108 protein-coding genes and 2 pseudogenes (2 of these 110 cut by a window edge) are annotated in these 112,998 nt (G+C 61.5%); 83 read left to right on the forward strand and 27 right to left on the reverse strand.

All coding sequences use genetic code 11. The features are described from left to right. A protein-coding gene (gene hemL, locus E4633_RS04845) for a glutamate-1-semialdehyde 2,1-aminomutase (protein WP_135869113.1) crosses the window boundary here: on the reverse strand, positions 1-1,121 show its 5' portion. 163 nt of this gene lie to the left of the window's left edge; the window shows 1,121 of its 1,284 coding nt (coding positions 1-1,121); the start codon lies at positions 1,119-1,121; the stop codon falls past the left edge of the window. A gap of 404 nt (positions 1,122-1,525) precedes the next feature. Here hemL and E4633_RS04850 point away from each other — a divergent pair, with 404 nt between their 5' ends. From E4633_RS04850 to E4633_RS04915, 14 genes are all read left to right on the forward strand, one after another. Continuing rightward, positions 1,526-1,882 (forward strand): NADH-quinone oxidoreductase subunit A, encoded by a 357-nt coding sequence (locus E4633_RS04850; RefSeq protein ID WP_135869114.1) that lies wholly within the window; start codon positions 1,526-1,528, stop codon positions 1,880-1,882. Then, positions 1,873-2,385, forward strand: a complete 513-nt coding sequence (locus E4633_RS04855) for an NADH-quinone oxidoreductase subunit B (protein ID WP_135869115.1) — start codon at positions 1,873-1,875, stop codon at positions 2,383-2,385. The genes E4633_RS04850 and E4633_RS04855 overlap by 10 nt, the downstream gene beginning before the upstream one ends. 33 nt (positions 2,386-2,418) lie before the next feature. Continuing rightward, positions 2,419-2,904: an NADH-quinone oxidoreductase subunit C gene (locus tag E4633_RS04860; RefSeq protein ID WP_135869116.1), complete on the forward strand. Its 486-nt coding sequence runs from the start codon at positions 2,419-2,421 to the stop codon at positions 2,902-2,904. A gap of 55 nt (positions 2,905-2,959) precedes the next feature. Continuing rightward, positions 2,960-4,129, forward strand: coding sequence for an NADH dehydrogenase (quinone) subunit D (gene nuoD / locus E4633_RS04865; RefSeq protein WP_135869117.1), 1,170 nt, complete (start codon positions 2,960-2,962; stop codon positions 4,127-4,129). Positions 4,130-4,160: 31 nt separating this feature from the next. After that, a complete protein-coding gene (nuoE, locus tag E4633_RS04870) occupies positions 4,161-4,667 on the forward strand; it encodes an NADH-quinone oxidoreductase subunit NuoE (protein WP_135869118.1) in 507 nt (168 codons plus the stop codon). A 37-nt stretch (positions 4,668-4,704) separates the two neighbouring features. Beyond that, entirely contained in the window at positions 4,705-6,486 is a 1,782-nt protein-coding gene (nuoF, locus tag E4633_RS04875; RefSeq protein ID WP_135869119.1) for an NADH-quinone oxidoreductase subunit NuoF, read from the forward strand. 110 nt (positions 6,487-6,596) lie between these two features. Next, entirely contained in the window at positions 6,597-9,062 is a 2,466-nt protein-coding gene (locus E4633_RS04880) for a molybdopterin-dependent oxidoreductase (RefSeq protein WP_135869120.1), read from the forward strand. Positions 9,063-9,103: 41 nt separating this feature from the next. Further along, the gene (nuoH, locus tag E4633_RS04885) at positions 9,104-10,153 is read left to right on the forward strand and encodes an NADH-quinone oxidoreductase subunit NuoH (RefSeq protein ID WP_135869121.1); all 1,050 of its coding nucleotides are present in this window, start codon (positions 9,104-9,106) and stop codon (positions 10,151-10,153) included. A gap of 41 nt (positions 10,154-10,194) precedes the next feature. Further along, complete coding sequence (nuoI, locus tag E4633_RS04890; protein WP_135869122.1) at positions 10,195-10,593, forward strand: NADH-quinone oxidoreductase subunit NuoI; 399 nt, start codon at positions 10,195-10,197, stop codon at positions 10,591-10,593. A 10-nt stretch (positions 10,594-10,603) separates the two neighbouring features. Continuing rightward, entirely contained in the window at positions 10,604-11,107 is a 504-nt protein-coding gene (locus tag E4633_RS04895) for an NADH-quinone oxidoreductase subunit J family protein (protein WP_135869123.1), read from the forward strand. Positions 11,108-11,126: 19 nt separating this feature from the next. Continuing rightward, on the forward strand, positions 11,127-11,429 hold the full coding sequence (gene nuoK / locus E4633_RS04900; RefSeq protein WP_135869124.1) for an NADH-quinone oxidoreductase subunit NuoK: 303 nt from the start codon (positions 11,127-11,129) through the stop codon (positions 11,427-11,429). A 149-nt stretch (positions 11,430-11,578) separates the two neighbouring features. Further along, positions 11,579-13,582 (forward strand): NADH-quinone oxidoreductase subunit L, encoded by a 2,004-nt coding sequence (nuoL, locus tag E4633_RS04905; RefSeq protein ID WP_135869125.1) that lies wholly within the window; start codon positions 11,579-11,581, stop codon positions 13,580-13,582. Positions 13,583-13,633: 51 nt separating this feature from the next. Then, positions 13,634-15,328, forward strand: coding sequence for an NADH-quinone oxidoreductase subunit M (locus tag E4633_RS04910; protein ID WP_135869126.1), 1,695 nt, complete (start codon positions 13,634-13,636; stop codon positions 15,326-15,328). Positions 15,329-15,359: 31 nt separating this feature from the next. Continuing rightward, positions 15,360-16,814 (forward strand): NADH-quinone oxidoreductase subunit N, encoded by a 1,455-nt coding sequence (locus E4633_RS04915; protein ID WP_135869127.1) that lies wholly within the window; start codon positions 15,360-15,362, stop codon positions 16,812-16,814. Between the two features lie 329 nt (positions 16,815-17,143). On the opposite strand, the gene E4633_RS04920 is transcribed toward E4633_RS04915, so the two are convergent. Next, entirely contained in the window at positions 17,144-20,176 is a 3,033-nt protein-coding gene (locus E4633_RS04920; protein WP_162604935.1) for a sigma factor-like helix-turn-helix DNA-binding protein, read from the reverse strand. 401 nt (positions 20,177-20,577) lie between these two features. On the opposite strand from E4633_RS04920, the gene E4633_RS04925 reads away from it, so the two are divergent. The 4 genes from E4633_RS04925 to E4633_RS04935 all read left to right on the forward strand — a co-directional run bounded on the left by E4633_RS04925 (position 20,578) and on the right by E4633_RS04935 (position 24,473). Then, entirely contained in the window at positions 20,578-21,228 is a 651-nt protein-coding gene (locus E4633_RS04925) for a hypothetical protein (RefSeq protein ID WP_135869129.1), read from the forward strand. Between the two features lie 946 nt (positions 21,229-22,174). Next, complete coding sequence (locus E4633_RS04930) at positions 22,175-22,741, forward strand: restriction endonuclease (protein WP_135869130.1); 567 nt, start codon at positions 22,175-22,177, stop codon at positions 22,739-22,741. Positions 22,742-22,901: 160 nt separating this feature from the next. Continuing rightward, complete coding sequence (locus E4633_RS20940) at positions 22,902-23,222, forward strand: GmrSD restriction endonuclease domain-containing protein (RefSeq protein WP_198419385.1); 321 nt, start codon at positions 22,902-22,904, stop codon at positions 23,220-23,222. 108 nt (positions 23,223-23,330) lie between these two features. Then, complete coding sequence (locus E4633_RS04935) at positions 23,331-24,473, forward strand: hypothetical protein (protein ID WP_198419386.1); 1,143 nt, start codon at positions 23,331-23,333, stop codon at positions 24,471-24,473. A 585-nt stretch (positions 24,474-25,058) separates the two neighbouring features. On the opposite strand, the gene E4633_RS04940 is transcribed toward E4633_RS04935, so the two are convergent. Both E4633_RS04940 and E4633_RS04945 read right to left on the reverse strand, forming a co-directional pair. Further along, positions 25,059-25,751, reverse strand: a complete 693-nt coding sequence (locus E4633_RS04940; RefSeq protein ID WP_135869131.1) for a hypothetical protein — start codon at positions 25,749-25,751, stop codon at positions 25,059-25,061. After that, positions 25,752-26,813, reverse strand: a complete 1,062-nt coding sequence (locus E4633_RS04945; protein WP_162604936.1) for a nucleotidyltransferase domain-containing protein — start codon at positions 26,811-26,813, stop codon at positions 25,752-25,754. Between the two features lie 245 nt (positions 26,814-27,058). Between E4633_RS04945 and E4633_RS04950 the strand changes: the two are divergent. Beyond that, a pseudogene (locus E4633_RS04950) lies at positions 27,059-27,325 on the forward strand (transposase); the annotation flags it as partial. 304 nt (positions 27,326-27,629) lie between these two features. Here E4633_RS04950 and E4633_RS04955 read toward each other — a convergent pair. Beyond that, positions 27,630-27,947, reverse strand: coding sequence for a DMT family transporter (locus E4633_RS04955; protein ID WP_135869134.1), 318 nt, complete (start codon positions 27,945-27,947; stop codon positions 27,630-27,632). 218 nt (positions 27,948-28,165) lie between these two features. On the opposite strand from E4633_RS04955, the gene E4633_RS04960 reads away from it, so the two are divergent. The 4 genes from E4633_RS04960 to E4633_RS04975 all read left to right on the forward strand — a co-directional run bounded on the left by E4633_RS04960 (position 28,166) and on the right by E4633_RS04975 (position 32,564). Next, on the forward strand, positions 28,166-28,651 hold the full coding sequence (locus tag E4633_RS04960) for a VOC family protein (protein WP_135869135.1): 486 nt from the start codon (positions 28,166-28,168) through the stop codon (positions 28,649-28,651). Between the two features lie 477 nt (positions 28,652-29,128). After that, complete coding sequence (locus E4633_RS04965) at positions 29,129-30,394, forward strand: hypothetical protein (protein WP_135869136.1); 1,266 nt, start codon at positions 29,129-29,131, stop codon at positions 30,392-30,394. A 302-nt stretch (positions 30,395-30,696) separates the two neighbouring features. After that, positions 30,697-31,434, forward strand: coding sequence for a LytTR family DNA-binding domain-containing protein (locus E4633_RS04970; protein ID WP_135869137.1), 738 nt, complete (start codon positions 30,697-30,699; stop codon positions 31,432-31,434). Between the two features lie 104 nt (positions 31,435-31,538). Then, entirely contained in the window at positions 31,539-32,564 is a 1,026-nt protein-coding gene (locus E4633_RS04975; protein ID WP_162604937.1) for a rhodanese-like domain-containing protein, read from the forward strand. A gap of 275 nt (positions 32,565-32,839) precedes the next feature. On the opposite strand, the gene E4633_RS04980 is transcribed toward E4633_RS04975, so the two are convergent. From E4633_RS04980 to E4633_RS05015, 8 genes are all read right to left on the reverse strand, one after another. Continuing rightward, positions 32,840-33,745, reverse strand: coding sequence for a hypothetical protein (locus E4633_RS04980; RefSeq protein ID WP_135869139.1), 906 nt, complete (start codon positions 33,743-33,745; stop codon positions 32,840-32,842). Between the two features lie 189 nt (positions 33,746-33,934). After that, positions 33,935-34,633, reverse strand: a complete 699-nt coding sequence (locus E4633_RS04985; protein WP_135869140.1) for a DUF3108 domain-containing protein — start codon at positions 34,631-34,633, stop codon at positions 33,935-33,937. 83 nt (positions 34,634-34,716) lie between these two features. Beyond that, positions 34,717-35,310, reverse strand: a complete 594-nt coding sequence (locus E4633_RS04990) for a hypothetical protein (RefSeq protein ID WP_246037910.1) — start codon at positions 35,308-35,310, stop codon at positions 34,717-34,719. 301 nt (positions 35,311-35,611) lie between these two features. Beyond that, positions 35,612-35,920: a YkgJ family cysteine cluster protein gene (locus E4633_RS04995; protein WP_135869141.1), complete on the reverse strand. Its 309-nt coding sequence runs from the start codon at positions 35,918-35,920 to the stop codon at positions 35,612-35,614. Positions 35,921-35,943: 23 nt separating this feature from the next. Next, positions 35,944-36,129: a hypothetical protein gene (locus E4633_RS05000; RefSeq protein WP_135869142.1), complete on the reverse strand. Its 186-nt coding sequence runs from the start codon at positions 36,127-36,129 to the stop codon at positions 35,944-35,946. A 106-nt stretch (positions 36,130-36,235) separates the two neighbouring features. After that, a complete protein-coding gene (locus E4633_RS05005; protein WP_135869143.1) occupies positions 36,236-37,012 on the reverse strand; it encodes a DODA-type extradiol aromatic ring-opening family dioxygenase in 777 nt (258 codons plus the stop codon). Positions 37,013-37,034: 22 nt separating this feature from the next. Next, a complete protein-coding gene (locus tag E4633_RS05010; RefSeq protein WP_135869144.1) occupies positions 37,035-37,637 on the reverse strand; it encodes a nitroreductase family protein in 603 nt (200 codons plus the stop codon). 206 nt (positions 37,638-37,843) lie between these two features. After that, positions 37,844-39,406, reverse strand: coding sequence for an acetyl-CoA hydrolase/transferase C-terminal domain-containing protein (locus tag E4633_RS05015; RefSeq protein WP_135869145.1), 1,563 nt, complete (start codon positions 39,404-39,406; stop codon positions 37,844-37,846). 203 nt (positions 39,407-39,609) lie between these two features. On the opposite strand from E4633_RS05015, the gene E4633_RS05020 reads away from it, so the two are divergent. Then, positions 39,610-40,200, forward strand: a complete 591-nt coding sequence (locus E4633_RS05020) for a TetR/AcrR family transcriptional regulator (RefSeq protein ID WP_135869146.1) — start codon at positions 39,610-39,612, stop codon at positions 40,198-40,200. 44 nt (positions 40,201-40,244) lie between these two features. On the opposite strand, the gene mazF is transcribed toward E4633_RS05020, so the two are convergent. From mazF to E4633_RS05035, 3 genes are all read right to left on the reverse strand, one after another. Next, entirely contained in the window at positions 40,245-40,586 is a 342-nt protein-coding gene (mazF, locus tag E4633_RS05025; protein ID WP_135869147.1) for an endoribonuclease MazF, read from the reverse strand. Beyond that, entirely contained in the window at positions 40,583-40,825 is a 243-nt protein-coding gene (locus tag E4633_RS05030; RefSeq protein WP_135869148.1) for an AbrB/MazE/SpoVT family DNA-binding domain-containing protein, read from the reverse strand. Before E4633_RS05030 ends, mazF begins: the two co-directional genes overlap by 4 nt. Positions 40,826-41,048: 223 nt before the next feature. After that, entirely contained in the window at positions 41,049-41,267 is a 219-nt protein-coding gene (locus tag E4633_RS05035) for a hypothetical protein (protein WP_135869149.1), read from the reverse strand. Positions 41,268-41,573: 306 nt separating this feature from the next. Here E4633_RS05035 and E4633_RS05040 point away from each other — a divergent pair, with 306 nt between their 5' ends. Further along, positions 41,574-42,425: a substrate-binding domain-containing protein gene (locus E4633_RS05040; protein WP_135869150.1), complete on the forward strand. Its 852-nt coding sequence runs from the start codon at positions 41,574-41,576 to the stop codon at positions 42,423-42,425. A gap of 78 nt (positions 42,426-42,503) precedes the next feature. On the opposite strand, the gene E4633_RS05045 is transcribed toward E4633_RS05040, so the two are convergent. Beyond that, positions 42,504-44,144, reverse strand: coding sequence for a methyl-accepting chemotaxis protein (locus E4633_RS05045; protein WP_135869151.1), 1,641 nt, complete (start codon positions 44,142-44,144; stop codon positions 42,504-42,506). A gap of 194 nt (positions 44,145-44,338) precedes the next feature. On the opposite strand from E4633_RS05045, the gene E4633_RS05050 reads away from it, so the two are divergent. The 5 genes from E4633_RS05050 to E4633_RS05070 all read left to right on the forward strand — a co-directional run bounded on the left by E4633_RS05050 (position 44,339) and on the right by E4633_RS05070 (position 53,708). Next, positions 44,339-48,376, forward strand: coding sequence for a PAS domain S-box protein (locus tag E4633_RS05050; protein ID WP_135869152.1), 4,038 nt, complete (start codon positions 44,339-44,341; stop codon positions 48,374-48,376). An 86-nt stretch (positions 48,377-48,462) separates the two neighbouring features. Continuing rightward, positions 48,463-48,909: a MarR family winged helix-turn-helix transcriptional regulator gene (locus E4633_RS05055; protein ID WP_162604938.1), complete on the forward strand. Its 447-nt coding sequence runs from the start codon at positions 48,463-48,465 to the stop codon at positions 48,907-48,909. 52 nt (positions 48,910-48,961) lie between these two features. Then, the gene (locus E4633_RS05060) at positions 48,962-50,200 is read left to right on the forward strand and encodes a multidrug effflux MFS transporter (RefSeq protein ID WP_135869154.1); all 1,239 of its coding nucleotides are present in this window, start codon (positions 48,962-48,964) and stop codon (positions 50,198-50,200) included. A gap of 214 nt (positions 50,201-50,414) precedes the next feature. After that, positions 50,415-52,490, forward strand: a complete 2,076-nt coding sequence (locus tag E4633_RS05065) for a hypothetical protein (RefSeq protein ID WP_135869155.1) — start codon at positions 50,415-50,417, stop codon at positions 52,488-52,490. A 33-nt stretch (positions 52,491-52,523) separates the two neighbouring features. Continuing rightward, the gene (locus E4633_RS05070; protein WP_135869156.1) at positions 52,524-53,708 is read left to right on the forward strand and encodes a hypothetical protein; all 1,185 of its coding nucleotides are present in this window, start codon (positions 52,524-52,526) and stop codon (positions 53,706-53,708) included. Positions 53,709-53,786: 78 nt separating this feature from the next. Here the strand turns inward: E4633_RS05070 and E4633_RS05075 are convergent, their stop codons facing one another. After that, the gene (locus tag E4633_RS05075; protein WP_135869157.1) at positions 53,787-54,686 is read right to left on the reverse strand and encodes a protoglobin domain-containing protein; all 900 of its coding nucleotides are present in this window, start codon (positions 54,684-54,686) and stop codon (positions 53,787-53,789) included. 629 nt (positions 54,687-55,315) lie between these two features. Between E4633_RS05075 and E4633_RS05080 the strand changes: the two genes are divergently transcribed. The 4 genes from E4633_RS05080 to E4633_RS05095 all read left to right on the forward strand — a co-directional run bounded on the left by E4633_RS05080 (position 55,316) and on the right by E4633_RS05095 (position 61,130). Next, positions 55,316-55,675 (forward strand): CZB domain-containing protein, encoded by a 360-nt coding sequence (locus E4633_RS05080; protein WP_135869158.1) that lies wholly within the window; start codon positions 55,316-55,318, stop codon positions 55,673-55,675. Positions 55,676-55,825: 150 nt separating this feature from the next. Beyond that, the gene (locus E4633_RS05085; RefSeq protein ID WP_135869159.1) at positions 55,826-58,978 is read left to right on the forward strand and encodes a GAF domain-containing protein; all 3,153 of its coding nucleotides are present in this window, start codon (positions 55,826-55,828) and stop codon (positions 58,976-58,978) included. A 179-nt stretch (positions 58,979-59,157) separates the two neighbouring features. Further along, entirely contained in the window at positions 59,158-59,922 is a 765-nt protein-coding gene (locus E4633_RS05090) for a DUF5020 family protein (protein WP_135869160.1), read from the forward strand. A 116-nt stretch (positions 59,923-60,038) separates the two neighbouring features. Then, positions 60,039-61,130, forward strand: coding sequence for a class I SAM-dependent methyltransferase (locus E4633_RS05095; protein ID WP_135869161.1), 1,092 nt, complete (start codon positions 60,039-60,041; stop codon positions 61,128-61,130). On the opposite strand, the gene E4633_RS05100 is transcribed toward E4633_RS05095, so the two are convergent. After that, on the reverse strand, positions 61,127-63,151 hold the full coding sequence (locus E4633_RS05100; RefSeq protein WP_135869162.1) for a hybrid sensor histidine kinase/response regulator: 2,025 nt from the start codon (positions 63,149-63,151) through the stop codon (positions 61,127-61,129). The two genes, E4633_RS05095 and E4633_RS05100, sit on opposite strands and share 4 nt — an antisense overlap. Next, positions 63,135-64,295: an alcohol dehydrogenase-like regulatory protein ErcA gene (gene ercA, locus E4633_RS05105; protein ID WP_135869163.1), complete on the reverse strand. Its 1,161-nt coding sequence runs from the start codon at positions 64,293-64,295 to the stop codon at positions 63,135-63,137. Before ercA ends, E4633_RS05100 begins: the two co-directional genes overlap by 17 nt. Before the next feature lie 572 nt (positions 64,296-64,867). Between ercA and E4633_RS05110 the strand changes: the two genes are divergently transcribed. Continuing rightward, entirely contained in the window at positions 64,868-66,949 is a 2,082-nt protein-coding gene (locus tag E4633_RS05110; RefSeq protein WP_135869164.1) for a methyl-accepting chemotaxis protein, read from the forward strand. Between the two features lie 102 nt (positions 66,950-67,051). Here the strand turns inward: E4633_RS05110 and E4633_RS05115 are convergent, their stop codons facing one another. Together E4633_RS05115 and E4633_RS05120 are read right to left on the reverse strand one after the other, a co-directional pair. Then, a complete protein-coding gene (locus E4633_RS05115; protein WP_135869165.1) occupies positions 67,052-68,608 on the reverse strand; it encodes a 4Fe-4S binding protein in 1,557 nt (518 codons plus the stop codon). Further along, entirely contained in the window at positions 68,605-69,486 is an 882-nt protein-coding gene (locus E4633_RS05120; RefSeq protein WP_135869166.1) for a DUF362 domain-containing protein, read from the reverse strand. The genes E4633_RS05115 and E4633_RS05120 overlap by 4 nt, the downstream gene beginning before the upstream one ends. A 173-nt stretch (positions 69,487-69,659) precedes the next feature. Between E4633_RS05120 and E4633_RS05125 the strand changes: the two genes are divergently transcribed. The 5 genes from E4633_RS05125 (at position 69,660) to E4633_RS05145 (ending at position 72,703) form a co-directional block, all read left to right on the forward strand. Continuing rightward, positions 69,660-69,845 carry a MerR family transcriptional regulator gene (locus tag E4633_RS05125; protein WP_135869167.1) on the forward strand — a complete coding sequence of 62 codons (186 nt, stop codon included), beginning with the start codon at positions 69,660-69,662 and terminating at the stop codon, positions 69,843-69,845. Positions 69,846-69,891: 46 nt separating this feature from the next. Beyond that, entirely contained in the window at positions 69,892-70,446 is a 555-nt protein-coding gene (locus tag E4633_RS05130; RefSeq protein WP_135869168.1) for a MerR family transcriptional regulator, read from the forward strand. A 102-nt stretch (positions 70,447-70,548) separates the two neighbouring features. Further along, positions 70,549-70,974 (forward strand): four-helix bundle copper-binding protein, encoded by a 426-nt coding sequence (locus E4633_RS05135; protein WP_135869169.1) that lies wholly within the window; start codon positions 70,549-70,551, stop codon positions 70,972-70,974. Positions 70,975-71,035: 61 nt separating this feature from the next. Continuing rightward, positions 71,036-72,214 (forward strand): hypothetical protein, encoded by a 1,179-nt coding sequence (locus tag E4633_RS05140; RefSeq protein WP_135869170.1) that lies wholly within the window; start codon positions 71,036-71,038, stop codon positions 72,212-72,214. A gap of 39 nt (positions 72,215-72,253) precedes the next feature. Then, positions 72,254-72,703 (forward strand): YbhB/YbcL family Raf kinase inhibitor-like protein, encoded by a 450-nt coding sequence (locus E4633_RS05145; protein ID WP_135869171.1) that lies wholly within the window; start codon positions 72,254-72,256, stop codon positions 72,701-72,703. Between the two features lie 54 nt (positions 72,704-72,757). Here E4633_RS05145 and E4633_RS05150 read toward each other — a convergent pair whose 3' ends face one another. After that, the gene (locus E4633_RS05150; RefSeq protein WP_135869172.1) at positions 72,758-73,165 is read right to left on the reverse strand and encodes a bacteriohemerythrin; all 408 of its coding nucleotides are present in this window, start codon (positions 73,163-73,165) and stop codon (positions 72,758-72,760) included. 74 nt (positions 73,166-73,239) lie between these two features. Then, positions 73,240-73,611, reverse strand: a complete 372-nt coding sequence (locus tag E4633_RS05155; protein ID WP_135869173.1) for a hypothetical protein — start codon at positions 73,609-73,611, stop codon at positions 73,240-73,242. Between the two features lie 163 nt (positions 73,612-73,774). Between E4633_RS05155 and E4633_RS05160 the strand changes: the two genes are divergently transcribed. From E4633_RS05160 to E4633_RS20865, 3 genes and pseudogenes are all read left to right on the forward strand, one after another. After that, positions 73,775-74,881, forward strand: coding sequence for a lipid II:glycine glycyltransferase FemX (locus E4633_RS05160; RefSeq protein ID WP_135869174.1), 1,107 nt, complete (start codon positions 73,775-73,777; stop codon positions 74,879-74,881). Positions 74,882-75,019: 138 nt separating this feature from the next. After that, positions 75,020-75,217 (forward strand): rhodanese-like domain-containing protein, encoded by a 198-nt coding sequence (locus tag E4633_RS05165; protein ID WP_135869175.1) that lies wholly within the window; start codon positions 75,020-75,022, stop codon positions 75,215-75,217. 27 nt (positions 75,218-75,244) lie between these two features. Then, positions 75,245-75,331: pseudogene (locus tag E4633_RS20865) on the forward strand (rhodanese-related (seleno)protein); the annotation flags it as partial. A 48-nt stretch (positions 75,332-75,379) separates the two neighbouring features. Here the strand turns inward: E4633_RS20865 and E4633_RS05175 are convergent. Genes E4633_RS05175 through E4633_RS05185 form a run of 3 tightly spaced genes read right to left on the reverse strand, consistent with a single transcriptional unit; the run spans position 75,380 to position 77,983 of the window. Further along, complete coding sequence (locus E4633_RS05175) at positions 75,380-77,008, reverse strand: ArnT family glycosyltransferase (RefSeq protein WP_135869176.1); 1,629 nt, start codon at positions 77,006-77,008, stop codon at positions 75,380-75,382. Continuing rightward, the gene (locus E4633_RS05180; protein ID WP_135869177.1) at positions 76,995-77,273 is read right to left on the reverse strand and encodes a lipid-A-disaccharide synthase N-terminal domain-containing protein; all 279 of its coding nucleotides are present in this window, start codon (positions 77,271-77,273) and stop codon (positions 76,995-76,997) included. The genes E4633_RS05175 and E4633_RS05180 overlap by 14 nt, the downstream gene beginning before the upstream one ends. Further along, positions 77,273-77,983: a glycosyltransferase family 2 protein gene (locus E4633_RS05185; protein WP_246037912.1), complete on the reverse strand. Its 711-nt coding sequence runs from the start codon at positions 77,981-77,983 to the stop codon at positions 77,273-77,275. Before E4633_RS05185 ends, E4633_RS05180 begins: the two co-directional genes overlap by 1 nt. A 204-nt stretch (positions 77,984-78,187) precedes the next feature. On the opposite strand from E4633_RS05185, the gene E4633_RS05190 reads away from it, so the two are divergent. The 40 genes from E4633_RS05190 to fliN all read left to right on the forward strand — a co-directional run. Further along, positions 78,188-79,189, forward strand: coding sequence for a [citrate (pro-3S)-lyase] ligase (locus E4633_RS05190; protein ID WP_135869179.1), 1,002 nt, complete (start codon positions 78,188-78,190; stop codon positions 79,187-79,189). Continuing rightward, the gene (gene citD, locus E4633_RS05195; protein ID WP_129124872.1) at positions 79,186-79,449 is read left to right on the forward strand and encodes a citrate lyase acyl carrier protein; all 264 of its coding nucleotides are present in this window, start codon (positions 79,186-79,188) and stop codon (positions 79,447-79,449) included. The genes E4633_RS05190 and citD overlap by 4 nt, the downstream gene beginning before the upstream one ends. Further along, positions 79,450-79,926 (forward strand): PPC domain-containing DNA-binding protein, encoded by a 477-nt coding sequence (locus tag E4633_RS05200; RefSeq protein WP_135869180.1) that lies wholly within the window; start codon positions 79,450-79,452, stop codon positions 79,924-79,926. Beyond that, positions 79,926-80,846 (forward strand): HpcH/HpaI aldolase/citrate lyase family protein, encoded by a 921-nt coding sequence (locus E4633_RS05205; protein ID WP_135869181.1) that lies wholly within the window; start codon positions 79,926-79,928, stop codon positions 80,844-80,846. The genes E4633_RS05200 and E4633_RS05205 overlap by 1 nt, the downstream gene beginning before the upstream one ends. Next, positions 80,833-82,371 carry a citrate lyase subunit alpha gene (gene citF, locus E4633_RS05210; RefSeq protein WP_135869182.1) on the forward strand — a complete coding sequence of 513 codons (1,539 nt, stop codon included), beginning with the start codon at positions 80,833-80,835 and terminating at the stop codon, positions 82,369-82,371. The genes E4633_RS05205 and citF overlap by 14 nt, the downstream gene beginning before the upstream one ends. Beyond that, a complete protein-coding gene (locus E4633_RS05215) occupies positions 82,346-82,840 on the forward strand; it encodes a citrate lyase holo-[acyl-carrier protein] synthase (RefSeq protein WP_135869183.1) in 495 nt (164 codons plus the stop codon). The genes citF and E4633_RS05215 overlap by 26 nt, the downstream gene beginning before the upstream one ends. Continuing rightward, the gene (locus E4633_RS05220; RefSeq protein WP_135869184.1) at positions 82,830-83,657 is read left to right on the forward strand and encodes a triphosphoribosyl-dephospho-CoA synthase; all 828 of its coding nucleotides are present in this window, start codon (positions 82,830-82,832) and stop codon (positions 83,655-83,657) included. The genes E4633_RS05215 and E4633_RS05220 overlap by 11 nt, the downstream gene beginning before the upstream one ends. Positions 83,658-83,689: 32 nt before the next feature. Continuing rightward, entirely contained in the window at positions 83,690-84,013 is a 324-nt protein-coding gene (locus E4633_RS05225; protein WP_162604939.1) for a phosphatase PAP2 family protein, read from the forward strand. 2 nt (positions 84,014-84,015) lie between these two features. Then, positions 84,016-84,756 (forward strand): class I SAM-dependent methyltransferase, encoded by a 741-nt coding sequence (locus E4633_RS05230; protein ID WP_246037913.1) that lies wholly within the window; start codon positions 84,016-84,018, stop codon positions 84,754-84,756. 139 nt (positions 84,757-84,895) lie between these two features. Further along, the gene (locus E4633_RS05235; protein WP_135869186.1) at positions 84,896-85,789 is read left to right on the forward strand and encodes an ATP-binding protein; all 894 of its coding nucleotides are present in this window, start codon (positions 84,896-84,898) and stop codon (positions 85,787-85,789) included. A 316-nt stretch (positions 85,790-86,105) separates the two neighbouring features. Further along, positions 86,106-87,449, forward strand: a complete 1,344-nt coding sequence (locus tag E4633_RS05240) for a TolC family protein (RefSeq protein ID WP_135869187.1) — start codon at positions 86,106-86,108, stop codon at positions 87,447-87,449. After that, positions 87,446-88,543: an efflux RND transporter periplasmic adaptor subunit gene (locus E4633_RS05245; RefSeq protein ID WP_135869188.1), complete on the forward strand. Its 1,098-nt coding sequence runs from the start codon at positions 87,446-87,448 to the stop codon at positions 88,541-88,543. The genes E4633_RS05240 and E4633_RS05245 overlap by 4 nt, the downstream gene beginning before the upstream one ends. Before the next feature lie 35 nt (positions 88,544-88,578). Continuing rightward, positions 88,579-91,788, forward strand: coding sequence for an efflux RND transporter permease subunit (locus E4633_RS05250; RefSeq protein ID WP_135869189.1), 3,210 nt, complete (start codon positions 88,579-88,581; stop codon positions 91,786-91,788). Positions 91,789-91,797: 9 nt separating this feature from the next. Continuing rightward, a complete protein-coding gene (locus tag E4633_RS05255) occupies positions 91,798-92,226 on the forward strand; it encodes a C-GCAxxG-C-C family protein (RefSeq protein WP_198419387.1) in 429 nt (142 codons plus the stop codon). Between the two features lie 17 nt (positions 92,227-92,243). Next, complete coding sequence (locus E4633_RS05260) at positions 92,244-92,456, forward strand: YgaP family membrane protein (RefSeq protein WP_129124860.1); 213 nt, start codon at positions 92,244-92,246, stop codon at positions 92,454-92,456. Continuing rightward, entirely contained in the window at positions 92,453-93,283 is an 831-nt protein-coding gene (locus E4633_RS05265; protein WP_135869190.1) for an MBL fold metallo-hydrolase, read from the forward strand. Before E4633_RS05260 ends, E4633_RS05265 begins: the two co-directional genes overlap by 4 nt. Before the next feature lie 25 nt (positions 93,284-93,308). Then, on the forward strand, positions 93,309-93,695 hold the full coding sequence (locus tag E4633_RS05270; protein WP_135869191.1) for a rhodanese-like domain-containing protein: 387 nt from the start codon (positions 93,309-93,311) through the stop codon (positions 93,693-93,695). Positions 93,696-93,734: 39 nt separating this feature from the next. Then, complete coding sequence (locus E4633_RS05275; protein ID WP_135869192.1) at positions 93,735-94,007, forward strand: hypothetical protein; 273 nt, start codon at positions 93,735-93,737, stop codon at positions 94,005-94,007. A gap of 108 nt (positions 94,008-94,115) precedes the next feature. Beyond that, positions 94,116-95,162 carry a sensor histidine kinase gene (locus tag E4633_RS05280; RefSeq protein ID WP_135869193.1) on the forward strand — a complete coding sequence of 349 codons (1,047 nt, stop codon included), beginning with the start codon at positions 94,116-94,118 and terminating at the stop codon, positions 95,160-95,162. 127 nt (positions 95,163-95,289) lie between these two features. Next, positions 95,290-95,652: a response regulator gene (locus tag E4633_RS05285; RefSeq protein ID WP_129124856.1), complete on the forward strand. Its 363-nt coding sequence runs from the start codon at positions 95,290-95,292 to the stop codon at positions 95,650-95,652. Next, positions 95,649-96,158: a chemotaxis protein CheX gene (locus tag E4633_RS05290; RefSeq protein ID WP_407925344.1), complete on the forward strand. Its 510-nt coding sequence runs from the start codon at positions 95,649-95,651 to the stop codon at positions 96,156-96,158. Before E4633_RS05285 ends, E4633_RS05290 begins: the two co-directional genes overlap by 4 nt. Positions 96,159-96,170: 12 nt before the next feature. Continuing rightward, entirely contained in the window at positions 96,171-97,172 is a 1,002-nt protein-coding gene (locus E4633_RS05295) for a response regulator (protein WP_135869194.1), read from the forward strand. 162 nt (positions 97,173-97,334) lie between these two features. Beyond that, positions 97,335-99,434, forward strand: a complete 2,100-nt coding sequence (locus tag E4633_RS05300; protein ID WP_246037915.1) for a tetratricopeptide repeat protein — start codon at positions 97,335-97,337, stop codon at positions 99,432-99,434. Between the two features lie 113 nt (positions 99,435-99,547). Beyond that, the gene (flgB, locus tag E4633_RS05305; RefSeq protein WP_135869196.1) at positions 99,548-99,967 is read left to right on the forward strand and encodes a flagellar basal body rod protein FlgB; all 420 of its coding nucleotides are present in this window, start codon (positions 99,548-99,550) and stop codon (positions 99,965-99,967) included. After that, a complete protein-coding gene (flgC, locus tag E4633_RS05310) occupies positions 99,967-100,404 on the forward strand; it encodes a flagellar basal body rod protein FlgC (RefSeq protein ID WP_135869197.1) in 438 nt (145 codons plus the stop codon). Before flgB ends, flgC begins: the two co-directional genes overlap by 1 nt. A 20-nt stretch (positions 100,405-100,424) precedes the next feature. Next, positions 100,425-100,730, forward strand: a complete 306-nt coding sequence (gene fliE / locus E4633_RS05315) for a flagellar hook-basal body complex protein FliE (protein ID WP_135869583.1) — start codon at positions 100,425-100,427, stop codon at positions 100,728-100,730. A 21-nt stretch (positions 100,731-100,751) separates the two neighbouring features. Next, positions 100,752-102,323, forward strand: coding sequence for a flagellar basal-body MS-ring/collar protein FliF (fliF, locus tag E4633_RS05320; RefSeq protein ID WP_135869198.1), 1,572 nt, complete (start codon positions 100,752-100,754; stop codon positions 102,321-102,323). Between the two features lie 29 nt (positions 102,324-102,352). Then, positions 102,353-103,345, forward strand: a complete 993-nt coding sequence (gene fliG, locus E4633_RS05325) for a flagellar motor switch protein FliG (protein WP_135869199.1) — start codon at positions 102,353-102,355, stop codon at positions 103,343-103,345. Then, positions 103,332-104,042, forward strand: coding sequence for a FliH/SctL family protein (locus tag E4633_RS05330; protein WP_135869200.1), 711 nt, complete (start codon positions 103,332-103,334; stop codon positions 104,040-104,042). The genes fliG and E4633_RS05330 overlap by 14 nt, the downstream gene beginning before the upstream one ends. After that, positions 104,032-105,339 (forward strand): flagellar protein export ATPase FliI, encoded by a 1,308-nt coding sequence (fliI, locus tag E4633_RS05335; protein WP_246037916.1) that lies wholly within the window; start codon positions 104,032-104,034, stop codon positions 105,337-105,339. Before E4633_RS05330 ends, fliI begins: the two co-directional genes overlap by 11 nt. Before the next feature lie 194 nt (positions 105,340-105,533). Then, complete coding sequence (gene fliJ, locus E4633_RS05340; RefSeq protein WP_135869202.1) at positions 105,534-105,974, forward strand: flagellar export protein FliJ; 441 nt, start codon at positions 105,534-105,536, stop codon at positions 105,972-105,974. Beyond that, positions 105,971-106,471, forward strand: coding sequence for a MotE family protein (locus E4633_RS05345; protein WP_135869203.1), 501 nt, complete (start codon positions 105,971-105,973; stop codon positions 106,469-106,471). The genes fliJ and E4633_RS05345 overlap by 4 nt, the downstream gene beginning before the upstream one ends. Before the next feature lie 89 nt (positions 106,472-106,560). After that, the gene (locus E4633_RS05350; protein ID WP_135869204.1) at positions 106,561-108,639 is read left to right on the forward strand and encodes a flagellar hook-length control protein FliK; all 2,079 of its coding nucleotides are present in this window, start codon (positions 106,561-106,563) and stop codon (positions 108,637-108,639) included. A gap of 13 nt (positions 108,640-108,652) precedes the next feature. Next, a complete protein-coding gene (locus E4633_RS05355) occupies positions 108,653-109,318 on the forward strand; it encodes a flagellar hook assembly protein FlgD (protein WP_135869205.1) in 666 nt (221 codons plus the stop codon). A gap of 1 nt (position 109,319) precedes the next feature. Next, on the forward strand, positions 109,320-109,712 hold the full coding sequence (locus E4633_RS05360) for a TIGR02530 family flagellar biosynthesis protein (RefSeq protein ID WP_135869206.1): 393 nt from the start codon (positions 109,320-109,322) through the stop codon (positions 109,710-109,712). A 97-nt stretch (positions 109,713-109,809) separates the two neighbouring features. Continuing rightward, a complete protein-coding gene (locus E4633_RS05365) occupies positions 109,810-110,694 on the forward strand; it encodes a flagellar hook-basal body protein (protein WP_135869207.1) in 885 nt (294 codons plus the stop codon). Between the two features lie 453 nt (positions 110,695-111,147). Beyond that, on the forward strand, positions 111,148-111,678 hold the full coding sequence (locus E4633_RS05370; RefSeq protein WP_135869208.1) for a flagellar basal body-associated FliL family protein: 531 nt from the start codon (positions 111,148-111,150) through the stop codon (positions 111,676-111,678). Positions 111,679-111,688: 10 nt separating this feature from the next. Beyond that, complete coding sequence (locus tag E4633_RS20870) at positions 111,689-111,823, forward strand: hypothetical protein (protein ID WP_281276075.1); 135 nt, start codon at positions 111,689-111,691, stop codon at positions 111,821-111,823. Between the two features lie 12 nt (positions 111,824-111,835). Further along, the gene (gene fliM / locus E4633_RS05375; protein ID WP_135869209.1) at positions 111,836-112,813 is read left to right on the forward strand and encodes a flagellar motor switch protein FliM; all 978 of its coding nucleotides are present in this window, start codon (positions 111,836-111,838) and stop codon (positions 112,811-112,813) included. Further along, positions 112,810-112,998 carry the 5' portion of a flagellar motor switch protein FliN gene (fliN, locus tag E4633_RS05380; RefSeq protein WP_135869210.1) on the forward strand. The gene runs 117 nt beyond the window's last position, so the window shows 189 of its 306 coding nt (coding positions 1-189); its start codon is at positions 112,810-112,812; its stop codon lies off the right edge, out of view. The genes fliM and fliN overlap by 4 nt, the downstream gene beginning before the upstream one ends.

Below are 112,998 nucleotides of genomic sequence, written 5' to 3' on the forward strand. Positions count from 1 at the left end.
TTGGCGGCGCTGTCCCAGTTGTAGACCGGCTCTTTCGAGAAGAAGCCGCAGAACATGGAGCCGACGCGGGTCGAGTAGAGCGGGTAACCGGCGTCCTTGGCCGCCTTCGCTATTCCCTCGGCGACGAACTTGCTCTTCTCCTCGAGCTTCTCGTAGAAGCCCGGCTCCTGCAGGAGCTTCAGGGTCTCGATGCCCGCGGTCATGGCGAGCGGGTTCCCGGAAAGGGTGCCCGCCTGGTAGACCCCGCCTGCCGGCGAGAGCTGGGACATGATCTCTTTCTTACCGCCGAAGGCGCCTACCGGGAGCCCACCGCCGATGATTTTCCCGAGGGTAGTGAGGTCCGGGGTGATGCCGAAGCGCTCCTGCGCCCCGCCGTAGGCGACGCGGAAACCGGACATGACCTCGTCGAAAATAAGCACGATCCCTTCCTCGGTGCAGATCTCGCGCAGTCCCTCGAGGAACCCTTCCTGCGGCGGAACGGTACCCATGTTCCCTGCCACCGGCTCGACGATGACGCAGGCGATGGTCCCCTTGTTGGCGGCGACCAGCGCGCGTACCGAGTCGAGGTCGTTGTAGGTCGCGGTCAGGGTGTGCTTGGCGAGGTCGGCCGGAACGCCCGGGGAGTCGGGCACCCCGAAGGTGGCGAGGCCGGAGCCCGCTTTCACCAGCAGGGAGTCGGAGTGGCCGTGGTAGCAGCCGGAGAACTTGAGGATGTTGTCACGCCCGGTGTAGCCGCGGGAGAGCCTGATGGCGCTCATGGTCGCCTCGGTCCCGGAGCTCACCATGCGTACCATCTCGATGGAGGGGACCGCCGCGATCACCATCTCGGCCAAGGTGATCTCGAGCTCGGTCGGCGCGCCGAACGATGCACCGCTATCGACGGCCTTCTTGATCGCCTCGACCACCTTCGGGTGGCAGTGCCCGACGATCATCGGACCCCAGGAGCCCACGTAGTCGATGTAGCCGTTGCCGTCCTCGTCGAAGATCATGGGGCCGGCAGCGCTCTTTATGAACAACGGATCGGAGCCTACCGAGCGGAAGGCACGCACGGGGGAGTTGACCCCGCCGGGGATGGATTTGAGCGCCTGCTGAAAGAGTTGCGACGAACGGCTGTTTTGCATGACGGGGTTCTCCTAACTGGCTGGAAATTATTAACTATCGGGCTCTCTGGTTAGCATAGCCGCTGATATTCTGTCAAGAATTAAAAACTTTTCTCGTATACGGCCGGAGGGGGTGGGAGAGGTGCAGGAGGGGGGGAGGCCTAAGGGTGTAATACAATTTGGGAAAAGTATACGCCGTTCTGTAAACGGTTCGGGGATAACTGGATAATTTCTGCTTGACAAAGATGGTGAAATGAAATAATTTTCGGTCGCAATGTTGTATACAGTATACTTTTTCGAAGGCGCAGCGCTTGCTAACTATCGGAAGCGGCGGGGCTTGTTGGTCGAGAAGCGTGCAGTATACGGCATTTCCGCGCGCTTGAAAAGAAAATCAACAACAACCTGGTAGTACGGGAGGATAAGGGATGCTTGGTGCATATCTGCCAATCTTGGTGCTGGTGGTCATAGCGGTCTTGTTCGGTCTGGGGTCGGTGGTCTTCTCATCGCTCATAGGCCAGAAGAAGCCGTCTAAGGTGAAGCTCGCACCTTACGAGTGCGGTTGCGAGCCGGTGGGCAGCGCACGCGAGCGCTTCTCGATCAAGTTCTACCTGATCGCGATGCTCTTCATCCTGTTCGACATCGAGGCGGTCTTCATGTACCCCTGGGCGGTCCTCTTCAAGCGCCTGGGCATGTTCGGCCTGGCCGAGATGGGCCTCTTCATCGTCATACTCTTCGTAGGCTACATCTACGTTTGGAAAAAAGGAGCACTGGAATGGGAGTAACTCAGCCGCTGGGCGAAAACATCATCACGACTTCCCTGGACAGCCTGGTTAACTGGGCCAGGAAGTCCTCCATCTGGCCGATGACCTTTGGTCTTGCCTGCTGCGCGATCGAGATGATGGCGACCGGTGCGGCCAAGCACGACCTGGACCGTTTCGGTATCATCTTCCGCGCCTCCCCGCGTCAGTCGGACTGCATCATCATCGCCGGCACGGTCACCAAGAAGATGCTCCCGGTCATTCAGACCGTGTACGAGCAGATGCCGGAACCGAAGTGGGTGGTTGCCATGGGCGCCTGCGCCTGCTCGGGCGGGATCTTCGACACCTACTCCGTCGTGCAGGGCATCGACGAGGCGCTCCCGGTCGACGTCTACATCCCGGGGTGCCCGCCGCGTCCTGAGGCCCTTCTCTATGGCCTGATGAAGCTTCAGGACAAGATCGCCAACGAGAAGAACTCCTTCGGCTCTTCCATCGGCTTGGGCGAAAGACTCGAACCCGCCGCATAATCCAAAACGACCAAAGGGAAAGGTAAGGCTGACATGGCAGAAAATAATCGCGCTGTAGTGAAGCTGAAGGAGCGTTACGCGGATGCCCTTCTCGAGTACAAGGAGCATCGCGGCGAGGTGACGGTGATCGTCAAGAAGGAGAGCGTTCTCGAGGTACTGAAGTTCCTCAGGGACGACCTGCGTTACAACTTCCTCTCCGACCTCACCGCGGTCGACTACCTGGGCCAGGAGCCGCGTTTCATGGTGGTCTACAACCTCCTCTCCATCCCCAACAAGGATCGGATCAGGGTGAAGGCGCCGGTGACCGAGGCGGACTGCTCCATCGAATCCGCCACCGCCCTCTGGAACTCCGCCAACTGGCTGGAGCGCGAGGCGTTCGACCTTTTCGGCATTGAGTTCAAGAACCACCCGAACCTCGTGCGCATCCTGATGACCGATGATTGGGTCGGGCACCCGCTCAGGAAGGACTACCCCCTCCAGGGACCCGACCGCGAGCCGTACAAGGGGCGTCTGTCTTAGGCAGAGAGTTCGAAACCAGGGAACGATTTCCATTTCCAAAAAATAGAGGCGATCAATGGCTAGTGAAATAATGACTTTGAATATGGGGCCCCAGCACCCCAGTACCCACGGCGTTCTGAGGCTCGTAGTAGAGCTCGACGGCGAGGTGATACAGAAGATCACCCCTCACATCGGCTACCTGCACCGGGGCGTGGAGAAGCTCGCCGAGCACCGCACCTACCACCAGGCACTCCCCCTCACGGACCGCATGGACTACCTGGCCCCGATGCACAACAACCTGGGCTACGTGCTGGCCGTCGAGAAGCTCCTGGGCCTCGACGTCCCGGAGCGCGCGAAGCTCGTGCGCGTCATCATGGCGGAGCTCACCCGTCTGAAGAGCCACCTGGTCTGGATCGCCTGCCACGCCCTCGACATCGGCGCGATGACCGTGTTCCTCTACGCCTTCCGCGAGCGTGAGATGGTGATGGACCTCTACGAGATGGTCTCCGGCGCCAGGATGACCTCCAACTACTTCCGCGTGGGCGGCCTCTCCCGTGAGCTCCCCGCCGGCTTCGAGCAGAAGGTGCAGGAAGTCGTGGATACCTTCCCGGGTCACTTCGACACCTACGAGGGGCTCCTCACCAAGAACACCATCTGGCTGCAGAGGACCATCGGCAACGGCGTCATCTCCGCCGAGGACGCCATCGACTACGGTATCTCCGGTCCGGCTCTCAGGGGCTCCGGCGTCGACTTCGACCTCAGGCGCGACCTGCCGTACTCCGGCTACGAGGATTTCGACTTCAAGGTCCCCGTCGGCGAGAACTGCGACACCTTCGACCGCTACAAGGTGCGCCTCGTAGAGATGCGCGAATCCGTGAAGATCATCGACCAGGCCCTGAAGCGGCTGAAGCCGGGACCGATTCTCGCCGACGCGCCGCAGGTCTGCTACCCGCCGAAGGATAGCGTGTACAACTCCATCGAGGGTCTTATCCACCACTTCAAGATCGCTTCCGAGGGCTTCCCCGTCCCCGAGGGCGAGGTATACATGGCCGTCGAGAACCCGAAAGGGGAGCTCGGCTACTACATCGTGTCGGACGGCGGCAACATGCCGTACCGCATGAGGGTCCGTCCGCCGTCATTCGTGAACCTCGCCGCCATCGAGAAGATGGCCAAGGGTTCCATGCTGGCCGACCTGGTTGCCGTCATCGGAACGCTAGACATCGTACTTGGCGAAATTGACCGTTAGTTTTAATCAACAAGTAAAGGAGATGGGGTAAATGTCTAACGCTCCAGCCGAAGAAATTCCGGCCGAAGAAATCGATCTGACCGAGGCCAACGAAGTCATCGACAAGTACCTGACACTGCCGGGCAACCTCATGCCGGTCCTGCAGGGCATCCAGGAAGCCTACGGGTTCGTCCCGAAGCCGACCATCGACCTGGTCGCCGAGCGGCTGAACGTCTACCCGAGCCAGATCTACGGCGTGCTTACCTTCTACGCCCAGTTCCACCTGAAGCCGCGCGGCCGTTTCATCATCAGGGTCTGCGTCGGCACAGCCTGCCACGTACAGGGGGCGGAGCGCATCACCGAAACCTTCTTCGGGCGCCTCGGGATCGGGCATGCGGAGACCACCGAGGACCTGCGCTACACCTTCGAAAAGGTGGCCTGCCTTGGTGCCTGCGGCATGGCGCCTCTGGCCATGGTGAACGACGACACATTCGGCAAGATGACGGTCCAGAAAGTGGACGAGATCATTGAAACCTACAACGCACGGCCGATGAAGTAAGCCGAGACGTCAATTTCTCAGCAGGGGACCTTTTGTCATGAGCGATAACGCAGGAATCAAAATACTTATCTGTCAGGGTACCGGCGGCATCTCGGCCGGCGCCAAGCAGGTCGAGGCCGAGTTCACCAGGCTGATAGCGGAGAAGGGGATCGTGGCCCAGGTCGGCAAGCGTTGCGACGTGGTCAAGACCGGCTGCCGCGGCCTGTGCGCCAACGACGTTCTCGTCGACGTCATCACCCCCGAACTGGGCAGGGTCACCTACGACTTCGTCGTGCCCGAGGACGTAGCTGCCATCCTCGACCAGCACATCGTTGCCAACGAAGTCATCGAGAAGAAAAAGGCCAAGGCCTACTACAACACCTTCGTCGACCAGCAGATGCGCGTGGTCATGACCGGCTGCGGCCAGATCGACCCCGAGCGCATCGACGCCTTCCTCGAAGAGGACGGCTTCAAGGCGATCGAGAAGTGCGTCAAAGAGATGAAGCCTTCCGAGGTCATCGATGAGGTGAAGAAATCCGGGCTGCGTGGCCGTGGGGGCGGGGGCTTCCCGACCGGCATGAAGTGGAGCTTCTGCGCCGCTTCCCCGGGCAACCACAAGTACCTCATCTGCAACGCCGACGAGGGTGACCCGGGCGCGTTCATGGACCGCTCCATTCTCGAAGGCGACCCGTACTGCGTCATCGAGGGCATGATGATCGCGGCATACGCCATCGGCTGCGACGCCGGCTACGTCTACGTCCGCGCCGAGTACCCGCTTGCCATCGACCGTCTCCAGAAGGCGCTCGACACCTGCTACGAGAAGGGGTACCTGGGCAAGAACATCAAGGGTTGGGGCTTCGACTTCGACATGAGGATCAAGAAGGGCGCCGGCGCGTTCGTCTGCGGCGAGGAAACCGCCCTCATGGCCTCCATCGAAGGCGAGCGCGGCATGCCGCGTCCCCGTCCGCCGTTCCCGGCGGTCAAGGGCCTTTGGGGCTTCCCGACCAACATCAACAACGTTGAGACCTTCGCCAACGTGCGCCACATCATCAACAAGGGCTCCGAATGGTACGCATCCCTTGGTACCGACACCACCAAGGGTACCAAGATCTTCGCGGTCACCGGCAAGGTGAAGCACACCGGTCTCGTCGAGGTTCCGGCCGGTATGTCGGTACGCGACGTTATCTACCAGGTCTGCGGCGGCATCGCCAACAACCGCAAGTTCAAGGCGGTTCAGGCAGGCGGTCCTTCCGGCGGCTGCATCCCGGCCGAGGTGCTCGACACCCCGGTCGACTACGACTCGCTCATCAAGGCGGGCGCCATGATGGGTTCCGGCGGTCTGGTCGTCATGGACGAGACCACCTGCATGGTCGACGTGGCCCGCTTCTTCCTCTCCTTCACCAAGATGGAGTCCTGCGGCAAGTGTGTTCCCTGCCGTATCGGCCTGAAGGCCATGCTCGACATCCTGGAGAGGATCACCGAAGGTCGGGGCGAGATGGAAGACATCGACACCCTCCTGGAGATGGGCGCCACCATCAAGAAGGCATCCCTTTGCGGTCTGGGGCAGACGGCTCCGAACCCGATTCTCTCCACCGTCAAGTATTTCAGGCACGAGTACGAGGCGCACATCCTGGACAAGCGCTGCCCCTCCAACTCCTGCAAGGAACTCCTCCTGTGGCAGGTGGTCCCCGAGAAGTGCGTCAAGTGCGGCGCCTGTCTGAGGGCCTGCCCGTCCAACGCCATCAAGTGGGAAAAGGGCGAGGTGGCTTACCTGGTCAAGGAGAACTGCACCAAGTGCAAGTCCTGCTACGACGCCTGCCGCTTCATGGCCATTGAGTAATAAAACCGTTCTAGGTTCTACGTTCTAAGTTAAACCCTTAGACGTGAACGTAGAACATAGAACATAGAACGTAGAACCAGATTTATGACTCCGGGGAGACAGAGGTCGAGATGGTAAATCTTACGATAAACGGAAAACAGGTTGCGGTAGAAAAAGACGCCACCATTTACGACGCCGCCAAGGCGTGTGGTATCAAGATACCGATCCTTTGCCATGACAAAAAGCTGCACCCGTTCGGCGGCTGCCGCATGTGCCTCGTCGAGGTGGAGCAGATGAAGGGACGTCTCATCCCCGCCTGCACCACCCCGGTCACCGAGGGAATGATCGTGCAGACCACCACCGACGAGATCGTGAAGGCGAGGAAGCTGGTCCTTGAGCTCCTGCTCCTCAAGCACCCGATCGACTGCCCGGTCTGTGACGCCGCAGGCGACTGCGACCTGCAGAACCTCACCTACGAGTACAAGGTGAACATGAACCGGTTCGTGGACGAGAAGTTCAACCACGAGATCGACTACGAGAACCCGCTCATCGAGCGCGACATGAACCGCTGCATCCACTGCGGCAAGTGCGCGAGGATCTGCGACGAGATCGTTTCCTACGGTGCTTACACCTTCATCAACCGCGGTATCGAGGCGAAGATGGGCACCGAGTTCGACGGGCCGCTTAACTGCGAGTTCTGCGGCTCCTGCGTCTCGGTCTGTCCGGTGGGCGCGCTGAACTCCCGCCCCTTCAAGTTCAAGGCCCGCTGGTGGGCGCTGCAGAAGACGAAGAGCGTCTGCTCCTACTGCGGCACCGGCTGCCAGCTCACCCTTGGCAGCAAGGACGGCAAGGTCCTCACCACCATCTACGACGAGAACCAGGGCTTCCACAACGGCCAGCTCTGCACCCGCGGCCGCTTCGGCTACCAGTTCGTCAACTCCGACAAGCGTCTCACCACCCCGCTTGTGAGGAAAAACGGCAAGCTCCAGGAAGCAACCTGGGAAGAGGCCCTCGCCGAGGTAACCTCCAGGCTTTCCGCAGGCAAGAGCGATCCCGCTTCCGTGGCGGCGCTTGCCACCCCGAGGCTTACCAACGAAGAACTCTTCCTCCTTGAGAAGGTCTTCCGCGGCACCATCGGCACCGACAACATCGATCACTCGGCGGGCTTCGCCCACGAGGCGCTCACCAAGGGTGCCGTCGCTTCCTTCGGCGTGGCAGCCTCCCCCTCCGAGATCGCCGACATCCAGAAGTCGAACCTGCTCCTCGTCGTGAAGTCCGACGCCTACGAGACCCACCCGGTCATCGGCTTCGAGATCAACCTCGGCGTGAAGAGAAAAGGGGTCGCCATCAGGATCGTCTCCGACAAGAAAGGCAAACTCACCCGTCTGCCGGGCGCCAAGACCACGGTCCACACCCCGGGCAGCGAGGTTGCCCTCTTCAACGCGCTCTGCAAGTCGGTCATCGACCAGGGCCTCGTCGCTGAAGGCGTTGCCGGTCTGGACGCCCTGAAGGCCGCCGTCGCCGATGCCACCGCCGAGAAGGCCGGTGTCACCGCCGAGGAGATCGCGGCAATCGCAAAAGACTACGCCACCGCCGAGAAGGCACTCATCATCCTGCCGATCGGCCTCGGCTACCCCGGCCACAACGCGGCCCTCGCCTCCGCTGCAGGCAACCTCGCCATCCTCACCGGCAAGATCGGCAAGGAAGGTTCCGGTCTCCTCATCATGGGCGAGAAGAACAACAGCCAGGGCGCGGTCGACATGGGCATCTACCCGAAAGGGACCGGGCTTGCCGCCTCCGCCATCATCGACGGCTGCGCGAACGGCAACGTGAAGACACTGTTCGTCGCCGGCGAGAACCCGGTGGTTTCCTACCCGAACCGCAAGAAGGTCGAGAAGGCACTCGAGAACGTCGAGTTCATGGTAGTTGCCGACCTCTTCCTCACCGAAACCGCTGCCCTTGCCGACGTGGTGCTCCCGGCCTGCTCCTTCGCGGAGAAGAACGGAACCTACACCTCGCTCGGGCGCCGCGTCCAGAACGTGAGAAAGGCGATTCCCGCGGTCGGCCTTGCGAAGAGCGACTTCGAGATCCTGAGCGCAATCTCTCAGGCTCTCGGCGGGGCACGCTACAACAACCAGGGCGAGGTCTTCACCGAGATCGCAGCAACCGTCCCGGCTTACAAGGGTCTCAGCCAGGCGGGTCTCAAGGACGAAGGGGCCGTTTACCCGGTCTCCGTCGCCGCCAAACTGGTTCCGGTTCAGGCAAAAGCGGTCGCACCTGCGGCAGGCAAGCTCGCCATGGTCACCGGCAGCGCCCTTTACCACTGCGGCACCATGAGCCGCTTCGGCGAAGGCCCGATGTACGTCTGCCCGGATGCCTACGCGGAACTGAACGTGGCCGACGCATCGGCACTGAAGATCGCCGAGGGTGACCAGGTCACCGTAACGAGCGCCACCGGCGCGGTGCAGGTTGCCGCCAAGGTCGGCAAGAGGGTGCCCCAGGGCGTCGTCTTCTCCCCCTACCACTTCGGTGAGGGGAGCGTCAACACCATCACTGACGGCGCCGAGGTCACTTACGTCACCGTCGCCAAGAAATAGCTGACAGCTAGAAAATCTATACAAGAGGGGAAGACTATCAGATGGATACGCTAATCTTAGGACTGCCGGTCGCGTACTACATAGCCATGGTTGCCAAAGTGCTCGTAGCCTTTGTCTTCGTACTGCTTACCGTGGCCTACGCCACCTACGCAGAGCGCAAGATCATCGGGCACATGCAGGTGCGTCTGGGTCCCATGAGGACCGGCTGGCACGGGCTCTTGCAGCCGATCGCGGACGGCGTAAAGCTGTTCTTCAAAGAGGAGATCGTCCCGTCTCAGGCGAGCAAGTTCGCTTTCCTGATAGCTCCCCTCGTCGCACTGATTCCGGCGTTCATCTCCTTCGCCGTCATCCCCTTCGGCGACAGCGTGACCATCGGCGGGTACACCGTGCCGCTGCAGATCGCTGCCTACTACGATGAAGCTGGCAAGCAGGTCTTCGACATCAACGTCGGCGTCCTCTACATCCTGGCCATGGCTTCCCTGGGCGTCTACGGCATCGTGCTCGCGGGTTGGGCCTCCAACTCCAAGTACTCCCTGCTCGGCGGGCTTCGCTCCGCGGCGCAGATGATCTCCTACGAGCTTGCCGCCGGCCTCGCCATCATCTCGGTCTTCATGCTCTCCGAGAGCCTCAGCCTGCACAAGATCGTAGCCGATCAGGCGGGCGGCGCATGGTACGCCTTCAAGCAGCCCTTCGCTTTCATCATCTTCTTCATCTGCTCGCTGGCAGAGATCAACAGGACCCCGTTCGACCTTCCCGAGGCCGAGACGGAGCTGGTCTCCGGTTTCTGCACCGAGTACTCCTCCATGAAGTACGCGATGTTCTTCATGGCGGAATACGCCAACATGATCACCGTCTGCGCCGTCACCACCACCCTGTTCCTGGGCGGCTGGCACGGCCCGGCCTTCCTCCCCGGCTGGTTCTGGTTCATCGCCAAGGTGTACTTCCTGATCTTCCTCTGCATGTGGATCAGGGCCACCTACCCGCGTTACCGTTACGACCAGCTCATGCGTCTGGGCTGGAAGGTGTTCCTGCCGCTCACCCTGGTCAACGTAATGGCGACCGGCCTGTGGGTCATGTTCATCAGCAAGTAGTCAGAATTTAAGTTACACAACTTCTAGGCGAGGTGCCGCAAATGATAATGCCGCTCATAAAAGGTCTTCAGATCACCATTTCACATATGTTCAAGAAGCCGGTCACGCTGCAGTACCCGACCGAGCGTCCTGACGTCAAGCCCGGCTTCCGCGGACTGCACGCGCTGAACGTCTCCCACGACAAGGCGAAGTGTGTAGCCTGCTACCTCTGCCCCACCGTCTGCCCGGCCAAGTGCATCACGGTCGAGGCGGGCGAGGACGCAAACCACGACAAGTACGCTGCGAAATACGAAATCGACATGCTGCGCTGCATCTTCTGCGGCTACTGTGTGGAAGCGTGCCCGGTTGACGCGATTCGGATGACTGAACAGTTCGAACTCGCCAACTACTCGCGCGCTGACTTCACCTACACCAAAGAGAGACTCTTAGAAAAGAAATAAAGGAGCAGCAATGGAATCGTTATTCTTTCTCGTCGTGGCTGCGGTGGCCATCATTTCCAGCATCCTAGTTGTCACCTGCAAAAACCCGATCAACAGCGCGCTGTCGCTGGTGATGACCTTCTTCTGCCTGGCTACCTTCTACGTCATGCTGGACGCTCCCTTCATGGCGGCCACCCAGGTGATCGTCTACGCGGGTGCCATCATGGTCCTGATCATCTTCGTGATCATGCTCCTGAACGTGAGGGTCGAGACCGTCAAGCGCGGCACCCACGCGGTGATCGCCGGCTCCGCCATCGGGCTCTTCGTTCTCTTCCAGACCGTCTGGTTCCTGATGAAGGGTTCCATGACCGGCCAGGTCGGGACCATGACCAAGGAACAGATCGTAAGCGTCGGGCACGTCGAGCTGATCGGCAAGGCGCTCTTCACCGATTTCCTGCTGCCGTTCGAGGTCACCTCGGTGCTCCTCCTGGCTGCGATCGTTGGCGCAGTCGTTCTCGCCAAGAAGAAAATTTAACGCTACAAGGGGAACTGACATGCTAGCGATCGAAAATTACCTGATAGTTTCGGCCATCCTCTTCTCCATCGGGACCATCGGCGTCCTGACCAAGAGAAACGCCATCGTCATCTTCATGTGCGTCGAGATGATGCTCAACGCGGTGAACCTGACCTTCATCGCCTTCTCCAGGCACCTGGGCAACATCGACGGGCAGGTCTTCGTGTTCTTCGTCATGACCGTCGCCGCGGCCGAGGCCGCAGTAGGCCTCGCGCTCATGATCGCCTTCTTCAAGAACCGCGAGTCCATCGACGTCGAGGACATCAACCTGCTGAAACTGTAAACCCGACAAAACCCGTTCCAGGTTCTACGTTCTATGTTCTACGTTAAGAGCAGGACCTTTGTGGACGGAAAGGGTAGCATCGGCGGTTGACTTGGACTTAGAACATAGAACTTAGAACTTAGAACCTTTAGTCATAAAAGGAGTCAGGGATGTTTGATTTAGTATGGTTGATCCCACTGTGCCCTCTCATCGGCTCGGTCATCAACGGCCTACTCGGCAAGAAGATCAAAAACGAGACCGTCATCGGCGGTATCGCGGCCGGTAGCGTGTTCGCCTCCTTCATGGTCGCCTGCGGGATCCTGTTCCAGCTCCTGAGTCTGCCGGGCGAGGAGCGGGTGATCCAAAAGACGATTTTCACCTGGATCCAGTCGGGGAACTTCAAGGCCGACATCGGCTTCCTGATCGACCCGCTTTCGGCAACCATGCTGATGATCGTGACGGGGGTCGGCTTCCTGATCCACCTCTACTCCATCGGTTACATGCACGGCGAGGAAGGGTTCTACCGCTACTTCTCCTACCTGAACCTCTTTACCTTCTCCATGCTTCTCCTCGTGTCGGGCAACAACCTGCTCCTCATGTTCATCGGCTGGGAGGGCGTCGGTCTCTGCTCCTACCTCCTGATCGGATACTACTTCCACAAGAAGAGCGCAGGCGACGCGGGCAAGAAAGCGTTCGTGATGAACAGGGTCGGCGACTTCGGTTTCCTCCTCGGCACTTTCACCCTCTTCTGGTACCTGGGGCACAACAACAACGTCTGGACCATCAACTTCGTCGAGCTCGCGAAAAACGCCGACCTCTTCGTGCCGGGCGCTGTGGTAACCACCATCTGTCTCTGCTTCTTCCTGGGCGCCACCGGCAAGTCCGCCCAGATCCCGCTGTACACCTGGCTTCCTGACGCGATGGAAGGCCCGACTCCGGTCTCCGCGCTCATCCACGCCGCCACCATGGTCACCGCCGGCGTCTACATGATCGCCCGCATGAACTTCATCTACATCAAGAGCCCGACCGCTCTGCTCGTCGTCGCCTGCGTCGGCGCCGCCACCGCCCTCTTCGCGGCGACCATCGGCACCGCACAAAACGACATCAAGCGCGTCCTCGCATACTCCACCGTTTCCCAGCTCGGCTACATGTTCCTGGCCATGGGCGTCGGCGCCTTCACCGCCGGCGTGTTCCACCTGATGACCCACGCCTTCTTCAAGGCCTGCCTGTTCCTCGGTTCCGGCTCCGTCATCCACGCCATGCACCACGCGCTGCACCACGAGCACTCCGAAGCCGACCCGCAGGACATGAGGAACATGGGCGGGCTGTACAAGAAGATGCCGGTCACCTTCGGCACCTTCTTCATCGCCACCCTCGCCATCGCGGGCGTTCCGGGCCTTGCCGGCTTCTTCTCCAAGGACGAGATCCTCTGGCAGGCGTTTGCCAACCCGCACCACCATGATGTGAACTACGCGCTCTGGGCAGCAGGCGCCATCGCTGCCGGCCTCACCGCCTTCTACATGTTCCGCCTGGTCTGCATGACCTTCTTCGGCAAGACCCGTCTCTCCGAGAAGGCATGGCACCACCTGCATGAGTCTCCCTGGGTCATCACCGTGCCGCTTGTCTGCCTCGCCTTCCTCTCCCTGGTCGGCGGCTGGATCGGCGTGCCGAAGCTCCTCGGCGAACTCTTCGGCGACATGCCGAACTACTTCGAGCACTGGCTCGAGCCGGTATTCGCCTACTCCACCCAGTACTCGATCGCCCACGGCGCTCACGGCGTCCACTCCGTAGCACTCGAGTGGGGTCTCATGGGCACCTCCGTCGTGATCGCCTTCGCCGGCATCGGCCTCGCTTTCGCGCTGTACGTCATCGCCCCGAGCATCCCCGAGAAGTTCACCGCGACCTTCCCGGCGCTGCACCGCGCGGTCTACAACAAGTGGTACATCGACGAGATCTACGACTTCGTGTTCGTCAACCCCTGCAAGGCACTCGGCAACTTCCTCTGGAAAGGGTTCGACGTGGTGGTGGTCGACGGCATCGTGAACGGCGTCGCCGCCGTGGTCCGCGGTTTCTCCGGCATCCTGCGCTACGTGCAGACCGGCTTCGTTCACAACTACGCCTTCTCCATGGTTCTGGGCGTGGTGCTGATCGTCGCGGTATACCTCTTCCGTTAAGACTTGAAGACTTTCAGATAATTTTGACCTGAAGTAAAAGGAGCAGAGTAAATGAGCCAGCTACCGTTACTGAGCATATTAACCTTCACACCGCTGATCGGGGCGATACTGCTCCTCTTTGTGAACAAGAACAGCCACGGCGTGCTCCGTACCATCGCCATGGCGGTGACGGTGGTGACGTTTATCCTCTCGCTGCCCCTGATCACCGGGTACAACGCGCCGGGCACCGAGATCGGCGGGTTCCAGTTCCTCGAGAACATCCCCTGGATCGCGGCCGGCCCCTTCCAGATGAGCTATCACCTGGGCATCGACGGTATCAGCCTCTGGCTCGTCATCCTGACCACCTTCATCATGCCGATCGCCATCCTCTCCACCTACACGGCGGTTGAGGAGAAGGTGAAGGAATACATGATCTGCCTGCTGCTTCTCGAAGTCGGCATGATCGGTACCTTTATCTCGCTCGACCTCTTCCTCTTCTACATCTTCTGGGAGATCATGCTGATCCCGATGTACTTCATGATCGGCATCTGGGGCGGCAAGAACAGGATCTACGCGGCAGTCAAGTTCTTCATCTACACCGCGGTCGGCTCGCTCCTCATGCTGGTCGCTCTGATCGCCCTTTACTTCAAGGCAGGCGGCGGCGACTTCAGCATCCTGCGCTTCTACGAACTGCACCTTGACCCGGCCACCCAGATGTGGATGTTCCTGGCCTTCGCCCTGGCCTTCGCCATCAAGGTCCCGATGTTCCCGCTGCACACCTGGTTGCCGGATGCCCATACCGAGGCACCGACTGCAGGCTCCGTAATCCTGGCCGCCGTCATGCTGAAGTGCGGTACCTACGGTTACGTCCGCTTCGCCATGCCGCTCTTCCCGGAGGCCAGCGCCCAGTTCACCCCGCTCATCGCGACCCTGTCGGTGATCGGCATCATCTACGCCTCGCTCGTCGCCATGATGCAGCAGGACGTCAAGAAACTGGTCGCTTACTCCTCAGTGGCCCACTTAGGCTTCGTAATGCTCGGCGTCTACGCCTTGAACCAGCAGGGCGTCACCGGCGGCATGCTGCAGATGCTGAACCACGGTGTTTCCACCGGCGCGCTGTTCCTTATCGTCGGCTTCATCTACGAGCGGCGTCACACCCGTCTCATCTCCGACTTCGGCGGTCTCGCGAAGCAGATGCCGGTTTTCGCCACCATGTTCATGATCGTCACCTTCTCCTCCATCGGCCTGCCGGGTACCAACGGCTTCGTCGGTGAGTTCCTGGTGCTCCTCGGTTCCTTCGAGAGCAGCCTCCGTTGGTACGCGATCATCGCCACCTCCGGCGTCATCCTCTCCGCCGTCTACATGCTCTGGATGTTCCAGAGGGTCATGTTCGGCGAGCTGAAGAATCCGAAAAACCAGAACCTGAAGGACCTGAACGCACGCGAAGTCGCCATCATGCTGCCGCTCATCTTCCTTATCTTCTTCCTGGGCATCTACCCGCGCCCGATCATCGACAGCATGGCGCCCTCGATCGACAGGATGATCGCGCAGACCAAGGTGCAGAAGCAGGTAGCCCAGCTTCCCGGCGCAGTACCGGCGCTTCCCCCGGGTCACATGGCCGTTCCCGGCATGTCCGAGGCAGGTGCGGCACCCGCCGGCATGCCCGCAGGTCACCCTGCAGTCGGCGCAGAAGCGGCACCGGCAGCAGCACCCGCCGGTCTGCCTGAAGGACACCCGGCCATCCCCGCAAACCACGAAGCAAAATAGACCGCTTAGAACTACTGACGGAGGATTATAGATGGAAACAATTGCTATGCCGGCCATAAACCTGGCAGTGATCATGCCTGAGATACTACTCTCATGCATAGCCATGGTGCTGCTGCTCGTCAACGTCTTCGTGCCGGGCAATAACAAGGCCTACCTCGGTTACCTGAGCATCATCGGCCTTGCAGTGACCGCGGCGAGCGCCGTGGGCGGCTGGGGGCCGTCGGTATCAGCGTTCAACGGATCGGTAGTGCAGGACAACTTCGCGATCTTCTTCAAGGTGATCTTCCTCATCTCCGCGGGGCTCGCGATCCTGATCGCGGACCGCTACATGGCCCAGGAAGAGTGTAACCAGGGTGAGCTCTACCCCCTGATTCTTTTCTCCACCGTAGGTATGATGCTGATGGCGGCCGGTACCGACCTGATGGTCATCTTCCTCGGTCTCGAGCTTCTCTCCATCTGCCTGTACGTGCTGGCCGGCTTCAACCGCAACAGGCTGCAGTCGAACGAGGCGGGTCTCAAGTACTTCCTGCTTGGCTCCTTCTCCACCGGCTTCCTGCTCTACGGCATGGCGCTCACCTACGGCGCGACCGGCAGCACCAAGATCCACGCCATTTCCGCTTTCGTCATGGGTAACCCCGGTGTAGCGAACAACACCTTCTTCGTTGTCGGCATGCTGCTGATGGCCACCGGCTTCGCCTTCAAGATCGCGGCGGCACCGTTCCACATGTGGACCCCGGACGTCTACGAAGGCGCACCGACCCCGATCACCGCCTTCATGTCCGCAGGTCCGAAGGCAGCCGGCTTCGCCGCCTTCATCCGCGTGATGATCTTCGCCTTCCCGATGCTGAGGGTAGAGTGGGGGAACCTCCTGTGGGTCCTGGCCGTGCTCACCATGACCGTCGGTAACATCATCGCCCTTTCCCAGGACAACGTGAAGAGGATGCTTGCTTACTCCTCCATCGCGCATGCGGGTTACGCCCTGGTAGGTTTCGCCGCCGTCAACGCCGAAGGCGCCGCTGGCATCCTGTTCTACATGCTCTCCTACGCCTTCATGAACATCGGCGCCTTCGGGGTGCTCGTTCTCATCACCAAGAAAGGCGAGAGCAACGGCAACGTGCAGGACCTCGCAGGTTTCGGTCACAAGAAGCCGCTTCTGGCCCTGGTGCTCAGCATCTTCCTGTTCTCCCTGGCCGGCATGCCACCGACCGCAGGTTTCATCGGGAAGTTCTACCTCTTCAGCGCCGCCATCAAGGCAGGTTACATCTGGCTGGCCGTGATCGGCGTGCTGAACTCCGCAGCCTCCCTGTACTACTACCTGCGCGTCATGGTCTTCATGTACATGAAAGACCCGAGCGAAGACTTCGAGTGGGCCGGTGCAACCCCGGCAGTCGCCGTCTGCCTGCTGGTAGCCGTCGGTGCCACCCTGGTACTCGGCATGGTTCCGGGCACCGTCCTCGAGCTGGCACAGAAAGCCGTCCAGTTCTAAGACAAGCAGGATAGGCAAAGCAAAAAAACGAGGGCACCCGATTCGGGTGCCCTTTTTGCGTTTTGCGTTGCGAGCCAGAATTCAGACTTTTTCGATAGAAGGAGCCAGACGGAGTATCTGCCTAAGAAGCACTGCACGTGGCCTCACGTCCCCCCCCTTTGCGAAGGGGGGACAGGGGGGATTTGCCTTTATTCTAAGACCCTAGAGTGACTTGCCAGTCACTATTTGACACCGCCCTCCGCCAGGACGCAGGCCTCCTCACCTAGGTGTACACGCCGGACGCCCCCATGTCGTTCCAAGCACCTCAGTGCCCTCTGTGGTGCGGCTTTTTAGATTCCAGCTTCAAGCTCCGCCGCCCTTATCACATCCCCATCGATAACCACCCGCGGATCCTTCCCGGTGAGAAACAGCGCCGAGGGGGCGAGGCTGATCCCCTTCTTCTCGCAGGCAGCCATGAACTCCTTCTTCGGCGCACAGCCGCCGTGCCCGGTCAGCAGAGTTCGATAAAGAAGGTCGTTTAGCGTTTGTATGCCGTGGGGGTTGTCCACTGAAACGAACAGATCCTTCTGCCTGCCGATGTGGACGAAGTTTGAACCGGATACCAAGAGCCCATGGAGCAGCACCGGGGTCCAGGCGAGCCCGTGCGCGAGTTCAGGTAACTGCCCCGAATGGTCCGTGAGAATCGCGCGACACGATCCGTAAGGCTTGCCGAGCCCGGCTGCCTGCTCCAGATGCATCAGTGCGAGTGTCTCGATGGCGTACTGTTTTTCATCGTCCCACCCGAGGACTTTGCGCGCGATCACACAATCCCGCGTGTACCACAAAACCTTATGCGTCTTCCCTAGCCACAGTTGATAGATGTTGTTATGCAGAGGGTTAGTGCGGAAGGCCTCGAAAAGGTGCTTAGTAAGGCACGGCTTTTCCAGATCTTCCAAGTAGGCGTACACCCATTCAACGGGGGGAGCCGAAGTCCTGCTTGCAGGCGATTCGGCAGTCGCCAGTGCGGATTTGGGCGCATCCTCTACCCCCACATCTGTAACCGCTCCATGCTTTGTCACCTGGTACCTGCGAATAGGCTTCCGATGCAACTTGACCGTGCCAGGGAAAAACTGCTCCATGAAACAAAAGAGGTCGCTTGGCCGTATTATGCCGATGTTTCGGCATGCGTTCTGGTGCGCTCTGTATAGGGCGGCCTCGGTGAGTCCCGCCCCATCTTCTCCTGATGGAATCGCATCGATGATCCGACGCAACTGACCCGTAACGATGGGCACATGGTCGATATGAAGCAGAAAGTCACCGATCTGCAGGATGTTTGGTATGTGCTTTAAATGGCAGGACGCTTGCGGGATAGGGATGCCCAGGATGCCGAGCTCGAAACCTTTCACTTCCTCATGGGAGACGGCCCGATGCGCCTTGGCGATGAACTGCTCAAGCAGCATGGCAATCTTAGGCCTTGGGCCGGCATGGTCTTTCCCAAGTACATAGGGGAGTTCCTCGAAACTCATGGCGGGGCTGCCGACTATTTTCATACAGGAGTAGAGAGCGCGCGAATTAGGGACGCCTTCCGATCGGAGTCGGTCAGCGTATCGATCATAATGAATACCGTTAGCGCATATGCAGGGGACACCGCTCAGGTCTAATACCGCGGCCAAGCTTCCCATGATTTCATTGATAAGCAAAGTGGGTATGCTCAGCAATGAACGATGCTTGAAGGTTCCAGGGCCCCATAGCACAGCCCATCTGTGGTTTGTTAACTGGCGGTGAACGGATCTAGCGGTGACTGAAGTTTCCGGGTGAAGCAGCTTAAACATCCTACATGCCTCTTTGAAATGCATACCATCCGGTGCGGAGAGCAGGATCGCCTCCAGACCATCCTCGAGGATCGATTTTGTTTGCGGCCGTTCAAGGTGCAAAGCTTGGTCTTGAATCAAGAGGTTCTGTGAGTCCGCGATGAGCTCGGCAAGGCTCAACGAGAAAGAAGCGATATTGCGAAGTCCCGGGCACTGCTCTTTATGGCAGGCGCTGCGTACAACATCGAGTGCTTGGTGGAAGGACAAGGAGCCGTTTCCCGGGGGCGTGAGAGCCTCAAAAACGGCAGCGTCTGCGATCTCACAGCCGACGCAGCAAGGGGCGGTGAGCGTCATACGGAGAGGGGACGATTTCGTCGCCACGCGATATTTGGGCGAGAATCCCATGAGGACGGCAAGCGTCTCCTCCGAAGGGGGAGAGCTCCAACCGTTCATCGCCTGCAAGGAGAGGCAAAGCTCGTATGCATAGCGCGTCCCGCCACCGGTGATCATCAGGCGGTCGAGCAAATGCCAAAGGTAGTCCAGATGTTTGAGGTTTGCATCGTTGTTGAGCCTTCGAAGCAACTTGACTTCGATCTGTCGCACGCGCTCACTGCTAACGCCGAAATCCTTGCCCAGTTCCTGCAAAGAGACGTTATGGTGGTGCGGGCTATTGTGTTCCCTGACCAGGCGGTGTTCCAGGTCCGACCGCTTCGAGTTGTCCCGGTCAACATCCTTGCGGGTAACCTGCAAATACCGGTCGAGCAGCAGATCGAAGTCGAGATAAGAATCAGTCGGTATACCGGCGGCAGCGGACTCCGCGATCGCCCCGGCACGTCGTTGGAGCCCCCACAGGTATTGGATGGCGCGTAGGGCGGTGACCGAGAAGCCGAGCGTTTTGATTACGGAACGTTCCGTGATCTTTGCAACGACGTTCCAGGCAACCGCGCTAGTCGGAGCATCCACAAAGCCGAGGAGGGCGGGGAAGGGGAAATCAGGGACGATAAGCGGATCGAGCAGGCCCTCGGGAAAGCCGGCGTATAAAGATCGATCCTGGGGCTTTACGGCAAGTGTGGGCAGGGCGTCTCCCGGCAGCTGTGAAACACGTGTGATAGCATGCAGCAGGGCGGACAGGGCCGCATCGCTCAAGCCCGCTTCGAGCAGGTACTCTATGGTGAACGAGCAAAGAAGGTACGGAGTATCCTCCGGGAAGATGCCTGCGGCGCGCAGCCGCACCAGGTCAGCAGGAGGGAGCTTGATTGTTTCCGGCCATGCATACTGCGAAGACGAAGCGGCATCGGTGAATAACCCCGCGAGGGTGCTATTCAGGATGCTCCATTTTGAAGGGACGGCAGCCATTCGGGGAGCGGAAGCTTCGGAGGCAGCAGCACCCTCGGCGCAGCCCGAAGGTTGCGCCAAAGAGGAATGCATCGGCACGTAATCTAGCCGAACTCCTTCAAGCAGCCGTGTGAGTTCAGCCGTAGTTTTGGTGCCGCACCATCGGATCTTGGGGAGGCCGCGTTCGCTCAAGGCGATGAGGTCCTGGTGCGACTCGACCTTGAGATTGATGAGCACGTTACGCGCCCTGGTGGAAAGGTTTTTGAAAAGATGTGGCGGTACGGGAGCAGGTTCAGTCATGAGTGGGCAGGTCCCATCGCGAGGAATTATGAGCCGAATGAAACCATTGTATTAGACATTTGTAATATTGCAAGGGGGGTGGTGAGCTCCCGCACTCACCTGCGGACCGAAGCCTACGGAGGGTGAAGGCAGGGAGGACCGGGCTAGGAAGGAGGCACGTATGGTGTTTTTGAGTGGTGGAGGGAAGGCGTCACGCGGGGGAGACCAGCGCGGGACGCCCTACGTTTCATACGGAGTTTGGAAAAAAACGCCAGGCAAGGCTTGACTAAAAATTGGCGCAGGCTAATATTCATCGCGTCTGCCGATGCGAGGCAGGTAACCCATGAAAGGAGGCCATTATGTCGGTACCGAAGCACGAACTGTCGCATCTCTGGAAGCTTTCTGACGGCGACCTCATGCAGGAAGCTCGCACCTTTGGGGGAAGGTTGAGGGGGCACGCTGCCTTCCAAAATGTCGGACCTCATGTGCCAGTGGGTGATACATTCGACACGCTGGCGGACGCACTTGGGGAGAAGTCGAATGCGGCGAAGGGTGGCGGCAAACGGATGGTCGAAGACAGGGACAAGGCACGCGAAAATATATTCACGGCCTTTACCTTTGCCGGTCAGCACTCAGTGATGGTCGCCACGCATGAAAACAATCCCTCGCTGATGGACATTGGCTACGAACTGCGCCACAGGACCTATACGAGCAAGCCGGCGACCACCATCCTGCCGGGGCAACCCGGCAAAGTGGACCTGAAACCGGGGCCGAAGGGGTCCGGGATCTTCTATGTGGTGGTGAACAAGTGTCAGGGCATGGGCAGTCTCGAGGTCCAGTACACGGACAACCCGAATGACGAGTCTTCCTGGAAAAGTGCAGAAAGGTCTTATAGGTGTAAAGTGGAGCTGAAAGGCGAGTTGGTCAAGCGGTACTACATCCGGACGAGGTACCACAACAATGCCGGATACGGTCCTTGGTCCGCAGTAGTCGACATCGTGCTGAGTTAACCCGCATTCCTGGTGCGGCTGCAGAGACCGACCTGCAGCCGCACACCTGCCTCGCTACTTCCAAACGATCCACACTTCTTGCCGCCTCACCTTGCAGGATCTCCCAGCAGCAAATGAAACGCCGCGGGCCCTCCAGGATCTCGGCATCGCCCAGGTTTTCCTCAATGCGTGCCTTGTTTCCTCCCTCTCCTTCCGGGAGAGGGTCGGGGTGAGGGCAATCCCACCTCTGGCCCACTTGCTGAATTCAAAACGTAATACCTTCAACCTCCAACCTCGGCAGTAAATTGGAAACCCGTGACATTGAACCTCCGGCGCCGGTAGTAAATTGAGAGCGCCAGAGGTTGAACCTCCAGCGTCGCAAGCAAATTGAAAACGCCAGAGGTTGAACCTCCAGCGTCGGGAGTAAATTGAAAACGCCAGAGGTTGAACCTCCAGCGTCGGGAGTAAATTGAAGACGCCAGAGGTTGAACCTCCAGCGTCGGGAGTAAATTGAAGACGCCAGAGGTTGAACCTCCAGCGTCGGGAGTAAATTGAAAACGCCAGAGGTTGAACCTCCAGCATCGGGAGTAAATTGAAATCGCCAGAGGTAGAACCTCCAGCGTCGCGAGTAAATTGAAATCGCCAGCGGTTGAACCTCTAGCATCGGGAGTAAATTGAGAACGCCAGAGGTTGAACCTCTAGCATCGGGAGTAAATTGAGAACGCTAGAGATTGAACCTCCAGCGTCAGGAGTAAATTGGGAGCGCAAGAGGTTGAACCATCAGCAGCCTCGGTCATAGGTAGTAATCCCCGTTCATCCCCTTCATCCCTGGTTAATCGCCTTTCCTTTGCGTCTTGGCGTCTCTGCGTGAGTAAATTGGTTTGTGGTGTTGAATTTTCTTTAACAATCTCCTCGCGTATGTTAATGATGTTTACGCTATCCCCCCTTAGGAGTTTCGCAAAATCCCATGGCACGAAGACCGCGCACAAGTCCGTTACAAGATCTCATTATCATCGCCAGCAAGTCCCCGTGGTGGATCTCAGTCATTCTTGCCGTCGTATCCTTCATGATTTTCCGTGCACTCCCCTCCCAAAATCCCGGCAACCTTGTGTCGCCCATCTTTGCTCTGTTCGGCCAGTTCTTTCTCGCGCCCGCCTTTCTAGTCGCAGCAGGTATCTCCGCGTTCAACTCCATGAAGCAGCGAAAGCTTTACGAGACGGTCAAGTCGCGTGCTGATGTCGCGTCGCTGAACGAGATGAGCTGGGGCGAGTTTGAAACCTTGGTAGCTGAGCATTTCAAGCAAAAGGGGTTTGAGGTCGCTCGAGAGGGTGGTAGCGGGCCGGACGGCGGCATCGATCTCGTTCTGCGCAAGGGAAGAGAGAAGCACCTGGTGCAGTGCAAGCAGTGGAAAGCGTACAAGGTGAGCGTCCAGCCGGTGCGAGAATTTTACGGAGTAATGGCCGCAGCAGGAGCGTCGGCGGCTCCTGCGTGCCTTCACCAAAGATGCGGAGTAGAAGCCTCAATCTTAAACTGATAGTCGGCTAAAAGCAAAAATCTATCATCGGGGCAGTCGCCAACCCAGTATCAGAGTCTTCGTCAGCTAATGTTGCCCCTCAGTCTTATTGTTTATGAAATACTGGCATCTGAATGAGGATACAGAAAGTATGATGTAAATTCACCCCTAGGAGGCAAGTATGGCACCTACTAACAAGATAACTCCTTCCAGTCCTCGGTTGGCTACCTTATTGTCTGACGTAGAGCGAGGAAATATAAAAATCCCAGTATTCCAGCGCCAGTATATATGGTCTGATGAACAGATAATAAGTCTCTTGGACTCAATATATCGTGGCTATCCAGTCGGATCTCTATTGTTGTGGTCCACCAAAGAAGTGTTAAAACACGAGCGGAACATAGGAGGATTTGTTTTACCAAGCACTCCAGAGGATTATCCTGTTAATTACATACTTGATGGCCAACAACGTCTGACCACGTTATATGGCGTTTTTCATTCATAGGATAAGACTAATGATGTTGAACTCGCTGACCGCTTTAATATCTGCTACGTCCCCCAGGATGACGAATTTGTACATTACAAAGCCGCACCTGGCAAAAACAAGATCTTCATGCGGGACATTCTTGACACTAGCAAATTGTTGACTCAACTCTCTTCATTTTCACCGGAAGAAAGTAAAAATATTGCTTTAGTTACAGAACGATTCAAAGACTACGAATTTCCAGTGGTAACCATAAAGGAGCGTACCAACAAGGAAGTTTGCAGTGTTTTCCAAAGGATAAATTCATCCGGGACCCCCTTGAGCAATATAGAGCTACTTGCTGCTTGGACGTGGTCAGATCAGTTTGATTTAAGACAAGAAATTGAAGCGCTCTTAGATTCCCTTGCGGATAAGGGGTATGAACAGATAGACCAACCCTTGCTGATGCGGATGTTGTCTTCTATAACAATACAGTCTATTGACTCAGAAGATCTTATAGATGTTGTCCCCGAGAAGTTGATTGAGGGAATACAGTTGTTAAAGAAAGCAATTTTTTCGGCTGTTGATTTTTTAGAAGGGCAACTTAAAATTCGAAATGTTATTTTTTTACCATTTCCAATAATGCTCATACCGATAACAAGATTTTTTTCGCTATTGCCAAAGCCTTCGTCGGCTCAATTGCAGCAGCTTAAAAAATGGTTTTGGCATTGTGCACTAACTCAACGTTATAGAGCTGGTACAAATAGAATGGTACTGGAAGACCTAAAAATGATTGAGGCTATTGCTGAAGGTGGAATCCCGTTTGATTTTTCAAATTTTGCCATTTCGAGTGACTTGTTCACCAAGACGTGGCGTATCAATTCTACGGCCGCAAAAGCGGCGTTGTGTCTAATGGCTCAGGGCCGTCCACGCTCATTATTGACAGGAAGTGAGGTTGACTTAGGCACGGTGTTATCATCTTACAATGCACGTGAGTTCCATCATATTTACCCAAAAGGATATCTGTCGAACCTTGGAATAGGATTTCACGAAGCAAATATTATCGCCAATATTTGTTTCCTTTCTTCATATGATAATAAAACAGTTAGCGATGAAGAACCATCAAGTTATTTTATGAAAATACCATTGGCGCATAAAGACAATATCTTATCTTCTGCTTTCATACCCAAAGAAGCAGCCAATGGCACTATGTCCTTTAAAGAATTTATTGAGGCCCGGACTGTAGTTCTTGTAAATAACGCAAATCAGCTAATATGCAATGGTCATCTATAGGCGATGTTAAGGCCATGGCGGAAGTGAATTTTCTGCACTTTTGCTCTTGTTGCTGCCATTGACAGACACCACGTTAAGCGAGTAAGGCTCGCGGTAGGGGTGATCCGTGAAAAGCTTATACACAGTCCACAGACATGCTGTACCGTTGCTTGTCTTATGCTCAAAGTTTGTAGGCAAGGACCGGCGTGGCTGATTGGGCCGAGCTGCTGATCTGGGGGTGCAAGACTGCAAAATTTGGTTGATTTTGCCTATTTAGCTACCGCCGGCAGCGGATACTCCCCTGGTGTCATCCTGCGGGATAATGAATGGCAGGATATTTTCTATGTGAGATTACCCGGTAAAGGTTTTACCTGCTTCTCCAAGAGAGGATCGAAAGGTTGAGCCATTCGATCCTCTCTTTCTGCACGATGACCACGCTGCCGCCGCGCGACCAACTTTGCCCTGTGCGCTCGTTGCTGTTCGCAGCAACTATGCGAATTGGTTGCCGATGAGGTAAGGGCAAGGCCCGGATCTGACTGGTGGAGCATAGTGAGGAGCACTGGGAGATGGGAGGACGTCGTTGTTCTTCGGCAGGGGGCGTTGCTTTTAACCGTTTCCTAACGCGTGCAATGCTGCTGACAGCTCTTCCTCAATTGCTTGGGCGGGTACTTGACTTTCAATTATTATTGGGACGTTAGAAGGTATAAGAGAGGATATTTCCCTGTATGCGCTGATTGCCGATGGAGACAAGCGTGTATGACTGCTTTGCGTTCCGACTTCACTTATGTGTACTTGAGAAATACGTCTTGAAAACGCCTTGGCAATAAGATACGCTTCTGTCATTGACGCATCATATTGTCTAGCATGAGCAAGATCGAAGCAAAGAGCAGCATCGGGAAGAATATCAAATATCTCTTGTAACTCGAAAACGTTTCTACCAGTAGGTTTTCTTTTATCCATATTTTCCAGCATCAGGAAGTTTTTAAAGCAACGCCACTTGCTAAAATCATAAATTGCGTCAGGATGAACAACGATGGGCCACCCCTTTTGTTTGAAGTTCAACAAAAGATGGATTACTTGGTCTTCATCATCTTTGTGAAAGTTGCTCGGAGCATGCACAGATACAAAAGAATACTTTGACAAATTAAGTGAATTCATAGAAATAACCATAGGATCAAGCTCATGTCTTCTTAGTGCTGAAAGCTCTACGGCAGTGGCAGAAGATTTATCCAACCACGTGAGGGCTCTTTTAAAATCCCCAAGAGTTAAAGATCCTGTTGAAAAACCTATAGCTCTCATTTAGAACACCCCATACTTTTTCATTAGAGGATATAATTTGGTCCCGTTCTCTTCAAGAAATATTTTATCCAATGCGTTTTGGAAGGAATGACCAAGTTCCCTCGCTTGCTGATACACCAAGTCTTGATCGGCCTCTGCTGGAATTACACTTTTTAGTCTGTCTCGAGAGTTTTCATCATCAAGAATTCCAATGAAGCCATCATAGCTGGTGAAAAGTTCATTCGCTGCTTGGTGTAAAGGCTCATATTTAGCTAAAAGGTTCGCCATCCTGTCTAAAGGGGAAAGTGAAACTTGTTTAACTAGAAAATCAACAGCTGGGTGTGTCAAATCCAACTCAGATCCTCCACTAATTGCTTCTTTTAAAGATTCGTCCATGTCACAGCTGAAGCACGCAATTAATCCGGATGCGAAAGTAAGCTTTCGGGAAATTCGAAGTTTTATTGTACGGACCCCCCATCCATTGCCCCGTCGTTCCTTACGTTTATAGGCAAAATCCACAGCCATTGTTCGCCAATAGCGGACGATGTCATTGAGTAGGAACCTTGGGACGGTCACCTGCTTATGCATCCATCCCCAATCCTCAGTAACATATCGTTTAAGAACTTGTTTGACAACACGGTCATAAGCATCGGACGGCCCTATTGGTACCGATTCGAGGAGAAGAAGTATCCGTTGGGTAGTGTTTTTGTTAGTGTCATTTCCACCGCCAATCTTGTGAATGATGTCATGGCTAATAGAAATTCCCCCAAAGATCTGTTCTCCTCCAGGAGGATTGAGGCCCAAATCCTCTAAAGCAGACGCAATATCATGACTTACGTCAAAATGTTCAGAGTTTGCCAAGCCATCGATTAAAAGAGTCCAGTCAATGTCGCTACCTTTTGTTACCTCATCGCGAGCAACGGAGCCAAAAGCTACGATGCTCGTGTCTACAGGGGCAAGAGGCGCTACTTTTTTTAAAAGTTCAGCTTTCTTTCGTGCCGTATTTTCTCTTGCTCTCCTTAGATGAGCCCAGTCAGCTCCAAGCAAACGTTCAAGCGCTTCAAGTGGCTTCAATTCTTGCATATTCAGATCCTCCAGCTGTTTGTTAAACCTAGGTAGACTACTCCTATCAGCGTATATTTTCAACCTCTGTATGAGAGAGGCCGCGGGGAGCATTTCTGAGAGAAAGGGAAGCAGGGGGGGAAATGGGGACGCTCATGAAATTGGCCGATTAACGCTAATCTTCAGCAGATTGCTTTTTAAGACGTTTTCTGTCGCACCTTAACAGTAGGATCGCCGTGAACGATCACCCTTACAAGGAGTCGGACATGGCGCAGAATCGAATCCAGTTTCAGAAGGGCCTTAGCTTACCCGATTTTCTCCGCGATTTCGGAACTGAAGAGCAATGCGTTACCGCACTTGAGCAGATGCGATGGCCGCAGGGATTTGCATGCCCAACTTGCGGGAGCTCACGTTTCTGCGTTGTGTATCATGGCAAGGTAAAGACCTGCCAGTGTAAGAGCTGTCATAGCCAGACTACGGTAACCAGTGGGACGATCTTTCACTCGTCAAAACTGCCTCTAACGATCTGGTTTTAGGCAATGTACTTCCTGGATCCAAGGGGGACACGTATAAGATTATAACTTTCTGGTGGGCGGCACGGGCTAGGGGATGGGGGGTATCGCTTCTAGACAAAGACCTCCATCCCCTTGCGGTTAAGGATGTTGATCAGCTTGAGGGGAGGCGAGGGGACGCTGGTTACTTATGTAACTTATTAATACTGCCTGGACAAAGTGAAAGGGGCAGCACCTGACTGTTAAAAGTGCCAGGTGTTGCCCCTTTTGTCGTGAGGGGATGTTGCTGAGATTTTGACTTTTGATTTGCTGTCTCGCTCTCTTCTCAATGGGCGATCTTCAGGGTAGCAACGCCAGCCACGATAAGTGCTACGCCTGCGTATCTAGCTATTGATGTGGGGTCGCCGTAGTAGAGAACACCGACCAGAAAAGTTCCGGCAGCGCCTATGCCTGTCCAAATGGCATAGGCTGTGCCGATCGGGATTTGTCGTTGAGCCATCCAAAGAAAGATTCCACTGAGTGTCATGAAAACAACTGCGGCACCAATGCCCAGCCATCTACTCTCCTGTACTTGTGCCATTTTTAAACCTACCGGCCAACCTATCTCAAAAAGGCCTGCAAGAACCAAGTAAAACCAAGCCATAATATCTCCTTAGACTGATGCTAAAGTAGAGGATATGTAGCACTCCTTACTCAAAATCGCAACGTCCACCCGATTCCCCCGTGCCGTGGGGTCTGAGATTTTGACATTCCATGAGCGGTTGCTAGAGTTGGGTCCGAAATGAATTCGGACGTGCAACGTCCCGTAGCTGTGAGCGCATGGTTTGCTGCGGCAATGGTGGCATCAAATGGAGACATGACATGAAAAAGCCTGCAAAGAATACGATTTGCCTTTGGTTCGATGGCGACGCGGAAGAGGCGGCGCGCTTTTACGCGGAGATCTTTCCCGATTCGTCGGTTGATGCGGTGCACCTTGCCCCTGGTGATTACCCGTCAGGAAAGCAAGGTGATGTGCTGACGGTCGAGTTCACCGTCATGGGCATACCTTGTCTCGGGCTCAATGGCGGACCGGAGGTCAAGCACAACGAGGCGTTCTCGTTCCAGGTCGCTACCGAGGACCAGGCGGAAACCGACCGGTACTGGAATGCAATTGTCGGCAACGGTGGGCAAGAGATCGTCTGCGGCTGGTGCAGGGATAAGTGGGGCATTTCGTGGCAGATCACCCCGGTCGCCTTGACGGAGGCGATAACCGATCCCGATCCCGCCGCCGCGAAGCGCGCGTTCGATGCCATGATGCAGATGGTGAAGATAGACATCGCCGCCATAGAGGCCGCGCGTCGAGGCTGAGGTTTCAACCGGCGCAAACCTGGAGAAGGGGGATGCTCGGAGTTAGAGCTCCCCCTGTGTGCAGCTTTGTAACGTCTTGGCTGTTCCAAAAGCGGTACTTGTTCCAGCTTGTATCGCTTTTGGTGTTCCGCTTTATTCCACGTTGTAAGAAGTTCCTACCATTTTGGAAAACACCTGCCTGTAAAAATTTCATTGTTTACAAATAGTAATGATTCCTGCGCAAAGAAACATGGCGTCTGGAATTGATGTCGGTATATCAATTGCTATAAAGGCATTCTATTTAACTGTATCCAAATTTCGCTGCACTACAGCTGCATGGCTGTGCAGATACAGTAACAAAGCTGCTTTGTATTACATGTGCAAATATTGTCTTACAAAAACATCTTTTGAAGAAGCAGCAATGCAGCGGCTCATAGTAAAAGCCGCTTTTTAAATAGATGCTGATGCAATGATGGATTCACTCAACCAGGGGGTAACATGCAGAAAAGTAAAATAACGATGCTGGCAGCGGTATTGGCTGTCGCAGCGAGCGCACAGTCGGTGCAGGCCTTCGAGATAGGCGGGGCCAACGGGTGGAAGTTCTCCACGGACGGCTTCCTCAATGTCTTCGCCACTTACGAGTCAGTCGGACGGCGCCCGGTCGGCGTCATCGGCGGCGAGATCGGCGGCGACCAGACGGGTACGGGCGAGAGCCAGCAGCAGTTCAGGGTGAGGACGGGCCTGCTCCCGGTGGGCGTGGGTCTTAACATCCAGTCTCCCACCACCAACGGGGTGGATTACGCGGTACGTCTCGGACTCTACCCGCAGGTTCAGAACAACGGGGGGAGCCGCACCGACCTTTCGCCGAACATCGACTTCCGCGAGATCAACATGACGGCGACCGGTGCTTTCGGCCAGGTCCTTGCCGGCCGCGCCATCAACCTCTACCAGGCCAAGAACATCCTCACTGACATGACGCTGTTCGGGGCCGGAGTGATCGGGCCGGTGAACAACGGGCCGACCATGGGGCACATCGGCTACGGCTACCTGTATCCCAACTTCGGGGCCCAGATCAGGTACACCACGCCGGATATGAACGGCTTCAAGGTCGCCTTCAGCGTGAACGACACGAACGACATCGGTGCGGCGACGATCCGCAACGTGCCGCGCCTGGAGAGCGAGATCTCTTACGCCAAGGACTTCTCCGGCGGGAAGTTCCAGGGCTGGGTGTCGGGGCTCTACCAGCAGGCGAGCTTCTCCTCCGCCCAGACGGTAACCGTTCCGGTGACGCTGAACCCGGACGGCAGCATCACGCCGGAGCATACCGTTGCAGCGGTGCGTCCGGGTGGTCACGTGACTTCGGTTGGCGGGGCGGGGGGCGTTCAGCTCGATGTGGGTGGGCTTCAGCTCCTCACCTCCTGCTACGGCGGAAAAGCACTCGGCATGCTGGGGATGCAGGGCGCGGACGCGCTCTCCGCGGACGGCAGGGAGAGAACCAACTGGGGCTTCTTGAACCAGGCGACCTACAAGGTGACCCCTGTGGTGAAGTTGGGCGTCAACTACGGCCAGAGCAGGGCGGAACTTGCCGGCAACGACACGGAGCTGAACATCCAGAAACAGCAGGCGGCGGTGGTTGCGGTGACCTACAACGTGAACCCGTTCGTCCAGATCATCGGCGAGTACACCTGGGCGCAGGACCGCTGGTTCAACGGCGCCACCCAGGACGCCAATATCGGCGCTATCGGGACCTTCATATACTGGTAGCGATTTCGCCACCTGCGAGGCTGCGGGTGGCGAAAAATCCAGTCTGTGATCCCTTCGCCCAGTTGGAATGACAAAGGCAAATCCCCCCTGTCCCCCCTTCGCGGAACGCTACGGGGGGCAGGCTCCCCCTTCGCAAAGGGGGGGACGTCAGGGCTCCGGCAACGCTTCGTGGGGGAACTCGGCCGCATTTCCCTAAGAGTGTATAAAGCCACTTCCTTTAACCGGGCTGCCTTTGCGGACGTCGCGACCGGGACGCCGCGTTTTGCTTGCATCGACTCTAAAAAGTGGCTAGAGTCCGGCTCATGTCACTGGAACAGTACCTGAGCGAGCAAGGCAACAGTATGGAGATCGGTCTGGTGCTCCTGTCGGAGGATTGGCAGGTGCTCGGCATGAACGAACATGCGCTGGGCGTCGCCGGTCCCGACATGGCGCCGGTGGGCCGGAACCTGTTTCAGATGCATCCTCCGAAGAGCCGGGAGAAGGTCCGCGGCGTCCTGGACGAGTTGTCGGGGCTGCAGGAGTCGAAGTCGAGATCGATGGTGATCGATTTCCTCGGCAAGGTCCTGATGATCAGCCTGTCGCGCCTCATGGTGCCGGGGAGCGCCATAGCTTGGGCGGTTTCCTTCATGGATCTCTCGGAACAGACCGGCGCCCGAACCAACCCGACAAGCGGTCACCTCGAACTGAAAAAGATGCCGATCTACGAAAACGGCGCCTTCCATTTCCTCTCGGCGGACCAGGTACACCTGATCGAGGCCGACGGCAATTACTGCCGCATCCATACCCCGCGCAAGAAGTTTTACCTCCTGATGAGCCTCAAGGCGGTCCTTGAGCGCTTTCCGACCGTCGACTTCCTGAAGGTGCACAAGAGTTTCGTGGTGAACCTAAGACACGTGAAAGCGATCGGGCCTGCCGGGGAGAACCGCATGGTAGTCTCTTTCCACGACCCCGCCATCCCCCCCGCTCCCGTTTCCCGCCGCCTGGTGCCCGCGGTGAAGAAGGCGCTCTCGGCCGCCACCACCGTTCGTCCCTTGGATTGACCCGTTCATCAAGTTCTCCTTGAGCCTCAGGCAGCGGAGTGGGATAGTGCGCGGCAACGGCGTTACCCTGTATGGGGACATTTTCTGTTCGAAGGAGAAGTGCTATGAGGTTCAGTAACTGCAGATTGATCACCCGTATGGCGGTCCTGCTGGTTTGTCTTGCCGTCCCGGCATGGGCCGGTGCGGGCGGGGCGCAGAGCCAGGAAAAGTCCGTGCAGGCGGGAACGGCCCAGTTGTCGGAGGAGATCCTGAAGAGAAGCACGGTTTTCTTTGCTGCTCCGCCGTTCATGCCGGCTGAGAACGTGTACGAGGACGTCGTGAAAGACCACGAGCAGGGGTATTTTATCGTGAGCCTGCAGTCCCGCGCCGAGTTCGCCAAGGGGCACGTGCCCGGTGCAGTGAACATCCCGTTCGAGGAGATCACGGAGCAGAAATCCCTGGCGCTGTTGCCGCGCGACAAAATGATCGTGTTGACCTGCGACGACGGGCACCGATCCATGATGGCGTCGCTTTACTTCAACCAGCTGGGCTACAGCGCCACCACCATGCCTATGGGGCTAAGCCACTGGAACCGCGCCCAATCGGCGGCTCCTTACACCGCTTCGGCGGGTTACCCGGTGAGCACGGAGAAGACGGAAGCCGTACCCGGCAAGAAGATCCCCACGGTTCCGGGTAAGGGTGCCGAGGGGGACGCGCTCATCACCGAGCGGACCAAAGCGGTGCTTGGCTCCGGGAAGCCTTTCTTCATGGACCGCGCGGAGCTTCACCGGGAGCAGGCCAAAGACGGGGGCAAGGGGGTGTTCGTCTTCAGCATCCAGCGTCCTGAGGACTACGCCTTGGGGCACGTTCCCGGCGCGGTCAGCATCCCGTTCTCCCAGATCGCCACCATGGAGAGCCTCGGCAAGCTGCCGACGGACCGGAAGATCGTCGTGGTCTGCTACATCGGTCACATCGGGGCGGCGGTCACCCTCATGCTGAACCAGCTGGGGTACGATGCCTACGATCTGCGCTTTGGCACCATGGGATGGAACGACACGACGGAGGGGCTCGGCAAGATGAAGGGGTTTCTGCTGAATCTAGGGCTGGATAACAGGTACCCCGTGGAGGGGGAGAAGGCTAAGGGGGACTGATAGGGCGTAAATCCCCCCTGTCCCCCCTTTGCCAAGGCTATGGGGGGCAGGCTCCCCCTTTGCCAAGGCTATGGGGGGCAGGCTCCCCCTTCGCAAAGGGGGGAGCGCCAGTTCAAACGCGGCGCTGCGTAGGCATGTGTATCCGTCTCCCCAGAATTCCCGGATTTACTTTCCAAGGGGAGGACGGGGCGGAAAGTAGTTCTAAAAAACAAAGGCACCCGGTTCATCGGGTGCCTTTGCTCGTTTGAGGATGGGAAACGCTCGGGGCATCTCGCCTAGTACCTCGGACGGTACCTCTCGCCGCGGGAGACGGGGCGGTAGAGACGGCCGTCGTAGCGGCCGACATCACGACGGTAGCGCCGGTACTCGACATCGCGGTAGTGACGTATGTTCACCACCTCGTACTGGACGAAGAGCGGAGGGTAAGAAGTCCTGGGGACGTAGGTCCAGGGACCGTTGTAGTAGGGACCGCGGAACCAGTTGCCGCCGCTGTAATAGTAATACTCGTTCCCGGTGTAGACGAGCTCGTAGGGGACGGAGACCGCCACGTAGGCGTTCAACTGCGGTGAGTAGATGAACTCGGGCGGCTCCTGCTCGTACTCTTCAGGCGCCGGAACGAGTACCGGCGCCGGGGGAGGCGGCGCTACAACGGGCGGTCCCGGAGGAGGGGGAGGTACGACGCGCTCGGGAGCGGGCTCGGGCGGCGGCGGGGGCGGGACTGCCGCGACGCGTGTCGCTGCCGGTTGCCGCGCACCCGGGACTTGGTTTCCGTAGGTGTACATGCACTGGACGTAGGAGTTGTCGTAACGCCGCTGCGCTTCGACGCCGTAAACCTCCGAGGCGCCGGAGCCGGCTGCGGCACCGAACAAAAGGCCGGTCGCGGCCCCGATCGCGGCGCCCGCTCCCGCGTGCCCGGAAGCGGCCCCGAGTGCTGCGCCTGCGCCGGTGCCGACCGCGGTGCCGACGACCGCGCTCGTCGCCATGTTACGGTCATAGGTCTCCTGGACCGGAGAACCAAGCTGTGACTGCGCCCAGTTCCTGCAGGTGGAATCCTCCTGCATGAAGGTCTCGAAGGACTTTCCCTTGGAAGGAAGGACCCTGACGCTCGGGCCGTTGGGCACGGTCACACACCCGCTCAGCATGGTAACCAACAAGATACTTTGTAGTACGTGTCTTCTCATCGAATCCCCCAGCTCGTGCATCGTGCTTCGATGCGGCATGGTCTTTGGTATCGCCGAAACGGATTTTTCCGCAGCGTGCGCTGTTACATTGACAAAGAAATAGGGAAAAAATGTGGCAGAAATGTGGAAAAAAGTAAAGGGGAGGTAAATGTAACGGTATTAATGGTCAGGGGGCACTGTCTAAGCGGGCTATTTGAGGGTGAGAACCATCTCTCCGACCTTTAGCTTCGTCTTCATCTTCAATGGGATATGGCGGGTATCGTCGGAAAACCAGAAGGTGGTTCCGCCGACCTTCGAGAGGACGCCATTCGCCTTGAGCGTCGAGACGACCACCACGGTGGTGACCGTCCCCTGCCGCGTCGTCAGTTGTTGCCGCTTCGTCACGCGCGCCTCGGCGTTCCAGAGGCGTTTCCCATCGTAGATGTCGAAGAGGATACTCGTCCCGGGAGCGAGGGGGCGGGAGCGGAGAAAATAGAGGGAAGAAAGGTCGTCATGGGTCTCGGCCGTGATGGCCTCTTTCTTTCGGGTGTTCCTGACGAGGTCCGTTGTTTCGGCCTGCAGCCCCTTGAAGTCGAAAACGACTTCATTCCGGGTATGGTGTCTTCCCTCGTTGATGGAAGCGCGGTAGATATGCGGACGGCCGTCCGCCGACATGACTGACTCGATGTGGTCTTCGATGCGGAAAATAGTGGAGACGAGCCCCGCGGAGCGGATCGTGTTCACGGCCTTGAACCCGTCTTCCTGTCTGGTGAGCTCTATGACGGCGCTCCCTGCGCTGATGCCGTTCCAGGTCGCGTCGTAGACGAGCCGCTCCGGGGGCGGGAAGGCGTGCGCCGGGTGGATGGGCGCGGTTAGGAGCAGCACGATTCCGAGGAGGAAATTTTTCATCCGAACAGCTTACCCTGCAAAGGGGAAATTTTAACCGCTGCCGACGATTATTTTATGCCGTGGAGGGATGGAGGCTGAGTGGCTCAGGCGAGGTCTTCCCTGGCAACGGAAGCAGGGCGTCTCGAACGGATGCGGCGTACCACGACGGGGAGCAGGAACATCAGGGCGAGGATGACCAGCATGGTGGTCTCTGGGTCCTTGATGTAGCGGTTGAGGCTGAGGGTGGAGTAGGCGATGACGCCGAAGTAGAGCATGTCTCCGGCGATGGCGAAGGCCCAGCCTGCGATGAAGCCGTGTCCGGCGGCGAGTGCCGAGGCGCGTCCGGTCATGGGGTCGACGCCGAAGGCGATCAGGATGAGGCCGATGGGACCGGCCGCGGTCCCTTGGTGCTGGGCGGCGTGGCGCGCGTTGGCGGCCTTCATGGCTGCGGCGAAGCGGCGCAGGAACGGGATGCGGCTGCAGATGAGAGCGAGTACGCGCAGGATCGGCTCGAAGACGACGGCGAGGATGATGTCGGAGACGAGGTAGACGAGCGCGGTGATCTGCCAGGCGAGGCCGCTCGACTTCGCGAGCAGGACGCCGGCCGGAATGCCGCCTCCCACCGGGATAAGGAAGAGCTTCAAAACGGAGAGTATTGCCGCCGTCGACGGCAGGAAAAGCAACTGGTCTTTCATCATGGGCATCACGTCGGTTGGTAGCTTCGGTCGAAAGGTGCACAGGGTGCACACTTCCGGGCATCGTATATGAGAGCGGCGCTCGCCGCAACAGCAAATCACAGATGCCGAACAACGCCCATTAGGAAGAAACTACGTTCAACCGGTGAAAACAGTGGGACAAAATCAAATCCCCCCCGGCCCCCCTTCGCAAAGGGGGGAGCTATAAGGCCACCGTTCTCAGTAATACACGACACGAGTTACCTTAATCGCTTCTTCCCTTGAGTTTCCTGAAGAACTCCGGGACAGGGGGGCACCCGGGCGATCAGTCGGGGGCGGGCCTGCAGAAGAAGCGGCGGCAGATCGCCGGGCGTCCTTCGTAGATGCCGCATCGGTTGCCGTCCAAGAATTCGCAGCCGTTTTCGATGATCAGTTTGTGGGGGCCATACAGGGAAAAATGCAGGCGGGTGGCGCCAAGCTCCTCGAGGCGCAGGTATTCTTCCCAGGTGAGATCGACGTTCGGGAAGGATCGGCAGCAAAGGGCCGCGCACTCCCTGCAGCAGGAAGGATCGTCCAGGGGGTGGTCCAGCAACAGGCCGTGGCGCTTATCCTTATGGTGTCTGGCAAAGAGCATGGTGCACCTGTCGGCCGGCGTTGCTAGCTCATCTCGCTGTACCTGGCGGCATAAACGTTAAGCTGCTGACGCCATGCGCAGGCATCGGGATTGAAGCCGCATTGCCGGCAAGGGTTGCCCCCGGTCCGGAACCAGAGACACATGAAATTGCGCGCGTTGTTGACCGCTTCACAACTACCGCCGACATAGTCCTGCATAGTTATTCTCATAGGCACCTCCAGTAGTGCATTTAATAGTAACCGCTCAGGGGCGGCATGCATTAGGAGTGTGCGAATTTCTGCTGCGTTCTGTACTAAAAAAACTTTCGCAATGTATTCAATCCCACTTGAAGGCGGCCATGGAGAGGGCGCCGTAGGTGTAACCATCGTGCAGCACGGAGGCGCTCCCTCCGGCCCCCATGGCGACCAGCAGGGGGAGGAAATGCTCGGGAGTGGGGTGGTTGCGCCGCGCGTTGGGTGCCTGCCGTTCGTAGTCGACCAGGTCGTTCGCCCGTCCTTCCAATACCGCTTCCTTCAGCCAGTCGGCGAATTCCTTCGCGTACGGCAAAGGTTCGGCGTCGAGCGCGCGGCCGAAGAAGTCGCCTAGGTTGTGCGTGGCGGAACCGCTGGCGAGGATCAGGATCCCCTCGTCCCGTAATGGGCGCAGGGCCTCGCCCATCTCCAGGTGGTGATGGGCTCCGAGCCGGGGCTGGACCGAGAGCTGCACCACCGGGATGTCGGCATCCGGGTAGATGAGCATGAGCGGCGCCCAGGCGCCGTGGTCCAGGCCGCGATCCGGGTCTATCTCACCGGGGATTCCCGCTTCCCGCAGCAGGGAAAGAACGCTCCCGGCTAGCGCGGGAGCGCCGGGAGCGGGATAGCGCAGCTGGTACAGTTGCTCCTGGAAACCGCCGAAGTCGTGGATGGTCGGCGGGTGGGGGTGACCGGTCAACCGCGGGGTGTCGGTGGTCCAGTGGGCCGAGACCGAGACGATGGCCTTGGGGCGCCCAAGTTCTCCTCCGAGACTTTTGAGGAAATCCCGCGTCGGGCAATCCTCCAGTACGATGGACGGAGCGCCGTGCGATACGAATACTGATGGAAATCTTGATGACATGACCTGCTCCTTGCTAGATCCACTAGCTGTAGAGTTTCACGCGCCCTTCAAGCGGTGCGAATGCCTTCTCTCCCGGTGCCGCCGCCGGTTTGCCGAAAGGCATCTGTGCGACGAGCTTCCAGCTTTCCGGGACATGCCACTGCTGCCTTACCGCGTCGTCGATCACCGGGTTGTAGTGCTGCAGCGATGCGCCCCACCCTTCGGCCTCGAGGGCGGTCCATACCGCGAACTGGAGCATCCCTGAAGACTGCTGCGACCAGACCGGGAAGTTCTCGCTGTACGCGGGAAAGCTTTCCTGCAGGCCTTCTACCACGTCGGTGTCCTCGAAGTAGAGAACGGTGCCGTAGCCGCTGCGGAAGGCGCCGTCGATCTTTTGCTGCGTTGCGGCAAAGGCATCCTGCGGCACGATCTTCTTCAGTTCGGTCTTGGTGATGTCCCAGAGCCTGTCGTGTTCCGCACCGAGCAGGATGAGCACCCGGCTGCTCTGCGAATTGAAAGAGGACGGCACGTGCTGCACCGCTTCCCCGACAAGCTCGCGGATACGCTCGTCGCTTGTCACCTGTTCCTTGTCCAGCGCGTAAAAAGTCCTGCGGTTTTTAATGGCATCCCAGTAGGCGGTTTTCATGGCGTGTTCTCCTTTGCTTTATCGTCGGCGTCATTGTTTGACGTCATATGCTTTAACATTAAACTAAATCTGTGAGCCTGAAATGTCAACCCTCTTTTTTACGCGAGAAAGTGAAGAGGTGAGGGGAGTCGGGAAAATAAAAAAAGCAGGGCGGCCCGATCGGACTGCCCTGCTCTTATTTTACGGAAACGACTGGAGCTTAACGACTAGACGTCCCAGTTGTTGATCTTCATGGTGCCGTTCTTGGCGAGGTTGACCTGCATCTTGAAGACGCGGTCGAGGAGCTGCGGCTCGTGGCCTGCCTTTCTTTCGATGCAGTCCTTCTTCGCTATGTCGAAGTACTCCTGCAGAAGCGGCTTGTAATCCGGGTGCGCGCACTTGTCGATGATGAGCTGGGCGCGGCTTTTCGGGCTCAGGCCGCGCAGGTCGGCAAGACCCTGCTCGGTGACCAGCACGTCGAGGTCGTGCTCGGTGTGGTCGACGTGCGGCACGTGCGGCACGACGCAGGTGATGCCGGTCGGGTCGGTCTTGGTCGGACGGGCCGACGGGGTGTGCATGATGGAGAGGAAGGCGTTCCTCAGGAAGTCACCAGAGCCGCCGATGCCGTTGATCATCCTGGTGCCGCCGACCAGCGTGGAGTTGGCGTGCGCGTAGATGTCGAACTCGACCGGGGTGTTCATGGCGATGCACCCGAGGCGACGGATCGGTTCCGGGTGGTTCGCGATGGAGAGCGGGCGCATCATCACCTTGTTGCTGTACTTGTCCCAGTTCTCGTAGAAGCGCTTGAAGCCGTCCACGGAGAAGGAGAGGGAGACGGTGGAGGCGAAGTCGAGTTTCCCGGAGTCGAAGAAGTCGAGCATGGTGTCCTGCAGTACCTCGGTCCAGACCTTCAGGCCGGTGAACGGGCCGTTGGCGAGGCCGCCGATGACCGCGTTGGCGATGGAGCCGACGCCGGACTGCAGCGGGAGGAGGTTCTTCGGCAGGCGGCCCGCCTTCACCTCGGCGGAGAAGAAGTCGATGATGTTGTTCGCGATCGCCTCGGAGGTGTCGTCCTGCTCGCTGAAGGCGCGGCCGTTGTCCGGGCGGTTCGATTCGACGATGGCGACGATCTTGTCGTTGTCGACGCGGACGTAGGGGGAACCGGCGCGGTCGTCGACGCGGCAGATCAGGTAGGGGAGGCGGTTCGGCGGGTTGATCGGCTCGACGATGTCGTGGAGCCCCTCGAAGTTCGGGATCGAGGTGTTGACCTCGATGATGATCTTGTCGGCGATCTGTACGATCTCGGGGACCGCGCCGCAGGAGGCGGTCAGCACCAGCTCACCCCTCTCGGTGATGGCGGAGCACTCGATGATGGCGATGTCGAGGCGCCCGCCGTTTTCCTTGGTGTAGAAGCCGTAGCCCAGGTCCTGTGCGAACATGGAGAGGTGCTTGTCGCCCATGCGGATGCGCCCGGTGTTGATGCCGGCCTGGATGTTTTTCCCGGTCTGGTACGGCCAGCGGCGGTCGATCATGTCGAGCGAAGCCCAGCGGTCTTCGGTCTCGACACCGACGGATGCGCCGATGAAGAGGTTGAACCTCAGTTTCCCCTGCAGGTTGTTCTTCTCGACGTGGTCGGCGAGGGCGATCGGGACCATCTTCGGATAGCCGGCCGGGGTGAACCCGGACCAGCCCACGTTCATGCCGTCTTTGAACATTGGGATGACCTGGTCCACGGTGGTGATCCGCTCGTGAAGGCTCGACTTCCTGATCCTGTTGTGCAATTCGGACATTTAGCTGCATCCTCCTGATATGATTTTTGTTTCCACCATGATCGGCGGAAAGATTGCCGGAAACGCGTAGTTTAATTTCGAACGTTCGTTCGAAAAATGAATACAACATATCAGCACGTCGTTTTATTTGCAATAGAATTGGTAATTCCCCGGCGATTTTGCTAATGTCTTGGCGGCTGACATCAACTAAGCCGGGGTGGAGCATGGAGAAAACCGGGATTCACAAGAAGCTTATGGAGGTGGGGACGCAGCTTTTCGCGGAGCGGGGTGTGAACGGCGTCAGCATAAGGGAGCTTTCCCTTGCGGCGGGGACCAGCATCTCGATGATCTCCTACCATTTCGGGAGCAAGGAAGGGCTTTACTCGGCGGTTTTGCAGGAGCAGTTCGCCTGCTTCGCCGAGATTCACGAGATCCGGCGCCAGATCTCCGATCCGGTGGAGATGATCGAGAGTTACCTGCGCTGGACCTTCCAGAGGCACCGCAACAACCCGCATCTGCTGCGCTTCTACACGAGCGAGTTGACGAACCCGACGGCGTTTTTCGAGACGCTGGTGGCCCCGGTGATCGACGAGGTGATCGTGATCATGGCGGAAGCGGTCGCGCAGGGGCAGCAGCAGGGGAAATTCAGGGGGGACGTGGACCCGGCCAATGCGGCGCTCGCGCTGGCGGGCATGGTGAATTACTTCTTTTTGAGCCTGCAGGCGACCAAGAAGCTGATAAGCCAGTCGCCGGAGCAGGACGAGAGTCTGGTACGGCAGTACCTGGAGATCTTCATCCGCGGCATCGGCGTGTAGCTTGCGGCAGCCGGCACGGCGTGCTGACGCCGGGCGTCGGTCTTCTATCCTTCCACTAGGGCGCGCACCTTCATAACTACTTCTTCAAGTACCTGCCTGGTCACTTTGCCGTCTTTCTCCGCACGTCTCGCGCGCCAGTCCAGGGACTTTACCTGGTCGGCGAGTATCACGCCGCGGATGCCGGTTACCCCCGACACTGCCACCTCGAACGGGTATCCCTTGACTTGCGAGGTGATCGGGCAGCAAAGCATGAGGCCGGTCTTTCTGTTGTAGATCTGGGGTGACAGAACGAACGCAGGACGCCTTCCCTTGTGTTCATGCCCGGCTTGCGGGTCGAAATCGAGCCAGATGACGTCGCCACGATCCGGGACGTACCCTGCCGTCACCAAAGCTCATTCCCGACCGGCTTCCCCGTCGGGACCTCGGAGTGCATGTTGTCCTCGGTTATGGCATCCACGAGCGACTCCAGCGCAAGGGCCGCAGGGGATACCGGCCTGATGACGATGCAGTTTTCCTGCCTGACGATCTCTATCGGCGAATCCACCTCGATACCGCACTCTGCGGCCATCATTTTGGGCAGACGCACCGCGAGGCTGTTACCCCATTTCTGAGCCTTGGCTACCATCTTTTCCTCCCGTCCCCGGTGCTGTCACGGTTGACTGTATCGATGTATCTACAATGTATCAATCTTTTCCGTATTTGTCGTGTGGGGAGTACTTCGGGACAGGCATCTTGCATAAGGAATACGGAAGAGGCAACGCTTCTCTTCCTCTTTGAACAGGAAAAGGCCACGGGGAACCGTGGCCTTTCTTGTTGGAGGACGACCGCAAGACGGTCCTGAAAGGGGATCAGCGCTTTACGAGGATTTCCCTTGCGCGCTCCATCTGGTTCGGAAACAGGTCGTCGAGTACGGCCTCTTTGCCGGCGGCCTTGCGCACGGTGTAGCGCGCGCACCCCTCGAAGTTGTCGGTGCAGTACATCATCTTGAAGACGTTGCTGGTGGAAGGCATGTTGGCCATCTGGTCGTTGAAGAAGATACATCCGGAAAGCAGTTCGCAGTCAGGCATCCTACTCCTCCTATCTTGGTTTAGCGGCCGGTTTGGGGGCCGTCGGAAGGAAAACGTCGACGAAGCATAAAGTCACACAGGTTGTGCGGGAATATATACCGTTGCCGCCCGCGTCGCAATATGTTTTTTTAATTGGCCGACACTCCTTTGCGTATACAAGCAGTGGCGCTTCTGGATGAGCGGGCAACCTGTTCTGACATTGGCATCCTTGTGTCGTAGACCGTTGTGTATTATATGGTATAACGCTACCGGGCTTTCTTGTCTTTAGCGGAGTTTCTATTTCGACAGTCAGTAAGGGAGGTAAAGATGGCTTGGAGCAGAAAACCGGTATTGTGGCTGAGCGCCGCTATGCTCTTTGTGACCACGGCGGCACACGCGGGAGATGGATTCTTGTTGATGGCAAGCACCATCGGCCCGATCGATGCGGGGATCGTATCGGCGCTCGAGGACGCCTTTGAGAAGGAGACCGGGGTGCGTGTGCGCCATGTAGGAGCGGGAACGGGCGAGGCGCTGAAGATCGCCGAGGGGGGCAGCGTCGACATCGCCATGGTGCATGCGAAAGCGCTGGAGGAGAAATTCGTGGCGGCGGGATTCGGCACGGAACGCGTCCCGGTCATGTACAACGATTTCGTGATAGTCGGTCCGGCCGCAGATCCGGCCGGGATAAAGGGGATGAAATCGGCGACCGGGGCCTTGAGGCAGCTGGCGGCGAAGGGAGCCCCGTTCGTTTCGCGCGGCGACAGGTCGGGAACCCACGTGGCGGAGATGGACCTCTGGAAGAAGGCGGAAGTGAAGCCGGAAGGGGCATGGTACAGGGTCTACGAGAAAGGAAACGAGGGGAACGCGCCGACGCTGCGCTATGTCAACGCCAGCGGCGCGTACACCATCATCGACCGGGCCACCTATCTATCCTTGAAGGATGAGGTCTCACTCGCCGTTCTTGTGGAGGGGGACGAGGTGCTTCTTAACCGGATCTCCGTCATCCCCGTCAGCAAGACTAAATTCCCCAAGGTCAACAGTGAGGACGCCGCCCGATTCGTGGCTTGGCTGACCGATCCGGGTAAAGGGCAGAGTATCGTCGAGTCCTTTGGCAGGGAGAAGTACGGCAGCCCCCTCTTCTTTCCGGATTCACAGCAGTGGCACAAACTGCATAGGTAGCGGCGCAGCGGGTAGTCCGACAAATAAAAAAAAGGCGTCCCCGGTGAGGGACGCCCTTTTTGTTCGTGACTTGTATCGTCAGAGCCGGAAGCGCTGCACGTGATTCTGGAGCTCCGCCGCGTAGCCGGTCAGGTGGGACGCCTCGACCGCGGAACGGTTAGCCCCCTGCGACGTCTGGTGCACGATCTCGGTAATCCGGTGCATGTTGCCGGAGATCTCGCTCGTCGTCGCCGTCTGTTCTTCCACGGCGGTGGCGATCTGGCTCACCTGCATGGCGACGGCGTTCACCTGTTCCAGGATCTCCCTGAGTGCTGCCCCGGACTTGGCCGCCTCCTCGGTGCCGGCCGCCACCTGGGATACCCCTTGTTCCATGGCGGTCACCGCACCCTTTGTCTCCACCTGGATCGCCTTGATCATCTCCCCGATCTCGCGTGTGGCGCGCGTGGTCCGCTCCGCAAGCGCCCGCACCTCGTCGGCCACCACGGCGAAACCTCTTCCCTGCTCACCGGCGCGCGCGGCCTCGATGGCGGCGTTCAGCGCGAGCAGGTTGGTCTGGTCGGCGATGTCCTCGATGGTGCCGATGATGGCCCCGATCTGGTCGGAACGCTCACCAAGGCTTGCCACGGTCCGCGCCGATTCCTGGACCTTGTCGGCGATCTGTCCCATGACGGCGACGGTGCGCTCCACGACGACGGCCCCGTCGCTTGCCGACTGCGCCGCACGCTGCGCCCCTTCTGCAGCGTTCTGGCAGTTCATGGCGATGTCGCCGGAGGTGGCCGACATCTCCTCGCCGGCGGTGGAAACGGTGCCGGACTGGCTCGCGACCTCCTCGGCCTCTTCGGCGATCTGCCGGGAGATATCATGCATCTGGTTCGCGGCGGCGGTCACCTGTTCCGATGTGCTGCTCACCGCGCCGATCATGCTGCGCAGGTTCCCGGTCATGGTCTTCATGGTCCCCATGAGCTGTCCGGTCTCGTCCCGGTAGGAAACGTCGAGGTCGCGGGAGAGATCGCCGGTCGCTATGGTGTCGGCGACGGTGACGAGCCGTGCGAGGGGCACCGTGATGGAACGGGTGATGATGATGGAAAGGATGACCGCCATGGTGGCGGCGATGATGGCGATGACGGCGATGGAAAGCCTGATGCGGGCGGCGCCGCTCTGCGCCTCGGCAACCGTGTCCGCCATCTGCCGGGTCATCAGCTTGGAGAATTCGATCACCTGGGCTTCCGCCTGGTGCGTCGGTTTTTTGTACTCGTTGATCGCGTTGTTGGCGTCCTGGGTGGTGGCGATCCGGCCTCCCTGCACCTCCTCGTAGACCTTGCGGAAGCCTGCTGCGTACGCCTCGCTGTCGCGCTTGATGCCGGCGAGCATCTCCTTCTCGCTAGGGTGTTCGGCAAGTTTCGCCATCTCGTCGTTGCGCGCCTGGAAACCGGTCATGGCCCCGTCCCATTTCTTCCGGTACTCCTCAAGCTTCGCGGGATCGGCCATGTTGATGAAGGCGTCCTTTTCGAAGCGGCGCAGGACGTTGATGTCGGCACGGCTTGCCTGGGCGAGCTCGAGAAGCTTCGCGTGGGTGCCGGCGGCGTCTTTGACGTGGTCGAGCATCCTTGCTGTGCCGGTATATCCGAGGACGCCGAGCAGGATGATGATCATGGTGGCTATGGAAAAACAGACGTTGAGGCGGGTGCCGATTCTGAAACGGCAAAGAATGTCGAACATGGTGTTTCCTCCTGCTGCTGGTTAGCCCAATGGCATCGCTCACCGTATCGGCGCCGGCGTGGAATACTTGAGGGGGTATGAAACCTTCGATCCGGCAGGACCGTTGCAAAAGAGCGGTCTCAAGGTAGACTGGGTCTCTGTCTCTTCATAGTCCAATTGAGATATGTTGAAAGGACTATTCGAAGCAGGCAAGCATGGCTTATGACTGTCATGTTTTGGAGGAAAAGAGGGTGGACGAGGGGCCAACATTCAATCTGAAGGCTTTGGCAGCACTTCTGCTACCCTTGCTTGCCTGTGCTGTACAGTGGCTTTTTTGGGATTTCCTGCAGCCCTACGCCTATATCCTGTTCTATCCCTCCGTCTATGTCAGTGCCCGCCTGGGAGGTAAGCGGATCGGCATCATCGCTACCGTTATCTCCGGTTTCCTGATCTCCTATTTGTTCATCCCCCCGCTTTATTCCTTCGCCATCATCCCCGCAAGCCGGTTCGTCTCGGTTCTGGCCTTCATGGTTGTCGGTATCCTGTTCGCCTACATGCAGGAGCACCTGCAACAGGCAAGGTCCGGCGAGGTGGACGCACGCGAAAAGGCGCAAAGCTCGGAAGAGAGGCTCCGCGAAGCGCGCATCGAGCTCCTGGAGCTGGAGCGGCGTCTGGCCGAGGAGCGCCTGCAGGAGAAAGAGGAACAGTTCCGGATCATGTTCATGGAGTCGAGCCTGGGCGAGGCGCAGATGGATCCGGTGACCGGCAGGTTCCTGAAGGTGAACCCGGCCCTGTGCCGCATGACCGGTTACCGCGAGGCGGACCTCTTGCAGTTGGGACTACCCGAGGTGACCCGGCCCGAGGACCGCGAGCCCTGCAGGGCGTGCCTGAAAAGCCTCGTCGGCGAGCGCGGCGGCGTGGAGGCCGAGTTCAGTGTCCTCCGCTCCGACGGATCTGCGGTCCATTGTCAGGTGAACATGAACCTGGCGCGCGACGCAGAGGGGCGCCCGGCATCGGTGTTGGCGGTGATCCAGGATGTGACCGAGCGACGCAGGGCGGAGGAGGCACTCCTGAAATCGGAGGAGAAGTTCGCCCTCGCCTTTTCCGGGAACCCGGCCGCCATCGCGCTCACGAGGCTCGAAGACGGGGTCTTCCTGGATGTGAACGAGACCTGGCAGATCATGACCGGGTACACCCGCGAAGAGGCCATCGGGAGGTCCGGGCGCCACATCTGGCCCGATCCCGAGTCGGCGCGCGGCTTCGTCGAGGGGCTGCGTACAACCGGGACGGTGCGGGGGTGGGAACAGCCGTTCCGCAAGAAAGACGGCGAGATCTTCATCGCCCAGCTCTGGTCGCAGCTTTTGACCGTAGGTGGTGAGCAGGTCATCCTGTCGACCCTGATCGACATCACGCCGCTCAAGCGGGCGGAGGCGGCGCTTCGCGACAGCGAAACCAGGTTCAGGACCATCTTCGACCATGCGCCGGTGGCGATCGGCATCGGTGCCGTGGAAGACGGCCGCCTCTTGGAGGTCAACCCCGCGTGGCTCAGGCTTATGGGCTACCGCCGCGAGGAGGTCCTCGATCGCACCGCGGTGGAACTCGGCATTTACCTCGACGAGGGGACCCGCGAGGTGGTCGTGCAGAAGGTGCAGCAGGGGGCGGGGGTAAGCCAGGAATTGCAACTAAGGCGCAAGTCCGGGGAGGTGATCGACGTCCTCTTCTCCGCCGATATGGTGGCCATCGCCGGCAGCCCCTGCCTATTGGTCATGCTGAACGACGTCACCATACAGAAGCAGGCGGAGCGCGCGCTGCAAAAGAGCAAGCAGGAGTATCAGCAGCTTTTCCGGAACATGCTGGAGGGGTTCGCCTCCTGCCGGATGGTGCGGGACGCCTCGGGTGGCGCCGAGGACTTCGTATTTCTCAACGTCAACCGGTCGCTGCTGCACCTGACCGGCCTCACCGACCTCGGGGGAAAGCGGATCTCCCAGGTGATCCCAAACGTGCGGGAAACCAACATGGAGCTCCTGCTGGCGTGCGGCAGGGTGGCGGAAAGCGGGGAGCCGGAGCACCTGGAGACCTACCTGGAGCCGCTCGAACAGTGGTACGCGGTGTCGCTCTACGGTTTGGAGCGGGGCTATTTCGTGGTCCTTTGCGACAACATCACCGCCAGAAAGCGCGAGGAGATCAGGAAAAACGCGACCGTGGAGCTCTTGCGCATCTGCAACGAGGCACAGCGGGTGGATGAGCTGTTGTCGCGCACGGGGCATTTTTTCCGCGACCTTTCCTGCTGCGAGGCCATCGGCATCCGGCTGCGTTGCGGAGACGACTACCCGTACTTTGAGACCATCGGCCTTTCCGATGCCTTTGACGGTCCGCAGAGGGGGCTTTGCGACCGCGGCGTTCGCGATCCCCAGGGGGGGGCAGCGCTGCGCTGCCTGTGCGGCGAGGTGATCTCGGGCCGCTGCCCGAAAGAGGCGGTATGCACGCCGCGTGGGAGTTACTGGACCGCTACCGGCACAGCGGAAATAGAGGGGTACGGGACGTGCCGGTGTCACAGCGATGGGTACCACTCCCTGGCCCTGGTGCCGCTGCACTCCCACGGCGAGAGGATCGGGCTCTTCCAGTTCAGCGACCGGCGCCCGGGGCTCGTGTCTGCCGAGAAGGTCGCCATCTACGAGGACCTCGTCGACTATATCGCGATCTCCTTCTCGAAACTGAAGGCGGATCAGGCGCTTCTGGAGGCGAGCCAGTACAACGAACAGATCATCGCCGGCGCCCAGGAGGGGATCATCGTCTACGACCGGGAGCTGCGCTACCAGGTATGGAACCCGTACATGGAGCGCTTCACCGGGATCAAGGCCGAGGAGATCCTTGGGCGGCGCCCGCAGGACGTCCTCCCCTTCCTGGAGACGACCGGCGTGGTAGAAAAGCTCGCGCGCACCCTGGAGGGGGAGGAATCGGGGTCGGTGGACTTCCCCTTTTCCATAGAGAGTACCGGGGTCTCGGGATGGGCGGTCGACACGCGCGCCCCTTTGCGCAACGCGCAGCGGGAGATCATCGGCGTCATCGCCACGGTGCGGGACATCACCGCCGAGCGGCGCCTGGAGGAGCAGTTAAGGCAGGCGCAGAAGATGGAAGCGGTCGGACAACTCGCAGGCGGTGTCGCCCACGACTTCAACAACGTGCTGCAGGTGATCATGGGGTACTGCTCCCTGCTGGAGGTGGACCCGAAGCTTGGCGAAAAACAAAAGGGCGAGGTGGAACAGATCATGGTCTCGGCGGAGCGGGCGGCGCAGCTCACCAAGGGCCTCTTGGCCTTCAGCCGCAAGCAGGTCATGGAGCCGAGACGGGTGAACCTGTGCGATATCGTGCAGCACGTGCAGAAGTTCCTCGTGCGCATCATCGGGGAGGACATCACCCTTAGGGCTGTACCCTGCCCCGCGAGCGTTCTAACCATCATGGCCGACAGCGGCCATATCGAACAGGTCCTGATCAACCTCGCCACCAACGCCCGCGACGCCATGTCCAAGGGTGGGACGCTTACCCTGAAAACGGAAAGCGTGGAGATCGAGGAAGGGGTGGAGAGCCCGTTCGGCCACAGCGAGCCGGGTCGCTACGCCTGCATCGTCATGGAGGACACCGGCTGCGGCATGGACGAGGAGACCCGCGGCAGGATCTTCGAGCCGTTCTTCACGACGAAGGAGGTGGGGAAGGGGACGGGGCTCGGCATGGCCATCGTGTACGGCATCGTGAAGCAGCATAACGGCTTCATCAACGTCTACAGCGAACCGGGGCACGGCACCACCTTCAGGGTGTTCCTGCCGCAGCTCGACTCCGGCCTGCCTGCCGGCAGCGCGAGGGCGGAACTCCCACCGCCGCGCGGCGGCAGCGAGACCCTGCTTCTCGCCGAGGACGACGCCGAGGTGCGCAAGCTCCTTGTCACCGTCCTCAGCAAGTTCGGCTACCTGGTGATCGAGGCGGAGGACGGCCAGCAGGCGGTGGAGCTCTTCGCGGCCAACCGCGGCAGCATCGCACTCGTGGTGATGGATCTCATCATGCCCAGGAAGAACGGGATGGAGGCGGGGGAGGAGATCGCGAGGCTCGAGCCGGGGGCGAAGATACTCTATTCGAGCGGCTACACCTCGGATTTCATGGAGAGGCGCGGGGTGAGCGAGCAGGGGATCCAGCTCATCATGAAGCCGGTGCAGCCGGTGGATTTGCTGCGCAAGGTGCGCGAGATGCTGGACCGCTAGCCGGCAGGCTCCCCCTTCGCAAATGGGGGGGGCTTTTCGGCTGGGTGCGGTTGACTTCGTATTTAATTAGTTGTATGGTGCAACCAATGGACGCACTTACCGACTACAAACTGGACAAATCGCTGGGGCACCTGGCCTCCCGCTTTTCGAGGATGGTGCTCAGGCGCTTCAACGCGGTGCTCGCGCAAAACGAGGTGCCCATCACCTCGGAACAGTACTCGCTCCTCGTGCAGCTTTGGGAGTGCAACGGACTGGCCCAGGGGATGCTGGCAGGAAAAACGGCGAAGGACAAGACCACCATGGCCCGGCTTGCTGCTGGACTCGAGGAGCGCGGGCTCATCGTCCGGCTGCCAAGTCCCAACGACGCACGCGAGCGTCTGCTCTACCTGACCGACCGTGGCAAGGATGTGATGGACCGCGCCACCCGCCTCGCCCGGGGCATCCTCGAGGAAGCCCAGCAGGGGATCAGCACCGGAGACCTCGAGGTCTGCCGCGACGTCCTGCGCCGCGCCTGCGGCAATCTCGACCGCTAGTTTTTTTCACCGAATAGTTGTATGAAGCAACTTTCGGCGCAGTGAGGTTTCGATGAACCCGGTTACAAAGACAGCACCCCTCCACCCCTCTCAGATGAGCCGGCGCCAGCTGGCCGTCTTCGTGCTCATCTTGGGCGCCCTGACCGCTTTTTCCGCCATGTCGATAGACATGTACCTTCCCGCCTTCCCGCAGATGGCGCGAGATCTCCACGTCCCGCTCAGCACGGTGCAGCTCTCCGTCTCCGCCTTTCTCTTCGGCTCCGCGCTTGGGCAGCTCTTCTACGGGCCGCTGGCGGACCGCTGGGGAAGGCGCACGCCGCTTCTGCTCGGGCTGTCGCTGTACGTCGCCTCGACCATCGGCTGCGCGCTGGTACACTCGGGAACCGCTCTTTTGCTCTGGCGCGTGATGATGGCGCTCGGGGGCGGGGCGGGGATGGTGATTTCCCGTGCTGTGGTGCGCGACCTCTACGACACGGCTGAGGCGGCGCGGATGTTTTCGCTGCTCATGCTGGTGATGGGGCTTGCGCCGATTTTGGCGCCGCTCGCCGGGGGACAGCTGCTCCTCTTCACCGGTTGGAGGGGGATCTTCGTCTTCTTGAGCATCTTCGGCCTTGCCTCCCTTGTGGCTGCGGCCCTGGCCCTTCCCGAGTCGCTCCCCCCGGAGCGGCGCGTAAAGCGAAGCGTAGCCGACATGGTGGCGGTCTACGGCCACCTGCTGAAAAACCGCCGCTACCTGCGCTACGCGATCGGGCTTGGCTGCGTGGCCGGGGTCAACTTCTCCTACATCTCCGGCGCCCCCTTCGTCTTCATCGAGCTGCACGGCCTTTCCCCGCAGTTCTTCGGCGTCTTTTTCGGCGTCAACGCCTGCGGCCTGATCGGCGCCTCGCAGATGAACCGCCGTCTGCTGCGCCGCTACACCCCGAGGCGCATCGCACTCTTCGCCTTTATGACCGCCGGGGTGTCCGGCACCCTCCTCATCGCGGCGGCCGCGACCGGCTTCGGCGGGTTCCCGCTGCAGATGCTGTTCATCTTCGTCTGCCTCTGCATGACCGGCCTACTTTACCCGAACATAACGGCGCTCGCGCTGGCCCCCTTCGACAAGGCGGCCGGGAGCGCTTCGGCCCTCCTTGGCACCATCCAGTACCTCTTGGGCGCCTCCGGCGGGGCGCTCGTCGGGGCGATCCACGACGGCACCGCGGTCCCCATGACCGCCGCGATGGCGCTTTGCGGCGTGCTGGGACTGGTCGCGGTGATGACCGCCGGTGGGGAGCCGGAGCGCCCGCGCGCCTAGATCATGCCGCTGCCTTGCCGCCATCTCCCTGCATCGCAGTGGCAGCGGCAGTATTTCCCCTTGCACAAAACCGATGCTCCGCCCCTCCCGCCAGACATTAGTCGTCGCTTACTGGCAACGCATTCCGTATACGATTAATAATAGGTAAATAATGTTGTCTTAGGATGGGCGAATGATACTCTTTGTTGGCTTATATCTAACAAGGAGGTGCTTCATGGAACAAGTGTATCGGTCGCTCAAGAGTATCGTTGTACTTGCAGTGTTGTGCTCCCTGCTGGCAGCCTGCGGCGGTGGCGGTGGCGGATCCTCCTCTTCGACCACGGTGAACGGCGTCGCCTCGAAAGGGCCGATCAAGAACGGCGTGGTGGAGGTGTACGCAGTCAACGCCGACGGGACCCGCGGAAAGCTTCTCGGCACAGGTTCGACCGGTTCCGACGGCACGTACAAGGTGCAGAACCTCTCCTACAAGGGGAACCTCATCGTGATCGTGACCGGCGGCACCTACTTCGACGAGGCGACAGGGACGGCAGACGTGCCCAACACCGTGCTGAAGGCGGCGCTTTCCGGTGCAACCGGCTCTGTGAACGTAGCGGTAACCCCGCTTACCGACGTCGCCTTCAAGCAGATGAGCTCAGCTGCGGGCGGCTTAAGCACCGCGAACATAGACCACAGTAACGCCGTGGTCAGCACCGCGTTCGGCGTAAACATCATCGGCACCCAGCCGGTCGACGTCACCGACGCGACCAAGGTTGCATCGGCTTCGAGCCAGACCGCCATAGACTACGGCGTGGCCCTTGCCGCCATCTCCCAGATGGTTAAAAACGGTGACGCAAGCGACGTGAAAGACGCCATCGACATGATCCAGTCGGACCTCTCCGGGGAAAACCCGAAGCTCTCGTCGACCGGCGGCGCCCTCACCCAGGCGATCGTAGCCCTGACCAGCGGCCCCGAGCCGATGCTCGCCCCGACCATCACCACCGAAACAACCTCCATGTACGGCACCATCCAGCATTTCACCGACAGCGTAGTGAATCCCCCGGATAACCCGAACGGCGTGGCGCAGGCGAAGGCCATGATAAGCGACCTGCGCAACACCGTACTCACCGTGGTCGACTACCACACAGGCGACGTAGGGGATACGCTAAAGACCCCGTTCGATGCCACCGCGGCGGAGTTGCAGACCACGGTCGGCCCCGAGCTCTCAAGTGTCGGCGACCTTGTGGGCTGGGTGGTCACCTCGGTCGGCAGCCTCACGGGCATCACCCCGGGAACGACCTATAATTTCACCGATCCGGAGAAGCATCCCGGGCAGACGCTCACCATCGTTACCGGCAGCACCGGCACCACGGCGACGGCCAGCATCGTCACCGACGCGAGCGTGACCCTGCTCTCCGGTACCGTCTCGGTGGACAACGTCAACCTGCCGAAGAGCGGGAGCGTCAACTTCACCACCCTGAAAACGGCAAGCGACGGCAACGCCACCATGACCGCCTCCTACAGTGCGATGGTCTCCGACACGACCATGGCAATTACCTTCAGGGGGAAACTCACTACGCCCGTGGCATCCTTCGACTTCGACGACAGCATGAGCAACAGAAAGCTGACCTTCACCCTCACCCAGAACCCGACCATGCCGAACAGCGTCATGCTCACCAAGGCGTACTTCAGCGGGGTTGCGACAAGCTCCACGGCCCGTGTCACCGGCAGCATCGACATCCCGACGCTCGTGTGGAACCCCAACATAAGCCCCAACGAGGGGAATGCCACCATACCGACCCAGGCAGCCTTCAGCGGTAAGATCGAGGCACTGAACCAGGGTGCCGTCACCATGACGCTGCAGGGAACCCTGACCGGGACCTTCTCCAACGCGGCCAGCTACAACCCGACCATCGCGGACGACGCCAGCAATTTCCCGCAGTGGAGCGGCATCTTCAACGGTTCTCTGGTGGCCGGCAACGGCGTCAATATCTCGGCCATGCTGAAGGCAAGCATGTCCGCCTTCCAGGTGATCAACTTCGAGGTGAAGTACACGAGGACGTTGGCGAACGACGCAACCATCTGGCTCGACTGCACCGGAACCTACAACGTCTTTACGGAGGTGACCTCGGCGACCTTGACGAACCAGGCGGGTCTTCATGGCACCCTCGTTAACGACAAGAGTAAGCCGGCCGAAAGCAGGTTCAGCGGGAGCATCAATGCCGGCGGCGGTGACGAGGTCGCCACTTTCTCGAGCCCGCTCGGCGTCCCGAAGGTGACCTACTCCGACAGCTACTTCGAGACACTGATCTAGCCTTTCAAGCAGTATCTCCTGAAGGAAAACCCGATGAACCATGCATTGCAGGGAGGCCGTAAGGCCTCCCTTTTCCTGCCCCCTTTGAGAGCTGCCGCACTTACTTGCTGCATCACCATAATCCTTGCGGCGTCGCAGGCTTGGGGCGCCGTGCCGATGAGCGGCTTCAACCCCGCCCTGCTCGTCGGACATAAGGATGGAGCCTTTCTGGAAGCCTCGGCCTTCGCCGCGGACACGGTGCTGCCGGTCATGAGCATCATCGATGACAACTGGAACGGGCGCTTCACACCCAAGGAGCACAACCTGGCCGACCTGTACTGGTATGCGGGAAGCGGGGTGGTGGCGCGTAACTGGCGGGTGGCGGCATTCAACCGCGGCGAGCTCTTCGTCGACAGCAACCGTGACTCCATCGAGTTCATCTACAGCGTGAAGAAGAAACTCGACCTGACCAAGGGGCGTCGTTACCAGGCGGACATCAGGATGAGGGGATGGACGGCAAGCGGCGTCGAGGTCTCGCGGGGGGCGAGCCTGGACGCGGTGCTCCCGGGGCTCTCCGCCGGGCTCACCCTGCGCGTCATGATGCCGCACTACCTGCAGTACGGCTCCATGAGCGGCGCGGTCACCGCGACCGGATCGAAAAGCTACGACTACGACCTGTACCTCGACTACGCCTACGGGCACAACATCCTCTACCGCGTGGAGGACGAGACGCTAGGGTCGGGGTACGGCTACAGCGCGGATCTCGGGGCGAGCTACCGCAGGGGAGGGTGGCACGCCGAGCTGCTCGTCAGGGACCTGGCCGGCGCGCTCATGTGGGACTCGGTCCCCTACACGAAGGCGTATGCGGTCAATCCCACCTCGACGACCGCGCCGAACGGGTACCAGGACTTCACCCCGAGCATCAGCGGATACGAGGGGAAAAAGAGTCTGCGGCAGACGATTCCGGTGAAGACCGACCTCTCCCTCGGGTACGACTACGGGAGTCTCAGCGCCGGGGGGACCTGCATCTTCGTGCAGGGCAGACCGCGTACCTGGCTCTCGGCAGACTACCGCTTCGGCACCGTGGCTGATCTCTCCCTTGCCTACAACATCGACTACGCAGCCTTCAGCCTCGCCGTGGCAAGTCACGGCTTCAAGGTGGGGGCTACCCTGAGCGATCCCAACCCGCGCGATGCGCGCGCCCTCGGCGCGGAGCTTTCCTACCTTTACTCCTGGTAGCACCGCCCGTCGCGGGGGGAGACGAAAAAAGGCGCCCTGCAGCAAGCGGGACGCCTTTTTTGCGGCCGTTTCCCGGCGTCAGTGCGCGGTGAAGTTCTGGCTCTTCGCCACCAGATAGTAGACGATCCCCAGGATGAGGAGCGTTCCGGCAAGAAAGGCCTGGGTCTCCAGGGCGTCGTGGCGCAGGGTCGAGATCAGGATCTCCCGGATCAGGGCGACGATGATCACGCCGATGAAGATCAGGATGTTGAACTTACCCCCCTTGAGCGTCTTTATCTCGTTGTCCATGAGCTCGATCATCATCCAGAGGATGAGCAGCGAGCCGAGCGCGGAGAGGATACCCTTCTCGAAGTTCCCCTGGAAGATGTGGACCAGGTCCCAGAAGAAGAGGGTCACCACGGAGAGGGAGACGCCGGTGAGCGCTATGACGAGGATGAGGTTCAAGCCGTAGGTGAAGCGCTCGGCGGCGTGGATCAGCTTGGACTCCAACTTGTGCGAGACGAAGACCTTGCGCAGCTCCTCTTCCTGGTAGGAGGTGCTCATGATGTCCAGGTTGATGTCCAGGATCTTCTCGACCGCGATGCGGTACTTGCGCCGGACCGCGATGTCGGGGAAGCTCGCCTGCAGCATCTCGATGAGGAAGCGGCGCACCACGTTCATGGCGGCGTTCACGTAGTGGGCGCTTACCTTGATGCGCACGTGGGCCTGACCGATCGCCTGCAGGGTGAGCATGTACTCGTTGTCGTAGCGCCCCGAGAAGAGGGAGAGGAACCACTCCGAGTGGGTTTTCTTCAGCCGGGCGAGGTCCTTCGGGTCGCGCAGGAACGCGGCGGTCTCCGGGATCTTCAGAAGGTACGAGTAGAAATCCTCGACCATGGCCTGGCTGTTCTCCTGCGCGAGCGGGAAAAGCTCTTTGAGCAGTTCGGCATCGGTTTCTGTGAAGTAATAGTGAGTTCTGATTTCCTGCATGGTAAGCATGTGGCTCTTCTCCTGTGCCATAAAGACTGGATCAGCGGCAGCAAATCCGTCAATAACGGCAAAATAACCGGAAAAGTCTACCACAGCAAAACCGGTTGTCTAAGCCGTATACGTCGTTGTGCCAGTTGAACCGTGCAGAAAAACGCGTAAGAACCAGTCCTGTTGCGTCGAGGTTCTGTCCCTGCGCGACAGTAGTGAGCACGGCGGCGTGAAACGAGTAAGGAGTGCCGTCGATCGAGGCCCAAGAAGGGTATTGTCCGGATCTAATGTGCTGGGTCTTCTTTCAGTGGGGGACTAAGCGTCCTCACATGGCTGACCCGTCAAATGGCTATGCGGAAAAGGGGTAAACATTCGGCAGGCTTCGCGGATGTGGGGGGTTCAACCCACCCCTGGGTGATGTGATCCAAATCACATTAACGACGAATCATCTTCTGGCGCGCGCCACTCCGGCGGAATTCCACCGAAAATTCAGCAGGAAAAGGGGTGTAGCGGCCGGTGTCGGAACGCCTGAAGCACGCGAAACGTTTTTTGGAATGCACTTTGCTTACTTAAGTTGTCGTGTTTGTTGCCGATAAGGAGAAGACATTTCTTTGGTCCGCAGCAACTCATAATTACCAGTGAGGGACGTGATGGATAAACAGGAGATAAACAACGCCATAAGTGAGCATGCCTTGTACAAGTACAGGCTCAACGAGCTGATAGTGACGGGGAAACTGGAAAGCCCCAAGGGGCCATGCACCGAGCATGACTGTGCCTTCGGCAAATGGTTCTACGGCGGCGAAATTCCCTCCCGGCACCGTTCCTCCGCCTACTATCATAGGGTGAAGGACCTGCATGCCGAGTTCCACAAGGTGGCCTGCAACGTGGCGCACATGGCGCTCGATGGAGATCGCGATGGGGCGCGGCGGATGATGGAACTCGAGGGCGATTTCAACCTGGTATCGAACCAGATGATGGAAGCGCTGATCAAATGGAGAGACAACATTTAGCTTTTTGATGAAAATGATTAAACTCAGCCTGCCGGGTGCCGATGAATGAGTCAGGGAGAGCATCGCTTGTTTAGCTTGCTCTACGTGACATTGTGATGAGTGATCAGCAGGGTGAGCCACCCTGCGTGCAGTATCGGGCCGGGTGATTTGATGCAAAGCAAGACAAAGGGTTGTCTTTATAAAAAGTACGCTCTCTTTTCCATTGCCGTCTGGACCGTGGTCATCGTGACGCTGGCGGCGACGGCGGTGACCGGCGACCGCAAGCAGATGCTGCAGCGGGCCGAAGACGAGGCCCGCGACTACTTCCGCCTGAATCTGCAGTACCGCGCCTGGGCCGCCAGGATGGGAGGGGTATACGTTCCCGTCGGGAAGGCCGCTCCCAATCCCTATCTCACCGTTGCACACCGCGACGTCTCCACCACCGACGGGATGCGGCTTACCCTGGTCAATCCGGCCTACCTGACGCGCATGGTCTTTGCGACGGTCCCCTCCCCGCACCAGGCGCCACACCTTCCCCCTGTCACCAGCAGGATCACCAGTCTGAAACCCGTGAACCCCGTGAACGCCCCGGACCCCTGGGAACGGGAGAGCCTGCTCGCCTTCGAACGGGGCGAGTCCCGGGAGCGCTCCCAGGTTGCCACTATCGCAGGGGCTCCCTACCTTCGTTTCATCTCCGCCTTCGTGACCGAGACCTCCTGCCTCACCTGCCACCGCGCGTCGGGTGACCGGGAGGGGGTGGTGCGGGGTGCCCTGGTCATCTCGGTTCCCCTGGTGGCGCGCCTGGAGCAGCAGGCGGCAAGCGACCGGAACACGGTCGGTCGCTTCTTCCTGCTTTGGGTGCTGGGGACTACCGGCATCGCGGTGACGTCACGGCGCCGTTTCGAGGACACGCGGCGGCTCTTGGCAAACGAGCAGAAGTTCCGCACCGTGTGCGACTGGACCCAGGACTGGGAATACTGGATCGGGCCGGACGGGACGATCAGGTACATGTCCCCTTCCTGCATCGAGCTCACCGGCTATGCGAGGGAGGAGTTCCAGGAGGAACCGGAGCTTTTGTACCGGGTGGTGCACCACGATTTCAGGGAGAGCCTGAGGGCGCTGCACCAGGCGACCCCCGACCCGTCCCGGCCGGCGCGCACGCTGGAGGTCCCCATCCTGACCCGCGGCGGAGAGCTGCGCTGGATCCAGCACCTGTGCCGACCCATCTTCGAGGAAGGGGTGTTCCTTGGCCTTCGGGCCTCGAACCGGGACGTCACGCGGCAACGGCAGGACACCGAGAAGATCAGGCTCAGCGAGTCGCGCCTGGTCACCCTTTTGGGGATCCTGCAGTACCCGGCCGAGACGGTCCAGGGCTTCCTGGACAACGCGCTCGAAGAAGCGATCCGGCTCACCGGAAGCCGGATCGGGTTCATCGGCCATTACGACGAGGAGCGCGGAGAGTTCACCCTGAACTGCTGGTCGCGCGACGTCATGCGTGAATGCGCCCTCCCCGAGCGGGAGATCGTGTCCACCCTGGAAAAGACCGGGCTCTGGGGTGAGGTGGTACGTCAGCGCAGGGCGGTCGTCGTGAACGATTACGCCGCGGAGAGCGCGCTTAAGAAGGGGTGTCCGCAAGGGCACGCGCATCTTAGCCGCTTCATGAGCATCCCGGTCTTCAGCGGCGACCGGATCGTCGCCGTGGTCGGCATGGCCAACAAGGAAGGCGAATACGACGATACCGACGTGCTGCAGTTGACCCTCCTCATGGAGTCGGTCTGGCAGTCGGTGGCGAACAAGCGGGCGGAGCAGGATCTGCTGGAAAGCAACGAGCGTTTTGCCGCTGCGTTCAACAACGCCCCCCTCATGCTGGCGGTCAGCACGCTTGAGGATGGGGTCTACCTTGAGGTGAATCAGCGCTTCCTGGATGCGGTGCAGTGGAGCCGGGACGAGGTGATCGGGACGCGCTCGGTGGACTTGGGGCTCATGACGCAGACCCAGCGTGACCAGCTGAAAGAGCGCATGCTGAGGGAGGGGCGGATCAAGGATCTGGAACTCACCCTGTACGCGAGCACGGGGCGGTCGGTGCTCTGCCGGATGTGGACCGAGACCATCGCGGTGGCGGGAGAAAAGCGGCTTTTGACCATCATCCTGGACATCACGGAGCAGCGGCGCGTCGAGCAGCAGTTCCTGCAGGCGCAGAAGATGGAGTCGGTCGGCCAGCTGGCCGGCGGGGTGGCCCACGACTTCAACAACATGCTGAGCGTCATCCTGGGGCATGCCGAACTCGGGCTCATGGACGAGGAGCTCGTTGAAGGGCAGCGCAGGCACCTGGAGGCGATCCTGGATGCCGCCAACCGATCTTCCAGCATCACGCGACAGCTTCTGACCTTCGCCAGACGCCAGAACGTGCTCCCCAGGGTGATCGAGGTGAACGGGGCGGTGGCCGGGATGCTGAAGATGCTCGGGCGGCTGATCGGCGAGGAGATCGAGCTGCTCTGGGTCCCGGGGGACGGGGTGGACCGGATCAACATCGATCCCTCCCAGGTGGACCAGCTCCTTGCCAACCTCTGCGTCAACGCGCGCGACGCCATCGCCGGCGTCGGCCGGATCACCATCAGCACGCAAAACGCGACCCTGTCGGATAACCGGCTCGACGCCGCCTCCGGGCTCGCCCCGGGCAGGTACGTGCTCCTCTCGGTGAGCGATACCGGACAGGGAATGGCCGGGACGGTGCTCGACCGTATCTTCGAGCCCTTCTACACGACCAAGGAGCCGGGGAAAGGGACAGGGCTCGGGCTCGCCACCGTCTTCGGCATAGTGAAGCAAAACGGGGGAGGGATCAAGGTGCAGAGCACCCCGGGTGAGGGGACCACCTTCCGTATCTACCTTCCGTCCGTCCCGGATGAAGAGGGAGGGAGCCGCGGCGAGGCGGAGGTGTCCTACCGGAAGGGGGACGAGAGCATCCTCGTCGTGGAGGATGAGCTCTGGGTGCGCGAGATGGTTTCCGACATGCTGGTGAAGCTGGGGTATCGGGTCACCGTCGCCTCGACCCCGGAAGAGGCGCTTGCCGCGGTCTCCCGGCTGGAGCGGGCCCCTGAGCTGCTCATCACCGACGTGATCATGCCGGGGATGAACGGCAGCGACCTGGCGCTGAGACTCGGGGACGCGATCCCCGGCGTCAAGACCCTGTTCATGTCAGGCTATGCCTCGGACTTCATCGCCCGCCACGGCGTCATCAACGAGGGGGTGCATTTCCTCCCCAAACCGTTCACCCTCCCCACCCTCGCCGCCAAGGTGCGCGAGGTGCTCGACGGCGCCGGTTAGCCCCGCCGTCCGGAGGTGAGGGCGAGGCGATTGCTCTGCTTCAGGCGCCGCTCCCGCTCCGGTTTGCATGCTGACTATTTTGCTTGGTTTAATTAGATCAAAAAAAGGTGAACTGAAACAAAAAACGTGGTAGTTTCACGGGCCTTTTTTTTACTAATGAGCCAAGGAGAGCACCACAGATGAAGAGATCCATCCGCAGCGCCCTTTCCACCGGTTTCAAGGCCCTGGCCCTGGCCGCCCTGACACTCGCGCCGTTTGCCGCGACCGAGGCCCACGCGGGCGCCACGCTCTGGAACGAGACCAACATCCAGTACCTTTGGGGTGGGCAGTTCAAGAACTTCGACGGCACCAAGGACACCCAGTCCACCATCACCGTGGAACATGCCAACGCCTGGAAGTACGGCGACACCTTCCTCTTTTTCGACGTGACCAATACCGAGAAAGATAACACCGGGATCTACGGCGAGCTCTCTCCGCGCCTCTCCATCGGCAAGATCACCGGCCATGACCTTTCCGCTCCTTTCGTGAAGGACGTGCTGGTTGCCGGCACCCTGGAGATGGGTCAGGGCTTCCGTAACTACCTCTACGGCGTGGGCTTCAGCCTCAACCTGCCGAAGTTCAACTTCGCCGACCTGAACGTCTACGTGCGCAACGACCCGAAGCAGTCCGGCAGCACCTACCAGGTGACCCCCTGCTGGCAGCTCCCCTTCAGCGTGGGTAAGGCCGACATGCTCTTCGAAGGGTTCTCCGACATCGCCGGCGGCGAAGGGAACCTTGTCTTCAACATCGACGCCCAGCCCCGCCTGCTCCTCGATCTGGGCAAGTTCTGGGACGCTCCGAAGAGCATCTACTTCGGCACCGAGTTCATGTACTGGCACAACAAGTTCGGCGTGAGCGGCGTGAACGAGTACGCGCCGCAGGCGATGGTCAAGATCGTCATGTAAAAACGGCCGGGAGCCCATGGGTTCCCGCCGGGATGCAATGAAAGGGGGCGGATTTTCCGCCCCCTTTCTCATTGGGACGCTTGCCAATAAAGCCCCGCCGCGCTAGAGTGTCGGTCATGCCCGATGCCGTCCGCCGCCACTACGAGCTTTACCCCTATCCGAGTTATCCCCTCTTTGCCTCGGTGCGCCGCGCCGACACCTACGCGAACAACCTCGACGCCCTCTGGTCCCTTTTCAACGGCGAACTTCCGCCGGCCGATCTCGCCCGCATCCTCATCGCCGGGTGCGGCACCTTCGCCCCATATCCTTTCGCCGTCGCCAACCCGAAGGCCCGGATCACCGCCCTCGACCTCTCCGAGACGAGCCTTAGGCGGGCCCGGCTGCACTGCCTCGTGCACGGGGTGACCGGGGTCGATTTCGTGGCAGGAGACCTCCTCGATCCGGCGCTCGTCACCGGCCCCTACGGTTTCATCGACGCCTACGGGGTGCTGCACCACCTGGCGGAGCCGGAAGCGGGGTTGCGCGCGCTCGCCGCGCGCCTTGGGGAAGGGGGGATCATGAGGGTGATGGTCTACAGCCGCTACACCAGGCGCGAGGAGGATGCCATCCGGCGTGCGCTCACCCTTTTGAAGGTGCGTGAGCCCGAGGCGGTGCGAAGGATGGTGGCGCGCAGTGCGCAAGGCTCGCGGCTGAGGGAGTTCTTCGAGAGCTCCGGCGAGGTGGCGAGCCGGGCCGGGCTTGCCGATGCCCTGCTGCACCCGCAGGTGAAAAGCTATCGTATCGGCGAATTCATTGAGCTCGTTGCGGCAAGCGGGCTCACCCCTCTTCGTTTCGCGCACCGGGGTGCCCTCCCGGAACCGGAGCGCGAGGTGGAACGGATCAGGGGGATGGAGAAGGAGAAAGAGTCTCCGGGGAACTTCGTGCTCTATCTCGGACGCAGCCCCAAGGGGCCCTGCCCGGATGCTGAGGCGGTCTTTCGCCTGAACCCGTGCCTTCTCCCGGCCCTTTCCCCGTGGCGTATCACCCCGGTTGACATCCCGGGGCGGCTGGGAAACGAAAACGGCCCCCTAAACGGTGCGGAGCGCCGCTTCCTGCGCCGCTTCCGCCACCCCGTCCAGGCGGCCGAACTCTCCCCTCTTGACCTGAAACGGGCCGGCAGTTACGCCGACCGTCTCTTCCTCTTGCGCTGCCGCGAGCTCTCCGTCTAGCGGTCCAGCATCTCCCGCACCTTTCTTAAAAGTTCGGCCGGGCGCACCGGCTTCGTCATCAGCTCGGTACCCTCCTCCATGAGGTCACGGCTCTTGATGATGTCCATGGTGTAGCCGCTCGTGTACAGGACGCGCGCCGACGGATCGATCCTGCGGATGGCACCGCAGGCCTCCTTGCCGCTCATCCCCGGCATCACCATGTCCATGAGTATGAGGGCGATCTTCCCCTCGTTTCTTGCGAAGATGTCGACGGCGACGGCGCCGTTTTCCGCCACCAGCACCTGATATCCGGCGCCGGAGAGGATCTGCTCCAGCAGGGTGCGCAGGTTCGCCTCGTCTTCGACCACGAGTATGGTCTCGCTCCCGCCGCGCGGGTGCTCCAGCTCCCTCAGCGCTTCGGCCGCCTCGAAGGCGGAGGGGCTGAGCGGTAGGTAGATCTTGAAGGTGGTGCCGAGGCCCGGCTCGCTGTAGACGTTGATGAAGCCGCCGTGCTGCGTCACGATGCCGTACACGATGGACATGCCAAGCCCGGTCCCCTTACCCAGTTCCTTGGTGGTGAAGAAGGGCTCGAAGATCCTCCGGCGCGTCGCCTCGTCCATCCCGAGGCCGGTGTCGGAGATGGAGACCACGGCGTAGGGACCGGGTGAGCCGGCGTCGTTGGCATCGACAAACCCCTGGTCGATGCGCTGCAGCGACGTGGTGACGGTGAGGAGTCCCCCGCGCGGCATGGCGTCGCGCGCGTTGGTGGCCAGGTTCACCAGCACCTGTTCGATCTGGTTACTGTCCATCTCCACCGGGAGCGGGTGCTCGGGAAGCTGCGACTTAAGCTGCACGTCCTCCCCGATTATGCGGGAGAGGAACTTTTCCACACGCCTGATCACCTCGTTTAAGTCGACGGTCTGCGTCTTGATCACCTGCTTTCTGCTGAAGGTGAGAAGTCCCGCGGTGAGCTGGGCGGCCTTGTCGGCGGCCTCCATGATCCGCTCCACCTGTTCCCGGTTTTCCGACGCCAGGGAGGGATCGTTTCTCAGCATGCTGCCGTACCCCATGATGACCATGAGGATGTTGTTGAAGTCGTGCGCCACCCCGCCGGCCAGCTGCCCGATCGCTTCCATCTTCTGGGATTGCAGGAGCTTTTCCTCGAGCTGTTTCTTCTCGGTGATGTCCTCGGCGATGCCCAGGAGGTAGCGTGCCTTTCCTTGGTCGTCCATGAGGGGGATCTTCTTCGTGTGCAGGATGCGGTTCCCGGCGGCGGTGCTGATCACCTCCTCGGGGATCTCGACCAGTTCACCCGACTCCAGGGTCTCCCTGTCCTTGGCGCTGAAGAAGTCGGCCTGCTCGCTTGGGAAGAGGTCGTGGTTGCTCCTGCCGAGGATCTCCTTGCGGGAAAAACCGAGAAGTTCCTCGCCGTACTTGTTGATGGTGATGAAGTGCAGCTTCACGGCGTCTTTTGCGAAGACCATGGCGGGGATGTGATCGACCACGTTCTTCAGGAACTCCTCGCTCTGGCGCAGCGCCTCCTCGACGGCGCGGCGGGTGGTGATGTCGCGCGCCACGGCGAGGACGTAGGCCTTGTCGCGAAACTGCGTCCGGTTCAGGGTGAGCTCGGCCCAGAAGCGCCCGCCACCCTTTTTATGCAGCTCGGTGACGATCAGTTCGCGCGGCTCTTCCTGGCGCTCCGGGGCGCGTATCAGCGCTTCGGCGGCGGAATGCCACAGGTCGGACACCTCGAAAAGGGATTTTTCCAGGAGTTCCTCACGGCTCCATCCCGTCTGGCGGCAGGCGGAGTCGTTCAGGTCGACGATCCGGCCGGTGACCGTTTCGACGAGGAAGATGGCGTCGTTGCTGTGATCGAGGAATGCCTTCAGCCGTTCCAGCTCCTCGAGGCGGTCCTGGAGTTCGGGGTAGTAGGTCTTGCGCAGCGAGTTCTCCCCGAAACCCGCGAGCTTGCGCTGCAGGGCCTCGAGGGAATCGAGGTCGTCGCGAGGGGGGGAGTCCGATGGATCAGAGGGATTCTTCATAGACGACCTCTATGTCCCTCTTTGAGGCGCGGCGCGGGTTGGTGGCCATGCAGGGGTCTTTCAGGGCGTGCTCGCTGTACTGCTTGAGATCGTCGACCCCGACCCCCACCTCGGCCAGGGTGCGCGCCACGCCGGCCTGGGCCTTAAGCGAGCGCACGTGCTCGATGAGGAGTTTCTTCTTCTGAAGGACGGGGAGGCCGCGCAGGTCGAGCCCCATCGCCTGCGCGATGCGCTCGAAGCGCTCCGGAGAGGCGTCGAAGTTGAAGTCGATGACGTGATCGAGGAGGATGGCGTTACATTCGCCGTGGGCGAGATCGAGGGCGCCCCCAAGGCTGTGCGCCATGGCGTGGTTCGCCCCGAGGATCGCGTTGGAGAAGGCGAGCCCCGCCTGCAGGCTCCCCATCATCACCTGGCTCCTGAGCTCCTGGTCTTCGGGATTGCGGATGCTGGGAATAAGGCTGGAGGAGAGGATCTTTACCGCTTCCAGCGCGTGCAGATCGGTCATCGAAGAGCTGGCGGTGGAGACGAAGGCCTCGATGGCGTGGGTCATCGCGTCGAGACCGGTGCAGGCGGTCAGGTACGGATCCATCGTGGTGAGGGTGATGGGATCGATGAGGGCGATGTCGGGCACCACCGACTTGCTGATGATGGCGATCTTAACCCGTTCGAGCGGGTTGCTGATGATGGCGAACTGCGAGACGTCGGCCGAGGTTCCCCCGGTGGTCGGGATGCAGATCAGGGGAGGCATGGGCGCCTTCACCATGTCCACTCCCTCGAATTCGAGGATGTGCCTGTGGTTCGACGAAACGATGCCGATCCCTTTGGCGCAGTCGATCGGGCTTCCGCCCCCCACCGCCACGATCACGTCGCAGCGCTCCTCACGGTACAAGGCGACCCCGGCCATGACCTCCTCGGCCTTGGGGTTGGGCGTGAGCGCGGTGAAAAGGACATATGGGAGTCCCTCAGCCTCTAGGCTCTTGGTGACGTCGGCGGTCCATCCCGCCTGGACCACGCCCGGGTCCGAGACCACGAGCACCTTCCGGCCGCCGAGATTTCTGGCATAACGCCCGGCCAGTTCCCTGGCACCTGCTCCGAAGATGAATTCGGGTGCGAGAAATTTCCTCAGTTGCAGACCTTCCGCCATCTCCTGTCTCCCTGGTTCAGCACCACATGCAATTTACACAGAAGGATTAAGGCTGATAAATCTTAAACAACCACCGTAGTATAGCAACATTCGGTTTCGATTACTACTGCCCCGTCTGATAGACGTGTCGGGGGAATGCCCCGGAAACTTTAAGGAAAAAGCGAAGCGATAGCCCAAGTGAGGTAGCGGCTTCGCTATGCTTTGCAAAGCCTGCGTGCACCCATATCGGTGGCAGGAAATTGGAATCCCGCCGTTAGAAGATCCGGCGATGAGTCAGTAAGGTCCGGCACTATGTCAGAGCCGGGGGGACAGAAAAAAAACTTATGGGATAAATCGAGCCTAAGTATACGAAATGTCCCGGGTATAGCGAAGAGGGGGGTACGTCCAGGGGGCTAAAGCAAAAAAAACCCCTTAACTTCTGCAGTTAGCTGACGAATCGGTCTGCATTGAACCCGGATTGGCCGGGGTACTGTTACGACTGCGGAGGCGGGCGCGCCCCTCGTGCAGTCGTACGCGTTTCCTGCCGTGTCGCATCACACACGCTGCCCGGCGTGAAAAGAAAGGAGAAAGATGTGAGCTTTTTCAAGAACATGAGGATCGGTAAGAAGCTGTACCTCGTCTTTTCCATAATCATCGTGCTTGTCGCCACCCTTGTTACGGTGGCTTACATAAACCTCGCCTCGCTCGGCAAGGCCAACAGGATGAACGTCCACACCTATCAGGTCACGGAACAGGTTGGGAACATACTGACCGCACTGGTGAACATAGAAACCGGCGAGCGAGGCTTCGCCCTCACCGGGGAGGACAGATTTCTCGAGCCGCTGAACGCGGGCAAGACCGATTTTTCCAGGGCATGGGAGGAGGCGAAGCGCCTCACCGCGGACAACCCGAAGCAGCAGGAGCGCTTGGCGAAACTGTTCCAGTCCAAGGAGGACTGGCTCAAGGTCGACGTGGAGCCGCTGGTCGCCCTCAGGCGGCAGGCCGGCAGCGGGAGCGGCTTGGAGCAGGTGGTGCGTACGGTGCAGCAGGCCAAGGGAAAACAGTACATGGACGCGATGCGCGTCGTCATCGCCGACATGCAGAAGGAGGAGATGTCGCTTCTTTCCGTGCGCATGAAGGACGCCGAGGCGCTCGAGGCGAGGACCAAGGCGATCCTCGTGGGCGGCGGCATCCTGTGTGCCGTCCTCGCGTTCGTCTTCGCCACCATGGTCGCGAATGCCATCACCAAGCCGCTTGGCAGGGCGCTCGAGGCGGCCAACAAGATCGCGGCCGGGAACCTGAACGTGAACCTTGACGCCGACTCCGAAGACGAGTCCGGCCAGCTACTCGCCGCGCTCAAGGGGATGACGGAGCGCATCCAGGCGCTAGTCGATGACGCGAAAGCCCTCTCCCATGCGGCGGTGGAAGGAAAGCTTGCGACGCGCGCCGACGCAGGGCGTCACGAGGGGGACTTCAGGCGCATCGTCGAGGGCGTGAACCAGACCCTCGACGCGGTGATCGGCCCGCTGCAGGTGGCCGCCGAATACGTCGACCGCATCGCCAAGGGGGACATGCCCGCGCCGATAAGGGACGAGTACCGCGGCGACTTCAACCAGATCAAGGAAAACCTGAACCAGCTGATCGCCGCCATCACCGCGATCACGAGTGCGGCGAAGGAGGTGGCCGGCGGCAATCTCACCGTGCAGCTCGAGGAGCGCTCGGCCAACGACGAGCTGATGCGTTCTCTCTCCAGCATGGTGTCGAAGCTTTCGGCGGTGGTCACCGACGTCAAGGAGGCGGCCAACAACGTGGCGGCCGGCAGCCAGCAGATGTCGTCCGGATCGCAGCAGCTTTCGCAAGGGGCGAGCGAGCAGGCGGCAGCGGCGGAGCAGGCCTCTTCCTCCATGGAGGAGATGTCCTCCAACATCAGGCAGAACGCGGACAACGCGATGCAGACCGAAAAGATCGCCGTGAAGTCCGCCCAGGACGCCCAGGAAGGGGGCAAGGCGGTGGCGCAAACGGTGCAGGCGATGAAGGACATCGCCGGGAAGATCTCCATCATCGAGGAGATCGCGCGGCAGACGAACCTCCTCGCGCTGAACGCCGCGATAGAGGCCGCCCGAGCCGGGGAGCACGGCAAGGGTTTCGCCGTGGTGGCAAGCGAGGTGAGAAAGCTCGCCGAGCGCTCGCAGAAGGCGGCGGCCGAGATTTCGGAGCTCTCCTCGACGAGCGTAGAGGTGGCCGAGACCGCCGGGCAGATGCTGGACCGCATGCTCCCGGATATCCAGCGCACGGCCGAACTGGTGCAGGAGATCTCCGCCGCCTGCAAGGAGCAGGACAGCGGCGCGGCCCAGATCAACAAGGCGATCCAGCAGCTCGACCAGGTGATCCAGCAGAACGCCTCGGCGAGCGAGCAGATGTCCGCGACGGCGGAGGAACTCTCCTCGCAGTCGGAACAGCTGCAGGGGACCATCGGTTATTTCAACATAGGGCAGGAGCGCGGCGCGAAGGCGGCACCGGTAAGGTTTAAGGAGCCGCAGCCCGAAGCGCGGCCGACGCGCAAGGAAGCCCCCGTGAAGGCGAAGGGGGGGAGGAGCAAGCTCACCTCGTCCGGCCCGGTGACCGGTGCCGAGATCAATCTGAACGATCTCGACGAGCAGTTCGAGACCTTCTAGCGGTACGGATAGCAGGCAGGCACCTGTGGAAACGATAAGGCCCGACGGCAAACGCTGTCGGGCCTTTTTTTTGCCAAGGGCTGGCCGGAACGCCTGCCCGTACTAACCTTTGACTCCGGCGTAGGGATCGGGGGGGGACGCTTCCCGCGAGGGAGCGGAGAGCGGCGTGCGATCCTTCACCCGGAACACCTCGATGGCGGATTTCCCCTCCAGGGGGCAGACGTTCTCGCAGATGCCGCAGCCGTTGCAGAGCTCGTCGACCACGTAGGGCTGTTGCACGGTGACCGGTCTGCCGTCGAAACCGGTGAGGGTGACAGCTTCGGAGCGGATCGCCTTGCCGGGGACGGGGCAGTGCTCCTCGCAGACGATGCAGTCGGTTCTTTTCGCGAAGGGGAGGCAGTGGTTCTTGTCGAAGACCGCCTTGCCGATCACCTCGCGCCGCTTCTCCTCGGGCTGGAGGTCCGGGATGGCGCCGCTGGGGCAGACCTGGCCGCAGAGGGTGCAGTTGTACTCGCAGTAGCCAAGGCGCGGGATTACAAGCGGTGTGTAGAGCGCCTCCGGTCCGACCTGCAGGAAGGCGGGGTAGAGGGCGCTTCTCAGGCAGACCTTCATGCACTCGCCGCAGCGCACGCACTTCTTGAGAAACACCTCCTCGTCGCGCACCCCGGGGGGGCGCAAAAGCTTCGCCTGTGCCTCGGGCGCGCGAAAGCGGAAGCTTTTGGCGAGCACGACGCCACCGAGGATACCACCCAGAAAGACGCGGCGCCCGGCGGAGGCGGGGAGATCGAGGCGGGGACGGCCGAAGCGGAAGCGGACGCGCCGCGCGGGGCACCTCGCCTCGCACTCCATGCAGAGGATGCATTCCTCGCTCTGCAAGAGTTCCCGGTCGAAGGAGGTGGGACAGTGTTCCCGGCAGGCACGGCAATCGGGACAGAGCTTCTCCGGGACGCGGTGCAAGGGGCCCAGGCGGGCGACGAGCCCGAGCAGCGTCCCGAGGGGACAAAGCCTGCGGCACCAGGAGCGGGTCTCGTAGCGCTCCAGGAAGAGGATCAGGAGGAAGAGGAGCGCGGAAAGAAAGGCGAGCGGGTAGAGCGTCTCGCGGAAGGGGATGAGGTAGTCGCGCACGAGCCGGTAGCCCGGGTCGAGGAGGTCGCGCCGCTCGCCCATGACGCCGTAGAGCGAGCGCCAGGAGCCGCGCACCGCGTCGCCGGCAAGCGGGTGGAAAAAGAAGGTTAAGGCGCGCAGCAAAAGCGCTATGGGGTCGAGGAGCCCGGCCAGGTTCACCCCGAAGAGCGAGGCGAAAAGAAGCGGGAAGAGGAGCCAGTACTTGGCGCCGCCGGTGAGCGGGGGGAGCGCGCCTGCCTTTTTGATCCTGCCGGTGACGAGGTCGAGGAGGGTCCCCAGGGGGCAGATCCAGCCGCAGAAAAACCTGCCGAGGAAAAGGGCGAGGAAAAGGACCACGAGGCCGGGCAAGAGCAGCGGCACGTACCCCTTGACCGCCAGCATGGTGCTAGCGGCGACGAGCGGGTCGGCGCGGAAGAAGCCGTTCACCGCGGCGACGATCCGGTCGCTGCCCCGGTACTCGGTCATCAGGAAGAGCACGAGGAAGAGGGCGAGGAAGAAAAGCTGTGCTATGCGCGCGGAGGTCGTCCTTCTCACGCGCGTACGATCCTCATCCTGTCGAGGCGCATCTCGCCCAGGCCGCGCTGGTAGGCGGTGCGAGTGACGGCGATGTCGGCGGGCTTCAGGCCGAAGAGGGTGGTGGCGTAGGCGTCGGCAGCGACCATGTCGGTGGAGGCGATGATCTGGTTCAGGACCTTCACGTCGGCGAGGCTTCCCCCCTGCGGCCCGTGGGCGACGAGGATCCGGGTGGCGTCGATCACGGTGAGCTGCGGGCGGAAGACCGCGTTCACGTCGGCCAGCGCCTGGTCCAGGTTGCGGTGGATGGCGCCGCGGTTGCCGCCCATGATCCCCATGACGTTCTTCATGCCGAGGGTGAGCCGGCTCAGGCCGTGGTGCTTGGCGACCGGGACGTTGATGTAGACATCGGCGGAGAGCGCTTCGCCGTACAGTTCGGCCTCCTTAAGCACCTTGCCGTTCAAGGCGACCTTCTTGAAGCGTTCTTCCTCGATCTGTTTCACCTCGACGTTTCGCATCCCCTTGAGCGTCGCCTCGATGCCGCTCGAGGTGTAGCAGCGGCGCGGGTCGTTGCAGGTCCGGTCGAACACCTTCACCCGCTTCGCCCCCGCCTTCAGGCACTCCTCAACGAGCGCCTTCACCACGGCCGGGTTGGTGGTGGCGGCGTACTCGGGGGTGCGGTCCCAGCCGATGTTTGGCTTTACCACCACGGTCTGCCCGGGCTTCACGAAACGCTGCATCCCCCCCAGCGCCGCAAGCGCCTTGCGGGTCGTCGCGGCGTGGTCGCCCCCCTGGGCCACCGCGACGGTGGCCCCCGGAGCGGCGAAGAGCTCCTTAAGCCAGCCGTGCAGGAAAAGAGAAGAGAGCCCCAGGACCTTCAGGAATTTCCGTCTTTCCACGTTCCCCTCCTTGATCAGTGGCGGTGCGTCGGTGACGCCAGGTCTCATTATAGGAGTGGGGGGCGCCAATACAAGCGAAGTCCCTGCGAATTTGTCTTGACCCGTCTACCGCTTCACGGTTTAGTATCCTCCACTGTCATGGCCATGACCGACCAAAACATAAAAGGAGCGACATTATGAGCAAGGTAACGGTAGACGAGTGGACCGCCCGGTTCCGGGCCATCGGGCTGGACGACGCGGCCATGGAGAAGTGGCATCGCCTCTTCGAGAGTGAGAACCCCGAGGGGCACCAGAGCTTCCTCGAGTGGCTGGGGCTTCCCCCGGAGCGGATTGCGGCGATTCGCGCACACCACGCTTAAACCGCCGGCCCCGGGCGCCCGGGGCCGCTTTTTTCAAGGAGCAGGCATGTACCGCATCAGCCAGCTGGCCAAGAGGTTCGGGCTTTCCCGGAGCACGCTTTTGTACTACGACCAGGAGGGGCTTCTTTGCCCGAGCGCAAGGAGCGAGGCGGGTTACCGCCTCTACTCGGAGCGCGACCTGGACCGACTCGCCGCCATCGCCTCGTTCCGCAAGGCCGGGCTTTCCGTCGAGGAGATCCGAGCCATCCTCGCCGCCCCGGAAAAGGGGGAACAGTCGGTCTTGAAGCGCCGGCTCGCGGCGGTCGGAGAGGAGATCACGGCGCTCAAGGCCCAGCAGAGCCTGCTTGCCCGCATGCTCCGGGTCCAGTCGGGGGAGGCGCTCCCTGAGAGCATGGACAAGGCGACCTGGGTCGCCATGCTGCGCGCGGCCGGCATGGACGACAGGGCCATGGAGACCTGGCACGCTGAATTCGAGCGCCGCGCGCCCCAGGCGCACCACGCCTTCCTCCTCTCGCTCGGCATCGCCGAACAGGAGGCGCTGACCATACGGAGGCTCTCGCAGTCGGCCTGGGCCGGCGCGGAGGGGGGAGAGCCCGACTGAAAAAAGGGGAACCGTTTGTCCACGCCCGCGTTGAATTCTTCGGCAATGTGATTAGAATGTGCTAACTGTTGTGCCGACATTCCAACCACAAAGGAGAAGCCGATGAAGACATCCGAAATGTTCGCCGCCCACCCGAGAAAACTCACCATGGACGTCACCGCCGTCACCGAGTGCGTGAGCTCCCTCGTCGAGTGTGCCGACGTCTGCACCTGCTGCGCCGATGCGTGCCTGGGCGAGGCGACGGTGCAAAACCTCACCAAGTGCATCCGCTTGAACCTCGACTGCGCCGACATCTGCCAGGCCACCGCGCGTGTCCTGTCCCGCCAGACCGAAGCCATCCCCCAGCTTTTGAGGACGCAGCTTGAAAGCTGCGCCGTCGCCTGCCGCCTCTGCATGCAGGAGTGCGAGGTGCACTCGGAAATGCACCAGCACTGCCGCATCTGCCGCTCGTCCTGCCAAAGCTGCGAAAAGATCTGCCAGGACCTGATCTCCCGCCTCTCCGAAGGGACCAGGACCACCTTCCTCTGACATGCCTCGGGGCGGCGCGAGCCGCCCCTTCCGGTACGTTTTTTGAGAGAGGAGGTGGCCGATGATGAAGCTTGCCTGTAACGTCGCCGCGTACCGCCCCGATCCAGGGATGCTGGCGGCAAGGTTCGAGGCCCGGCATGCCGAGACACTCCTGGCCGAGGCGGAACGGCTCCTGGAGCGCTGCATCGCGGACTTCAGGGAGTACTCCGCGCTGGACCGGGCCTGGCAGGAACTGAGCCACGACCTGTCCATCCTGGAAAAGGAGCTGGAGCTCGACCGGCAACGGGTCGAGGCGATGGAGCCGCAAGAGCGGGAAGTCGCCGCGCAGGAGGAGCCGGTCCCGCCCCGGGAGGAGACGCAGGAACACGCGCCGGGCGGTGAGGCGGAAGCGGTGCCGCCGGCGGCGGAGGAGGAAGCGGAGCCGGAACTTGAGCGAGCCGAGGTGACCGGCATGATCGGGCTGCGCGGCGAGTCGATCCGGCGCAGGAAGGAGCTTGCCGGCCCGGGCGGCCCCCTGGCCATGAACGAACAGCGCGACCTCGTGCTGAAAAGGCTCTGCCGGGACTACGAGGCCGCCCTGGACCGGATCGCAGTGGCCGAGGAGGGGCTCATGCGCATCTACGGCCACGACGCCCCGTCGCCGCTTGGTTCCTGGGCCGAGACGCTCGGGGCGTCCATTGCGAGCTGCACGGTCTGGACGCGCGATGCCCTGGAGTGGATCGCTTGCTATCAGCGCAGGGAGCAGGCCTTCACCCGCGCCTTCTCGGTGCGTGCCCTGATGAACCGCAACGCGTGGGGACAGCTGAGGCACGCGCGTGATAGTTTCGCCGTGCGGGTGCAGGTGCCGCAGGAGCTTTTTCAGGGGGTTGAGAACTGCCGTTTTCGCGGGGTGAGCGCGTCGCTGCTGGGGGAGGCGGGGGCGGTCCCCTGGTCCGCCCTGGTGCGGCTTCCGGAGCGGGCAGGGTACGTGAGGCGCGGGGAGCGCGTGGAGGTGGACCAGAGGGGACTTCCGCCGGTGCTCCTCGGACGGGTGGAGAACCGCCGCTCGGTGCGGCGCTCCGAGTTCTGCGGCATGGTGACCCACGAGAACGCGAGCCCGGTGGGGAAGGGGGCAAACGACGGGCTCTGGTCCGTCGAGCTTTTCCGGCCGGTGGGCGCGGTGAGCGAGCAGTTCGCTCAAGTGGAGGATCTGGTGGTAGAGGTGAAGGTCTGCGGCGTGCCGCAGGCAGGCGGGGAGTAACAGGCGGGCCGGCCGAGGCCGGTCACAAGGGGGTGACTCATGGGAGAGATGCGGTTGACCAGCCCGGCCTTCAAGGACAACGGGCGCATTCCGGCCAGGTACACCTGCGATGGTGACAACATCAATCCGGAACTCCGGATCGAGCACGTGCCGGACGGCACCAAGTCGTTGGCCCTGGTCATGGAAGACCCGGACGCCCCGAACGGACTCTGGGTGCACTGGATCCTTTGGAACATGGGGCCAAGGACCGCCGAGCTCGTGGAACAGGCGGAGCCGCGCGAGGTGGTGATCGGCAAGAACAGCTGGGGACACAACCGGTACGGCGGGCCCTGCCCCCCCTCCAGCACCCATCGCTATATCTTCCGGTTGTACGCGCTCGACACGACGCTGGAGCTGGCGGGAACGGCGAGCAAGGGGCAACTGGACGTGGCGATGCAGGACCATGTCATCGAGGAGGCGGTGCTGACGGGGCTCTACGGCGGAGGGTAGCGAACAGGGAGTGGGAAACGCGGCGTCCGGTATCCTTGCCGGACGCCTTTTTTTTTACAGTTGGGCCACTTCGGTCACGTACTGGGCAAGGGAGCGGTCCGTGTTCTGGATGTGCGCCACCAGCCAGTCCTTGAGAAAGACGAGAACGTCGATGGCAACGAAGGATTCGCCCGCCTCAAAACGGTCCCTGAAGTTGTGGATGGACTTGATGAAGGTGCGGTGGGCGGCGGTGTGAGCCTTCGCTGCCGGGTAGCGCACCTCGTGCATCATGGCTTCCTCGGTGCCGAAGTGGTACTGGGTGTAGTCCAGAAGTTCCACCACTATGTCATGAAGTTCATGGGTGTGGTCGTGCTGCATGAGCGCGTTGTAGCAACGGTTCAGGATCTCCACCAGTTTTTCGTGATCGGCGTCGATCCGCTGCACTCCCAGGATCAGGGCTTCATCCCATTCAACCAGCGTCATTTGTCGCTCCGGCTCATTAGTGGTGTTTGCTTTCCATCCTTATCGGCGCGCTGCGCCGGAACTGAAATCTCTCCCTACTTGAAGGCGATGACGTCGAGCCGGCCGTAATCCCCGCGCTGCGCCTTCATGGTGCGCCGCTCGAAGGCGATCTCCCTTCTCTTCTGCTCCTCAACCCCCGCCTGTGTGCCGGTGGCGCCGATCCTGGAGAGGGCCTGTTGCAGCACGAAGCCTCCGGCCAGAAGCGACGCGAGGGCGAACCTGCGCTTGGCGAGAAGCCCGACGGCGCCGGCTAAAAGCAGGTACGCGGGAGGGTTAAGCACGAAGTCGAGCAGGGCATGCGCCCCGAGCCTCATGTTCAGGCGCCGCAGTTGCGGGTCGAGGTTTTCTCTTTGGTCCTCGCGGTAGTTAAGTGGCCGCTCTGCCCATTCGGTCAGTCTTTCGCCCATGACTCCCTCCTTTGCCGGATTTGGCAACGACAAGTATCTTAGCAGCACCCGCACTTTCATCAACACGACGGGTTCATTTTGTACAGTGCGGCGCACCTTGACTTGGATCCGGCGGCGGATAGAGTAAGACGTTGTTAATTTGAGGGAGTCCGGGAGGTAGGCAGTGGCTATTGACGTTTCCCGCGAAGCGCTCGAGGCAGACCTCGGCAGCGGGGTGAGTCTCATCGATCCGCTGCGCAACCATCGCTGGGACCGGTTCGTTCACGCCCATCCCTACGGCTGGATCACGCACCTCTCCGGCTGGAAACGGGTGCTGGACAACAACTTTTCGCACATGTGCGGCTATTACCTGGCGCTCACCGCTCCCGGCGGTGCCATCAAGGCGGCACTCCCGATCTACGCGGTGCGGAGCTGGCTGACCGGCCGGCGCCTGGTAAGCATCCCGTTTGCCACCCTCTGCGATCCGCTGGTGTCGGAGCCGTCCGAGATGGAGATCCTGTGCGACGCGGTGCTGCGGCTTGCCGAGCACCTCGAGATCCACCGCATCGAGATCAGGACGGCGCAGGCGCCACACCTGCTCGATCCGGAGAGGTTCCGCACCGACTGCGGTCTGAAACACCACTTCATCAAGCTCTCACGCGATCCCGAGGAGGTCCGGATGCGCTTCCACAGAAGCTGCGTGCGGCAGCGCATCCTTCGCGCCGAGCGATCGGGGCTGAACATAATACGGGGAAGGCGCGAGACGGACCTGATGGACTTCTACCTTCTGCACCGGGGCATGAGGAGGAAAAAGGGGCTTCCCCCGCAGCCGTACGCCTTGGTGAAATCGCTGTGGCAGACCTTCTCCGGACAGGGGCTCGCGGAGCTCCTGCTTTGCCGCAAGGGTGCCGAGACGATCGCCGGGGTGCTGCTTTTCAACTACAAAGGACGTGTCTCCATCGAATACTCCGCGATGAACACGGACCACATCAACTGCAGCCCCCTGCATTTCCTGCTCTGGAACATCATCAAGGACGCCTGCCGCGCCGGGTACCAGCGGTTCGATTTCGGGCAGACCAAGGAGCAGAACAAAAGCCTGATGGACTTCAAGTCCCATTGGGGGACCGAGATCCTGGATCTTCCCCACTTCCTCTACCCCAACGACTCGGAGCTCCCCTGCCCGATATACGACCGGTCACTGGCGAGGAAGGCGTTGCATTACCTTTGCAACAAGGCGCCGGATACGGCGCTTGCCTATCTGGGGGAGTTCTGCTACCGCCACATGGGGTAGCGCTGCCTCCCCGGGTGAAGCGCTCCGGCGGCCGATGTCGGCACCTTCGGGTGCCGCATGAGACCGGCCTGCCAGGAGGTGGTAGATAACAGCAGCAGTGGTCCAGGGGCCATCCTAAGGGGATGGAAGGAGGAAGTCATGGCCGAGGTGAAAAGGATCCAGATTCAGGAGGCGCGCAGGAAGGTGCAGGATGGGGAGGCCCTCTTCGTCTGCGCCTACGACAGTGAGGAGATGTGCGGCGGGATTCGCCTGGAGAAGGCGCTGACCATGGGAGAGCTCAACGCGAGGCTCCCGGAGGTCCCGAAGGAGAAGGAGATCATCTTCTACTGCAACTGACCGCAGGAACACACGTCTGCCGGTCGGGCAGCGGAGTTCCAGGAGATGGGGTTCACCAAGGTGTCGGCGCTCAAGGGTGGCGTGAACGCCTGGAAGGAGGCGGGGTTCCGGTAGAAATTGCTTGAAATGCAAAAGGGCCCTCCGCCGCCGGAGGGCCCTTTCTTATTCCTGGTTTTCCGCCGCTCTCCGCAACGCACCGGCTTCTTTCAGATAACGGTCGACCCCTGTACGGTTCCAAAGCACCACCTGCTTGCTCCTGAAAGGCTGCAGGAAGAAATACTCCCCCGCATCGATACGCCGCTTGTCCGGCTCGTACGTGATAAGGGCCACTTTGTCGTGGGTCGCCACGTATGCGCCTACCTCATCCGCATTCTTGAGCTCCACCAGGGGGCGTTCCAGCCGCCCCATGAAATGAAACTGACCGTGGTACTTATCGGCGTGCAGCACCTCGTACCCTTCGGCCTGCTTCTCCCTGATCGCCTGAGCGATGGGGTGCAGGTCGTAGCGCAGGAACATGGTCTGCCCGCCCAGCAGTACGAGCGCGCAACAGGCAAGCGAGGCGGCGGCCACCCGGGTGACCAGGGCGGGCATGGTGCGGGGGCGCAGGCAGAAGAGTATAGCGCCGACCAGGACGAGGCCGCCGGCGGCCCACCTCACCTCGTCCAGGTCGAAGTGTCTGAGCATGCGTCCGTGACTGATGAACGAGGCGGCGAGAAGGCCGGCACCCAGAATCAGGTAGAGGAGCGCTATGGGGAGTCTCCAGCGCGCGACGTCCCCCTTCTCCTGGGCGATGCTCTTCGCCATGAGGAGACTGAAGGCAGGGAGCACCGGGATCAGGTAGTGGACCTGCTTCCCGGAGAGCAGCGAGAAGACGACGAGGCTCGCGCCGCACCAGATCATGACCATGCGGGACCCGGGATCTGCGGTGAGCCTTTTCCAGGCGCGCCACGCCGGGGGGAACAGGGCCCACGGCAGGAGCAGGGTCGGGATCCAGGGGAGGTACCACCAGATCGGGCGCCTGTGGGCGAAGGAGTTGGCCATCCGGTTCACCGTCTGTCCCCAGAGGATGGCGCGGCGGTAGGTTTCGCCGCCGGTCAGCGCCGCGGGGACGAGCCAGAGGGAAAGAACCCCGATGCCGATCAAAAGGGAGAGCCCGATGGAGGCGTACCACCTGCCGGCGGGGCGCTCCCCGGGTGCCCAGAAGGGTGCGCAGAGTGCGACCGGCAGGATGTAGACCAGAACCACGGGACCCTTGGTGAGGATGCCGAAGCCTATGGCGACCCCGAGCTGAATAAACCAGAGGAGGCGCTGCTCCTTCACCGCCGAGATCACCGCATCCACCGCGAGCAGCACCCACAGGGTGAGTACGACGTCGAACATGATCACCGCGGACCACAGGAGGTAGGAGAGCATGGAGGCGAGGACGAGCACGGCGTAGCGGGCGACCTGTTCGTCCTGCCAGAGCCTCTTCGCGATCCGGTGCACGAGGGCCACGTTCATCATGCTGAAGATGAGGGGGATGAAACGGAGCGTTCCTTCGTTCACGCCGAAAAGGAGCCAGTCGAGGTTGAAAAGCCAGAAAAGCAGCGGGGGCTTGTGGGAGTAGGGGAGCCCGTTTTGCAGCGGGACGATGTACGACCCCTTGTTCCACATCTCCCAACCGACCGAAAGGTAGCGGGTCTCATCGATCGGGAAGTATGGGAGCAGAAGGGAAAACGCGATGACCGGAAAGGCGAGGATTGCGAAGGGAAGCAGCCAGCTCTGGCTACTCCATGGTTCACGCTGCGGCATCTTTCTTTTCCTTGTGGATGAAGAAGAGGTTTCTGACGTAGACCGTGGAGCCGAAGGCCTGTCCCAGGATGAACACCGGGTCCTTGCGGTACAGCGAGTAGACAAGGAGGATCAGCGAGCCGAAGATGCTGAAGTACCAGAATGACTCCGGAATGACGCTCCTTCTCTTGCGTTCGGTGGCGATCCACTGCACGACGAAGCGCATGGTGAAGAAAAACTGCCCGGCAAGACCGATGCCTACCCAGGTTTTCTCGGAAAGTGTCATCAGTCGAACCTCGTGATCGTTACGTTTTTAGCACGCATGCGCAGCCAGCAGACGCCGAAGATGTCGACTATGCCGACCCACAACCTGTTCAGCGTGCCGTACTTGGAGACGCCGGCGATGCGTGGACGGTGGTGCACCTCGACGGAGATGACGTCTCCACCCTTCATCCTGATCAGGGCCGGGAGGAAGCGGTGCATGTGGTCGAAGAAGGGGAGCTCGAGAAAGGCCGCGCGGTAGAAGACCTTGAGGCCGCAGCCGGTATCCGGGGTCTCGTCCCGAAGGAAGAAGCGCCGGTAGGCGTTGGCGATCCTGGAGCTTATGATGCGCCAGGGGGAGTCGTCCCTCTTCTTGCGGTAGCCGGCCACCATCTTTAGGTTGGGGTTGGTGCTGTTAGTGATCGCCTCGATCATCTTCGGGAGGTCTGCGGGGTTGTTCTGGCCGTCACCGTCCAGGGTACCGATCAGGGTGCCGCCGGCCTGCTTGATGCCGGTCGCAACGGCGGCGCTCTGGCCGTAGGCGCGGTCGTGTTGCACCACCTTCAGGGCAGGAACGGACTTCTTCAGCGCAAGCAGCCGCGCATGGGTGTCGTCGGTACTGCCATCGTCGACCACCACGATCTCACAGTCGAGGCCGGTCGCCACGATTTCCTGGACCAGGGACGCTATGTTCTCTGCCTCATTGTGGGCAGGTATCACTACTGAGATATTCATCATCGGTCTTTGCTTTTTGGAAGTAATATCTGTGTTTTGCCAACTGCAAACGATAGCACGAGAGGGTGTCAGCATCATAGTTTTTTCTGAATACGACCTGGCACTTTCCACAGGCTGTGAGAGATGCGGCCGTCCTGTGAGAACGGAAAAGTTTTTTTGGTATACGCGGTTACGTATACATATCTTTGGTGTTAGTCTTTGCGGATGGTTACTTCACTTCTCTCCACGGATGATCTCGGGCAGGCCCGGGCGCTGGTAGAAGCAAGCGGCCTTCGCTTCGAAGCCCCCTACGACGACCTGGTCGGCGTCTTCGAGGCGGGGCGCCTCGTGGCGGTCGGGGCGCGGCAGGGTCGCGTCCTCAAGATGCTCGCGGTGGCCCCCTCGCACCAAGGGGGGACGCTCCTCGACGAGGTGGTAACCGAACTGGTCGGCCGCGGTTATCAGGACGGCGTCGACTCCTTCTTCGTTTTCACCTCACCCGCCCTCGTCCCGGGTTTCGAGGCGCTCAACTTCAACCTCTTGGTCGCCTCCGGCACGACCGCCCTCCTCGAATACGGCGACGGCCTTAGGCGCTACCTCTCCCGATACGCAAAGCAGGTCCGTGCCGGCAACAACGGCGCCATCGTCGCCAACTGCAACCCCTTCACGCTCGGACACCGCTACCTGATCGAGCAGGCGGCCGCGGCCGTGGACCAGCTCTTTCTCTTCGTGGTGCGCGAGGAGCGCTCCCTGTTCCCCTTCGGCGCCCGCCTGCGCATGGTGCAGGAGGGGACCGCGGACCTTGAAAACGTCGTCGTCCTCGATACCTCCTGGTACGCCGTTTCCAGCATCACCTTCCCCACCTATTTCCTCAAGGGGGGCGACCCCGGCGGCGCCATCCAGATGGAGCTCGACCTTTTGCTCTTCGCCCGGCACGTTGCGCCGCACTTCCACGTGAAGACCCGTTTCGTCGGGACCGAGCCCTGGTGCGGCACCACCGCGGCCTACAACGAGGCGATGCACCGCATCCTCCCTCCGCTTGGCGTCGAGGTGCAGGAGATCGAGAGGAAAAGCGGCATGGACCGTCCCATTTCGGCCTCGCGGGTGCGGGATATGCTCCTGAACGGCGAACTGGAGGGGATCGCGGAACTGGTGCCGGTAAGCACCCTGGATTTTCTCCTCTCCAGCGAGGGGATCAAGATCTGGGTAAAGGGGGAAAGCAAATGAAGATCGTGAAGAAGGCACAGGCGGGGACGATGCAGTCCAGCGACCTTATGGTGTTTCTGGAGCCCGCGGAGACGCTTTCCGTGACCATCGAGTCGACGGTGGTGAAACAGTTCGGCGCGCTGATCCGGGCCAAGGTGGACGAGGTGCTCGAAAAACACGGCATCGAGTCGGGCGAGGTGCGCATCACCGACCGCGGCGCCCTCGATTACGCCATAGAGGCGCGCCTTGAGACGGCCATAATGCGCGCCACGGAGGGATAGATGGAAGGACTCTGGTACAAGGAGTGCACCAACGGCAGACGCTTCATCATCAAGATCACGCCGGGAGAGCGCCTCACCACGAGGCTTTTGCAGTTCGCCCACCTGACCGACGTGCGCTACGCCATGATCGTCTCGGCGCTCGGCAGCGTGAAGAACGTGAAGTTGAGGGGGATCAAGACCGGCGCGAAGCTCCCCATCACCACGCCGCGCATCACGATCCACGAGATCGAGGGGCCGTGCGAGCTTTTGGGGCTGCAGGGGAACATCGTCCCGGGCGAGGACGAACTCCTCGACTGCCACTTCCACATCATGATGTCCAAATCCTCCGGCGAGGTGGTCGGCGGGCATTTATACGACGCCGAGGTCTTCGCCACCTGCGAGATCGTCTTAACCGAACTCGACGTCTCCGGCGTCGAACGCCACGTCTCCAAGGTCGGCGGCATCCCGACCATCTACATCGACGAGGAGTCCTCCTGATGGCCGCCTTCAAGCTGCGACGCTCCCTGCTCTACGTCCCGGGCAACATGCCCTCCATGCTGCAGAACATCCCCATCTTCAACTGTGACTCGGTGATCATCGACCTGGAGGACGCGGTGCCGTTAGCCGAAAAGGACGCGGCGCGCCACCTGGTGAAGCGCTTCCTTTTGAACTACACCGACCGCAACAAGGAACTCCTGGTCCGCATCAACCCGCTCGACTCGAAGTGGGGGTACGAGGACCTCAAGGTGGTTCTCCCGGCCATGCCGGACGGGATCAGGCTTCCCAAGGCGGACACCCCGGAGATCGTGGAGCGCCTCGACACCCTCTTGACCGAGTTCGAGGAGGAGCTCGAGGTGGAGATTGGCCGCTTCGGTATCCTCCCCTCGCTGGAGAGCGCCTTGGGCGTCATCAACGCGGTCGGCATCGCAAACAGCTCGGAGCGCATCTTCGCCCTCGCCTTCGGCGCCGAGGACTACACGGCGAGCATGGAGATCGAGAGGAGCCGCGGCGGCGAGGAACTCTTCAACGCGCGGACCCGGGTCCTTTGGGCCGCCAAGGCGAAGGGGATCCAGGCGGTAGACACCATCTTCGCTGACGTCTCGGACATGGAGGGGCTACGGGCCGAGACCGAGCTTGCGAAGAGGCTCGGCTACACCGGGAAGTGCCTGGTGAACCCGCGCCAGATCGAGGTGGTGCACGACGTTTTTGCGCCGAAAGAGCACGAGGTTGAGTACGCTCTCCAGGTGATCGAGGCGATCAAGCGGGCGCGGCAGTTGGGCACCGGCGTCATCGCCCTCGGGGGGAAGATGGTCGACGCCCCGGTGGTGAAGCGGGCGGCCCGCGTACTGCGCACCGCCTACGCCCACGGCATGGTGGATACCCTGATCGACGAGGAGGAGATTCATGGCGCTCAATAGCCTGGGACGGGAGATCCCGGATTCTTACGCGGGAAAAAGGCTCGTCCCCTACGGCGACGCCTGGTCGCTGCGTCCGGAAGGGGCCGTCGCCGCCCGCCCGGTGAAGCGCGTGAACCCGGGAGAGGGGAAGCGGCTCTCCTCGCTCAGGGAGGCGATCGAGGCAAGCGGCCTTGCCGACGGGATGACCATCGCCACGCACCACAGCCTTCGAAACGGCGATTTCCTCCTGAACCGCATCGTGGCCGAGATCGCGGCGCTCGGGCTCAAGGGGATCTGGATCGCATCCTCCTCGGTGCACCCGGTGCACGCCGAGATCATCCCGCACATTAAAAGCGGCGTCATCGCGGGCTTCCAGTGCGGCGTGAACGGCCTGATCGGCGAGCTGGCGAGCCGCGGCGAACTCTCCTGCCCCATCGTGGTCAGAACCCACGGCGGCCGGGCCCGCTCCATCATCGAGGGGAGCGTGAAGATCGACGTCGCCTTCATCGCGGCCCCATGCTGCGACGAGTACGGCAACATGAACGGCTACTACGGGCCGTCGGCCTGCGGCAGCTTGGGGTACGCGCAGATCGACGCGGGCTACGCCTCCTGCGTCGTCGCGGTCACCGACAACCTGGTCCCCTTCCCGGCGATTCCCGTCGGCATCCCGCAGACCCTCGTCGACTACGTCGTGGTGGTCGATCGCCTGGGGGACCCGGCGAAGATCGTCTCCACCACCACCCGGGTCACGACCGATCCGGTCGGCCTGCAGATCGCGAGCTACGCCTCGCAGGTGATCGAGGCGTCCGGGCTTTTGCAGGACGGCTTCTCCTTCCAGACCGGCTCGGGGGGGATCTCGCTCGCCGTCGCGGAGAAAGTGCGTAACGCCATGCGCAAGGGTTCCATCAAGGGGAGCTTCGGCTGCGGTGGCATCACCGGCTACTTCGTCGAGATGCTCGAGGAGGGGCTTTTCTCGGCGCTCATGGACGTGCAGTGCTTCGACCAGGAGGCGGTACGCTCCATCGGCGTGAACCGCGCGCACCAGGAGATCAGCGCCGACATGTACGCGAACCCCTTCAACGCAGGGAGCGTGGTGAACCGGCTCGACTGCGTCATCCTGGGCGCCACCGAGGTTGACACCGCCTTCAACGTCAACGTGAACACCGAATCGAACGGCTACCTTCTGCACAACACCGGTGGGCACTCCGACACCGCGGCCGGGGCCAAGCTCTCCATCATCGTCGCCCCCTCGATCCGCGGCCGGCTCCCCATCGTGCGTGACCGGGTCACCACCATCACCACCCCGGGGGACACCATCGGGGTCGTGGTGACCGAGCGCGGTATCGCGGTGAACGACAGGCATGCGGAGCTCAAGGAGGAGCTGATTAGAAGGAAGCTCCCGGTGAAGGACATCGCCGACCTGCAGCGCGAGATCTGCCGCGTAACCGGCACGCCGCGTCCCCTCGAGTTCGAGGACGAGGTGGTGGCGGTCATCGAGTACCGCGACGGGAGCATCATCGATGTCGTCAGACGCGTTAAGGAATAGCCTCCTCGCGGCGCGGGATCGCAGGCAGGAGCTTTTGGACACCCTGTTCCCGACCCCGTTTCCCGCGACGGTGATGCTCTCCTTGAATCTTCCGGGGGGGGAGAAGACCGGCGCGCGGGCCGACCGGCTCTTCGCCTGGGGGGAACGGGCGCTTCTTGCCGCGATGAACGGGAGCGCCGCCGCGCGCGGTCATGACGCCCTCGGCCCCTTCGCGCTGTACCGCACGAGACTTCTCGCCACCCAGGTGAAGCGCCTTGGGATCGCCGTCGAGGGGGCGTACCCGGCGGGAAGGCTCCTCGACCTCGATGTCTACGATCACGCCGGCAACCAGATGGGGCGTGCGGACCTCGATGTCGCCCCCAGAAACTGCCTCATCTGCCGCGAACCGGCGCTCGCCTGCATCCGCGCCGGGCGCCACTCGAGCGACGAACTCGCGCGCGCGGCGAGGGCCCTGATCGATGCGCTCTGAGCTCACACTTTTCTCGCGCAGCCTCGTGCGCGGCGCCTTCATGGAGCTCTACCTCACGCCAAAACCGGGGCTCGTCGACCTGAACGACTCCGGATCCCACCGCGACCTCTCCGTCCCCCTCATGGAAGCTTCCCTCTCCGTCGTCTCCGGGTACCTGCACCGGGTGAGCGCGTCGCTCGCCGCTGGGGAGGAACTCGCGCAGCAGGTGCGCCTGGGGGTGGAAGCCGAGCGGGCCATGCTGGAGGAAGCCGGCACCAACTGTCACCGGGGGTACATCTTTTTGAGCGGTCTGCTGCTCTGCGCGAGCGCACGCATCGGCCGCCGCGACGAGGAGGCTTTGAGCGCGGCAGTGGCGCGGCTAGCCGGGGAGCTCTTCGATCCGGCGGACGACTCGGGGAGTAACGGCAGTCGGGCGCGCGATGCCTACCGGGCCGGGGGGATCCGTGGCGAGGCGCTGCGCGGACTCCCGGCGCTTTTCGGTGAGGCGCTGCCCGCCTTCAGGCGCGAGATGGCGGCGGGCGGCAACCAGGGAAGCGCCACCTTCGCGATGCTGGGGCGGCTCATGGCGAGCGTCGAGGACACCACCGCCCTGCACCGTTGCGGGCGGCAAGGGCTGGAAACGGTGCGCAAGGACGGTGCGACTCTGGAGTGCCTGGTGGCGCAACGCGCCGACTTCATGGCCTTTCTCGCCGAAAGAAACGCCTACTACGTGAGCCGAAACCTTACCATGGGGGGCGTGGCCGACATGCTGGCGCTCTCCTTCGCCTGGCTGAGCCACACCGGAGAGCTTGAGTTGAGGAGTGCCGCCTCGGTTTGACAAGGCATCATTGGTAATATTTAATATTGCCTATGGTCAAATCCGCCCTGCACCATATCGCGATGGCTCTTCTTCTCACCCCCGCCACGGCTACCCTGCCAGGGCCGGCTGCGGTGCTCCCCGATGCCGCGGGCGTCGCCCGCATCACTGCTGACCACCACTACGCCACCGATGTTCTCGCCGGAGCCGCCACCGTGCTCTTCTCCGGCTACCTCCTTCCGAGACTCCTGCACTACGACCAACTGCGCCCTTCGGCCGCAAAGACTGCGGGCGTCACCTCGCTTTTCAAAAAACTTTCGCTGCGCCCGCAGGTCACCGGCTCCGGCGCCGGCTTGAACTGCGAGCTGAGGTTTTAGCCGTGGCACCCGGCGACGAGGCGGCAGTAAACGCGAGGGGGCCGTGGGAAGTGGCGCGGGCGCGCGCCGTCGCGACGCTGCTCGGGGGAAATCTGCGCGACGGCATGAGTATCCTCGACGTCGACTGCGGGGACGGATACCTCAGCAGGTCTCTCTGTTCGGTCTCGCCCGGCATCCGCGTCACCGCCGTGGTCACCGACCTTACCGAAGCGACGGTCGCGCGGCTGGTGCCGGCTCGGGGGGTGATCTACGTGCCGGACCTCCCCGCTGCGGGGAGGCGCTTCGAGCTCACCCTGCTGGTGGACGTTCTGGAGCGCGTCGAAGAGGACCGGCGGTTTCTCAAACGGTTGGTATGGCAGCACGTTGCGGCCGGGGGGCATGTCCTCATCACTGTGCCGGCCTTCCCGTCGCTCTTCAGCGGAAGGGACTGGTTCCTCGGTCGCTACCGGCGCTATCGCCTTAAGGAACTGAGGGAGGTCGCTGCAGCGTCCGGTCTCACCGTCCTCTCCTCGGGCTACCTCTTCGGCTCCCTCCTCATCCCGAAGTTCCTGATCGACCGGTGCACCAAATGGGAGGGGACGCAGGACCCGGGCGCTTCCCCCCTCGGCGGACTCGTAAGCAGGCTCCTCGCCTGTCTTTTGCAACTGGAGAACGCCATGATGATAGTTCTTGCCCGCACCGGCCTCGTCCTGCCCGGGGTGAGCGCTTGGGTCCTCTGCCGCAGCCGGGTTCCATCCAATTGACACATTGTTTTAATTTGACACGCCCATGCCCGATAACGTATACAGAATGGACAAAATTACCGGGGGTTACCGGGACGCGGTTGTTTCATGTCAGCAAACAGCCGGTCCGGGACCCACCACACGGGGGACGGAAACGTACATGCTGAATCTGAAACCGGAAGTCGTGGCCCAGCTCGAACGCGTGCTGAGCTCTGTAGAAATGTTACTCCCCAAGGCCGTGAAGGCGGTCAACTGGGAAACCTGCCACGCCGCTAACTGGCGTCGTCACTCCTTTTCGGGTTACCTCGAGGCGGTGAAGGTCACCGACCAGACGAAGCTCGACGACCTTCTCGGGTGCGAGAAGCAAAAGGAGATCATGGTCAGCAACACGCGCCAGTTCGTGAAGGGGCTCCCGGCCAACAACGCACTCCTTTGGGGCTCGCGCGGCACCGGCAAATCCTCCATGGTCAAGGCGCTCCTGAACGAATTCGCCGCTGAGGGGCTGCGCGTGATCCAGGTAGAGAAGGAGGACCTCATCTACCTCTCCGAGATTTTCAGCGCCGTCGAGGACCAGCCCTACCGTTTCATACTTTTGTGCGACGACCTCACCTTCGAGATCGGCGAACTCTCCTACAAGATGCTGAAAAGCGCCCTGGACGGCTCGGTTTACTGCGCGCCGGAAAACGTCCTCATTTACGTCACCTCGAACCGGCGCCACCTGCTCCCCCAGTACAACACCGACCTGCTCGGCGGCAAATACGTGAACGGCGAGCTGCAGGAGAGCGAGGCGATGGAGGAGAAGGTCTCCCTCTCGGACCGCTTCGGCCTCTGGGTCGCCTTCCATGTCTTCACCCAGGACCGCTATCTTGACGCGGTGCGCCAGTGCGTCGAGCGCGAGGCTAAGAGCCGCAACGTCACCATTCCCTGGAGCAAGGAACTGGAGCTGGAAGCAATCCAGTGGTCACACGACAAGACCAAGCGCTGCGGCCGCACCGCGCTGCAGTTCTCCAAGAACTATGTCGGACACTACCTGCTCGACCAGCCCGGCGCCTGATCCCTCCCGAAATGACACCGTTAAGACCGGCGCGCTCACCTGCGGAGCGCGCCGGTTTTTTTGTTTGGCTTTCCCGAAATCCACCTTCCCCTTGCGAAAGTTCCCTTTCCGCCCCGATTCCCGCCACATTTTTCATGTGGAAAGGGCGGTGCCCTTTCTAAGCTGTTACAATGTTTAGGTCGGGAAATCCGACATAGGCTACTTAACCTATGCTTATAAGGTTATTACCTTGACAATTGACCGCGGAGTATATATATAAGAATTCGAATATATCTTAACGCAAAATAGTGACTATGCCCGCAAGGAGGTTTCCCGGGTGAATAGAAGGTTTGCACCGCTGCTCGCACTGCTCTTTTCCGTCCTGACGACGCCCGCCTTTGGTGAGGTGGTGACGCTGCAGCAGGCGGTAAAGCTGGCCCTCGAAAGCAACCATCTGCTCAAGGCCGCCTCGCTGGAGAAGGGGGCCGCGGAAGAGGGCGTTGCGGCGAGCCGCAGCCGTTACCTGCCTCGCGTGTTGCTGGAAAGCGGCGCGGTCCTCTCCAATACCCCGAGCACCGTTTTCATGATGAAGCTGGATGAAGCCCGCATCAGCCCCGCCAAGGATTTCGCCGCCGATCCCCTGAACAACCCCTCGCCGCGAGGCGACTTCAAAACCGCGGTGACGCTGGAGCAGCCGCTGCTCGATTTCGGCATCTCGAACGGTGTCGCAATGGCGGGCAAGGGGGCCGAGGCGGCGGCGCTGTCCGAAGAGGCAAGGCGCGAGGAAATCGCCTTCCGCGTCTATATGGCCTACCTCGAAGTGCGCAAGGCCCAGGTCTACCGCGAGGTTGCGGAGCAGTCCGTCATCAACGCGCGCGAGCACGACCGGCTGGCGGCCTTACGCGAGAAGGACGGCATCGGCCTCAAATCGGAGCGCCTGCGCACGGCAACAGCCGTTGCCGAGGCGGAGCAGCGCGTGGTGGCTGCGAAAAACGGCCTGCTCATAGCGCGTATGCGGCTGAACCTCGTCGTTGGTGGTGCGCAGGGGGGGGCGCTGGACATCGGCGACATGCCGCGCATGGAGGAGCCGGCGACGGACATGGAGCAGTTGATCGCCCTCGCGCAAAAAAGCCGTCCCGACTTGAAGGCCTCAGAGAACGCGGTCGAGCGGGGCGAGCTCGCGGTGAAGCAGGCGAAAAACGCCTACCTCCCCACCCTCTATGCCCGCGGCAGCTACCAGTTGAACGACCGCGACATGCCGCTTGGCACCGACAAGGATTCTTGGAACGTCGGCGTCAACCTCCGCTGGGAGCTATTCGACGGCATGCGGCGCTCGCATGAGAAGATGCAGGCGGAGCTCTCCAAGAGAAGCGCTGCCGAGATGCTGGAAAACGAGCGGCGTGAAGTCGCGCTCCAGGTGACCGAGAGCGTGCTGCACCGCCAGGAGGCGATGCTCAAGCTTGAGAGCGCCCGTTCCGCGGTGCGGGATGCCGAGGAGAGCCGCCGCCTGGTGACGCTGCGTTTCGGTAACGGCCTCTCCCCGCTTGTCGAGGTGATGGATGCCGAGACCGCCCTGGACCGCGCCCGGGCGAACCTTGTCGAAGTTGAAAACGCCAGTTACGCCGCCACGGCAGAGGTCTATTTCCGTACCGGCGTCTTAATACAGGAGGTCATGCGATGAAAGCCTACCGGGCAGCCCTTTTTGCCCTTGCCATAGCAACAGGTTTCGGTTGCGGCGCGAAGAAGGAGCAGAGCGTCGCTCCCGCGGCCCCCCCCGTGGTGCAGGGAGCCACCGTGGTTACCGTGGCGGCCGAGGATCTGGCCGACGTCCAGGAGGCGGTCGGTACGGTGAAGGCACGCAACACCGCGCCCATCGCCGCGCGTATCGCCGGGAGCGTGAGCCGGGTGTACGTGAGGGAAGGGGAGCGGGTCGGTCGCGGCAAGCTTTTGGCCGCCATCGATGCGGTCGAGAGCGGAGCGGCGGCAGCGGGAGCGGTCTCAGGCGTCGAGGAGGCGGCACGTGCGCTCTCTGAGGCGCAGGCCCAGAAGCGGCTCGCCGATGTCACCTTCGAGCGCTACTCCCGCCTAGTCGCCGAGCAGGCGGTGACCCGCCAGGAGTTCGACACTAAAAAAACCGAGCAGGAGGTTGCCGCCCAAGGGGTGGCGCGGGCCGAGGCGAGGCTCGCCCAAGCGCGCCAGGGTGCGAGAGCCGCCGGCGCCGTCGCGGGCTACGGCAGGGTCACCTCTCCCATAGCCGGTGTGGTGGTTGCCAAGCAGGTCGAGGCGGGGCAGACCGTCTTCCCGGGGACGCCGCTTCTGACCGTTGAAGGTGACGACGGGTACCGTCTGGAGGTTTCCGCCCCGGAGACGCTGCTCGGCAAGGTTAAGGCAGGCGACCAGCTCGGCATCGCGGTAGAGGGGGGGGCGGCCACCGGGCGTGTCTCCGAGGTGGTGCCCGTGGTCGATCCCGCGACGCGGACCTTCACCGTCAAGGTCGATCTTCCCTCCCATGGGCCTCGCTCCGGGAGCTACGGCAAGGCCTTCTTCAAGACCGGATCCAGGAAGGGGATTGCCGTTCCGGAGGCGGCCGTGGTGCAGCGCTCCTCGCTTACCTCGGTCTGGGTGGTGTCACCCGATGGCTTCGCCCGCTTGCGCCTGGTGAAGCCCGGGCGCGCCCAGGGCGGTCGCGTCGAGATCCTTTCCGGACTCGCCCCCGGTGAAAAGGTGGTCACCGCAGGGGTAGAGAAGATGGTCGACGGCGCTAAGGTGCAGTAGGTGGAAGTGAAGGTACCGCCATCATCGGAGATAGCATGAACAACCTGGGTTTCGCGGGGAAGATCGCCCGCGCCTTCATAGATTCCAAGCTGACGCCGCTAATCGTGGCCGCTTCGCTTTTGATCGGGCTCTACTCGGTCTTCGCGACGCCGCGCGAGGAAGAGCCGCAAATCAACGTCCCCATGGTGGACATCTACCTCCCCATGCCCGGCTCTTCTCCCAAGGAGGTCGAGGAGCGGGTGGTCACCACCTTCGAGAAGAAGATCTGGGAGATCAACGGGGTCGAGTACATCTACTCGGCAAGCCGCCAGGGGATGGGGATCATCACGGTCCGCTTCCTGGTCGGCGAGAGTATGGAAGACTCCCTCGTCAAGCTCTACAACAAGGTGATGAGCAACCGAAACCTCCTCCCGCCGGGCGCGGGGGAGCCGCTCGTGGTGTCGAAGTCGATCGACGACGTCCCGATTGTTTCGCTCACCCTCTGGTCGGACCGTTACGACCACCATGCCCTGAGAAAGGTGGCCCGCGAGCTCTGCGACGACCTCCAGAAGGTGGAGAACGTGGCGCACTCGGAGATCAAGGGGGGACTTTCCCGCGAGCTCAAGGTCCGCCTGGACCCGGTGCGGCTCTCCTCCTACGGGCTCACCCCGCTTGCCGTCGCCTCGGCCCTCGATAAGGGGAACGTCTCGCAGCGCGCGGGCTCCTTCGCCTCGGGTAACCGCGAGTACAGCCTGGAGGCGGGTGGCTTCATCTCCGACCCCGCCGACGCGGGAAGGCTCGTCGTCAGCGTGAAGGACGGCCGCCCGGTGTACCTCTCGGATGTCGCCACGATCACCGACGGCGTCCAGGAACCGAAGGACTACGTCTTCTTCGGGCTCGGGCCAGCGGCGGCGCAGAAGAATCTGAAAGGCGGCGCGGCCGACTACCCGGCGGTCACCGTCTCCATCGCCAAGCGCAAGGGTGCGAACGCGACCTGGGTCGCCGAGGACCTCCTGAAGCGGGTCGAGTTCCAGAAGGGGAAACTGATCCCTTCCGAGATGCAGGTGACCGTCACCAGGAACTACGGAGAAACGGCAAAGGACAAGAACAACGAGCTCCTTTTCCACATGTTCCTCGCCGCGATCTCGGTAACTCTGCTGATCGCGGTCTTCATGGGGTGGCGCGCCGGCGCCGTGGCGGCGATCGCGATTCCGGTCACCCTAGCGCTCACCATGTTCATCTTCAACCGGATCGGCTACACGCTGAACCGGATCACCCTGTTCGCGCTCATCTTCTCGATCGGGATCCTCGTCGACGATGCCATCGTGGTGGTGGAGAACATCCACCGCTATTTCACCACGACAAAGTTCAAGCCGCTCGAGGCGGCAGTGCGTGCGGTGGACGAGATCGGCAACCCGACCATGCTCGCGACCCTCGCCGTCATCGCCTCCATCCTCCCGATGGGCTTCGTGGGCGGTCTCATGGGGCCGTACATGCGCCCGATCCCGGTCGGCGCGTCCATGGCCATGGTCTTCTCGCTTCTCATCGCCCTGACCGTCACGCCGTACTTCGCCTACCGCTTCATGAAGGGTGAGTCGCACTACGGCACCGAGGCGCCGCCGGAAGAAAGCTGGATGACGGGCTTTTATCGCCGCATGATGGGGAGGCTTTTGCACGACAAGAAGGTGCGCTTCGGTTTCCTTACCACGGTTGTGGTTCTCCTCATCGTCTCCTGCTCGCTCATCTACTTCAAGGCGGTTACGGTGAAGATGCTGCCGTTTGACAACAAGAGCGAGCTGCAGCTCATCATCGACGCCCCGGAGGGGACGACGCTCGAGGACAACGCGCGCATGGTGGCCGAACTGGGCGACGCGCTCAGGAAGGTTCCCGAGGTGACCGACTTCCAGAGCTACGTGGGGACGAGCTCACCGTTCAACTTCAACGGCCTCGTGCGCCACTACTACCTGCGCCAGGGGCCGAACGTCGCCGAGATCCAGGTGAACCTGGAAGGGAAGGAGGCGCGCTCCGCCCAGTCGCACGACATCGCGAAGAGGATCCGTCCGACGCTCAAGGCGATCACCGACCGCTACGGCGCGCGCCTCAAGGTGGCCGAGATCCCACCGGGACCGCCGGTCCTCTCGACGCTCGTCGCCGAGGTGTACGGGCCGGACCAGAAAACCCGCGTCGACATCGCGAAGAAGATCCGGGACATCTTCAAAAACACCGCCGGGGTCGTCGACGTCGACTGGTACCAGGAGGACGACCAACCCACGCTGCGCTTTGAGGTGGACCGTGAGAAGGCGGCACTCTCCGGGGTGGACGCGGCCCAGGTGGTACAGACCCTGAAACTCGCCGTCGGCGGGACCGACGTGGGGATCATGCACGTGCCGCAGGAGAAGGAACCGGTGCGCATCAACCTGCGCCTGCCGGTAGGCTCCCGAAGCGACGTCTCCTCGCTCTCCTCCATCTATGTCGCGGGTAGCAAGGGTAACGTACCCCTTTCCGAGCTGGTCCGCGTGGTGCGCGGGGTGGAGGAAAAATCGCTCTACCGCAAGAACATGAAGAGCGTGGTGTACGTGATAGGCGACGTGGCCGGGGTGATCGAGGCGCCGGTGTACGCCATCCTCAAGATGCACAAGGATATCGACAACATAGCGCTTCCCGGCGGCTACCACATCGAGCAGCGCGCCGCGACGCAGCCCTGGAGCGAGGAGCGCCCCGGCATCAAGTGGGACGGCGAGTGGCACATCACCTACGAGGTGTTCCGCGACCTGGGCGCCGCCTTCGCCGCGGTCATGGTGCTCATCTACGTCTTGGTGGTGGCCTGGTTCAAGGACTTCACCACGCCGCTTGTGATCATGGCGCCGATCCCGCTCACCCTGATCGGCATCCTCCCCGGACACGCCATCATGGGGGCTTTCTTCACGGCGACCAGTATGATAGGCTTCATCGCCCTGGCCGGCATCATCGTGCGAAACTCCATCATCCTCATCGATTTTGCCGAGCTGCGGCGCCGCGAGGGGATGCCGCTGGACGAGGCGATCATCGATGCCGGCGCGGTCCGCTTCCGTCCCATGCTGCTCACCGCCGCCGCCGTTGTGGTGGGGAGCTTCGTCATCCTGTTCGACCCGATTTTCCAGGGGCTCGCCCTCGCCATGATGTGTGGCGAGATCGCCTCGACGACACTTTCCAGGATCACCATTCCCATTCTTTACTTCATGGTGCAGTCCTGGAAGGAAAAACATCAAAAAAAGCTCGCAGCTTAGGAGGTTGTAGTGTTTTGGCTCAAAAAGAACGTTGCTGAGGATGTGGAAGGCGCATCCGTTGCGGAAAAGGTCTCCACCGAGGCCGAAGGGTTCTACCGTTCCGGCAAGATGCATTGCGCTGAGGCGGTGCTCGCTTCGGTGAAAAATGAGTTCCTCCCCGAGGCCGGGGACGAACTGGTACATCTGGCTTCCGGTTTCGGCGGCGGCTCCGGGGCGGGATGCATTTGCGGCGCGGTGGCCGGCGGGACCATGGCCATAGGCCTCGTGGTCAAGGACCGGAAGCTTTCCGCCGCGCTCACGAAGGAGTTGCACCACTGGTTCAAGGAGCAGTACCGGGTCACCTGCTGCAAGGCCCTCACCGCCAACGGCAAGAAGCGCTGCGTCGAATTCACCGCCAACACCGCCGGCAAGGTTGCGGAACTCTTGCAGAAGAAGTGACCGGACAAGGAGGTTGTATGTACATCGACAGACTGCTTAGACTCATCGCCGGCACCTTCACCCTGATCTCCCTGGCGCTGGCCCATTACCACGATCCGCGCTGGCTCTGGTTCACCGCCTTCATCGGCCTCAACCTTTTGCAGTCGGGCTTCACCAACTGGTGCCCGATGATGACCATCCTGGACAAGCTTGGCGTCCCGAAGCTCCCGCCCAGGGAGTGCGGTAAATGATCTGCCGCATCAAGGTCCTTTGCGACAACACCGCCGGTGCACTCTCCGGCACGCTGGGGGAACACGGTTTCGCCGCGTTGGTGCAGGCGGGGGACCGCTCCCTTCTCTTCGACACCGGGGCGGGGCACACGCTTTTGCACAACGCCCAGCGCATGAACGTCGACCTGAAGGGGATCGACCAGGTCGTGCTGTCGCACGGGCACTGGGACCACGCAGGCGGTCTCTGGCCGCTTCTGCAGGTTGCCGGCCCGAAAAGGATACTCGCCCACCCCGGCATCTTCACCCGGCGCTACTCCGTGCGCGAAGGGACCGCCCGCTCGGTGGGGGTACCCTACTCCGAGGAATTCCTTGCCGGTCTCGGGGCCGTCTTCTCCTACAGCGACGCATTCCGCGAGGTGATGCCCGGCGTCTTCCTGACCGGCGAGGTACCGCGCAGGACCGTTTTCGAGGAAGGTGACGCGGGGCTTTTCTGCGACGAGGCGGGGTGCGAGAGGGACGAGATCAGGGACGACCAGTCGCTCGTCGTCGTGACCGGTAAGGGGCTTTTGATCCTTCTCGGGTGCTGCCATGCCGGGATGATCAACACCATCGAGCATGCCCGTGAGAAGACCGGGGTGGACCGGGTCTACGGGGTCGTGGGAGGGTGCCACCTGGCCTTCTCCTCCCAGCCGCAGGTCGATCAGACCATAAAGGCGCTCAAGAAGTACGGACTGAAGAAGATCTGCCCGGGGCACTGCACCGGGTTTCACGCGGCGGCCCGGCTCGCCCAGGCTTTCCCGGCAGGGTTCAAGCCGATGCAGGTGGGGTACGTGCTCGAAGCAGAATAGATGAATTGATAAGTGAGGATTATTGATGAGACTGTTTGCCGTTTTGTTTGCCGTAGTCGTACTCACCGCTTCCCTCTCCCAGGCCGTAGGGCTTGCCAACGTGACCTCGAAGCAGGCGCAGGCCGTGATGTCGAAGAACAAGAAGATGTTCCTGCTCGATGTGCGCACCCCGGACGAGTTCCGTCAGGCGCACCTGAAAGGTTCCGTGCTGATCCCGTTAGGCGAGCTGAACCGCAGGGTGCAGGAGATCCCGCGTGACCGGCCGGTGCTCGTGTACTGCGCCGTGGGCGCCCGCTCCGCCACCGCCGCGAGCTTTCTCGCCTCGAAGGGGTACCGCGACGTCTACAACATGACCGACGGTATCGTCGGCTGGTACCAGAACGGCCTGCCGCTGCAGCTGGGCGGCAAGTAGTTTTCCCCTCCCTGTCCCTCCCCCTCCTACGCCACCGCAATGCGGCCCGCAGGCGGGGGAGGGGACGCCGTCGCCTGCTACGGCTTAGCCGCCAGCGGCGCGATACCCCCGCTGATCGCACCTACCGCCCCACACTCTCCAGCGCCGCACCCACCGCCAGCCATCGCACAGCATCTACTAGCGCACCCACCAGCGGCCCGTGCCCGCTCGCACCCGGCGACCGCCACCCACCGGCAGTCCGACCAGTCCGACCAGTCCGACCAGTCCGACCAGTCCGACCAGTCCGACCAGTCCGGGCCTTCAGCCTGCTGACCTAAAACCTCCCACAATTCTGGTAAACTTTTGCGGTCCTTTTGGCTCAAGGTATGCAGACAGGTTCCGATAAGCCCAAGCAGGGCCTAGGCCCATGGTGGAGGTAGTATGCAGGAGCAACTTGAAAACATAACCGCTTCCCTGCTTGAGGAGATCGACTCGGGGGTGGTCTACCTGGACGCCGGCGGGAAAGTACTGCTCATGAACCGCCGGGCGGAGGAGATCCTCCACATCGGCCGCGCCGAGGTAGTCGGCAAAAGGGTGGACATGCTGCCGCTTCGGACGCCGGTCTACCGCGTGCTCAGCGAGAACGTGCAGGACGAGCCGGTGGAGGTGAGCATCGACGGCGCCGTGATCCAGGTCCGCTCCTCGAAGTTTCCCGGTGACACCCCGGGCGAACTCTTCCAACTGCGCGACATCAGCGCGGACAAGAAGGAGAAGCGCCAGCGCGAGGAGTTCGTGGCGATGATGACCCACGACCTCAAGTCGCCCCTTACCGTGATCATGGGGTACATGCAGGCGCTCATCGGGGAGATGCCCACCAAGATGGACCCCTCGCTGCACCTGTTCGTGAAGGAGATGGACAAGAGCGCCGCGAAGATGCTCTCCATGATCGACGACGTATTGGACGCCTACCGCCTGGAGGCGGGCCTCTTGCAGATAGACCGCCAACCGACCGACACCCGGGCCCTCCTCGAAGGATGCTGCCGCGACGGGGAACAGGAGGCGGCGGTGCACGGCTCCTACTTCCTGAGCGACCTCTGCGACGGAATCCCGACACTCGATCTTGACGCGAAGCAGATCGCCAGGGTCTTCGCCAACCTGATCGGCAACGCGGTGAAGTTCACCCCGCGCCGCGGCACCATCAGCGTGAGCACCACGGTCGAGGACGACCGCCTGCTCGTGGAGGTCGCCGACACCGGCATCGGCATCCCGGAAAACGAGCTGCCGCGCGTCTTCAACAAGTACTTCCGCTCCTCGGCGGCCCGCGGCTTCAAGGGGACCGGCCTGGGGCTCACCATCAGCAAGGCGATCGTCGAAGCGCACGGCGGCAGTATCCGTGTCGAGAGCACCGCCGGCAAAGGGAGCCGCTTCACCGTCTTGTTGCCGCTCAAGGGGGAGCGCACCACCTTCAGGCGCCAATTTAAAGGTTAAAGTTTCCAGCGATGACGGCCGATTAGGCACTCATCGGCCGTAAATGAAAGGCCATGCGGGCCAAACCGCAGCAGCAAAATAAAGCCGCCGTGTGCGCGCATAGATAACAGCCAAGGAGGATAACAGCATGGGCAACGTATTGATAGTGGACGATTCCTCGACCATGAGAAAGATCATTTCCCGCAGCCTGCGCCAGGCGGGGCTTCCGGTAGACGACATCTACGAGGCCGGCGACGGCATCGAGGCGCTCTCCGCCATGGAAGGCAAAACCATCGACCTGATCCTGTCCGACATCAACATGCCGAACATGGATGGGCTCGAATTCATCAAGTGTGTCAGGGGCAAGGGAGTGAACACCCCGATCGTCATGATCACCACCGAGGGTGGCGAGGACATCCTCAAGGAAGCGATCAGCAACGGCGCCAGCGACAGCATCAAAAAGCCGTTCACGCCAGACCAGTTGAACGAGAAGCTCGGAGGACTCTTATGATGTCCCTCAACCAGGAAATCGCTACCGCGACACACCTGCAGGAGGCGGACCTGGCCACTTACGTCATCAACGCCACCAAAGAGGTGTTCGAGACCATGGTGATGATGGCCCTCGAGGATAGTTATCCCCTGAAGGAGCCCGTCACCTCCTTTCACTGCTCGGTCACCGGCATGGTCGGCCTGGCAGGGACCTACACCGGCATCCTCTCCATCCACTGCCCGCAGCACCTGGCCCTCAGGATCACCTCGAACATGCTCGGGATGGACGTGGACGAGGTGGGGGAGGACGTGAACGATGCCCTGGGCGAGATCGCGAACATGCTCGGCGGTTACGTGAAGCAGATCCTCTCCAAGGGGGGGCTCGACATCAACCTCTCCATCCCGACGGTCATCTCCGGAGAGGACTACACGGTCAACTCGATGGCCGACAGCGACTGCGTCATCATCCCCTTCACCAACGAGGGTGACCGGTTCCTTGTCGGGCTCAAACTCAGGAAGGAAGTCTAGGCGGTAGATTCAATGGCCGGATTCGAAAAACTACAATCGATGCTGGATGCCGCGATGAAGCAGGCGGGCGAGGAGAGCGGCATGCTCCTCGGCCAGGCCATGTCCGTGGCGGCTTCCGATGTCCTGAACACCAACCGCAAGAGCTACCTGGGTGACGAGGACAACCCGATCTACGTGGTCGGGGTGGAGTCGCGCGAGGCGTATCCGGGCTTCTTCTACCTCCTCTTCTCGCTGGGCGACACCATCGTGATGAGCTCCATCCTCCTTGGGATCCCGGGGCCCAGGATCCAGGAGAAACGCAGGCTTTCCATCCAGGAACCGGACGACGTGGACGCCTTCGGCGAGATCGCCAACCAGATCATCGGCTCCTTCAACTCGGTGTTCCAGCCGAACCTCCCCGACAAGGTGCACCTGAAGCTCCTTCCGCCGCAGAAGTACGTGCCGGGGACCGATCCCCTCACCGACGACGTCCCCTTCCCGGACGGTGAATACCTGATGTATCGTGCCCCCCTGCAGATCGAGGGGCATGAGATGAACATGGTGGACATCTTGATCCCGCACCCGCTGGCGAACCTGTTCGATCCGCAGCCGGAAGAGGCGGCGGTCGAGGCGGCCGCGCCCGAGGCTGAGGCGGCGGTCGAGGAGGCGGCTCCCGTGGCCTCCATCCTGGTGCTCGGGGACGACGACGGGCGCCGTGAGCTGGTGGAAGGGCTTTCCGACAGCGGCATGAACCTCATCGACGCCCCCCTCGGGGCCGATCTGCCGGGCCTCTTCGCCCAGGGGGAGGTGAGGGTCGCCTTCATCTCGCTCAAAAACATCACCGACCGCGACCTCGCCATCTGCAAGCGGGTGGTGCCGCTCGTGGACCGAAGCGGCGGCGCCGTGCTCCTTTGCGCCCACGAATGGACCAGGACCGCGGTCCTCAAAGCGCTCAAGGCGGGCGTGAAGGGTGTGGTGATGCCCCCCTTCGAGCCGCACGAGCTCACCGAGAAGGTGGCGAAATTCCTGCACTGACGCACGAGTCAAAAAAACATCCCCCGCCGCAGTTTTTTTGACTGGCGCGGCGCGCCGAACCCCCTTTCGCCGCCGCCGGAAAAACCTCCCCAGATAAAATCGTGCAGTATCGGCAGCTTAGCATGTCGGCGCGTTCCGCGCCGCTACGGCATGCCTTTTGCCATGCACTCTCCCATGATCCGCTTCCCGCGCAAAACCAGACCGTGGCTCCTCCTGGGGCTCGTCACGACGCTCTTCGCCTGCGCGCTCCCGACGGGCGCCTTCGCACAGCAGCAAAATAGACTGCTGCGCATCGCCGTATATCCCCACCAAGGGTTCACCAGGGTCAGCCTCTCTTTCCTCTCTCCACCGGATTACACGCTGCGCGTCCTCCCCGGGCGGGTCCGGCTCGAGGTGCGCGATGCCGACGCCCCGAGCTTCAAAAAGCTGCGCAACCTGAACGACCGTCTCATCGCCGGTGTCAATGCCTCCGAGGCGCGCGGCGTACTGAACGTCTCGGTCCCGGTGCGCGTGGCCGATGCCACGGCGCAGGCGGTCTCCTGCGCCAACCCGAGCGTCCTTTCCATTGACATCGGGCCGGCGATGAAGCGCGTGAATCCGGTGGACATAGCACCGGGGCGCGAGCCGATTCTAGCCGGCACCGAACGCTTCGTGCGCGATTTCGACGCCGAGCCGGGCGGGGTTCCCTTCTCCCCGACGGATGGGAAACTCCTGAAAGAACTCCTCCCCGAGGGGGAGGCGCTTTTGTTCCAGCAGGGGGAAAGCCTCCTGTACCGGGACCGCGCCGAGGAGGCGGTTAACGTCTTCGCCGTGTTCGACAAGAAGGGGGACCGCGTGAAGGCGCTCGCCTCTTACCGCTTGGGCGAGGCATACGAGAAGCTTGGACGGCACCAGGAGGCGCTTGCCTCCTTCCGCAATGCCGAAGCCCTCTGGCCCGGGTACCTGAACCAGGCGCCCGAGCTCATGCAGCCCTACTCCGACGCTCTAGCGCGCACCGGCGACTTCCCCGGTGCGAGGAGGATGCTGCTGCACCTCATGGACCGCTACATCGGCACTCCGTACCAGGCCGAACTTTTGAACCGGCTCGCCGACCTGATCGAGCGCAACGGACAGAAGGAGGCGGCGCTCGCCATGTACCGCAGCGTCGTGATGTACGCGCATGGGAGCGCCGCCGCGGGTCGGGCGCGCTTAAAGCTTGCCGACCGGGCACTCTTCTCGATCTCGCGCGACCGGTACCGGCAGCTCCTCACCAAGTACCAGGCCATCTACGGCGAGCCCGGCGACCCCTCCTCCCGTGACGAGGCGCTCTTCAAGATGTCGCTGCTGCTGGCGCTCTACGCCCCCCCGAAGGATGCGCTCGAAGCGGCGGTGACCTACAACCGGCGCTACCCCCGCGGCATCTTCTCCACCGTCCTCAGCAAGATGCGCGAGGAGATCCTGTTCCCCGTCTACCAGGAGGCCGCCGCGGCCGGCAACGACGACGCGCTCGTGCGCCTCGCCATGGACAACCGCGAGTACCTCTCCCGCTGCTTCGGCGACGCCGGCTTCGCGCCGCGGCTCTCCCAGGCCTTCGAGAAGACCGGGAAGACGGCGCAGGAGCTGGAGCTCTTCAACTACCTTGACGGCAAGAACTGGGCGGCTTCGAGCGCCCCCTTCATGCTTTCGCGCATGGTGGACGATGCGGTCGTTTTAGGGAACGCGCCGCTGGCCGAGTCGACGGCGCGCGACTTCCTCGGGCGCTACCCGCGCGACCCCAATCTCGGCAAGGTGCGGGAGCAGCTCGGGCGGCTCGCCTTCGAGAAGGGGGACCTTCCCGGGACGGCGGCGCAGTTGGCCTTCCTGAAGGCGCCAAAGGCCAAGGCCTCTCTCCCCGACAGCGAGTACTACCTCGGCAAGGCGCTGCAGGCCGCCAAAGACCACGGCGGCGCGGTGCGCAGTCTCGTCCGTTTCACGACGGGCGCGAAAAGTGGCAATCCCCTCCTCCCGGACGCCTACTACAACCTCGCCGTCGAGCTCGCCGAGGTGAAGGACTACCCGCACGCCCTCGCGGCCTGCCAGGTCGGCGCCAGCGTCGCCGGCGGCGAAATGGTGGGTCAGTTCCTGTTCAAGGCCGGGGAGCTGCAGGTAAAGCTCGGGGCGGTGCGCGAGGCGAAGGCGAGCTGGGAGAAAGCGACCGGCATGGGCGGGACCTGGGGCAAGCTGGCCGGCGAGGCGTTGAACGACCTCAACTGGCGCATGAAGATCGCTGGAGAACTTCCCTGACTCTGTCAGAAATATGACTTTGTCGTTGCTGGCGCGTGCAAGCTGCCGATAACACGGACCTGTCGCGCTGGTACGGCTTTTGCTGCTGCAGCTTGGCGACAAGGAGGAAGCACATGCCTGTACAAGGAATTTTCGGGACGACCGTTGAACTTCTGGGGAAGACCCTGGATCTCAGGGCCAAACGGCAGACGATGATCTCGTCGAACCTCGCCAACGTGGAAACCCCCGGCTATACGCCCACCGACGTCTCTTTCGAGAGCCAGTTGAAGAGCGCCATCAAGGGAGGGGCGAAGGAGAGCGGGGTCACCAACCCGCGCCACATCCCGCTCAAGGGGCGCGCCGCGTCGCTTGAAAGGGTGCAAGGGGACGTGGTCGAGGTCGACACGCGCACCACGGGGCCGGACGGCAACGGCGTCGAGATGGAGACCGAGATGGGGCGTCTGGCCGAGAACCAGATCATGTACAACGCCAGCGTGCAGCTCCTCACCAAGAAGTTCGATGAGTTGAAGCAGGCGATAAGGGGTACCTTATAATGGACTTTTTCACCTCGATGGACATCAGTGCCTCGGCCCTGGCCGCGGAGCGCACCAGGATGAACCTCATCTCCTCCAACCTGGCCAACGTCAATTCCACCAGGACCGCGGAAGGTGGCCCGTACCGGCGCAAGGACGCGGTCTTCACCGCCACTCCGCTCAAGGAGGCCGGCTCCTTCGGCGCGGCACTCTCCCGCGCCAACGACGCCCGCAGCGTCCAGGTGACCCAGGTGAACGAGGACCAGCGCCCCCCGAGGCTTCAGTACGAGCCGGGGCACCCGGACGCAGACCCGAACGGGTACGTGGCTTATCCCAACATCAACGTCGTCGAGGAGATGGCGGACATGATCACCGCAAGCCGCAGCTACGAGGCGAACATCACCGCGACCAACGCGGCGAAGAGCATGGCTCTCAAGACGCTCGATCTGCTGCGCTAGCGAGGAGGTAATCAATGGCAATGGAAATTTCGGCACTCACCAAGGTAGACGGCCTCTCGCAGGCGTTTCCCGCCAAGGAGGCGCAGGCCACCCAGGCCAACCCCACCGTCGGCTTCGGCACGTTCCTCGAGGAGATGGTTTCCAAGGTGAACGAGCAGCAGGCGACCGCCGACAAGTCGATCCAGGCGATGGCGACCGGCGAGGGGAAAGGGCTGCACGAGGTCATGCTCGCGGTGGAAAAGGCGAACATCTCCTTCCAGCTCCTGACGCAGGTGCGCAACAAGGCGGTCGAGGCGTACCAGGAGATCATGAGGATGCCGGTATAACCTGCATAACTTGGAGACACCATGCCGGAAGGGCTTAAAAAATTGCTGGAACCTTTTCTCGCTCTGTCGACCGGGAAGCGGCTCGTCGTCGGGGGGGTGGCGCTCGTCTCGCTCCTCGCGTTCGCGGCGCTCATCACCGTGGCGAACAAGACGGACTACCGTCCGCTCTTCGCCAATCTGACGAGCGAGGATGCCGGCGAGATCGTCAAAAAATTGAAAGAGCAGAAGGTGCCGTACCAGATCACCGACGACGGCAAGGCGATCATGGTCCCCTCGGACAAGGTCTACGACCTGAGGCTCTCCATGGCGAGCGACGGACTCCCCCAGGGAGGCGGGGTAGGGTACGAGATCTTCGACCGCAAGAACTTCGGCATGACCGAGTTCGTGCAGAAGCTCAACTACCAGCGCGCCCTGCAGGGTGAGCTCTCGCGCACCATCGCCCAGATCGCCGGGGTCGAGTCGGCCCGCGTGCACCTCGCCATCCCGGAGAAGACGCTCTTCAAGGACGCCGAGAAACCGGCCACTGCCTCGGTCGTGCTCAAGATGAAGTCGAACCGCGGCCTCAGGGATTCCGAGGTGCAGGGGATCGTGCACCTGGTCGCCTCCTCCATAGAGGGGATGGACCCCGAGCAGGTGACCGTGCTGGACAGCCGCGGCAAGATGCTCTCCGGCAACACCGCCTCCGACCCCGCCAGCAAGCTGACCGGATCACGCCAGGAAACCCAGAGGAACTTCGAGAAGACCCAGGAAGACAAGCTGCAGAGCCTTCTGGACCGCGTGGTCGGCTCCGGCAAGTGCGTGGCCCGCGTCACCGCGGCCTTCGACTTCAAGCAGGTCGAGAAGTACGAGGAGCGCTACGACCCTGAGTCCGCGGCGGTCAGAAGCGAGCAGAGAAGCGAGGAGAAGGGGGGCACGACCACCACCGCGAGCGGCGTCCCGGGAGCGCAGACCAACCTCGGGCGCACCGCGCCGGGCGCCGCGGGGCAAAGCGGCGGCGGTTCCAAGACGGACGAGACCCTTAACTACGAGGTGAGCCGCTCCACGGCCCGCATCATCGAGCCGGTGGGGGCGCTTTCCAAGGTGTCGATCGCCGTGCTGGTGGACGGCAAGTACGACCTCCCCGTCGGCGCCAAGCCCGGGGCGACCCCGAAATATCAGCCGCGCACCCCGGACGAGATGCAGAAGATCGAGGCGCTGGTGAAGAGCGCGGTCGGCTTCAACGCCGAGCGCGGCGACCAGGTGACCGTGGCCAACATCCCCTTCCAGGAGACCGGCGAGGGCGCGGGTGAGAAACCCCAGTGGTACGACGCCCCCATCGTGCAGGCCCTGATCAAAAACGGCCTGATCGGGCTCGGCTTCCTCGCCCTGATCCTGTTCGTGATCCGCCCGCTTCTGAAGACGCTCAAGGTGGAGAAGCCCGCTTCCTCCTTCATGCCGATCCAGGACGACGCCGAGCAGGCGCACATGCTCGAGATGCAGAAGCTTGCCCAGGAGAAGATGCGGGTCACCCAGATCGAGCTGGTGGAGAAGGTCAAGCAGGACCCCTACCAGGCCGCCCAGATCCTGCAGAACTGGCTGACGCGCAAGGACTAGATGAAATCCACGACCCCTAGAGGTGCAGCATGACCGGAGCCGAAAAGGCCGCCATACTCCTTTTATATCTGGGCCCCGAGGCGACCGCCAAGGTCTTCGGCCACATGGACGACGGCGACATAAAGAGGATCAGCCAGAGCATGTCGAAACTTGGCCACGTGCCGCGCGAGGAGATCGCGTCGGTGGTGGAGGAGTTCACCGACATCACGAACCCCGAGACCGGCTTCTTCTCCCAGGGGGAGGAGTTCGTCAAGAAGATCCTCGAGAAGGCGCTCGGCCCCTTGCGTGCCGAGACCCTGCTGCAGGAGATCCGCACCTCCGGCATCGGCGACATGGCCGACCTCCTCTCCACCATGGACCCCCGCACCATCGCGAACTTCTTTTCCCAGGAGCACCCGCAGACCATCGCCGTGGTGCTCGCCAAGCTGAAACCTAAGCAGACCAGCGAGATCATCTCGCTCCTGCCGCAGGAGCTGCAGGCCGAGGTGGTGATCAGGATCGCCGAGGTCGACCAGGTCTCCCCCGAGATCCTCGCCGAGATCGACGAGGTGATCCGGGTGGAGCTGACCGCCCTGGGCGGCGTGCAGCGCTTCAAGGTGGGGGGCGTCGAGAAGGTGGTCGACATGTTCGCGCATCTCGACAGAAGCCGCGAGAAGAAGATCCTGGACAAACTCGATACCATGAACCCGCCTCTGGCCGAGGTGATCAGGAAGCACCTCTTCACCTTCGAGGACATCTTCAAGCTGGACGACCGCGCCATCCAGTCCATCATGCGCGAGGTCTCCAACGATACCCTGACCCTCGCCATGAAGACTTCGCCGGACGAGGTGAAGGACAAGATATTCCGCAACATCTCCAGCCGTGCGGCGGAGATGATCAAGGAGGACCTGGAGGTCATGGGGCCGGTACGCCTCTCCGACGTGGAGAAGGCGCAGAGCGAGATCATCAAGATCGTCCGGAAGATGGAGGAGGAAGGGAAGGTGGTCATCGCCGGACGCGGGGCGGAAGATGTCCTCGTCTAAGATCATCAGGAAGGGGCTCGAGTCCCAGACCTTCATCCTGGAGCCGCTCGGTAACGAGCTGGTCCCCCCCCCGGGGCAGGACGTGTTCCGCCAGGTTTCCCTGGCCGGCGAGGAGTCGTTGCCGGCCGAGGAAGAGGAACCGGAGGTTCCCCCCGTCATGGTCCCCGAGGAGGATGCGCTCAGGAGGATCCAGCAGGCGCACGCGGAAGGGATGAAGAAGGGGAAGCAGCAGGCCGAGGAGGATCTTGCCAAGGTGAGCGAGGCGATGGCCCAGGCCCTCCTTGCCACCGGCGCGGTGCGCGGCCAGCTCATGCACGAGGCGGAGGAGGACCTCTTGAAGCTCTCGGCGATGATCGCCCGCAAGGTGATGATGCGTGAGCTCACCATCGATCCGGGTCTGATCGCGAACCTCGTGCACGGCGCAGTGGAGCTTGCCGCCGACGAGGGGGAGATCGTGGTGCGGCTGAACCCGGAGGAGTACCAGGTGGTGGCCTACTCGCCCCAGTTCCAGGCACTCACCCGGGACCGCAAGAAGATCGTCCTGCGCGAGGACCCGACGCTTGGCCCCGCCGCGTGCGTGGTGGAGACGGTGCGCGGCAACATAGACGCCGGCTTCGACGCCCAGCTTGAGGAGATCATGCGCCGGCTTTCCGAGGAGAGAAACGCGCGGCGGGAGGATGAAAACGGTGGGGATTGATCTGGCACGCTACCTGCCGGTAGTCGAGGCGGCCAAGCCGGTGCGCTTCAACGGGAAGGTGACCCAGGTGGTGGGGCTCGTGATCGAGGGGTTCTGCCCGGAGACCGCGGTCGGCAGCGTCTGCGAGGTGCACTCCGAGGGGCACGCGCCGATTCCCGCCGAGGTGGTCGGCTTCCGCGAGAACAAGACCCTGCTCATGCCGCTTGGCGAGCTGAGGGGGGTGGGGCTTGGCAGCGTCATCTCGGTCCGGCGCGAAAAGGCGGCCCTGGGGGTGGGACCTGCCCTTCTGGGGCGGGTCATCGACGGTCTCGGGGACCCCATCGACGACAAGGGGCCCATCGAGACGGTGGACGAGTACCCGATCTACGCGCTGCCGGTGAACCCGATGAAGCGCCGCCCGATCAGGAAGCCCCTGAACCTCGGCATCCGCGCCATCAACGGCCTTTTGACCTGCGGCGAGGGGCAGAGGGTCGGCATCATGGCGGGCTCCGGCGTCGGCAAGTCGACCCTTCTCGGCATGATCGCCCGCTACACCGAGGCGGACGTCAACGTGATCGCCCTGATCGGCGAGCGCGGCCGCGAGCTGCGCGAGTTCATCGAGAAGGACCTGCAGGCGGAGGGGCTCAGAAAATCGGTGGTCGTGGTGGCAACGAGCGATCAGCCGCCCCTGGTGCGCATGCGCGGCGCCTACATAGCGACCACCATCGCCGAGTATTTCCAGGCGCAGGGGAAGAAGGTGCTCCTCATGATGGACTCCGCCACCCGTTTCGCCATGGCGATGCGCGAGGTGGGGCTTGCCATCGGCGAGCCCCCGACCACCAAGGGGTACACCCCGAGTGTCTTCGCCGCGCTCCCGAGGCTTCTGGAGCGGACCGGCAACTTCCAGGGCGGTAGCATCACCGGCCTATACACCGTCCTCGTCGAGGGGGACGACTTCAACGAGCCGATCTCCGACGCGATGCGCAGTATCCTCGACGGGCACATCATCCTCACCCGCGAGCTTGCCGCCCGCAACATCTACCCCCCGATCGACCTCTTAAACAGCGCGAGCCGTGTCATGAGCGACGTGACCACGAGGGAACACCGGGCGCTTGCCGGGCAGTTCAAGGAGACCCTGGCGACCTACCGGCAGGCCGAGGACATGATCAACATCGGCGCCTACAAGGCGGGGAGTAACCCGAAGATCGACACGGCGGTGGCGAGGATGGACCGGATGGTCGCGTACCTGAAGCAGGACGTGGCCGACGAGGTGAATTTCGAGGAATCGATCGAGGCGCTCGCGAGGATCTTTGAGTAGCACACTTTATGCAGCATGCTCTGCGGCCCCCGGCCGCGTGCCGGGATTTTGACACGCCGCCCTCGGCAGTATCAGGAAATAGTTGAACACGCCACGGGGGGTGGGCTGAATACACCCAGTGGAGCTTGCCCACCGTAGCCTTGGCGGAGGTGGGTAGCCTTGGCGAAGGTGGGGCGGAGGTGGGAGGAAAGACCATGGCAGGACAGGAATTCAGACTCGAACAGGTGCTCAAGTTCCGCAAGGAAGTGGAGAAGATGCACCAGCTGGAACTCGCTGCGGCGAAGCAGCAGCACGAGAACGCCAGGGATCGGCTGAAAAACGAAAAGGCCATGATGGAGCAGCGGGAAAAGGAATGCGCCGAGCGCCAGATGAACGGCATCGAGGCGAAGGACCTGCAGCTCTACGGTGACTTCTCCAGACGTAAGAGCCAGGAAATCCTGCAGTTGCGGGAGAGCCTGGTGGTTCTCGAGAAGGCGGTGCAGGAAAAGCGCGAGGCCCTTTTGGCCGCGGCGAAGGAAAAGAAGGCCCTTGAGGTTTTCAAGGAGAAGAAGATGCGGGACCTGAGGATGGAACAGCTGAACCGGGAACGCGCCTTCCTGGACGAGATCGCGGTCCAGGGGAGGGGGCGTAAGTGAAAGGGGTGTTACGGACCGCCGCCGTCGCGCTCGTCGCGCTACCGCTTTTAAGCGGTGGTGGGGAAGGGCCATCGGTGCAGGCGGCCGAGGTGAAGAACCCTCCCCGCTCCGCGGCTTCCGCAGAGGCCGCGGCACTCGAGGCGAAACGGCAGCAGCTGGCACAGAAGGAAGCGGCGCTGAACGCGAAGGAGGCTGAGCTGAACCGTCTCTCCGCCAAGCTCGACGCCAGGGTCGCAGAACTGAACGCGGCCAAGAAGGGGATCGAGGAGTCGCTTACCGCGAAGAACAAGCAGGACGACGAGCGCTACAAGAAAATGATCAAGATCTACAAGGGGTTGAAGCCGGAGGAGGCGGGTAACCTGCTCAACAAGCTGAACGAGAAGATGGTGATCCAGATGCTGAACCAGATGGATCAAAAGACCGCCGTCAAGCTCATCCCCTTCATCAGCCAGCCGCGGGTCCTTGAATGGACCAGGCTGAACCTCGCCGGCAAGTAGGCGAAGATACGGAATGAACCGCTCGTCCGGGCGGATTCGACCGGCGGTGGATACCGCCGTAATGCCAAACAAAAAGGAGGTGATACGAGATGATGATTCAAAACGCAGCATTTATTCCAGACGCCTTCCCGGCGGCTCCGGCTGGGACGGCAACACCAGCGGCACTTTCAGGTGCAGTAGGCTTCCAGCAGATGCTGCAGGGGAAACAGGCGCAGGCCTCAACCCAGGACAAAGCGGAGGCGAAGCAACCGGCGGCGGAAAGCAAATCCGCGAAGGAAACCGGTGCGAAGGCCGAAGCGGCACCGCAGCCCGAGCGGCGCGAGGCGGCCGCTGCTTCACGCAGCATCCAATCCGGTGAGTCGTCGCAGGGCGCCCCCCGCAAGGGAGCGGTTTCCCACGAGGGGGGACCGGCCGTAGCGAGGCGACGCCAGGAGCAGACGGTTTCCGAAGGCGCGGCAGCGCAGGAAGAGGTCGCCGCGACCGCGGGGACTCGGGACGAGGCACCTTCACAAAAGGTGGCGGCGACCGAGGACGCGGCAACACCCGTGCAGGACACTGACTCTACCGACCTGGTGCGGTCGGCGCAGGAAAACGTCCCGGCGGGGCTCAACCCGGACCCTAACCCGGGACTGGTCGTCGCGATGGCGCAAGTGGCGTCACACCAGGAGCAAAACCAAGGCGTGGGCAACGCCGACGAGGCGGGCGCTCAGGCGCTCTCCAGGCTGGAAGCCCTGCAGCAGCGGCTGCAGCAGCCTGATGCTGAGTCAAAAGGTCCCCAGGGCGGGGAGCCCGAGGCCGCACAGGCGGTGAAGCAGGAAGTCGGGCAGGAAGCGAAGCAGGAAAAAACCGGAGACCGGCCTCTTATGGGCGCGGCGACCGGAGCCGAAACAGGCCAGAAGGCCGAGGCGGCGCAGCTTACCCGCGAGGAGCGGGGAGCAAAGGTTATCACTCCGACGGGCGCCACAGAAAGGGCGCAGGTCGAGAAGCCCCAGGCGCAGGAGGCGTCCGGGAAGGTGGCGCAGCCCAAGGAGCTTCCCGAGGCGGCCAAAACATCCGTCGTTGCCGATCAGACGGCAGCGGCAGAGCGTCTCTCCGCGCGGCAGCAAGGGGAGGGGCGGTTCGTCGCCATGCCGGTACGCGACCTCTCCGGGCAGACGGCGGAGAACGCGAAGACGGCGGCAACTGCTGTTACCGGCGACACGGCAACCGAGGCGATGGCCCCGACACAGGGGGACGCTGCCACGGCGACCAAGGAAACCTCCAGCGCCGTTGACGGCGCGACCCGGGAAACGACGGGAGAAACGACGGCAAAGCAGGCAGCGGTCGAGGTCAAGGTGGCCTCCGGCGAGGGCAAGAAGGAGAACGTTGCCGGCGCGGATCAGCAAACGACCCAGGCTTCCGCCGACGCCGATCCCGCGACTGGGAAGGCCCAGCAGCACAGGGAGATGCGCCACGGCGAGTCCCCCGCAGGCAAGGAAGGGCGCGGCGCTGAGCAGGCTTTGCAGGCCGGCGCGGCGAAGAACTCCGGCGAAGAGGTTTCCGGCACCGGACGTGCAACACCCGCGGCAAGCAAGCTGACCCCGGAAACGGGTGCGCTTCGTGAGGCTTCGGAAGGCCATGGCGGCGGGACGCAGCAAAAAGGCGAGCAGCAAAACGGGCACATGCTCGGCGCCGGGGTAGTGGCGCAGGGCAACACCGCCGACACGGTGCCTGTCGAAGCGAAACAGGCGCAGGCAAGAACCCAGTTGCACGAGAGCATACTGGCGCAGGTAAAGGAAGGGGTGGTGACCCATGACGGCAAGGGGAACGGCCAGATGAGCATCCGGCTGAACCCGGGTGAACTGGGCGAGTTGAAGATCCAGGTCCGCATGGAGAACAACCGGCTGAACGTCGAAATCCAGGCCGACAACCGGATGGTCAAGGACCTGCTCCTTGGCAACCTCGACTCCCTCAAGGAGGCCCTTTCCGGCAAGAATCTCACCATGGACGGTTTCAACGTCTCCACCGGCGGTGGCGGCTTCAACGGCCCGCTCAACGAGGAGAGAGGGAACCAGAAACAGCAGCAGCCCCAAAGGTTCGCCAGGGGTGCAGGGTACGACGGCCAGGATGCACCGCGAGTCAATTATCTGACTGCCGAGGTCAACAGCCTGCTCGACGTGAGATTCTAAAAAGGAGGAAGGCATGATTACCGATGCAACATCGGCGGCAAGTACCTCGCAGGCGGCGGCCGCCATGAAACAGGCAACCGGGATGAACAAGGACGACTTCCTGAAGTTGTTCGTGACCCAGCTGCAGAACCAGGATCCCCTGAATCCGCAGGACGGCACGCAGTTCATCTCCCAGCTGGCCCAGCTGACCCAGGTCGAGCAGGCCTACAACACCAACACGAACCTCCAGAGCATCTTGTCCCAGGGGAACAACGCGGGAACCCTCGCGGCGGTATCCCTGATCGGCAAGGAGGTGGAGGCAGCCGGTTCGCAGGTGGAGCTCACCTCCGGGAGCGCTTCCACGGTCAACTACAACCTGGCAAGGAGCGCCACGACGGTCACCGTCTCGATCCTCGACGCCAACGGCAAGGTGGTGAAGACCATCGACGGCGGGTCGCAGGGCATCGGGAACAACAGCGTGAGCTGGGACGGCACCGACAGCTCCGGCGCGACGCTCACCCCGGGCGCTTACAGCTTCAGCGTCTCGGCAAAGGATGCAACCGGCAACACGGTCACCAGCACGGGGCTGGTGCGCGGCAGGGTGAACGGCGTGGACATGTCCGGAGCCACACCGGTACTCTCCGTCGGATCGCTCAAGCTGAACCTTACGGATGTCACTTCGGTAGCCGAGGGGGCCTAGGATGATCGACAACAGCATCCTCTTTCCCCAACCAATCCAGGCACCGGTAAAGCCCAACGCGAACGGGAACAAGCCCGCCGCCAAGGGAACCGGGAGCGGCACAGCGTTCGCCCAGGTCCTGGACCAGAAACTCCCGGGTCAGCCGGTAAAGCTGTCGCAGCACGCCCAGGAGCGCCTGAAATCCCGCGGCATCACCCTCTCCGACGCCGACATGAAGCAGTTGGAAGGGGCGGTGGACAGCGTGGCGCAAAAAGGCGGCAGGGAGTCCCTGATCCTGATGGGGGACGCGGCCCTCGTGGTAAGCGTCAAAAACCGGACAGTCGTCACCGCCATGGATCGTCAGGGGATGAAAGGAAACGTTTTCACCAACATCGACTCGGCAGTATTTTTCTAAACACGACAAACGAAACGGGCTGGCCCTCCAGAAGGAAAGCCCGCGGGACACCGACCGACAGAGGCGTCCCACAACCTAAGCCCAAGGAGGCAAAAAAATGAGCGTTACTTCCGCACTGTTTACCGGCGTTACCGGTCTCATCCAGAACGGCGAAGCGATGAACGTTATCGGCAACAACATCTCCAACGTCAACACCGTAGGCTTCAAGGGGGCAAGGACCCTCTTCTCCGATATGCTCTCCCAGAACGTCGGCGGGGGCTCCCAGATCGGTAAAGGCGTGCAGATGCAGGTAGTGCAGAACATGTTCAGCCAAGGCTCCACCCAGACCTCGGAGAACGTAACCGACCTCTCCATCCAGGGGAACAGCTTCTTCGCGCTGGCACCGCCGACCGCGACCTTCCCCATCGGCACCCAGAATTCCGCTTTTCTCTCCCGCGCCGGCGCCTTCCAGGTGGACAACAACCTGACCCTGGTGAACCCGGACGGCTACCAGGTGCTCGACACCCAGGGGAACCCGATCAAGTTCGTGAACTCCGGCACCGCGCCGACAACCGACTTCGGCAAGATCATCAGCGTCGACAACTCGGGGCTCATCACCTACCTCGCCACCGACGGCATCACCCAGAACTACTACAACACCTCCGGGGCGGTCGGTGTTCCTGCGACCGTCGCGAACGCGGCCACCGTGCAGCGCCTTGCCCTGGTCACCGCCTCCGATCCGACCGCCCTCACCAAGATGGGGGGCTCGCTCTACCAGGCGACCACCGAATCCGGCGTTCCGACCACCGCCTTCTCCCTTGCCTCTAACAAGGCCAACGGCGTGAGCGAGAAGATCCTCTCCAACAGCCTCGAACAGAGCAACGTCGACATGGCGAGCGAGTTCGTCAAGATGATCATCACGCAGAGGGCCTACTCCGCCAACTCCAAGACCATCACCACCACGGACCAGATGACGCAGGAAGTCCTGCAGCTGATCCGCTAGCGAAACCGGGGGCGCGGCGCAAGCCGCGCCCCCAATCCTTCCCCGCGTCAAAGCCGCCCCCGACGTCGTAGCTCTGACACCCGCGTCCCGCTCACGCGCGCCCGCTCTTTCCGCGCTCCATCCCCTTCGTTTCCGCTCCCGTATCCCGCATGCCGCGGGAAATGCGCTCCCTGCGTCGCGTGCGCCGCACCGGCAGCCTGGAGCAACTGCGTGCCGGTCAAAAAGTTGACCCGGTTCCGGCCGCCGCATAGGGGGGGCTCATTCCCCGGCACATCACGATACATAGTGATATGGTGCAACGCGCCGTAACATAAGGGTTTGCAAGGCGTTCAGCCGGTGCCGCCCGGCGCCCGTGCCGTCATAACAGGCGCGGCTTCGCGGATCTGGCATCTCGGTTGCAAGGGTGTTCAAACCGAATACACCAGCTCTCGCTGTTTAAAAGGAGAACCCAGCATGGCCGAACCGGCAAAGGCCCCAGAGACCCCAGAAAAGAACAACAAGAAGCTCTTCATCATCATCGGCGCCGTGGTGGCGGTCCTCGCCATCGGCGGGGCAGCCGCCTTTTTCATGGGAGGAAGCAAGAAGGAGAAAGCTCCCGAAGGCGCAAAGGTCGAGGCGAAGGCGGAAGGTGGGGAGCATGGAGCGCCGGCCAAGGAAGGGGGCGAGGGGGGGGCTGCCGTCGGCGGCACCATTTACCCCCTGGAGCCCTTCATCGTCAACATCTACGACGGTCAGGAACTGCGCTACTTGAAGATCAAGGTGGAGTTCGAGATGGCCAACCCCCAGGCCAAGGGTGAGCTGGACGCGAAGCTCGCACCGCTTCGGGACGCCATCCTCATCCTCCTGACCACGAAGACCATGCAGGAGATCCAGGACCTGCAGGGGAAAAACCAGCTGCGCGAACAGATCCTCGCCGCCGTTTCCAAGGTGGTGCCGCCCAGCAAGATAACCAAGGTCTATTTCACCGACTTCGTTGTGCAGTAGGGGGCTTTCGATGGAAAAAATCCTCACCAAGGCAGAGATCGACGCCCTCGTGGCGGCCGTGTTCAGCGGGACCCTGGTCCTCGAGCGCGAGCTCCACTCGGAAAAGACCGCGCGGGTTCGCCGCACCGAATACGTGGTGCAGTAAAAGGTGCCATCGATGGAAAAACTCCTCACCAAGGAAGAGATTGACGCCCTCGTGGCGGCCGTTTTCGACGGGACCCTGGTCCCGGAGAACGAGCTCGCCAAGGAAGGGCCTCAGGCGGAGCAGTTCGACCTGCTCGACATCGAGGCTCATCGCGCCATCCCGAACCTTGACATCGTCTACGACGGTTTCATCCGCTACAACCGGGTCACCATGTCGAACCGGCTCGGGCGGATGGTGGACATCAAGAAGGAGGAGGCGGTCCCCTACAAGTTCGGGGATTTCCTGAGCGTGCTTCCTTCGCCGGTCTGTATGGCGATCTACAAGATGGACCCCCTGAAGGGTGCCGCCCTCATCGCCTTCGACAGCACCCTGGTCTTCACCATCGTGGACAGCATCCTGGGTGGCTCCGGTGTTCCGTCCGGGCAGGGGATGAACCGCCTGTTCACCTCGATCGAGCTCCGCCTCGTCGAGAAGATCGTCAAGGATGCGCTGGCCGACCTGGAGCGCGCCTGGGCGCCGCTTTGCCCGGCGAGCATGAACCTGTTGCGCCTGGAGATGAACCCGCGCCTGGTGAACATCGTCCCCCCCGAATACCAGGTGGTCACCATGAGCATGAAGATCCAGATCGAGGAGACGGTGGGGAACATGATCCTCGCCATCCCTTTCCTGACCATCGAGCCGATCCGCGACAAGCTGAAGCGCGGGGTGCAGATGGACATGATGGTGGTGGACCCGCTCTGGTCCTACCGCCTCTCGGAGGAACTCATGGGGGCGCCGATGGACATCTCGGTCGAGATGGGTGGGGCGACCATATCGCTCGCCGACCTTACCGGCCTCACGGCGGGTGACGTGGTCATGCTCGACACAAGCGGCAAGGACGAGCTCGTGGTGAAGGTGGGGGGGACCAAGAAGTTTATGGGAATTGCCGGGGTAAGCGGCGGCAACAAGGCGGTACAGATCACGCGTACCCTGACTGGAGGTGAGGATTGAGCGAAAAACTCGCTTTGGACGAACAAAAGGAAGTCCCGCAGGTGAAGAACCTGGACTTCATCATGGATATCCCGCTGCAGCTGACCGTCGAGCTCGGGCGCACCAAGCTCCTCGTGCGGGACGTTTTGCAGCTGAACCAGGGGTCGGTGGTGGAGCTCACGAAGCTTGCCGGCGAACCGCTGGAC

The sequence above is a fragment of the Geomonas terrae genome (assembly GCF_004791675.1).
GTDB lineage: Bacteria > Desulfobacterota > Desulfuromonadia > Geobacterales > Geobacteraceae > Geomonas > Geomonas edaphica.

What these genes read in the sequence shown, in the direction of transcription:
- E4633_RS04850 (WP_135869114.1), top strand. Translation starts at nt 1,526, where the DNA reads ATGCTTGGTGCATATCTGCCAATCTTGGTGCTGGTGGTCATAGCGGTC.
- E4633_RS04855 (WP_135869115.1), top strand. Translation starts at nt 1,873, where the DNA reads ATGGGAGTAACTCAGCCGCTGGGCGAAAACATCATCACGACTTCCCTG.
- E4633_RS04860 (WP_135869116.1), top strand. Translation starts at nt 2,419, where the DNA reads ATGGCAGAAAATAATCGCGCTGTAGTGAAGCTGAAGGAGCGTTACGCG.
- nuoD (WP_135869117.1), top strand. Translation starts at nt 2,960, where the DNA reads ATGGCTAGTGAAATAATGACTTTGAATATGGGGCCCCAGCACCCCAGT.
- nuoE (WP_135869118.1), top strand. Translation starts at nt 4,161, where the DNA reads ATGTCTAACGCTCCAGCCGAAGAAATTCCGGCCGAAGAAATCGATCTG.
- nuoF (WP_135869119.1), top strand. Translation starts at nt 4,705, where the DNA reads ATGAGCGATAACGCAGGAATCAAAATACTTATCTGTCAGGGTACCGGC.
- E4633_RS04880 (WP_135869120.1), top strand. Translation starts at nt 6,597, where the DNA reads ATGGTAAATCTTACGATAAACGGAAAACAGGTTGCGGTAGAAAAAGAC.
- nuoH (WP_135869121.1), top strand. Translation starts at nt 9,104, where the DNA reads ATGGATACGCTAATCTTAGGACTGCCGGTCGCGTACTACATAGCCATG.
- nuoI (WP_135869122.1), top strand. Translation starts at nt 10,195, where the DNA reads ATGATAATGCCGCTCATAAAAGGTCTTCAGATCACCATTTCACATATG.
- E4633_RS04895 (WP_135869123.1), top strand. Translation starts at nt 10,604, where the DNA reads ATGGAATCGTTATTCTTTCTCGTCGTGGCTGCGGTGGCCATCATTTCC.
- nuoK (WP_135869124.1), top strand. Translation starts at nt 11,127, where the DNA reads ATGCTAGCGATCGAAAATTACCTGATAGTTTCGGCCATCCTCTTCTCC.
- nuoL (WP_135869125.1), top strand. Translation starts at nt 11,579, where the DNA reads ATGTTTGATTTAGTATGGTTGATCCCACTGTGCCCTCTCATCGGCTCG.
- E4633_RS04910 (WP_135869126.1), top strand. Translation starts at nt 13,634, where the DNA reads ATGAGCCAGCTACCGTTACTGAGCATATTAACCTTCACACCGCTGATC.
- E4633_RS04915 (WP_135869127.1), top strand. Translation starts at nt 15,360, where the DNA reads ATGGAAACAATTGCTATGCCGGCCATAAACCTGGCAGTGATCATGCCT.
- E4633_RS04925 (WP_135869129.1), top strand. Translation starts at nt 20,578, where the DNA reads ATGTCGGTACCGAAGCACGAACTGTCGCATCTCTGGAAGCTTTCTGAC.
- E4633_RS04930 (WP_135869130.1), top strand. Translation starts at nt 22,175, where the DNA reads ATGGCACGAAGACCGCGCACAAGTCCGTTACAAGATCTCATTATCATC.
- E4633_RS20940 (WP_198419385.1), top strand. Translation starts at nt 22,902, where the DNA reads ATGGCACCTACTAACAAGATAACTCCTTCCAGTCCTCGGTTGGCTACC.
- E4633_RS04935 (WP_198419386.1), top strand. Translation starts at nt 23,331, where the DNA reads ATGCGGGACATTCTTGACACTAGCAAATTGTTGACTCAACTCTCTTCA.
- E4633_RS04940 (WP_135869131.1), bottom strand. Translation starts at nt 25,751, where the DNA reads ATGAGAGCTATAGGTTTTTCAACAGGATCTTTAACTCTTGGGGATTTT.
- E4633_RS04945 (WP_162604936.1), bottom strand. Translation starts at nt 26,813, where the DNA reads ATGCAAGAATTGAAGCCACTTGAAGCGCTTGAACGTTTGCTTGGAGCT.
- E4633_RS04955 (WP_135869134.1), bottom strand. Translation starts at nt 27,947, where the DNA reads ATGGCTTGGTTTTACTTGGTTCTTGCAGGCCTTTTTGAGATAGGTTGG.
- E4633_RS04960 (WP_135869135.1), top strand. Translation starts at nt 28,166, where the DNA reads ATGAAAAAGCCTGCAAAGAATACGATTTGCCTTTGGTTCGATGGCGAC.
- E4633_RS04965 (WP_135869136.1), top strand. Translation starts at nt 29,129, where the DNA reads ATGCAGAAAAGTAAAATAACGATGCTGGCAGCGGTATTGGCTGTCGCA.
- E4633_RS04970 (WP_135869137.1), top strand. Translation starts at nt 30,697, where the DNA reads ATGTCACTGGAACAGTACCTGAGCGAGCAAGGCAACAGTATGGAGATC.
- E4633_RS04975 (WP_162604937.1), top strand. Translation starts at nt 31,539, where the DNA reads ATGAGGTTCAGTAACTGCAGATTGATCACCCGTATGGCGGTCCTGCTG.
- E4633_RS04980 (WP_135869139.1), bottom strand. Translation starts at nt 33,745, where the DNA reads ATGAGAAGACACGTACTACAAAGTATCTTGTTGGTTACCATGCTGAGC.
- E4633_RS04985 (WP_135869140.1), bottom strand. Translation starts at nt 34,633, where the DNA reads ATGAAAAATTTCCTCCTCGGAATCGTGCTGCTCCTAACCGCGCCCATC.
- E4633_RS04990 (WP_246037910.1), bottom strand. Translation starts at nt 35,310, where the DNA reads ATGATGAAAGACCAGTTGCTTTTCCTGCCGTCGACGGCGGCAATACTC.
- E4633_RS04995 (WP_135869141.1), bottom strand. Translation starts at nt 35,920, where the DNA reads ATGCTCTTTGCCAGACACCATAAGGATAAGCGCCACGGCCTGTTGCTG.
- E4633_RS05000 (WP_135869142.1), bottom strand. Translation starts at nt 36,129, where the DNA reads ATGAGAATAACTATGCAGGACTATGTCGGCGGTAGTTGTGAAGCGGTC.
- E4633_RS05005 (WP_135869143.1), bottom strand. Translation starts at nt 37,012, where the DNA reads ATGTCATCAAGATTTCCATCAGTATTCGTATCGCACGGCGCTCCGTCC.
- E4633_RS05010 (WP_135869144.1), bottom strand. Translation starts at nt 37,637, where the DNA reads ATGAAAACCGCCTACTGGGATGCCATTAAAAACCGCAGGACTTTTTAC.
- E4633_RS05015 (WP_135869145.1), bottom strand. Translation starts at nt 39,406, where the DNA reads ATGTCCGAATTGCACAACAGGATCAGGAAGTCGAGCCTTCACGAGCGG.
- E4633_RS05020 (WP_135869146.1), top strand. Translation starts at nt 39,610, where the DNA reads ATGGAGAAAACCGGGATTCACAAGAAGCTTATGGAGGTGGGGACGCAG.
- E4633_RS05030 (WP_135869148.1), bottom strand. Translation starts at nt 40,825, where the DNA reads ATGGTAGCCAAGGCTCAGAAATGGGGTAACAGCCTCGCGGTGCGTCTG.
- E4633_RS05035 (WP_135869149.1), bottom strand. Translation starts at nt 41,267, where the DNA reads ATGCCTGACTGCGAACTGCTTTCCGGATGTATCTTCTTCAACGACCAG.
- E4633_RS05040 (WP_135869150.1), top strand. Translation starts at nt 41,574, where the DNA reads ATGGCTTGGAGCAGAAAACCGGTATTGTGGCTGAGCGCCGCTATGCTC.
- E4633_RS05045 (WP_135869151.1), bottom strand. Translation starts at nt 44,144, where the DNA reads ATGTTCGACATTCTTTGCCGTTTCAGAATCGGCACCCGCCTCAACGTC.
- E4633_RS05050 (WP_135869152.1), top strand. Translation starts at nt 44,339, where the DNA reads ATGGCTTATGACTGTCATGTTTTGGAGGAAAAGAGGGTGGACGAGGGG.
- E4633_RS05055 (WP_162604938.1), top strand. Translation starts at nt 48,463, where the DNA reads ATGGACGCACTTACCGACTACAAACTGGACAAATCGCTGGGGCACCTG.
- E4633_RS05060 (WP_135869154.1), top strand. Translation starts at nt 48,962, where the DNA reads ATGAACCCGGTTACAAAGACAGCACCCCTCCACCCCTCTCAGATGAGC.
- E4633_RS05065 (WP_135869155.1), top strand. Translation starts at nt 50,415, where the DNA reads ATGGAACAAGTGTATCGGTCGCTCAAGAGTATCGTTGTACTTGCAGTG.
- E4633_RS05070 (WP_135869156.1), top strand. Translation starts at nt 52,524, where the DNA reads ATGAACCATGCATTGCAGGGAGGCCGTAAGGCCTCCCTTTTCCTGCCC.
- E4633_RS05075 (WP_135869157.1), bottom strand. Translation starts at nt 54,686, where the DNA reads ATGCTTACCATGCAGGAAATCAGAACTCACTATTACTTCACAGAAACC.
- E4633_RS05080 (WP_135869158.1), top strand. Translation starts at nt 55,316, where the DNA reads ATGGATAAACAGGAGATAAACAACGCCATAAGTGAGCATGCCTTGTAC.
- E4633_RS05085 (WP_135869159.1), top strand. Translation starts at nt 55,826, where the DNA reads ATGCAAAGCAAGACAAAGGGTTGTCTTTATAAAAAGTACGCTCTCTTT.
- E4633_RS05090 (WP_135869160.1), top strand. Translation starts at nt 59,158, where the DNA reads ATGAAGAGATCCATCCGCAGCGCCCTTTCCACCGGTTTCAAGGCCCTG.
- E4633_RS05095 (WP_135869161.1), top strand. Translation starts at nt 60,039, where the DNA reads ATGCCCGATGCCGTCCGCCGCCACTACGAGCTTTACCCCTATCCGAGT.
- E4633_RS05100 (WP_135869162.1), bottom strand. Translation starts at nt 63,151, where the DNA reads ATGAAGAATCCCTCTGATCCATCGGACTCCCCCCCTCGCGACGACCTC.
- ercA (WP_135869163.1), bottom strand. Translation starts at nt 64,295, where the DNA reads ATGGCGGAAGGTCTGCAACTGAGGAAATTTCTCGCACCCGAATTCATC.
- E4633_RS05130 (WP_135869168.1), top strand. Translation starts at nt 69,892, where the DNA reads ATGTACCGCATCAGCCAGCTGGCCAAGAGGTTCGGGCTTTCCCGGAGC.
- E4633_RS05135 (WP_135869169.1), top strand. Translation starts at nt 70,549, where the DNA reads ATGAAGACATCCGAAATGTTCGCCGCCCACCCGAGAAAACTCACCATG.
- E4633_RS05140 (WP_135869170.1), top strand. Translation starts at nt 71,036, where the DNA reads ATGATGAAGCTTGCCTGTAACGTCGCCGCGTACCGCCCCGATCCAGGG.
- E4633_RS05145 (WP_135869171.1), top strand. Translation starts at nt 72,254, where the DNA reads ATGGGAGAGATGCGGTTGACCAGCCCGGCCTTCAAGGACAACGGGCGC.
- E4633_RS05150 (WP_135869172.1), bottom strand. Translation starts at nt 73,165, where the DNA reads ATGACGCTGGTTGAATGGGATGAAGCCCTGATCCTGGGAGTGCAGCGG.
- E4633_RS05155 (WP_135869173.1), bottom strand. Translation starts at nt 73,611, where the DNA reads ATGGGCGAAAGACTGACCGAATGGGCAGAGCGGCCACTTAACTACCGC.
- E4633_RS05165 (WP_135869175.1), top strand. Translation starts at nt 75,020, where the DNA reads ATGGCCGAGGTGAAAAGGATCCAGATTCAGGAGGCGCGCAGGAAGGTG.
- E4633_RS05175 (WP_135869176.1), bottom strand. Translation starts at nt 77,008, where the DNA reads ATGCCGCAGCGTGAACCATGGAGTAGCCAGAGCTGGCTGCTTCCCTTC.
- E4633_RS05180 (WP_135869177.1), bottom strand. Translation starts at nt 77,273, where the DNA reads ATGACACTTTCCGAGAAAACCTGGGTAGGCATCGGTCTTGCCGGGCAG.
- E4633_RS05185 (WP_246037912.1), bottom strand. Translation starts at nt 77,983, where the DNA reads ATGAATATCTCAGTAGTGATACCTGCCCACAATGAGGCAGAGAACATA.
- E4633_RS05190 (WP_135869179.1), top strand. Translation starts at nt 78,188, where the DNA reads ATGGTTACTTCACTTCTCTCCACGGATGATCTCGGGCAGGCCCGGGCG.
- citD (WP_129124872.1), top strand. Translation starts at nt 79,186, where the DNA reads ATGAAGATCGTGAAGAAGGCACAGGCGGGGACGATGCAGTCCAGCGAC.
- E4633_RS05200 (WP_135869180.1), top strand. Translation starts at nt 79,450, where the DNA reads ATGGAAGGACTCTGGTACAAGGAGTGCACCAACGGCAGACGCTTCATC.
- E4633_RS05205 (WP_135869181.1), top strand. Translation starts at nt 79,926, where the DNA reads ATGGCCGCCTTCAAGCTGCGACGCTCCCTGCTCTACGTCCCGGGCAAC.
- citF (WP_135869182.1), top strand. Translation starts at nt 80,833, where the DNA reads ATGGCGCTCAATAGCCTGGGACGGGAGATCCCGGATTCTTACGCGGGA.
- E4633_RS05215 (WP_135869183.1), top strand. Translation starts at nt 82,346, where the DNA reads ATGTCGTCAGACGCGTTAAGGAATAGCCTCCTCGCGGCGCGGGATCGC.
- E4633_RS05220 (WP_135869184.1), top strand. Translation starts at nt 82,830, where the DNA reads ATGCGCTCTGAGCTCACACTTTTCTCGCGCAGCCTCGTGCGCGGCGCC.
- E4633_RS05225 (WP_162604939.1), top strand. Translation starts at nt 83,690, where the DNA reads ATGGTCAAATCCGCCCTGCACCATATCGCGATGGCTCTTCTTCTCACC.
- E4633_RS05235 (WP_135869186.1), top strand. Translation starts at nt 84,896, where the DNA reads ATGCTGAATCTGAAACCGGAAGTCGTGGCCCAGCTCGAACGCGTGCTG.
- E4633_RS05245 (WP_135869188.1), top strand. Translation starts at nt 87,446, where the DNA reads ATGAAAGCCTACCGGGCAGCCCTTTTTGCCCTTGCCATAGCAACAGGT.
- E4633_RS05250 (WP_135869189.1), top strand. Translation starts at nt 88,579, where the DNA reads ATGAACAACCTGGGTTTCGCGGGGAAGATCGCCCGCGCCTTCATAGAT.
- E4633_RS05260 (WP_129124860.1), top strand. Translation starts at nt 92,244, where the DNA reads ATGTACATCGACAGACTGCTTAGACTCATCGCCGGCACCTTCACCCTG.
- E4633_RS05265 (WP_135869190.1), top strand. Translation starts at nt 92,453, where the DNA reads ATGATCTGCCGCATCAAGGTCCTTTGCGACAACACCGCCGGTGCACTC.
- E4633_RS05270 (WP_135869191.1), top strand. Translation starts at nt 93,309, where the DNA reads ATGAGACTGTTTGCCGTTTTGTTTGCCGTAGTCGTACTCACCGCTTCC.
- E4633_RS05275 (WP_135869192.1), top strand. Translation starts at nt 93,735, where the DNA reads ATGCGGCCCGCAGGCGGGGGAGGGGACGCCGTCGCCTGCTACGGCTTA.
- E4633_RS05280 (WP_135869193.1), top strand. Translation starts at nt 94,116, where the DNA reads ATGCAGGAGCAACTTGAAAACATAACCGCTTCCCTGCTTGAGGAGATC.
- E4633_RS05285 (WP_129124856.1), top strand. Translation starts at nt 95,290, where the DNA reads ATGGGCAACGTATTGATAGTGGACGATTCCTCGACCATGAGAAAGATC.
- E4633_RS05290 (WP_407925344.1), top strand. Translation starts at nt 95,649, where the DNA reads ATGATGTCCCTCAACCAGGAAATCGCTACCGCGACACACCTGCAGGAG.
- E4633_RS05295 (WP_135869194.1), top strand. Translation starts at nt 96,171, where the DNA reads ATGGCCGGATTCGAAAAACTACAATCGATGCTGGATGCCGCGATGAAG.
- E4633_RS05300 (WP_246037915.1), top strand. Translation starts at nt 97,335, where the DNA reads ATGCACTCTCCCATGATCCGCTTCCCGCGCAAAACCAGACCGTGGCTC.
- flgB (WP_135869196.1), top strand. Translation starts at nt 99,548, where the DNA reads ATGCCTGTACAAGGAATTTTCGGGACGACCGTTGAACTTCTGGGGAAG.
- flgC (WP_135869197.1), top strand. Translation starts at nt 99,967, where the DNA reads ATGGACTTTTTCACCTCGATGGACATCAGTGCCTCGGCCCTGGCCGCG.
- fliE (WP_135869583.1), top strand. Translation starts at nt 100,425, where the DNA reads ATGGAAATTTCGGCACTCACCAAGGTAGACGGCCTCTCGCAGGCGTTT.
- fliF (WP_135869198.1), top strand. Translation starts at nt 100,752, where the DNA reads ATGCCGGAAGGGCTTAAAAAATTGCTGGAACCTTTTCTCGCTCTGTCG.
- fliG (WP_135869199.1), top strand. Translation starts at nt 102,353, where the DNA reads ATGACCGGAGCCGAAAAGGCCGCCATACTCCTTTTATATCTGGGCCCC.
- E4633_RS05330 (WP_135869200.1), top strand. Translation starts at nt 103,332, where the DNA reads ATGTCCTCGTCTAAGATCATCAGGAAGGGGCTCGAGTCCCAGACCTTC.
- fliJ (WP_135869202.1), top strand. Translation starts at nt 105,534, where the DNA reads ATGGCAGGACAGGAATTCAGACTCGAACAGGTGCTCAAGTTCCGCAAG.
- E4633_RS05350 (WP_135869204.1), top strand. Translation starts at nt 106,561, where the DNA reads ATGATGATTCAAAACGCAGCATTTATTCCAGACGCCTTCCCGGCGGCT.
- E4633_RS05355 (WP_135869205.1), top strand. Translation starts at nt 108,653, where the DNA reads ATGATTACCGATGCAACATCGGCGGCAAGTACCTCGCAGGCGGCGGCC.
- E4633_RS05360 (WP_135869206.1), top strand. Translation starts at nt 109,320, where the DNA reads ATGATCGACAACAGCATCCTCTTTCCCCAACCAATCCAGGCACCGGTA.
- E4633_RS05365 (WP_135869207.1), top strand. Translation starts at nt 109,810, where the DNA reads ATGAGCGTTACTTCCGCACTGTTTACCGGCGTTACCGGTCTCATCCAG.
- E4633_RS05370 (WP_135869208.1), top strand. Translation starts at nt 111,148, where the DNA reads ATGGCCGAACCGGCAAAGGCCCCAGAGACCCCAGAAAAGAACAACAAG.
- E4633_RS20870 (WP_281276075.1), top strand. Translation starts at nt 111,689, where the DNA reads ATGGAAAAAATCCTCACCAAGGCAGAGATCGACGCCCTCGTGGCGGCC.
- fliM (WP_135869209.1), top strand. Translation starts at nt 111,836, where the DNA reads ATGGAAAAACTCCTCACCAAGGAAGAGATTGACGCCCTCGTGGCGGCC.